Annotated in this window: 103 protein-coding genes and 1 pseudogene (1 of these 104 cut by a window edge); 15 read left to right on the forward strand and 89 right to left on the reverse strand. The window is 43.7% G+C overall.

All coding sequences use genetic code 11. The features are described from left to right. From V1L65_RS12710 to V1L65_RS12740, 7 genes are all read right to left on the reverse strand, one after another. Positions 1-412, reverse strand: partial view of a sensor histidine kinase gene (locus V1L65_RS12710; protein WP_331699530.1) — the 5' end (the start) only. 1,376 nt of this gene lie to the left of the window's left edge; only the first 412 of its 1,788 coding nucleotides appear in the window; it begins with the start codon at positions 410-412; the stop codon falls past the left edge of the window. Positions 413-488: 76 nt separating this feature from the next. Beyond that, on the reverse strand, positions 489-1,361 hold the full coding sequence (locus V1L65_RS12715; RefSeq protein ID WP_331699531.1) for an ADP-ribosylglycohydrolase family protein: 873 nt from the start codon (positions 1,359-1,361) through the stop codon (positions 489-491). After that, positions 1,358-2,371 (reverse strand): AAA family ATPase, encoded by a 1,014-nt coding sequence (locus tag V1L65_RS12720; protein ID WP_331699532.1) that lies wholly within the window; start codon positions 2,369-2,371, stop codon positions 1,358-1,360. The genes V1L65_RS12715 and V1L65_RS12720 overlap by 4 nt, the downstream gene beginning before the upstream one ends. 11 nt (positions 2,372-2,382) lie before the next feature. Next, positions 2,383-3,054 carry a nicotinamide riboside transporter PnuC gene (gene pnuC, locus V1L65_RS12725; protein WP_331699533.1) on the reverse strand — a complete coding sequence of 224 codons (672 nt, stop codon included), beginning with the start codon at positions 3,052-3,054 and terminating at the stop codon, positions 2,383-2,385. Positions 3,055-3,126: 72 nt separating this feature from the next. Then, the gene (locus tag V1L65_RS12730) at positions 3,127-3,912 is read right to left on the reverse strand and encodes an NUDIX domain-containing protein (RefSeq protein ID WP_331699630.1); all 786 of its coding nucleotides are present in this window, start codon (positions 3,910-3,912) and stop codon (positions 3,127-3,129) included. Positions 3,913-4,083: 171 nt separating this feature from the next. Continuing rightward, on the reverse strand, positions 4,084-5,166 hold the full coding sequence (locus tag V1L65_RS12735; protein WP_331699534.1) for a lactonase family protein: 1,083 nt from the start codon (positions 5,164-5,166) through the stop codon (positions 4,084-4,086). 51 nt (positions 5,167-5,217) lie between these two features. Next, a complete protein-coding gene (locus tag V1L65_RS12740; RefSeq protein ID WP_331699535.1) occupies positions 5,218-5,862 on the reverse strand; it encodes a DsbA family oxidoreductase in 645 nt (214 codons plus the stop codon). A gap of 128 nt (positions 5,863-5,990) precedes the next feature. Between V1L65_RS12740 and xerS the strand changes: the two genes are divergently transcribed. Further along, a complete protein-coding gene (xerS, locus tag V1L65_RS12745) occupies positions 5,991-7,073 on the forward strand; it encodes a tyrosine recombinase XerS (RefSeq protein WP_331699536.1) in 1,083 nt (360 codons plus the stop codon). Positions 7,074-7,078: 5 nt separating this feature from the next. Here xerS and V1L65_RS12750 read toward each other — a convergent pair whose 3' ends face one another. Next, positions 7,079-7,612, reverse strand: a complete 534-nt coding sequence (locus V1L65_RS12750; protein ID WP_331699537.1) for an ADP-heptose synthase — start codon at positions 7,610-7,612, stop codon at positions 7,079-7,081. Positions 7,613-7,744: 132 nt separating this feature from the next. On the opposite strand from V1L65_RS12750, the gene V1L65_RS12755 reads away from it, so the two are divergent. Continuing rightward, positions 7,745-8,722 (forward strand): YpdA family putative bacillithiol disulfide reductase, encoded by a 978-nt coding sequence (locus V1L65_RS12755; protein ID WP_331699538.1) that lies wholly within the window; start codon positions 7,745-7,747, stop codon positions 8,720-8,722. 128 nt (positions 8,723-8,850) lie between these two features. On the opposite strand, the gene V1L65_RS12760 is transcribed toward V1L65_RS12755, so the two are convergent. The 8 genes from V1L65_RS12760 to V1L65_RS12795 form a co-directional block, all read right to left on the reverse strand. After that, positions 8,851-10,197: a DUF4129 domain-containing protein gene (locus tag V1L65_RS12760; protein ID WP_331699539.1), complete on the reverse strand. Its 1,347-nt coding sequence runs from the start codon at positions 10,195-10,197 to the stop codon at positions 8,851-8,853. Further along, entirely contained in the window at positions 10,194-11,279 is a 1,086-nt protein-coding gene (locus V1L65_RS12765; RefSeq protein WP_331699540.1) for a DUF58 domain-containing protein, read from the reverse strand. Before V1L65_RS12765 ends, V1L65_RS12760 begins: the two co-directional genes overlap by 4 nt. A gap of 13 nt (positions 11,280-11,292) precedes the next feature. Beyond that, a complete protein-coding gene (locus V1L65_RS12770) occupies positions 11,293-12,252 on the reverse strand; it encodes an AAA family ATPase (protein ID WP_331699631.1) in 960 nt (319 codons plus the stop codon). A 23-nt stretch (positions 12,253-12,275) separates the two neighbouring features. Beyond that, positions 12,276-13,193: a polysaccharide deacetylase family protein gene (locus tag V1L65_RS12775; protein WP_331699541.1), complete on the reverse strand. Its 918-nt coding sequence runs from the start codon at positions 13,191-13,193 to the stop codon at positions 12,276-12,278. 46 nt (positions 13,194-13,239) lie between these two features. Then, a complete protein-coding gene (locus V1L65_RS12780) occupies positions 13,240-14,250 on the reverse strand; it encodes a phosphotransferase (RefSeq protein ID WP_331699542.1) in 1,011 nt (336 codons plus the stop codon). A 157-nt stretch (positions 14,251-14,407) separates the two neighbouring features. Next, positions 14,408-14,686 carry a hypothetical protein gene (locus V1L65_RS12785; protein WP_331699543.1) on the reverse strand — a complete coding sequence of 93 codons (279 nt, stop codon included), beginning with the start codon at positions 14,684-14,686 and terminating at the stop codon, positions 14,408-14,410. 71 nt (positions 14,687-14,757) lie between these two features. Further along, a complete protein-coding gene (locus tag V1L65_RS12790; RefSeq protein ID WP_331699544.1) occupies positions 14,758-15,363 on the reverse strand; it encodes a DUF3298 and DUF4163 domain-containing protein in 606 nt (201 codons plus the stop codon). A gap of 90 nt (positions 15,364-15,453) precedes the next feature. After that, positions 15,454-16,182, reverse strand: a complete 729-nt coding sequence (locus V1L65_RS12795; protein WP_331699545.1) for a phosphonate ABC transporter ATP-binding protein — start codon at positions 16,180-16,182, stop codon at positions 15,454-15,456. A 166-nt stretch (positions 16,183-16,348) separates the two neighbouring features. Here V1L65_RS12795 and V1L65_RS12800 point away from each other — a divergent pair, with 166 nt between their 5' ends. Both V1L65_RS12800 and V1L65_RS12805 read left to right on the forward strand, forming a co-directional pair. After that, a complete protein-coding gene (locus V1L65_RS12800; protein WP_331699546.1) occupies positions 16,349-16,573 on the forward strand; it encodes a hypothetical protein in 225 nt (74 codons plus the stop codon). 142 nt (positions 16,574-16,715) lie between these two features. Next, on the forward strand, positions 16,716-17,450 hold the full coding sequence (locus V1L65_RS12805; RefSeq protein WP_331699547.1) for an HAD family hydrolase: 735 nt from the start codon (positions 16,716-16,718) through the stop codon (positions 17,448-17,450). A 7-nt stretch (positions 17,451-17,457) separates the two neighbouring features. Here V1L65_RS12805 and V1L65_RS12810 read toward each other — a convergent pair whose 3' ends face one another. The 28 genes and pseudogenes from V1L65_RS12810 to pdhA all read right to left on the reverse strand — a co-directional run bounded on the left by V1L65_RS12810 (position 17,458) and on the right by pdhA (position 45,024). After that, entirely contained in the window at positions 17,458-19,719 is a 2,262-nt protein-coding gene (locus V1L65_RS12810; RefSeq protein ID WP_331699548.1) for a type IA DNA topoisomerase, read from the reverse strand. 51 nt (positions 19,720-19,770) lie between these two features. Further along, positions 19,771-20,811: a hypothetical protein gene (locus tag V1L65_RS12815; RefSeq protein WP_331699549.1), complete on the reverse strand. Its 1,041-nt coding sequence runs from the start codon at positions 20,809-20,811 to the stop codon at positions 19,771-19,773. A 48-nt stretch (positions 20,812-20,859) separates the two neighbouring features. Then, positions 20,860-21,183 (reverse strand): hypothetical protein, encoded by a 324-nt coding sequence (locus V1L65_RS12820; protein WP_331699550.1) that lies wholly within the window; start codon positions 21,181-21,183, stop codon positions 20,860-20,862. A gap of 85 nt (positions 21,184-21,268) precedes the next feature. After that, positions 21,269-21,757 (reverse strand): dihydrofolate reductase, encoded by a 489-nt coding sequence (locus tag V1L65_RS12825; RefSeq protein ID WP_331699551.1) that lies wholly within the window; start codon positions 21,755-21,757, stop codon positions 21,269-21,271. A 76-nt stretch (positions 21,758-21,833) separates the two neighbouring features. Then, positions 21,834-22,814, reverse strand: coding sequence for a thymidylate synthase (locus tag V1L65_RS12830; protein WP_442955692.1), 981 nt, complete (start codon positions 22,812-22,814; stop codon positions 21,834-21,836). A gap of 95 nt (positions 22,815-22,909) precedes the next feature. Then, complete coding sequence (locus V1L65_RS12835; protein WP_331699552.1) at positions 22,910-23,632, reverse strand: sulfite exporter TauE/SafE family protein; 723 nt, start codon at positions 23,630-23,632, stop codon at positions 22,910-22,912. A gap of 1,488 nt (positions 23,633-25,120) precedes the next feature. After that, a complete protein-coding gene (locus V1L65_RS12840; RefSeq protein WP_331699553.1) occupies positions 25,121-25,291 on the reverse strand; it encodes a hypothetical protein in 171 nt (56 codons plus the stop codon). A gap of 275 nt (positions 25,292-25,566) precedes the next feature. Continuing rightward, a complete protein-coding gene (locus tag V1L65_RS12845; protein ID WP_331699554.1) occupies positions 25,567-25,779 on the reverse strand; it encodes a transcriptional repressor in 213 nt (70 codons plus the stop codon). Between the two features lie 117 nt (positions 25,780-25,896). Beyond that, positions 25,897-27,612 (reverse strand): ABC transporter ATP-binding protein, encoded by a 1,716-nt coding sequence (locus V1L65_RS12850; protein ID WP_331699555.1) that lies wholly within the window; start codon positions 27,610-27,612, stop codon positions 25,897-25,899. 119 nt (positions 27,613-27,731) lie between these two features. Beyond that, the gene (locus V1L65_RS12855) at positions 27,732-28,229 is read right to left on the reverse strand and encodes a GNAT family N-acetyltransferase (RefSeq protein WP_331699556.1); all 498 of its coding nucleotides are present in this window, start codon (positions 28,227-28,229) and stop codon (positions 27,732-27,734) included. 46 nt (positions 28,230-28,275) lie between these two features. Beyond that, entirely contained in the window at positions 28,276-28,977 is a 702-nt protein-coding gene (locus V1L65_RS12860; RefSeq protein ID WP_331699557.1) for a GH25 family lysozyme, read from the reverse strand. 196 nt (positions 28,978-29,173) lie between these two features. Further along, positions 29,174-29,683, reverse strand: a complete 510-nt coding sequence (locus tag V1L65_RS12865) for a GNAT family N-acetyltransferase (RefSeq protein WP_331699558.1) — start codon at positions 29,681-29,683, stop codon at positions 29,174-29,176. 27 nt (positions 29,684-29,710) lie between these two features. After that, positions 29,711-29,857: a hypothetical protein gene (locus V1L65_RS12870; protein WP_331699559.1), complete on the reverse strand. Its 147-nt coding sequence runs from the start codon at positions 29,855-29,857 to the stop codon at positions 29,711-29,713. Positions 29,858-29,905: 48 nt separating this feature from the next. Continuing rightward, positions 29,906-30,445: a hypothetical protein gene (locus V1L65_RS12875; RefSeq protein ID WP_331699560.1), complete on the reverse strand. Its 540-nt coding sequence runs from the start codon at positions 30,443-30,445 to the stop codon at positions 29,906-29,908. Positions 30,446-30,815: 370 nt separating this feature from the next. After that, positions 30,816-30,926: pseudogene (locus V1L65_RS28735) on the reverse strand (thioredoxin reductase); the annotation flags it as partial. Positions 30,927-31,014: 88 nt separating this feature from the next. Further along, complete coding sequence (locus V1L65_RS12880) at positions 31,015-31,503, reverse strand: GNAT family N-acetyltransferase (RefSeq protein WP_331699561.1); 489 nt, start codon at positions 31,501-31,503, stop codon at positions 31,015-31,017. A gap of 604 nt (positions 31,504-32,107) precedes the next feature. Continuing rightward, positions 32,108-32,452 (reverse strand): hypothetical protein, encoded by a 345-nt coding sequence (locus V1L65_RS12885; RefSeq protein WP_331699562.1) that lies wholly within the window; start codon positions 32,450-32,452, stop codon positions 32,108-32,110. Between the two features lie 233 nt (positions 32,453-32,685). Then, positions 32,686-33,108 carry a macro domain-containing protein gene (locus tag V1L65_RS12890; protein WP_331699563.1) on the reverse strand — a complete coding sequence of 141 codons (423 nt, stop codon included), beginning with the start codon at positions 33,106-33,108 and terminating at the stop codon, positions 32,686-32,688. 85 nt (positions 33,109-33,193) lie between these two features. Then, a complete protein-coding gene (locus tag V1L65_RS12895; RefSeq protein WP_331699565.1) occupies positions 33,194-33,625 on the reverse strand; it encodes a VOC family protein in 432 nt (143 codons plus the stop codon). 28 nt (positions 33,626-33,653) lie between these two features. Continuing rightward, positions 33,654-34,316, reverse strand: coding sequence for a hypothetical protein (locus tag V1L65_RS12900; protein WP_331699567.1), 663 nt, complete (start codon positions 34,314-34,316; stop codon positions 33,654-33,656). Between the two features lie 154 nt (positions 34,317-34,470). Beyond that, positions 34,471-35,403: an aldolase gene (locus tag V1L65_RS12905; RefSeq protein ID WP_331699568.1), complete on the reverse strand. Its 933-nt coding sequence runs from the start codon at positions 35,401-35,403 to the stop codon at positions 34,471-34,473. A 116-nt stretch (positions 35,404-35,519) separates the two neighbouring features. After that, positions 35,520-35,675 carry a paeninodin family lasso peptide gene (locus V1L65_RS12910; protein WP_442955693.1) on the reverse strand — a complete coding sequence of 52 codons (156 nt, stop codon included), beginning with the start codon at positions 35,673-35,675 and terminating at the stop codon, positions 35,520-35,522. A 31-nt stretch (positions 35,676-35,706) separates the two neighbouring features. Then, complete coding sequence (locus V1L65_RS12915; RefSeq protein WP_331699569.1) at positions 35,707-37,647, reverse strand: asparagine synthase-related protein; 1,941 nt, start codon at positions 37,645-37,647, stop codon at positions 35,707-35,709. A 223-nt stretch (positions 37,648-37,870) separates the two neighbouring features. Then, positions 37,871-39,832: a heavy metal translocating P-type ATPase gene (locus V1L65_RS12920; protein WP_331699570.1), complete on the reverse strand. Its 1,962-nt coding sequence runs from the start codon at positions 39,830-39,832 to the stop codon at positions 37,871-37,873. 358 nt (positions 39,833-40,190) lie between these two features. Continuing rightward, positions 40,191-41,606, reverse strand: coding sequence for a dihydrolipoyl dehydrogenase (lpdA, locus tag V1L65_RS12925; RefSeq protein ID WP_331699571.1), 1,416 nt, complete (start codon positions 41,604-41,606; stop codon positions 40,191-40,193). 3 nt (positions 41,607-41,609) lie between these two features. After that, on the reverse strand, positions 41,610-42,914 hold the full coding sequence (locus V1L65_RS12930; RefSeq protein WP_331699572.1) for a dihydrolipoamide acetyltransferase family protein: 1,305 nt from the start codon (positions 42,912-42,914) through the stop codon (positions 41,610-41,612). 45 nt (positions 42,915-42,959) lie between these two features. Then, positions 42,960-43,937, reverse strand: a complete 978-nt coding sequence (locus V1L65_RS12935; protein WP_331699573.1) for an alpha-ketoacid dehydrogenase subunit beta — start codon at positions 43,935-43,937, stop codon at positions 42,960-42,962. 19 nt (positions 43,938-43,956) lie between these two features. Continuing rightward, positions 43,957-45,024, reverse strand: coding sequence for a pyruvate dehydrogenase (acetyl-transferring) E1 component subunit alpha (gene pdhA / locus V1L65_RS12940; RefSeq protein ID WP_331699574.1), 1,068 nt, complete (start codon positions 45,022-45,024; stop codon positions 43,957-43,959). A gap of 678 nt (positions 45,025-45,702) precedes the next feature. Between pdhA and V1L65_RS12945 the strand changes: the two genes are divergently transcribed. After that, entirely contained in the window at positions 45,703-46,440 is a 738-nt protein-coding gene (locus V1L65_RS12945) for an alpha/beta hydrolase (protein WP_331699575.1), read from the forward strand. A gap of 97 nt (positions 46,441-46,537) precedes the next feature. On the opposite strand, the gene V1L65_RS12950 is transcribed toward V1L65_RS12945, so the two are convergent. Continuing rightward, complete coding sequence (locus tag V1L65_RS12950) at positions 46,538-47,059, reverse strand: low molecular weight protein-tyrosine-phosphatase (RefSeq protein ID WP_331699576.1); 522 nt, start codon at positions 47,057-47,059, stop codon at positions 46,538-46,540. Between the two features lie 226 nt (positions 47,060-47,285). Here V1L65_RS12950 and V1L65_RS12955 point away from each other — a divergent pair, with 226 nt between their 5' ends. Then, a complete protein-coding gene (locus V1L65_RS12955) occupies positions 47,286-47,927 on the forward strand; it encodes a thiamine diphosphokinase (RefSeq protein WP_331699577.1) in 642 nt (213 codons plus the stop codon). Between the two features lie 233 nt (positions 47,928-48,160). On the opposite strand, the gene V1L65_RS12960 is transcribed toward V1L65_RS12955, so the two are convergent. The 7 genes from V1L65_RS12960 to V1L65_RS12990 all read right to left on the reverse strand — a co-directional run bounded on the left by V1L65_RS12960 (position 48,161) and on the right by V1L65_RS12990 (position 57,541). After that, the gene (locus V1L65_RS12960) at positions 48,161-49,318 is read right to left on the reverse strand and encodes a Gfo/Idh/MocA family protein (protein WP_331699578.1); all 1,158 of its coding nucleotides are present in this window, start codon (positions 49,316-49,318) and stop codon (positions 48,161-48,163) included. A 34-nt stretch (positions 49,319-49,352) separates the two neighbouring features. Beyond that, positions 49,353-50,414, reverse strand: a complete 1,062-nt coding sequence (locus tag V1L65_RS12965) for an NAD(P)-dependent alcohol dehydrogenase (protein WP_331699579.1) — start codon at positions 50,412-50,414, stop codon at positions 49,353-49,355. 22 nt (positions 50,415-50,436) lie between these two features. Then, positions 50,437-52,056, reverse strand: a complete 1,620-nt coding sequence (locus tag V1L65_RS12970; RefSeq protein ID WP_331699580.1) for a response regulator transcription factor — start codon at positions 52,054-52,056, stop codon at positions 50,437-50,439. A gap of 40 nt (positions 52,057-52,096) precedes the next feature. Further along, the gene (locus V1L65_RS12975) at positions 52,097-53,830 is read right to left on the reverse strand and encodes a sensor histidine kinase (protein ID WP_442955694.1); all 1,734 of its coding nucleotides are present in this window, start codon (positions 53,828-53,830) and stop codon (positions 52,097-52,099) included. Between the two features lie 121 nt (positions 53,831-53,951). Beyond that, the gene (locus tag V1L65_RS12980) at positions 53,952-54,794 is read right to left on the reverse strand and encodes a carbohydrate ABC transporter permease (protein WP_331699582.1); all 843 of its coding nucleotides are present in this window, start codon (positions 54,792-54,794) and stop codon (positions 53,952-53,954) included. Next, positions 54,791-55,753 (reverse strand): carbohydrate ABC transporter permease, encoded by a 963-nt coding sequence (locus V1L65_RS12985; RefSeq protein ID WP_331699583.1) that lies wholly within the window; start codon positions 55,751-55,753, stop codon positions 54,791-54,793. Before V1L65_RS12985 ends, V1L65_RS12980 begins: the two co-directional genes overlap by 4 nt. 474 nt (positions 55,754-56,227) lie before the next feature. Beyond that, a complete protein-coding gene (locus V1L65_RS12990; protein WP_331699584.1) occupies positions 56,228-57,541 on the reverse strand; it encodes an ABC transporter substrate-binding protein in 1,314 nt (437 codons plus the stop codon). A 435-nt stretch (positions 57,542-57,976) separates the two neighbouring features. Here V1L65_RS12990 and V1L65_RS12995 point away from each other — a divergent pair, with 435 nt between their 5' ends. Beyond that, positions 57,977-59,020 carry a lytic polysaccharide monooxygenase gene (locus tag V1L65_RS12995; RefSeq protein ID WP_331699585.1) on the forward strand — a complete coding sequence of 348 codons (1,044 nt, stop codon included), beginning with the start codon at positions 57,977-57,979 and terminating at the stop codon, positions 59,018-59,020. A 177-nt stretch (positions 59,021-59,197) separates the two neighbouring features. After that, on the forward strand, positions 59,198-60,226 hold the full coding sequence (locus V1L65_RS13000) for a DUF2332 domain-containing protein (RefSeq protein WP_331699586.1): 1,029 nt from the start codon (positions 59,198-59,200) through the stop codon (positions 60,224-60,226). Between the two features lie 755 nt (positions 60,227-60,981). Here V1L65_RS13000 and V1L65_RS13005 read toward each other — a convergent pair. The 13 genes from V1L65_RS13005 to V1L65_RS13065 all read right to left on the reverse strand — a co-directional run bounded on the left by V1L65_RS13005 (position 60,982) and on the right by V1L65_RS13065 (position 75,671). After that, positions 60,982-61,653, reverse strand: a complete 672-nt coding sequence (locus tag V1L65_RS13005) for a GNAT family N-acetyltransferase (RefSeq protein WP_331699634.1) — start codon at positions 61,651-61,653, stop codon at positions 60,982-60,984. A gap of 17 nt (positions 61,654-61,670) precedes the next feature. After that, complete coding sequence (locus V1L65_RS13010; protein WP_442955696.1) at positions 61,671-62,282, reverse strand: GNAT family N-acetyltransferase; 612 nt, start codon at positions 62,280-62,282, stop codon at positions 61,671-61,673. 76 nt (positions 62,283-62,358) lie between these two features. Beyond that, positions 62,359-63,219 carry a carbon-nitrogen hydrolase family protein gene (locus V1L65_RS13015; RefSeq protein WP_331699588.1) on the reverse strand — a complete coding sequence of 287 codons (861 nt, stop codon included), beginning with the start codon at positions 63,217-63,219 and terminating at the stop codon, positions 62,359-62,361. Between the two features lie 19 nt (positions 63,220-63,238). Further along, positions 63,239-64,594, reverse strand: coding sequence for a sensor histidine kinase (locus tag V1L65_RS13020; RefSeq protein WP_331699589.1), 1,356 nt, complete (start codon positions 64,592-64,594; stop codon positions 63,239-63,241). Continuing rightward, positions 64,591-65,289, reverse strand: a complete 699-nt coding sequence (locus V1L65_RS13025) for a response regulator transcription factor (RefSeq protein ID WP_331699590.1) — start codon at positions 65,287-65,289, stop codon at positions 64,591-64,593. Before V1L65_RS13025 ends, V1L65_RS13020 begins: the two co-directional genes overlap by 4 nt. Positions 65,290-65,432: 143 nt before the next feature. Continuing rightward, positions 65,433-66,983, reverse strand: a complete 1,551-nt coding sequence (locus V1L65_RS13030) for an ABC-F family ATP-binding cassette domain-containing protein (protein WP_331699591.1) — start codon at positions 66,981-66,983, stop codon at positions 65,433-65,435. Positions 66,984-67,055: 72 nt separating this feature from the next. After that, the gene (locus V1L65_RS13035; protein WP_331699592.1) at positions 67,056-68,651 is read right to left on the reverse strand and encodes a serine/threonine protein kinase; all 1,596 of its coding nucleotides are present in this window, start codon (positions 68,649-68,651) and stop codon (positions 67,056-67,058) included. 213 nt (positions 68,652-68,864) lie between these two features. Continuing rightward, the gene (locus tag V1L65_RS13040) at positions 68,865-69,884 is read right to left on the reverse strand and encodes an SAM-dependent methyltransferase (RefSeq protein ID WP_331699593.1); all 1,020 of its coding nucleotides are present in this window, start codon (positions 69,882-69,884) and stop codon (positions 68,865-68,867) included. 32 nt (positions 69,885-69,916) lie between these two features. Beyond that, positions 69,917-70,258 (reverse strand): cyclic-phosphate processing receiver domain-containing protein, encoded by a 342-nt coding sequence (locus V1L65_RS13045; RefSeq protein ID WP_331699594.1) that lies wholly within the window; start codon positions 70,256-70,258, stop codon positions 69,917-69,919. A 47-nt stretch (positions 70,259-70,305) separates the two neighbouring features. Further along, positions 70,306-71,121 carry an Fpg/Nei family DNA glycosylase gene (locus V1L65_RS13050; RefSeq protein ID WP_331699595.1) on the reverse strand — a complete coding sequence of 272 codons (816 nt, stop codon included), beginning with the start codon at positions 71,119-71,121 and terminating at the stop codon, positions 70,306-70,308. A 27-nt stretch (positions 71,122-71,148) separates the two neighbouring features. Further along, complete coding sequence (locus tag V1L65_RS13055; RefSeq protein WP_331699635.1) at positions 71,149-71,955, reverse strand: TIGR01457 family HAD-type hydrolase; 807 nt, start codon at positions 71,953-71,955, stop codon at positions 71,149-71,151. Positions 71,956-72,075: 120 nt separating this feature from the next. Then, positions 72,076-73,389: a ribonuclease H-like domain-containing protein gene (locus tag V1L65_RS13060; protein WP_331699596.1), complete on the reverse strand. Its 1,314-nt coding sequence runs from the start codon at positions 73,387-73,389 to the stop codon at positions 72,076-72,078. Then, positions 73,386-75,671: a DEAD/DEAH box helicase gene (locus tag V1L65_RS13065; protein WP_331699598.1), complete on the reverse strand. Its 2,286-nt coding sequence runs from the start codon at positions 75,669-75,671 to the stop codon at positions 73,386-73,388. The genes V1L65_RS13060 and V1L65_RS13065 overlap by 4 nt, the downstream gene beginning before the upstream one ends. A 210-nt stretch (positions 75,672-75,881) precedes the next feature. Here V1L65_RS13065 and V1L65_RS13070 point away from each other — a divergent pair, with 210 nt between their 5' ends. Beyond that, a complete protein-coding gene (locus V1L65_RS13070) occupies positions 75,882-76,427 on the forward strand; it encodes a 1,2-dihydroxy-3-keto-5-methylthiopentene dioxygenase (RefSeq protein ID WP_331699599.1) in 546 nt (181 codons plus the stop codon). 102 nt (positions 76,428-76,529) lie between these two features. Here V1L65_RS13070 and V1L65_RS13075 read toward each other — a convergent pair whose 3' ends face one another. From V1L65_RS13075 to yneA, 5 genes are all read right to left on the reverse strand, one after another. Then, on the reverse strand, positions 76,530-77,318 hold the full coding sequence (locus tag V1L65_RS13075) for an HAD family hydrolase (protein ID WP_331699600.1): 789 nt from the start codon (positions 77,316-77,318) through the stop codon (positions 76,530-76,532). A gap of 89 nt (positions 77,319-77,407) precedes the next feature. After that, complete coding sequence (locus V1L65_RS13080) at positions 77,408-77,926, reverse strand: hypothetical protein (RefSeq protein WP_331699601.1); 519 nt, start codon at positions 77,924-77,926, stop codon at positions 77,408-77,410. A 54-nt stretch (positions 77,927-77,980) separates the two neighbouring features. Next, positions 77,981-78,967, reverse strand: coding sequence for an aldo/keto reductase (locus V1L65_RS13085; RefSeq protein WP_331699603.1), 987 nt, complete (start codon positions 78,965-78,967; stop codon positions 77,981-77,983). 43 nt (positions 78,968-79,010) lie between these two features. Beyond that, positions 79,011-79,217, reverse strand: a complete 207-nt coding sequence (locus V1L65_RS13090; protein WP_442955695.1) for a DUF896 domain-containing protein — start codon at positions 79,215-79,217, stop codon at positions 79,011-79,013. Positions 79,218-79,427: 210 nt separating this feature from the next. Then, complete coding sequence (yneA, locus tag V1L65_RS13095) at positions 79,428-79,793, reverse strand: cell division suppressor protein YneA (RefSeq protein ID WP_331699604.1); 366 nt, start codon at positions 79,791-79,793, stop codon at positions 79,428-79,430. A gap of 171 nt (positions 79,794-79,964) precedes the next feature. Between yneA and lexA the strand changes: the two genes are divergently transcribed. Continuing rightward, positions 79,965-80,585, forward strand: coding sequence for a transcriptional repressor LexA (gene lexA, locus V1L65_RS13100; protein ID WP_331699605.1), 621 nt, complete (start codon positions 79,965-79,967; stop codon positions 80,583-80,585). A gap of 78 nt (positions 80,586-80,663) precedes the next feature. Further along, the gene (locus V1L65_RS13105) at positions 80,664-80,774 is read left to right on the forward strand and encodes a YjcZ family sporulation protein (RefSeq protein ID WP_331699606.1); all 111 of its coding nucleotides are present in this window, start codon (positions 80,664-80,666) and stop codon (positions 80,772-80,774) included. Positions 80,775-82,366: 1,592 nt separating this feature from the next. Here the strand turns inward: V1L65_RS13105 and glnA are convergent. From glnA to V1L65_RS13195, 18 genes are all read right to left on the reverse strand, one after another. Then, positions 82,367-83,692 (reverse strand): type I glutamate--ammonia ligase, encoded by a 1,326-nt coding sequence (gene glnA / locus V1L65_RS13110; protein ID WP_331699637.1) that lies wholly within the window; start codon positions 83,690-83,692, stop codon positions 82,367-82,369. 134 nt (positions 83,693-83,826) lie between these two features. After that, positions 83,827-84,225, reverse strand: a complete 399-nt coding sequence (locus tag V1L65_RS13115; RefSeq protein WP_331699607.1) for a MerR family transcriptional regulator — start codon at positions 84,223-84,225, stop codon at positions 83,827-83,829. A 73-nt stretch (positions 84,226-84,298) separates the two neighbouring features. Further along, positions 84,299-85,534 carry a methionine gamma-lyase family protein gene (locus V1L65_RS13120; protein WP_331699638.1) on the reverse strand — a complete coding sequence of 412 codons (1,236 nt, stop codon included), beginning with the start codon at positions 85,532-85,534 and terminating at the stop codon, positions 84,299-84,301. A 132-nt stretch (positions 85,535-85,666) separates the two neighbouring features. After that, entirely contained in the window at positions 85,667-86,641 is a 975-nt protein-coding gene (locus tag V1L65_RS13125; RefSeq protein ID WP_331699608.1) for an AAA family ATPase, read from the reverse strand. 87 nt (positions 86,642-86,728) lie between these two features. After that, a complete protein-coding gene (locus V1L65_RS13130) occupies positions 86,729-87,583 on the reverse strand; it encodes a YdcF family protein (RefSeq protein WP_331699609.1) in 855 nt (284 codons plus the stop codon). Between the two features lie 19 nt (positions 87,584-87,602). Beyond that, on the reverse strand, positions 87,603-88,136 hold the full coding sequence (locus V1L65_RS13135; RefSeq protein ID WP_331699610.1) for a DUF402 domain-containing protein: 534 nt from the start codon (positions 88,134-88,136) through the stop codon (positions 87,603-87,605). A gap of 178 nt (positions 88,137-88,314) precedes the next feature. Further along, on the reverse strand, positions 88,315-90,753 hold the full coding sequence (locus tag V1L65_RS13140) for a PBP1A family penicillin-binding protein (RefSeq protein ID WP_331699611.1): 2,439 nt from the start codon (positions 90,751-90,753) through the stop codon (positions 88,315-88,317). A 246-nt stretch (positions 90,754-90,999) separates the two neighbouring features. Then, entirely contained in the window at positions 91,000-91,245 is a 246-nt protein-coding gene (hfq, locus tag V1L65_RS13145) for an RNA chaperone Hfq (RefSeq protein WP_331699612.1), read from the reverse strand. 29 nt (positions 91,246-91,274) lie between these two features. Beyond that, positions 91,275-92,273, reverse strand: a complete 999-nt coding sequence (gene miaA / locus V1L65_RS13150; protein WP_331699639.1) for a tRNA (adenosine(37)-N6)-dimethylallyltransferase MiaA — start codon at positions 92,271-92,273, stop codon at positions 91,275-91,277. Beyond that, positions 92,263-93,042, reverse strand: coding sequence for a class I SAM-dependent methyltransferase (locus tag V1L65_RS13155; RefSeq protein WP_331699613.1), 780 nt, complete (start codon positions 93,040-93,042; stop codon positions 92,263-92,265). The genes miaA and V1L65_RS13155 overlap by 11 nt, the downstream gene beginning before the upstream one ends. Beyond that, a complete protein-coding gene (gene mutL / locus V1L65_RS13160; protein ID WP_331699614.1) occupies positions 93,039-95,015 on the reverse strand; it encodes a DNA mismatch repair endonuclease MutL in 1,977 nt (658 codons plus the stop codon). Before mutL ends, V1L65_RS13155 begins: the two co-directional genes overlap by 4 nt. 42 nt (positions 95,016-95,057) lie before the next feature. Next, positions 95,058-97,727: a DNA mismatch repair protein MutS gene (mutS, locus tag V1L65_RS13165; RefSeq protein WP_331699615.1), complete on the reverse strand. Its 2,670-nt coding sequence runs from the start codon at positions 97,725-97,727 to the stop codon at positions 95,058-95,060. Between the two features lie 125 nt (positions 97,728-97,852). Further along, positions 97,853-99,238 (reverse strand): putative amidoligase domain-containing protein, encoded by a 1,386-nt coding sequence (locus tag V1L65_RS13170; protein WP_331699616.1) that lies wholly within the window; start codon positions 99,236-99,238, stop codon positions 97,853-97,855. A gap of 194 nt (positions 99,239-99,432) precedes the next feature. After that, positions 99,433-99,996, reverse strand: coding sequence for an outer spore coat protein CotE (locus V1L65_RS13175; protein WP_331699617.1), 564 nt, complete (start codon positions 99,994-99,996; stop codon positions 99,433-99,435). 317 nt (positions 99,997-100,313) lie between these two features. Beyond that, a complete protein-coding gene (locus V1L65_RS13180; RefSeq protein ID WP_331699618.1) occupies positions 100,314-101,129 on the reverse strand; it encodes an ABC transporter permease in 816 nt (271 codons plus the stop codon). Between the two features lie 2 nt (positions 101,130-101,131). Next, entirely contained in the window at positions 101,132-101,920 is a 789-nt protein-coding gene (locus V1L65_RS13185) for an ABC transporter ATP-binding protein (protein ID WP_331699619.1), read from the reverse strand. 36 nt (positions 101,921-101,956) lie between these two features. After that, positions 101,957-102,955, reverse strand: coding sequence for an ABC transporter substrate-binding protein (locus V1L65_RS13190; RefSeq protein ID WP_331699620.1), 999 nt, complete (start codon positions 102,953-102,955; stop codon positions 101,957-101,959). Between the two features lie 139 nt (positions 102,956-103,094). Next, on the reverse strand, positions 103,095-104,609 hold the full coding sequence (locus V1L65_RS13195; protein ID WP_331699621.1) for a carboxypeptidase M32: 1,515 nt from the start codon (positions 104,607-104,609) through the stop codon (positions 103,095-103,097). 119 nt (positions 104,610-104,728) lie between these two features. On the opposite strand from V1L65_RS13195, the gene V1L65_RS13200 reads away from it, so the two are divergent. Further along, on the forward strand, positions 104,729-105,064 hold the full coding sequence (locus V1L65_RS13200) for an iron-sulfur cluster biosynthesis family protein (protein ID WP_331699622.1): 336 nt from the start codon (positions 104,729-104,731) through the stop codon (positions 105,062-105,064). Here V1L65_RS13200 and V1L65_RS13205 read toward each other — a convergent pair. Next, entirely contained in the window at positions 105,061-105,579 is a 519-nt protein-coding gene (locus tag V1L65_RS13205) for a DUF309 domain-containing protein (RefSeq protein ID WP_331699623.1), read from the reverse strand. The two genes, V1L65_RS13200 and V1L65_RS13205, sit on opposite strands and share 4 nt — an antisense overlap. Positions 105,580-105,729: 150 nt before the next feature. On the opposite strand from V1L65_RS13205, the gene V1L65_RS13210 reads away from it, so the two are divergent. The 3 genes from V1L65_RS13210 to V1L65_RS13220 all read left to right on the forward strand — a co-directional run bounded on the left by V1L65_RS13210 (position 105,730) and on the right by V1L65_RS13220 (position 108,547). Further along, positions 105,730-106,164: a hypothetical protein gene (locus V1L65_RS13210; RefSeq protein WP_331699624.1), complete on the forward strand. Its 435-nt coding sequence runs from the start codon at positions 105,730-105,732 to the stop codon at positions 106,162-106,164. A 2-nt stretch (positions 106,165-106,166) separates the two neighbouring features. Continuing rightward, a complete protein-coding gene (locus V1L65_RS13215; protein ID WP_331699625.1) occupies positions 106,167-106,454 on the forward strand; it encodes a YxcD family protein in 288 nt (95 codons plus the stop codon). Positions 106,455-106,630: 176 nt separating this feature from the next. Continuing rightward, a complete protein-coding gene (locus V1L65_RS13220; protein WP_331699626.1) occupies positions 106,631-108,547 on the forward strand; it encodes a glycosyl hydrolase family 18 protein in 1,917 nt (638 codons plus the stop codon). Positions 108,548-108,549: the final 2 nt, after the last annotated feature.

A 108,549-nucleotide genomic window follows, 5' to 3' on the forward strand; every position in this document is an offset into this window, starting at 1 on the left:
CAGGAATCGTAACTCTAGTATTGTAATTATGTCTAATACTGAATTGCTTATTCGTAAGTGCGCTTTTATAGGATACTGAACCTATTTCACTGTAATTTCCATAAATCTGTTCCAAGCGCTGGGCAATATATACACTTTCCGCAGGCGTCTGCGGCTCGGAAGATGAAAGCAGACGCACAAGCGCCGGGTCACTAAAATAAGACAGGCCTAGGAGTGATAATTCATGAAAATAAGCATGCAGCGTTGACATGGTAATGGACATGGAATTTTGGTTCAGCTCGACAAGCTGCGATTTAATCGCTTTTCCCGTAATTTGATAAGACAAATAGTTTGAAATGATAAAAGGGATAGTCGTCGCTATAATCAAGCTGATTATAATTTTTGAGATGATGCTGCCCTTAATAAATTTCATCAATATTCCCGCCTTATCCCTCACATTAATTGTTCATTGTAGCATAAGCCTAAGCAGCCTTACAAATGTTTGAAGCTTACTTTCGCAGTGTCATTATTCGATCACATACTTGTTCCAGCCTGTCCGCAATTAATATTTTGCTGGAATATGACTCTGGAATATCCTCATAACCATAATGTACGCCTGCAACTCCTCCCGCTATAGCAGCAATTGTATCAGAGTCTCCGCCTGCATTAGCCGCCTTTTGGACGACTTCTGAAAAAGAATGCGAAGTTAATAAAATGTGAATGACCCATTTGAAGGTGTGCTCTACAAACCCGTCTGGCTCACAATCTAGTTCCTCATCAAGCATAAGACTGTATTTTGTGTGCTTGATTTCCTGCTGTACCGCTTTATGTATATTAACCCCTTCGTTTATAATTCGATACACGATGCGGCAGTATATTTCACATGCTTCATTGCATCGATCATCGTAATGAGTCATTTTCGATTGCAAGCGAGCAATTCTTGTTACATCCTCCAGTTTGGTATAGCATAAGGCAGCAGGAAGACAGCGCATTAATGAGCCGTTTCCTGCACTTTGCCCTAGAGTCGTATGGGCCTCAATAGCTGAATCGAACCAATTTCCGTTATACTGGCGCAAGGCAAACCGAATAATATTGCCAATATCTTTTGGATTACTGTAATACCATTCTAAAAATCTTTTACCAATTGCAGTTAAAGGCTCTGACGGGTTTTCCAGTATTCCCTCTGCCACACATAAGGTCATCATCGTATCATCCGTCACCTCGCCAGGCTCCAAATGCCATACCCCGCCGCCGATCATATCAGTCAAATATCCGTATTGGTCAGCGATTTCCCGCCGAGTCATAAACTCAGTCGTTCCACCTAGCGCATCACCGACAGCAACACCATATAGCCCGCCTTTAATTCGGTTATATATATTCATAGCCATTCCTCCAGACTTCTGTATTTCTTGAATTTACGAAGGATCTCGTTTACTCTGCCCGCACGCTCCTCCAAGTTTCCCGACAAATAGAAATAAGGGATCTTCCGGCATTTCAAGTCAGCTATAATCTGTTTTTGAAAAATTTGTCTTTCTACAGCGCCGGAACGGTCCCAAGTATCCTCGTAAGGAATATCATCACCGCAAACAAATACGAGATCGTAGCGTTTTGACGCGTCGTCAGCTAATTGAGATAGACGGGGCAGCGCTTCGCCATGATAGGATTTCGAAAACATATAGGTTGTAATAGCATTCGTATCTACGAATAAATAATGATTCGCTTTGTGCAGCAGTCCTTCTTCCCGCGCCAAATGAATCTCGGCAAGCTCAACGAGCTGAGCCTGCGATAATCTGCGCTCCACATGATGCTGCTCCCAGTATTCCCTGCCATACTCAGGCATCCACACGGTTTGATGCAAATCAGCCATATGCGCTGCCAGTGTTGTTTTTCCTGTCGACGGCGCTCCGAGAAATACTATATTTGCCGCCAAATCACGATAGACGACGGGATGCAAAAACGTTCTGCTCTGATAAGGAGCCTTACGCACCTTAGTGCCAGATACAGGGAACTGCACTCTGTCTGGATCAACAAGCCGATTCACCGCACCAAGCGCCTCGCTCATATGCTCCCCGTAAAATTCACTGCAATAAAAATGTGTAATCAGACAGCCATTCAGTATACGAAGCACATATTGCTCCTGCATGCTTTTAATCTCAGGCGTATCGCCAACCTCGCTTGGGCCATCCCATGCTTCTATGACTCGTACAGCAGGGTACAGCTTGCGAATCCAGCTCGCACGAACCGGCAGCGGAATATCTGTCGTTTCGGGACAATCATATATAATTACAATAACTTCATCCATTTCTGCCATTGCTGTTTCAATAACATGCTGATGACCGCGATGTAAAGGCGCGTACTTCCCCAGCGTAAGACCTATTTTGCGACTGTTCATATTTTCATCCCCTATTTAATAGAGTAATCAGCTTTAGCCGAAGCCAAATCAGCCATCTCTCGTGCAGACCACTGCTTTCTCCAAGAATACAATCCCATTGCTGCTATGGCTAAAAAGATGACGTAAAGAAAAGCGACCGCATAAAGCCCTTTATACGCATACATGCCAATGGACAGCACATCGACCAATAGCCAGCAATACCAATTCTCCAGTACTTTGTTGGACAGCAAATATTGCGCTATTAAACTAAGCGTTGCAATAAAAGCATCGACATAAGGAATTGAAGCATCTGTATAATGATCAAGCCAGTAGCCCCATCCGGCCGAGACTCCGACCAGGCTTATTAGCAATATGACAGCCATTGCCAGCTGTATTCTTCTAGTCGGCCTCACCTTATCACTACCGCGTTTTGTCAGCCAAATAATCCAGCCGTAAATACTTAATATGAAAAAGAATACTTGAAGCGTCATATCCGCATACAGTTTAACTTCCCAAAACATATAAAAGAAGCAGGCAACATTAACAAGTCCGATCGGCCAAGCCCATATATGCTCGCGAGCTGTCAGCCAAACGCTGAGCAATCCCGTAAGTGTAGCCACAATTTCTAATGCTGTAGATGATGTTGCATAAGCGACCCCCAGCATCATAACGACCAAAACCAGCATCATTCCTGTTTTATTCATCTCAAGCCACTCCCTATCCTTCTTTTCTTCAATAATGTCGAAATGACAATATCAAAACTTGTAAAAAAGTGCCTAGCTGTATATTGACAGCTGAGGCACATAGTCCGTAAAACGGTACAGCTGTGCAGCACGCTGTGAGTAGCGATTCGACATGAGCGGTTCACCCCCGCGGCCGCGCGCTTCCTCGATAATTCCTTTACGACTTTGAGTAGAAGTAATTTTTCGGATAAAGTTTTTTTCCTCAAACTCAGGTACAACCGTTTGAATAACCTGATATAGCTCTCCGATCGTAAACCGCTCTGGAAGAAACTCCCTTGCAATTGTTGTAGTGAGCATTTTATGCTGAATTTGCTGCAGCGCATCAACTAAAATGCTGCGATGGTCAAAGGCAAGATTCATGGCAAGCGCCTCGTTAATCGGAAACAGTCTGACATCCATAGCATCATCATCAGCCCGCCGGGCAGCCAAGTACTGTTCATGCACTAATGCAAAAAAAGCATGCGATATAATCCAGCCTCGCGGATCGCGTCCTGGAGTGCTATAAGCGTTAAAATATTCAATATGAACATCCTTCACACCTGTCTCTTCCTCCAGTTCGCGCTTAGCGCTGTCGAGCAAGGACTCTGTATCTTTGGAAAATCCTCCTGGCAGCGCCCAGCTGCCGGCAAACGGCCAGCCCTTCCTCTGAATAAGCAGCACTTCAAGACGGCGGTCAGGCAATGATTTTTTTCGAGTCCCTTTTGGGGTGGAGGTAATGGTGAAAATAACAACATCTGCTGGCGCTCCATCGGGCGTTCTATAGTTGCCGGGTGAATAATTGATTTCTTCATCGGCTGGTTTGTTCTTGTTCAAATCAATACTGCCGCCTTTCTATTTGATATTGTCATTATGACATATTTAAATCATATGTCAAGCAGCAAATTTAATAAATGTCTTAATTTAGGCTGATGTCTGTACTTTTTACACAAAAAATCCCGAAAAGCCTATTCATGCCTTTCGGGAATAAAATTGTTTAACAGGTAGAAATTTCTAATCCAAGTATACTGGAATTACACATACCGGCTTGGAAACTTCAAGCTGTTCGCCTGTATATTGCAGTGTCCCGTCCTCGTTGATGGAGAACATAACGATATTGTTTGTATCACGATTAGCTACTAATGCAAATTTGCCGTCTGGCGTCAAAGCAAAATGACGCGGATGACCGCCCTCGACCGATACGAATTGTTTGCTGGTCAATTTGCCGGAAGCAGCATCGACAGCATACACAGCAATGCTGTCATGACCGCGGTTAGAGCCATATAAGTATGCACCGTCAGCAGAAATTGTAATCTCTGCGCAGCCATTCTCGCCTTTAAAGCCTTCAGGCAGCGTACTGACTGTTTCCTCTATCGCAAGCAAGCCTGCATGCTTGTCATAGCGTAATACCGTAATAGTAGAATCGAGCTCATTAATAACGTAAGCAAAGCTTTCATTCGGGTGGAATACAAGATGACGCGGACCTGCTCCGCCATGCAGCTGGGTAACCTGGTGAGGTTCAAGCTTATGCTTCTGCTTGTCCACCTTATAAGTAATAATTTGATCCAGTCCTAAATCCTGAACGAACAAATAGCTGCCATCTGCACTATAGAAGCTGGAATGCGGATGCGGCTTGTCCTGGCGTTCTGGGTCTTTACCCTTCCCGGCATGCTGCTGGACGTCAAGCAGCTCGCCTATTGAGCCATCTGCTGAAAGTTCAAGCGTGCCTACCATCCCCCCATGGTAGCTGGTGACCGTTATTCTTGTACTTAACTCGTCTCGCTGAATATGGCACGTAGTTGAGTTTACTGTTTTTTTGCGATTTATTACCGTCAGCTTGCCTGTGGCTGGATCGATTGAAAATGAAGAAGCTTCTCCTGCTTTGCTCCCATTAGCATCTGCCATTTCTCCAATACTGTACGCTCTATGCTTAGCCATATCCACATTTAGAAATGTTGGATTGCGATATCCGTCCAAGCTTTGAATAATATGAAGCTTGCCTGTGGCTGGGTCAAATTCGCTTACATATATGCCAGGTCCGTCCGTTTCTGCGTAAGAACCAATATATACAAGCAAGCGCTGATTAGATGTTGTCACGAATAGCTCCCCCTTGTATCCATTCTATAAAGAGTGTCGACTGTTGTTGCATTAGTTTGCTTGAGACTCTTGCCACACTTTATTTAAAGTATCTAAAAATACTTCAGTCGGCTGTGCGCCAGATACAGCGTATTTGCGGTTAAAAACAAAGAATGGCACGCCTCTGATGCCAAGCTGGCTGCCCTCCTGCTCCCGAGCCTGTACACGATCCGCATACTGATGGCCTTCCAGTACGGCAAGCGCTTCAGTTCTGGACAAGCCTGCACGCTCCGCTATATCAGCGAGAACGTCATAGCTTGCAAGGTCAGCATTATGAGTGAAATAAGCGTTCAGCAGCATTTCTCCTACTTCTACACCTTTGCCCCTTTCTTCGGCAAACTGAGCTAATCTGTGAGCATCAAAAGTGTTAATGACAAGCATGTTGTCAAAATTGAACTCCAATCCGACTGCAGCTGCCTGCTGCTTAATGCCAGTGCTCATCTCACGAGCTTTTTCAACCGTCATACCGTATTTTTCCGCCAGCATCGAATGCGTGCTCTGCTTCAAGCTGGAATCTGCCTGGGGATCCAGTTCAAAGCTGCGGAGCTCCAGCTCCACCTCAGCCCTGTGCTCAAACTTCTCTAGTGCCGCATCTAATCTTTTCTTGCCGATATAGCAAAACGGACAAACATAGTCCGACCAGATTTCTATTTTCATTTACTGACACCTCCCTTATGTATCCATCCTTTATTATTATAGCATGAAATCAGTTGACAATCTTCTTCCCTGCCTTGATCTGCTAAGCACCTTATTCTACAATATAGATGTGTAAAGGAGGGATTGCGGTGAATATTCTTAAACAAAAATCACGCGAAGAGCTGGATGCGCGCTTGCCTTCTATGCCTTGGTATATTGAACAATTTATTAATTACAAGCTGCCAGATTTGTCTCCAGCCTCGTTAGTTGAATATATGAGAGATTATGAAGCTTTCCTGAATTGGCTAATGGCAGAAGGGCTAAGCGAGGCTGCGTCTATTAAAGAAGTTACCTTGCTGGAGCTGGAGCGACTGCGTATGGAAAGTATAGATTCTTTTCGCATGTTTCTTTCTACGTACAAGGAGGAACGCAATAATCGCACAACGATTTCACGAAAGCTTTCATCACTTCGGTCGTTATTTCACTATTTGAGCCAGATTGCGGAGGATGAGCAGTTCTACCCCTTGCTGAAAAGAAACGTCATGGCCAAGGTTTCCATTAAACGGACTCATAAGCCAAAAGACACGGCAGCCCGGCTTGAAGGGAAACTGCTGCAGGAAGAAGAAATCTCACAATTTTTAACTTATATTAGGCATGATTATGGGCAGGAAATAGTGAAGAACAAGCAGGCTACATACTCCTATGAACTTAATAAAGTAAGAGACACCTGTATTATCAGCTTTATTTTGCATTCAGGCTTGCGTGTTTCCGAGCTTGTCAATTTGAATTTGGATGATATTGATGTAAAGAAAAAGCTATGCTATGTATTCCGTAAAGGTAAAAATGACGATACTTTCAAAACGCCCGTATACTTCCGGCAAGATGCAATCGTGGATCTTAATCAGTATTTAGCGCTTCGTGAAACACGCTACAAAGCGCCACGCAAAGAAAAAGCACTGTTCCTTGCAATTGCTAACGGCAATAAGGAAGGCTCACGCATGACAAAAAGAGCTATTCAAGCGATGGTACTCAAGTACGCTAAACGCTTTGGCAAGCCCTTCTTGTCCGTTCATAAGCTTCGTCACTCATTTGCTACCGATTATTATTTACAAAACGATATTTATAAAACACAGGAGCAGCTTGGTCACGCCTCTCCCGAAACGACACAAATTTATGCGCATCTGACCGATAAAACAATGGCTGAAGCTATTGATCGCCGTTTGGAGCAATAAAAAATTTATGGCTTGTATAGCTTCTCGATATCGGCTGCCGACAAGCCTTCTTCAATCGCAAATTCAAAATCATCAATATCATAGAGCTGAATAGGAACCTCAGCTTCAATCAGCTTTTCCTGCAATTCATATTGATCAGTTAACAATGGCATTTGCTTGCGCATGCATACCAGCACAAGCTCTGTTTCAATCGGATCTAACAAATCTCCGTAGTGCGCATTGTCTACGGCATTAATGATTGTAAACTGAACATTTTCGTTCAATAGCAATGGGGCGCTTTCACGCCAAGGGGCTTGCAAAGCCCGGTCAATTTTTTTACGATTAAGAGGCTCTTCAAAAAATTGAATAAGGGTTTGAATGTGTGATTTCACCAATTGATCATCGTCGGGGTCGACCATAACAGGTTCGTCCCCTTCCCGTATTTCATATAATTCGCTAATCGTAGAATACGGAACAATGTAATGAATCGGTTTTGCAGGGACGAGCAAATGACCATAGGTAGCAGCTAGTATCGCTTCCATAACAAACTGTTGAACCATCTCTCTCCCTCCTTATTATCATAATATGTTCAAGCTTAATTATACCTTATCCAATTACTAGATCAACAGAGGCGTACGTACGGATCCTTTACTCAAAATGACGAAAATTCGCCTTTATTTTAGGAGGAAAAAATGTCTATCGAACATACTATTATAATCGGAGCTGGACCTTGTGGTCTTGCTGCAGCCATCGAGCTGGGCAAAAGCGGGATTAAGCCGCTTATTATTGAAAAGCGCAACATAGTTCATTCCATTTCGCAATATCCAACCTATATGCATTTTTTCAGCTCGCCTGAGATGCTGGAAATTGGCGATATTCCATTTACGACAGCTAATGATAAGCCATCCCGTCTGGAGGCGCTGAATTATTACCGTACAGCAGCACAGCGGCATGAAGTGCGGGTTCACCCTTTTCAAACCATTACGAGCATAGCTCATGAGGATGGCATTTTCTATCTTACTGGCGAGGACCGTTTCGGCAAGCCATTAAGCTATTCCAGTCATCATGTCATTATTGCCACTGGCTACTTCGATAATCCGAACATGCTGGGCATACCTGGCGAGGACAAAGACAAGGTGACTCACTTTTTCCGGGAATCGCATCCTTATGTGGGCATGGAGGTAGCGATAATTGGAGGCAGCAACTCCGCCATAGACGCTGCATTGGAGCTTGAGCGGGTTGGCGCCAAAGTAACGGTTATTTACCGGGGCTCGGATTATTCCAAGAGCATTAAGCCCTGGGTAAAGCCGACCTTTGAAAGCAAGGTGGCCAAAGGAACGATACGCATGCTGTTTGAATCTAGGGTAATCGCAATTGAGGACGATTGTGTGAGCATTGAAACCACTGGCAGCATGAAAACGATTGCTAACGATTTCGTGCTTGTACTGACCGGCTTCCACCCAGACCGCAGCTTTCTGCAGCAAGCAGGCGTAACGATTGAGCCTGAAGGCTATCCGACCTTTAATGAGGAGACGATGGAAACGAATATTCCCGGCATTTATTTGGCGGGTGTCGTCGCCTCTCGTCATGAAGCTAATGAAATCTTTATTGAGTCGGGTAGATTTCACGGCCGAAAAATTGCGGCACATATGAAAACTAACGAAAATTAACTTGAATTAATTTACTTGCCAAAAGGCATCCTTCAATCATTTGCTGAGGATGCCTTTTCGTATTATATGAAGATTACAATCCGGATGCAGGATTTTCAGGCTGTTGTAACAATGAAGCGGCTGCCTGGTTATTTCCGATCTAAATCTCCAAGTATTTTTTTCTTAAGCTGCTCCGTTTCCTCATAGCTTGGTACATGATCGCCATATCGCACAGCATCATAAACATCTATAAAGCGGCTCGCTTGCAGCTTGGCCTGTTCTTTTTCATATTGCCTTTGCAGATCGGCGCCTGTCTCCTGAGCCGTCCGTTCGCTTTTCGCACGATAGCGGTATACTCTAGCCAGCTCACCAAGCCATCGGGCATACAAAAGCCTTATTTTCTCTCTATTATCAGTAGTACGGCTCCATTTTGTTTCAAAGCTTTTTCTGCCTTTTGCATGACCGCCCCGGTGAGAACGCCGTTTCCTGCGTTTTTTAATTATTGACGTTAATTGTTCTTCTTCATCAACATAGTAGCCATACTGGCCTTCCATTGGGCCGCTTCGCTTCATAAATTTCAGCCATAAGCGATAAGCCAGCTTCAGCAATTTCTTTGACACCGCATATAAAAGCAGCAGTAATGCTGCAGCAACAGCTGCAATGACAATAATTTTTATTATTTGCTCCAGAATGAGCATCCATTTGGCAGGCTCTGAAGGTTCGACCTCAGGGAATTGCGATGGCGCCGTCGGCTCAGGCTGCTGTTCCACAACAGGCTCTTTGGGCTCTCTGGAGAGCCAGCTTAAAATCCAAGCCATTACCTTTTTAAATCCAGCCATTACAGCATCTTTATAAAATAATAGGAATGACGCTGCCAGCAAAATGCATGTAATTAATGACATTAACATTCTATTGTGCTTGGCAGCTGCAATTGCAGCTGGCGATTGGCCCACATCAACCGTTTCATTTTTTATAAATCGCCCGTTAAATATGTAAAATGACATTATTAATACAACAGCGCCGCATACAAATAGCTGTGTCTCTACCTCAATCAGCCGGACAAGCAGCCATACTTTCAATGGCTGAGCTGCCACATAGGTCACAATTCCAGCGATCATGTACCTGCTGTCAAACGAATCCTTCCATCCTTTGCGCGTAAGCACAATCCCTTTCCAGCATAACAAGGCACTAAGAAGCACTAACGCTGCGAGCATCTCCTGCCGTATGCCAGGCATAAAGATGAGTGAAAACAGGAAGCAATAAATATACCCTATTGCGCATGATGCCAACAGCTCCATAATGAATCTGCTGCTTTTCCATTTTCCCTTCAATGCCGCTCCGCTCCAATAAACAAGAGGAAGCATAATAAGCCATAAAGCAATGGAAGCATGAGGCAGCAAGTAAATAGCTGCTGTCAAAAAAACCGGAAGATAAAAAAGAAGCTCTGCCGCTCCTTTGGCAAGTATGACGCCGTTTGTTTTCAGCCAATTCTTCATTCGCTTTTATCCTCCGCTAGCTCCCAAACTGTAACGGAATTACCGTTCGAGCGAATTCGTGCTGCCTGCTCCTCTAGCTCATCATTCCAGAAGGTCGATATGATAAGCACATCTCGCCCTTCATACCCGTCTTCTGCAGCAGCTTGCAATAAGTAGGAAAACGGCTCCGTTTTCTCCAAGCTTAATCTAGCCATCGCTTCAAAAATAAACAATAAGTGCTCATAACCTGATCCAGGTTCAATTTTTGTAGAAGAATATTGATTATTAAGCTGCATATTGGAGCTGAAGCCAGCTTCCATTCCTTGTTCAATTGATGCTGCGGCAGCGCCTGCCGCCCACGAAATGCCCTGCTCAATCAAATCTACATTATTGACTGAGCGCCACATGCCTTCCTCATCATCAATATTCAAATAAATCATCAACTGCCGATTCGCTGTGTAATCATGTTTATGTACTTGCAGCTGACCGGTTCTCGCAGTTGCCTTCCAATTAATAGAGCGAAGTGTATCGCCCGCTTCGTATTTCCGCACTCCCGCTGTCAGAAATGGGTCATGGATAATCCACCGCTTAACAACATGCTCCCCCTGCAAGCTATGAAAAGGAAGCTGATCGAGCGCCACCTCTGCCGGCTTAGGATACACAAGCAATTCTCCCGTCAAGGGAATTTGCTTATGCCGAATATGAACACCCAGCAAATCGCCGCTGGTCATCGTGACCGTCTGCAGCCTGTAAACGCCTCTTCGTGCGGCTACAAGGCAGTGCCTTCTTGTAATTTGAACGTAGGGCTTCAGCGAAAATAAACTTTTATGGTTTTGATACACTTGACCTTTACTGACAGAAAAATTGTCCAGCTTGCCGAAATGCAAATGCGTGGAGAGCTGCGACTCCACTCTAAGCCATGGTACGGGGAACCATTTGCGATTGGCAATTCGCTCAACCAGCTCTACTTGATCACCCGCATAGCAAGCTGCAACCTTAAAGTTGCGGTCATATTGAATATCCTTTAACGCTAATCGATAAAACACTAGGCCTTGTAAATAAAACAATGCGACGGCCAACAAAATAAATCCAACTAGTAGCATGGCATACTCCCGGCTATGTTATCGTAGCTTCTGCTTCCGTAGGGACAGGAATTTGATTCAATATATCATCCAATATTTTATGCGCATCCGCTTGCATTCTTTGCATTCCTCTTAGCGCTAAACGATGGCTCAGAACAGGCTTTGCCAGCGCTTTCACATCATCGGGAGTTGCAAAGTGGCGCCCCCTCAGTATAGCTCGTACCTGCACTGCGCGCAGCAGCGCTTGCGAGCCGCGGGGACTAACGCCAGTCGCAACCTCCTCCCGTTGTCTCGTCGCTTCAATAATACTGACGATATAACGCAGCAGCTCTTCTGATACCTGAACCTGCGGATAAGCTTTCTGTGCAGCGATAATCAGTTCTCTATCCGCAACTGCCTGCAGCGTTTCCAACGGCTGCTTGCTCATAAAGCGCTTTAACAGCTCCACGCTCTCGTCAGAGGTCGGATAGCCCATTTTTATTTTAAAAAGAAAACGGTCAAGCTGGGCCTCCGGCAATGCAAACGTCCCCTGATGCTCGATAGGATTTTGCGTAGCAATAACCATAAAAGGCTGCTCCAGCTGCTTCGTTTCGCCATCGATGCTGATCTGTCTTTCTTCCATGCATTCAAGCAGGCTGGATTGCGTACGCGGCGTTGCGCGATTTATTTCATCTGCCAGCAGCAGATTCGTAAACAGCGGCCCCGCGCGAAACTCAAATTCACCAGACTTCTGATTATAATAGTGAATACCGCTCAAATCAGAAGGCAGCAAGTCGGGTGTAAATTGAATGCGTTTAAAATCAAGCTGCAGCGATCGGGCGAGCGACTTGGCCAGCATCGTTTTGCCGGTGCCGGGCACATCCTCCAGAAGAACATGGCCGGAGGTAATGAGCGCAATAATAAGTAATTCTACAACCTCTTCCTTGCCTACAATAACCTGAGCAACATTATGCTTCACCTGCTCCGTCAACTGCTTGATAGAAGTAAAGGGCATATGCTTTTTTATCTCTCCTTTGCTTACTTTTGCTTGCGGCTGCGCTGCAGCTGTTGAAGCTCTCTCCAACGAATCAGCTTGATCCCTTCCTCTTTGATGAAAGAAGTCATCTCTGGATCCAAAAACAATTGATGCTCCATGCCTCGTTTTTCAGGCTGAAAATGAAAGGCTTTCAGCTCGTCCGTCACGTATGACGGGTGGATAATAAGCTCTGATACGCCTGGACGAAGCGAACGCAATAGCTGCTTCATATTGTTTTTCAGGACGTCATACGTTTCTCCTTCTGCCAAATGAAAAGGCAAGCCTACCAGATAGTCTAGAATAACAACGCCAAAGGAATCAGCCAAGGCAGCCAATTGCTTGGCCTGCTCAGCCATCTCAGGCGGAGCGACTTGACCGTCCTCCTGCAGCAGGTAGCGCGGTAAACGGAAAGGCAAGCCATAATCAGCACAAATGCTTAATACAAGCGGCAAGAAATTACGGCCCGTCGTAAGCCCATACAAGCTGCCCATATGATTGTCCGCATGTGTAGGATTCATGCCAAACTTAAGCGCTTTCTCGATTTGACTGATGATTTCAGCTCGTACCTGCGATTCATCCGCCTGCTGCTCGAATGTTTTGCATTCTTTCGGAAAATAACCTTCCTCCGTCACAAGTGAGTGAACAGCTTCTTGCGTAGTAACCGGTCCCCATTTGTACCGATCCCATTCGCTCGTAAACGTTAAATGCACGCCCACATCATACTGCGGGTTTTGCGCACTCCAGCTGGCTCCTTCAGGCGCCCAGCCGCATGGCATCATAATCGTCGCCGAGCTGATTGCTCCTGCAGCGAGCAGATGCTGGACGGATTGATTAACAGAGTGGCATACGCCATAGTCATCCCCATTAATAAGCAGCAATCTATCATTGGCATCATAGCCTAATTGTTGAGCTAAATTCATGTTTATTCTCCTCCATTCCTATACTATAGTTATTGTACTCCTAAATTTAGTTAGTTACGATAAAAATTTCCCGCAGTTCTGCACTGTTATCGATATACTCGATGTGATCAGCTGTCTGATCAATTATTTCACACAGCAGCTCCAACTCGCTTAACCCGCTGCGATATCTGACCACAACATGCAAAAACACATCCAACAGCCGCAGCTTCATCAATAATGGCATACAGTCAAGCTCTTCCTGCGTAAAGCTGACCTCTTGTGTAAAAGCGTTCATCATCAGACTTATTCCTTCATGCATAGAAGAAAGCCGATTAGGCTTATTTAGCAGGTCTGCTGCAATTACAGCAGGCTCCATCGCGCGCAAATCAATTGCAGCAAATTCAAAATCAAGTATGGCGATGATGGCCTCGCCCGAGGCGACCGTATTATTGATTACGATATCACCATGAATCCATTGCTGTGGCAGCTTTTGAAGCTCAGAACTCCATTGCTTAGCTTTGCAGAACTGTTCCATTAAAAATTCGATTTTCTTTCTTCGCAAAGCAAGCTCCGACTCCTCGTTCATCAGCTCTTCGAATAATTCAGCCGTTATAAACTCATAAGAGGCTGGCAGCTTGTAGTAAGGGTCATACACAGGCTGAGCAGTCATTTGTAGCGCTGCCAGCTGCCTGCTTAGTTGACCTGCTGCTTTCCCCAAGCCGGCAATATGAGGCGCATGCTGATTGAGGGGCCTTTCCCCTTCAATAAAATAATACAAGGCAAATAAAGTGCCATCCTCCAGCTTGCAAAAGGTGCCTCCCGTTTTATTGCGTACAGGAATAGGCGTTTGAATTGATGACTTGCTGCTATTCAGCTTCTCCAAAAGCTCATGCTCAACCTGGACGATTGCGCCATTCTTATGATTGTTATATATGCGAAGCATAAAACACTCTTGGTCTGCTGCAATTTTTCTAGTTGTATTGTTCATTCCGCTTTCCATGGGCAGAACGCTCCAAGGCTCGGAAATAGAATAATGAGCTAAATAAGTATTAAGCTCGCTCCTGTTTATTTCGCTCATTCAAAAGCTCCCCCTCTTCTTTTTTATTATAATCCCCAGGGGGAGATATTGGCAAAAATTCCGAACAACTGACAATCCTTTCCCGATGCGGGAATGCAAAATGTCGAATCGATCTAATATTTGTTGATTCATGCGCTTCCCTGGGAAATATTCAATTTCATTTCCTCATTTCCCAGACTGCTTGTACGGATTGGATTTTAAATTTATAACGAAGCTCTACAGGGTGTCGATTCATTGTGGATAGGGCAAAAGCAAACGAAAGGGAGGTTACTACGATCAAGTTTGGGATTCCGACCGATGTAGTAGTCCCAATTTTTAGATGAAATAACCCCTGTAAAGGATAAATTTGGCCTACAAAGGCGGACGCTGCTGCTTCTCCATTCCCAATCTTGCTCTTCGTTCCCCTTTCTTTTTGCTTGCCAATCGTTGCCCACAAAGAATCGACACTCTCCTCTAACAAGCCCGTAATAAAAAAGATGCTGCCGCTGCAGCATCTTTTTCTTGACCCTAGTACATAGGCTGTAGCGGACCGTTTTCGTTGACGATCGATTCCAGATCATAGATCGAAATGGGGAAATAAAGCAGCCCATATACATAAGGCGCGATTTCATATTGCTGAAAATAAATGACTAGTGAGCGGTCAGCAATGTAAAAATCCTGATCAGGCCGAATAGACTTGAATGGTTCAAATGTTTCGATTTTGCGAGCTGAAATTTGCGCTTTTATATGTTCGCTTAATACCGCTACATAATTGGAGTTAGGCTTGAACAGATCCTTCAGCTGATACTGTTTTCCCGTAGAGGTCCGAAAAGTATACGATTTTTCAAGCGTCGCTCCATGCGCTCCGCCTGTATATGCGTAATTAATAAGCGAAAGGCTTAAAATATCCTTTTGGTTATTTTTCACTTCATACAAGCCAAGCATTTCAGCACGGGGATCGCTTAGATCGCCTTGAGCATTGACGAGCTGCTGAGCTCCATGTACTAACACTTTATTGATATGTGCATCAGCCTGAGCATTGCTGCCGAGACTGATATGCGGAATATACAGCTCCGCCTTGGGAAATGTCGCCTTGGAGGACTGAACAACTACAGGCGATACAAACGTTGACATAATGAGACACCTGCCTATTTGATATGATGTCTCATTATATGCAGCACCCGCTTTGAATTTTCCCGCTTCCCTTATTTTCCGTCAAATAAGCTAGTCCATTAAGCGCTTCTCACGCTCAGTCAGCCTTCTGCCGCGAACATCCACTACGATTTCACCTTTATTAAGACCGACGATGCGATCTGCAAATCGCTCAGCCCAATCACCCTGATGCATAACTGCTATTACGATAACCTGCTGCTCCTCGCACAGGCTTTTCAGATCCTTAAGCACAGCCTCAGCTGAATGGGGATCAAGGCCGGATACCGGCTCATCAACCGCAATCACTTTTGCCCCGTGCACGAGCGCCCGCGCAATAGCCATTCTTTGCTTCTCGCCACCGCTTAAAGTGCCTGCCTTTTGATGGGCTTTGTCAATTAAGCCGCGCTTCTCGATCATTTCCATCGCGCCCATATAATCATCGTTGCGCATCATGCCTGTCCATCTGCGCCATGCCGGCGTTTGTGTTATCGAGCCAATAATGACGTTTTTCAGGCCTGTTTTATTCGGAAACAAGAACGGTTTTTCTTCCAAATATGCGACCTCGCGCTTTACCTTCATGCGTCCCTTTATGCCGGCTTGAAATACATCCATGCCGTCGAATTGATATTTCCCCTTCGTCCACTTTTCCTGCAGCGCAAGACATTTAAGAAACATGGACTTACCGCTGCCGCTATTGCCTTTGATGGCAATAAAATCGCCAGGGTAGGCTTCAAAATCTATATGGTTCAATACTTTTGGACCGCCTGGTATTCGCTTTGAAAGATTTTGAATTCTTATCATTTTCCGCTCCCTTTCTGCACGTTGCAAAAGATCATTATTACTAGTGTAAGTGATATAAAAAACTCTTTCCACACGAACAAATGTTTGCTATAATAAAAACAAGAACAAACGTTCCATTATACCCATTTATTCACATCACCAATCGTTTAAAGGAGGCTGGATCACCATGATTAACAATTGCGAAAATTTCCGTTTTGTAGAGTCTAGACGTAATGGCAAGGACCTTACTTTCAAGTTTTACGACAATGGGAAGCTTACCATTATTGATAATCTTACCGAGGAGGTGATCTCGCCCAACGACTTGCGCGGCGCCAGCAAGGATTTCTATGTTCGCAAGCGCATTTCCTTTATCAAGAACAAGCTGATCGCTTCACAACTGAAATACGCCTAATCTATTTCATCATACCAGCGCATGACAGCATTTGGCTATCATGCGCTGTTTGTATTTTGTTTAATAGCGGATTGACGACTTGCCCTACTTTCATGTAGATTGAATGTACAGTTGGAACTGTTAGCGAAAGGAGTAATACAAGATGAAGCAACAGCTGTTATTCGATCTAGATGATACACTTATATACTGCAACCGCTATTTCTTTGAAGTTATAGACCAGTTTGCCGATTCATTAAAAACATGGTTCAACGGATATTCAGCTGTCACCGACAGCGCGATCCGCGATAAGCAAATGGAATTTGATTTGGCGCTGATCGACAAAAGCGGGTTTAAAAGCGAGCATTTTCCTCGCTCTTTTCTGAATACGTATCAACACTTTTGCGCCATAACCGGGCGTGATTGCAGCAAACAGGAAGAAAACTTCCTATGGGATATCGGCATCAGCGTTTATCAGCATGATACCGAGCCCTATCCGAATATGGAGCAAACGTTGACTCAGCTTGCGTCAGAGGGCCATGAGCTGCATTTATACACGGGCGGCGAGCCAAAGATTCAACAGCGCAAAATCGATCAGATGGAGCTTGGCCGTTTTTTTGAATCACGCATTTATATACGCCAGCTTAAAAATTATGATGCATTGGAAGGCATTCTCCAGTCTGGCAGTTTCGACCGGACACAAACTTGGATGATCGGCAATTCGATCCGTACCGATGTCGTCCCAGCCCTTACAGCTGGCATTCATGCTATTCATATGCAAGCGCAAGAGGAATGGCACTACAATATTATTCCGATTGATCTCGAGCCGAAGGGCGCATTCTTGCGCTTGCAGCAGCTGCTTGACATCCCGCATGCCATTAAACAATTTGTCAGCCGATAGCTGTGGCTTACTCGACGCCCAGCTCGCCTGTTTCCAAATTTTTCAGGACAATCCGTCCTTGCGTCTCGGTGCCATTGGACAGCTCAAGCTTAAGCTTAGCTGTCTTTCCTTTTTCCGCCAGGGCTCTCACCTGTGCATCGCTTAATACCCGGCCAAAGCTCTCCTTCCAAATGACGAAGCCGCAGCCGCTTTTATAATTGGAGCACCCATAGCCTTTTCTTCCCATAAAGAGCGAGCCGCCGCAGCCTGGCCGTGGACATGCGGCTACAAAGCCCGGCTCCATGGTCGAAGTGGCTTTAGGGGCAGATGCCGCGCCACTTTCCGCTTTCTTGCTTGTTCGTGCTTGGCCGCCGGCTTTACTGCTTCCTTTGGCTGATTTTCGTCCGCGGGAAGCTTGACCCTCTTCTTGCTCAAACAGATGCTTGGCGGCCTGGCGCTGTTCTTTCACTTTGTCCACGATCATTGTGGCAAAACGCTTGACGTTATTCATAAACTGCTCATCCGATGCCGAACCGCGGGCAATTTCATTGAGGCGTCTCTCCCACATCCCAGTCATCTCAGGCGATGTGAGCAATTCAACACCTGCAGCACGAATCAGCTCAATGGTAGTTCTTCCTTTTTTGGTTATGACAATTCGTTTTCCCTGCATTTCTATATAGCCTACATTTTTCAGACGCTCGATCGTAGCAGCCCTGGTCGCTGGCGTTCCAAGCCCGGAATCCTTCATCGCATCGCGAACATCCTCATCCTCGATCTGCTTGCCGGCACTTTCCATAGCCTTAAGCAGTGTACCTTCAGTATAATGCTTGGGCGGCTGTGTATCCTTCTCCTTCACTATCGCCTCGCTGCATTGAACTGAGCCGTCCTTATCGATATGAAAAGGCTCCATAACCTCTTCTTCTGTTTCTTCCTCCTCTTTGCCCTCCTTGCTTTTCTTGCTTGTCCGCTTCGCTCCTTCTTTCGTCTGATCGTTAGCGTAGAGCTCCTTCCAGCCAAGACTAATCCGTTCTTTAATATTCGTTTTAAATAATTCCTGTTCAATATCGGTTATAACCGTATGTAATTTATATTGGGCCGGCGGAAAAAACTGTGATAAAAACCTGCGCACGATCATATCATACAGCTTCTGCTCATCTGGCGATAATCCTTTGGCTGTACGCTTAGTCGGCAGTATCGCATGGTGGTCCTCAACCTTCGCCGGATTGCAAATCGATTTATTGCCTTTATGTACAAAGCTTCGGTCCGCCTTTTCAACCCACTGCTTATACTCTGTATATTGCAATGCAGAAAGCGCCTGATGCATTTCGGGAATATTTTGCTCTGTAACGTAATTAGAATTCGTTCTTGGATAGGAAATAACCTTATGCTTTTCATACAGCGCTTGAGCCGTATCTAACGTTTTCTTGGCGGAAAAGCCTAATTTACCGTTTGCTTCCCGCTGCAACAAGGTCAAATCATACAGCTTATACGGATACTCTTTCGTCTCCTTCATTTCATAGGACGCTATTTTGCCTGCTTTATTCTTCACCTTCGCTGCAATCGCTTCCGCTTTAGACTGCTCCGTTATTCGATCACCCTGCCAAATTCCGCTATAGGCTGTTCCAGTTTGCTGGAATTGCCCCTCCACTTCAAAAAATTTAAGTGAAGAAAAAGCCTCAATTTGAATTTGACGGTCATAAATTAAGGCAAGCACCGGCGTCTGAACACGCCCGACAGACATCAATACATTATGCTTAGTCGTAAATGCGCGCGATCCATTCATCCCTATAAGCCAATCAGCTTCACTGCGAGCTCTTGCCGCCCTTGTAAGATTAGCGTGTACTGATTCATCCTTGAGCTCGTCAAAGCCTTTGCGAATCGTCTCAGGCGTAAGGTCAGAAATCCAAAGCCGCTTAACGGGCTGAACCAGCTTCAAGTGCCGTTGAATAAGCGAAAAGATATATTGCCCCTCTCGCCCGGCGTCACAGCAATTAATAAGCTGATCGCAACGCTTGGCAAGATCAGCGATAACCTTCAACTGGCTAAGCGTATTTTTATGCGGAACGAGCTTGAAGCTGCTTGGGATAATTGGCAAATCATAAATATTCCATTTCTTGTACCGGTTATCATAAGCATCAGGCTCAGCAAGACCGATCAAATGGCCGATTGCCCAAGTAATGATATATTTTTCCCCTTCAAGATGAGTACGATTGTTTTTAGCTTTCGGATCGATAGCTGCAGCAATATTGCGCCCCATATCCGGTTTTTCTGCAATAATTAATGTTTTCATTATCATTAGCTCCTTTGCGTCGAGCTAGGCCAGGAAGCTGAAACTTTCTTATTATTCATTAGTTATAAATTGAATAATTGCTCCATAGATGGACCTTACACCATCTGCCCATTTTTTATCCTCAGCATATTCACGATTAATCCAAGTAAAGGCATCTATATGTTCGGGACGTTCTTTGCTTAGTCGATTAATTATACGCGCCGCAATTTGCGAGGATTCCGTAATATTTGTATTGTAATCCTTCCAGCTGTGAAATACGTTGAACGGGTTGTTTGCGATCTCCACTGCTCTTTTATGCGCTTTGGGCACAAACCCTTGTTCTTGGCCGGTAATTGCAAACAGCAGCGCAGGATGTATGTCAAAATCTTTAGCCGTCTGTAAAATGGCCGAAAAATACGGCTCATCCGCAAGCAGCGAGGATTTATTGACGAGATATTGTTTTAATTTTTCTGTGTTGACTTTTGCGTAGCGAAGCGCGGCAGGCAGCTCATTCAGTGAACTCAGACTGGCTTCTGCTTGTACGTTGGCCTGTAATTCCGCTGCTCGATCCGCGATATGCTCTGCTTCATCACTCGCCTTCGAGCTTATCCAGCCATATATCAGCAATCCGAACACAAGCGATGCGAATAATATACTATAGGTAAAAGCCTGCTTTCTCCGCTGCTGCTTCACATAGGCGACAGCTGAAGGAAGCGGAATGACCTTCCCGCCTGCTTCAGCCGACAGCCTTTTCACGGAACGCTCCTCCGATTGTGATCCTCCTAATTGATCAGACTGCTTCACACGCCAGCTTTGCAGCGCAGCAGCAATGGAAGGCTCATTTTGATCCAGCTGCGAGCACAGCTCATCGATATCGCTGAGCTGAACCAACCGCCGCTCCTCAGCCACGCACTGTCGAAGCAATTGCTGCAGCAGATCCTTCTTCACATTCTCCTCAAAATCGGGCAGCTGCTTGTACAATATTTTTTTAACGGCATCGGCTACAATTTCTGCTCGTTTCTCGCCGGAAACAGCAGCGTATTTTTGCTGCACATATGCTCTTATTCTGCGAATATCATTACTGGATAAAATATATGCGTTCTCGGCTGTCATGAAGCTTCCTCCTTCATGTCCTATTAAACCGATAGTACCATAATTTTCTTACTCAGGGATTGGCAAATTTACAATTTGCTGCTGTAAATGTTCCTGCTCAACAAACTGGCGCAGCTGCTCTTTCTCCGAAAACGTAAATTGATATTCGCAATCACAACCCTCATCCTGCGGAATCATCTGAACGATCGTTCCGTTAGCTGCCAAGCAAATGACCAAAATTGTAAAATCAATCAAATCCTCCGGCAGAGGCGTCTCTTCTGCAAGCTCTGCGCGCAAAGTGATATCGACCCATTGCCAGTCGCGGCGCTCCAAGGCAGGATGAAGCCGCTTGAATTTCAGCTCTGTTATACGATCTGAACCGTATTGAATCATTGTTTAAGCTCCTCCCGGCCACAACGTGAATAGAAGCGCCATGCGGCGCTTCTTTGGAATTTCTTATTCCGCTTCATATAAATGCTTAATTCTTGCGTTTAAAAACCTGTGTAGTAAAATCGAATTTATTTTTTTCATCACTTGCTCTAAAATGACTTTCGGCCAGCTCCCATTCTGCCTCTGGAAGATCAGGAAAAAAAGCGTCGCCTGCCTCTACCGCTGTATGTACTTCCGTTAAAAGAACAGTATCTGCATACGGAAGCAGCTGTTTATAAATCTCAGCTCCGCCCATCACCATCAGATCAGCGGATTGCGCCAGCTCCACCGCTTCCTCCAAGTCGTGTACATATTCATATCCTTCTTTTGCGAAATCCGTTTGCCGTGTCAACACGACATTTCTGCGATTGACCAAAGGCTTTGGCAAAGACTCGCATGTTTTTCTGCCCATTAACACGGTTTTACCCGTTGTCATTTTTGTAAAATAAGCCATTTCGGCAGGCAAACGCCAAGGCAATTTATTTTCAATGCCGATCACACGATTGCGATCCATGGCAGCAATAAGCGTTATAGACATAGTATACATCCTTCCTGCGATCTAAAATCAGCTGCGCCCAGCTTCAAACATGAGAAAAGATAGAGGATTTGGCGCTTTACACCGCAATCGGCGCTTTAATACTTGGATGAGGATTATACCCTTCAATCGTCAAATCTTCCATCTCGATATCAAAAATCGATTGCTTTTCCGGATTGATTTTCAACGTTGGCAAATCACGCAAATCACGAGATAATTGCTCTTTGACTTGATCGATATGATTCAAATAAATATGAGCATCACCGATCGTATGCACAAATTCGCCCACTTCCAAGCCGCATTCATGCGCAATTAAATGTGTCAGCAGCGCATAAGATGGCACATTAAAGTTAATGCCCAAGAAAGAATCACCGCTGCGCTGATATAACTGGCAAGATAACTTGCCGTTTGCTACATAAAATTGAAACAACGCATGGCATGGCGGCAATGCTGCTTTACTTCCCTTTGCGCCGGCATTCACAACATCTTCCGGGTTCCATGCATTTACAATAATGCGGCGTGAGTCAGGATTACGTTTAATTTGATTAATCGCATCCTGCAGCTGATCAATTTCATTTCCTTCGGAATCTGTCCAGTGGCGCCACTGCTTGCCGTAAACATTTCCTAGCTCCCCGTATTTGGCTGCAAACTCATCATCGTTTAAAATCCGATCACAAAAAGCTTTCATTTCTTGTTCAAGCACTTGATTAAAGGCTTCATCCACTAAGCAACGACGTCCAAAATCAGTCATATCAGGACCGTTATACTCTTCAGATTCCACCCATCTTTTAAATGCCCACTCGTCCCAAATGTGATTGTTGTTTTTAAGTAAATAACGAATATTTGTATCACCTTTTATAAACCACAACAACTCACTTGCAATTAGCCGAAATGGCGTACGTTTAGTTGTAAACAACGGGAAACCTTTTGATAAATCAAATCGCATTTGATACCCAAATACACTAATTGTACCCGTACCTGTGCGATCTTCCTTTTTCACACCGTTATCTAAAATGTATTGTAAAAAATCTAAGTATGTTTGCTCCAGCTCATTAGCCAACTTAAATCCACCTCCGTATTACTTCACCTCATATATTATAGCTGAAAAATCATCTGGAGGGTAACCTTGTCTTTATTTATTCATCACGCTTTATTTTATCCCCAGATACTAGTCACCACGAGATATCCTCCAGTCAAAAGAAGAATCACGTAGGTGGTGATCCGGAATACTTGCTGACTGATCCATTTAAACAATAGCTGACCCAACAGAATACCTGCAAAAAGCGATGGCAATGCAATTAGCGACGATGTCCATATCACTTTACTCGTGCCGCTGACAGAAACCATCATGATCAAGCTGACCGAGTATGCAAATAAATAATAGGCCAAAGTCGTGCTTCTTAATACAGTTTTATCAATCCCTGCTCCTGCGAAATACAACAATAAAGGCGGCCCTGGCACACCTATGCTCGTAGTGAGCAGCCCCGATAATCCCCCGGCTATATAGTCTTTTTTACCCGTACGCTGTATAACTAGGTTTAAAATAAGCATGATCGTGACAGCTAGTATAAGTCCGCCTACAATCGCTTTTAATAATTCTACATCCAAATAAAGATAAATAAATATCCCTAAAATCAACCCTAGGCAGCTTCCTTTTATCAATTTTATTAAAAGCGATCGATCTACTTCGTTGGCTATTTTAGCAATCATAAAAACAGAAAGACAAATGGATAGAATAATATTAATCTGAATGGCCGTATGAGCCGGATAGATTAATAGTAAAAAGGGCGTTCCAACTATAGAAAAACCATATCCTGTACTGGTTTGTAGGAGTGAGGCAATAAGCACGATAATTACGAGTATGATTACATCATTCAAAATTTAAAGCACCATCTTTCTGAAACGGGAAACTTAAATGCTAACGGGCGGCATCCTAGTATGACTAGTAAACCAGTCTTTGACAGTAATTTCAATAGCTATATTAATGAAAAATAATGATTAAAACCAGTTATCAATTAAATTCTCTACTGATAAATAAAATAAAATAGTTGAAATATGTGCATAAATGTTACATACAATGTTCCTACAATGAAATTAGTTTTACTTCTCCATCTTCGTGCGCTTTGGCTCATTGCTAGTAACTGTAAAAGATGCATCAGGTAACGTTTATATATGAAATTTCATACACAATACGCTGAAATATCCCAGAAAACACGATTGTATATGAATTATCATACATAACCGGTCGGGGTTACCTTCAAAAGGGCTAATGTATATGAAATTTCATATACATTACGCTGAAATATCCCGAAAAACACGATTGTATATGAATTATCATACATATCCAGTCGGGATCACTCAAAACGGCTCAATGTATGTGAAATTTCATACAGAAACGATCGACGCTTCCTGAAAACTTAAACAAATGAAAGTTAGGCTTGAATATAATTAGTGCATACACAAAGGAGAAAATAGTTAAGTACGTTAAAAAAATCAAGAAAGATTCTGCATAAAAATTCAAACAACCCAGTTAGAAAAGTTATTTACTAAAAATATCTTCCAGAATCAAACTTATTACATGCCTAGGTTCATCTTGAGGATAAAACAATAAAGTAACTATTAGAGTAATAAGTATCCAAATTATAATAAAACGAGTTTGTCTAATTCTAATCATATTAATTAAAAAGCATCCCCCCAGTGAAAGTATCAAGTTAATTATTATGGTTGAAGGAATTGAAATAATTCTCCCTAATCCCGTATGGGGATATAAATGTAATAACAACATCATAAAAGGTATATGTGGAATAAATAATAATAAAAACAACTGAATGTTGTTATTTAACTGTGTAGTTGATTTTATTAGAGCTCACCTCCCAATTTCATTAATTGAAGTTAATTCTTCGCAATTACTTAAATCTAATCATGTAACAAATACTAAACGTTAACTTCTTCCCAGTTATAAATTACATATATTAGCTGACATATGATAATAACTAAATAACTAATATTAATAGAGAAACAAAATTTAAGTCTTTTTGACCTATTCAAATATTCATGATTGTCGATAATATTCAATTTAAATCTAGTCTCATTATTCTTTTGAATTCGTAATAATATACGTAATTCAACTATTCCCATTAGACTCCATATCAAGGTAAATACTAATAATAATGCATTTGCAACAGACAATAGCATGCCTGTACCTACATCTGAAGTTCTTATAAATCTAAAACACATATTAGCTATTAAAGTTATTGCGAATATACATAGCCCTATAAAACTTAATATTGGTGTATTATAGCTTCTAATGTCTTTTCCGCCTTTCAAGGAATTTCAGTAACTAACAATGAACTGTAATCAAAGGAATTATTCGTTTTCGCTTTGCCTCTTGATAAGTTCTTCAATTAATTCTTTATACAGTGCACAAAGTCCTCCTCGGATCGGATTCATATACCCTAATTCAATTTCTATAAAATAAGTTCTATTAATTATTGAAATATCTTTTAAGTCTATATTGATCAAAAAGTCTTTTTTCATAAGATATTGTGTATTGTGTATTCTTTATTCTCTTCATTGTCTAAAAATCCAGTTTCGGAGGTCTCATGAAATTTCTCCTAGCACCAATATATTTATATTCGTAAGTGCCAAACGTGCATATAACTCATCAATTTGATAATGAGTAAATTTCAATTTCACGACAAAAAGACACGTACCCTCTAAGGTAGTGCCTTGTCCCAACAATAAGTCCGATAGGTTAATACGACAGTCATTGCATTTGTGCAGAATACCCGTGGATTTGCGATTTTAATTTCTTATATTTTGCAGATCAAGTAATGGTGCATTTGAATTTGCTCATCACTGAACAGATTGAAAAGTTCAGCTCCGTTCCCAAAGTTAAATTTATTAACGATATCGAACTCAGTCAGCAGGTCTAAGCTGAGGTACAATGTGGCGATTCCCATCTCGGGATAGATGCATCTCACGAGAAAAAATATATCCTCCGAAGATAGTTGGTCTTTCTTCATGCTCCAGCAAAATCCGAATAGTCGCTTTCCTTTGTGCCGTCATCCTATACCCTTTTTTTCAAACATCTCATTCATTTTATCGATTCGCTTCTGAGATCCGGATGATTCCCTTGATCCCTATCTGCCAAATTGCGCCTGATGCAAACGGGAATATACGCCGCCTGCGACTACGAGTTCTTCATGATGTCCCTGTTCAGTAATACCATCTTCGGTGACGACCACAATACGATCCGCATCCTTGATCGTAGCCAGACGATGGGCGATGACTAGTGTTGTCCGCCCCTTCGACAACTCCGCTAACGATTGCTGAATCGCCATCTCTGTCTCCGTATCCAGTGCCGAGGTCGCCTCATCAAGAATGAGTATCGGCGGATTTTTCAAAAACATCCGTGCAATCGCCAGACGCTGCTTCTGTCCGCCTGACAGTTTTACACCTCGTTCTCCAATAACCGTTTCTAGCCCTAGCTCCTGCGTACGGACAAAGGATTCGAGATGCGCCCGACGCACCGCTTCCCACACCTCCTCTTCACTCGCTTCAAGCTTGCCATACAAAATGTTTTCGCGAATTGTCCCCGCAAACAAAAATACATCCTGTTGCACAATACCGATCTGTTTACGCAGTGAGCTCTGCGTCACCTTTCGGATATCTACTCCATCGATGCGGATGGCTCCGCTCTCTACTTCGTAGAAACGCGGCAGCAAGCTGCATAACGTTGTCTTGCCTGCTCCAGACGGGCCAACAAAGGCAACAGTCTCTCCTTTGCGAATTGTGAGATCCACCTGATGCAAAACTTGCCGTTCACCTTCATAACCGAATGATATACGGTCGAAAACAATATCTCTTTGGATTGCATCGAGTTCTGTTGCATCTGGATCATCCGCCACATCCGGCTCCGTATCCATCAGTTCTACATAACGCTTAAAGCCAGCGAAGCCCTGTGGATAGCTTTCGACAATCGCATTGATCTTCTCAATCGGACGAAAGAACACATTCGTTAGCAACAAAAAGCCGACAAAATCACCGTAGCTCAGCTGGTTTTGAATGACAAACCACGTCCCGCATACCATTACAAACAACGTCACAAATCGCATCATCATATAGCTGATAGCACCGTTTTTCGCAATCAGCTTGTACGATAACAGCTTCGTTTGACGAAAGCGGTTATTGTTGACGGCAAACTGCGCTTCTTCATGCGCTTCATTAGAGAACGCTTTAACTACACGAATACCGCCCACATTATCTTCAATCCGAGCATTGAAATCACCGATGTCGCGATACAGCTGATGAATAGCTTTCGTCATTTTTCCATTGAAATAAACCACGACCCAAATGATCGCGGGTACTACAATAAAGGTTAGCACGGCTAACTTCCAATTGATTAGCAGCATCAGTATAAAGGAACCTAGCAGCGTCATCACAGCGATGAATAAATCCTCCGGTCCGTGATGCGCCATCTCGCCAATCATATTCATATCATTGGTCAGTCGGCCAATCAGATGCCCAGTCTTCGTATTATCAAAAAAACGAAATGACAGCTTTTGGATATGGGCAAACAGCTTGCGACGCATATCCGTTTCAATATTAATACCGAGCATATGTCCCCAGTAATTGACGATATACATAAGACCTGTATTCAAAAAATAAAGAGCAATCAGTCCCACAGAAGCCCAAACAATTAAATCCCACTTGCTCCCCGGCAGCAAATCATCAATGAATACTTTCACCGCCATCGGGAACGCCAGCTCCAGCAGCCCGGCGAGTATGGCACATCCAAAATCAAGCATAAACAACCCTTTATAGGGTTGATAATAACTGAAAAACCTACGAATCATCTTGTCCTCCTGCAACGAATGTTTTGCACATCATTTTGATCATTAAGAGTTTATATAATGAAAATGATTATCATTACTATTACTTTAACATATAATGACATATTCTCATATAGCTCAGTTTAAAAGTTCGAGAATAAATATCCTTGCCCAATCCAGTTTTCAGTTTGAACACCTAGTAACTCAAAATCACCTTTTGTATATTCCTCTATTACCTTTTTCCAAAAATACTTTGAAGGATCATTATTTCCATGTTGAAGCACTTCCCAATTGCCTTTAAATTTGTCGAAAATCTGCCTGGCTGCTTCCTCGCCAATTCCTTTACGACGATATTTACGCATTACAAAAAATTCAGCGATAGATTTAACTGGATCACTTTTTTGCAGGTTGCTATAAGAATTTACTAAAACGAAACCTGCGTAACTGCCGTCGACCACTACGAAAAACGGATGGCGATCAGTGTCTGTCCAGTAATGATCCAAATATTTATATCCATACAAGCCAAACTCGTTTACATCCCGATCATTGAACTCACTAAAATCATATTCGTATAGCTCAATTAAATGGGCTAAAATTGATTTTTGCTTTTCGTCAACTTCGATGACTTCTATTTTCCGCATAATTTAGTTCCTCTCTGCTAGTGAAGTATTAACATACACCTATTAATTATCTGAATTTCTTGTTCAATTCTTCAATATTACCGTTAAAAACATTAATATCAACATACATATTTATACCATCAATTCTTCCTCTATTGTTATATTGCCAAAATATCCATTTACGTTCGCCAAGCGTTGGAAATTTGATAATATCGCGAATCCATATATCAAAGTCTATAAATTCATCTTTAATGTAAGTATTGTATGTACTGTATGTGACATAAAGGATTGGCTTCTTTTCATAATAGTTTTCGAGTAAATGAGCTAAAGTTTGTATCTCATCCCTTACTTTTTTCGGGTCATGCTTGAGGTGAATTTCAATATCAATAACTGGCGGTAGGCTGTCAGTTTCATTTGGAACAATATTAATAAAATTTTCTGCTTGTTTTTCAGCAGAACTTCTCATTGAAAAAAAATGATATGCCCCAGTTAATATCCCTTGTTTCTTCGCTTCCTTCCAATTATAATCAAATTTTTTATCAATAAAGTCATTTCCTTCCGTAGCTTTTATAAATACAAATTGATACTCATTTTCCTTTACGACCTCTGACCAGTTAATGTCACCTTGATAATGTGAAACATCAAGTCCTTTAACTTCATATTTCTTTGCAAAAAATGAATTATGCCAAATGATGCCTTTATATTCTAAAAACGCTAATGTAATAATTACTAGAAGTGCTATTACTATTATGTTACGTATTTTTTTCATTCGATCTCCTTCATATTTCGTTTTACTATGATTTCGTAGTATACATCTATTAACCTCCAAGGGGATTTTGATCTCCCCATTGCTCCTTACAAATTGTTTCTGATTATTTCAATTAACTCTTGCTTCTCTTTATCAGGTATCCATTCGCCAAGGAAAAACCCAATAAATACTTATTATATGATTTTTTCGTAAACAGCTACTCCCTTAATTTCTTTGTAAAGTACAACACAATATCATCATCTATAACAACATTATCCCCGTAGTTAATATACCGATGACCATTATGTAATCCCTTTCCATCCGGAATATATCCGCGCCTTACATATATGACTTGAGCTACCCCATAATCTGAAAAAACACCCACACCAATCCCAGCAATTGATGACTTTCGACTTATTACTTCCTCAGCTTTATCCATTAATTGTGAACCGATGCCCAATCCTCGATATTTAATTAAAACGTTAAAATCACTAATTTCTGGTATGTTCTGTTCCCTAAATGAAGGGTAATGAGAGTTCCAGATTACATTTAAATAGCCAACAAATACTCCATTAATTTCGGCTATTATTGTAACTCTCTCCCCGTTTTTCTGTTCATTTATATATCTTTTATATTGAGCAACTGGCTTGTCCCAACCTTGTTCTTTAAATGCATTTGAGATAGTAATTGGATCATTCTCATTTATTTCTCTTAGCAATAAATTCATATTGATCCCACTTTCTTTTAAGGATTTTCATGAAAGATTACTTTCTAACTTATGTTTTTGAATTTCTATATACTCATAAACCGCATCGATTTCTTGCTCATAATTGTAGTTTATTTCAAAAAACTTCTCTCCGGCTTCCAAGCATTCCATTCTAAATTTATTATTTTCCTCCATGTATTCTCTTATTGTGTTTTCCGAATCATTTTCAATACTTCCACATATTTAAACATATTTATTAATAACTTCATTACTCCAGATTTGTACTTCAATATATCTTTCGGGCCCATATGTCCCTTCCTTATTCCACTCTTGTGGTAATCCATATTTCTCTATCAATTTCATTATTTCTTCCTTTGTATATACTTGTTCTCGGTATTCTTTCCCGTCTTGATATCGCATAGTCGGAAAAAGATCCCCATACGTAAAACTTATATTATCTTCTTTAAATTCAGCTAATGATATTTTGACCTCTTTTCCATCTCTATACCACTCTTTAATCCAACCACATTCGCCCAATGTCATATAATGCGGATACATTTTTTTAGGATTCCCACCCTTAGCAATAAACGCCTCTCTCGCTTTATTCTCTAATCCCTTCCTTATTTTTATATAATCCAATGATCGCTTGCTTGCAAAAGTGTCTCCATTGTATCTTATCTTTTGTAAAATCTTTTCTGCTTCATCTATTTCTAAAGCTGATAAGTTCTTAAACGGTCCTTGATTTCTTTCATAATAATGATAAAGGTCAAATTTCATCATCATATCTTCCTTTGGTTTCTTTTTTCGAAGATTTCACCTGAAGTTCTTTGATTCGACTTCTATATTATTGTTAACTCTTTTTCGCTATTCTACCACGTTATACCATTAAGATGAAGAACGATCGTTCGGATTAATATATGTCTTTCTTAGGTTTTTAAATCCCGCAATTTCATGTAACGGTCTTGTATTTATGAACTTGCGTTAGCGGGTCACCTCTTCCATCTGTTTTCACCTTTTGTTCAATATGGAATTAAGACAAAAAGACACGTACCCTTTAAGGTAGTGCCTTGTCCTAACAGTAAGTTCGATAGATCAACACGGCGGTTATTGCACTCGTGTGTATAACCCTTTGCTTTGCGTCCTAATCTTTCGTTTACGCATCTTCCTCCGCCACGCCAAGCACTTTATTCCTTTCCTTGAACTTGGCACTATTAATTGCCGACACTGCATCAGTAAACGCTCCTGCGATCAGTTGAATAAGGGATTAATACATTTCTGAGGGGAACAAATATTAGAGTGTTGTATAATGGGAATACCATCTTGGATATACTCTCAAATTAGCTTCTTTCTATTCAATTCGCTTTGATCATGCAAGTAAATTCTATGTCTGTGCCATTAACTTTGCTTAAGAATTTACCTTTCTGTACAAATCCGTTTTCGACATAAACCTTTATCGCTCTCTGATTAAAACTTGCTACAACCAATCGGAATTTCCTTATATCTAATTGTTGCTTTAAGTAATCAATGCCTTCTTTCACAAATACTCTTCCTAATCCCTTCCCAGTCTTGGATGGTTCAAGTCCTAGACCAATATCCAACATATCTTCCTTTTCGTAGATACCTGCAGCGTATCCGCCTGGAACCCTTGCAGAGTTACCAAAACAGAAGTAGCCAATTAAAATTTCCACATCGTTAAAAGCACAAAAGTAATCGCCGTTCAGCAGTTCATCTATAATTTCTGCATCGGTTTCGAAATCATAAAAATTGTATGGTTCCTGATACTTCCATGTTGATATTATTTCTGCGTGTAATGGAGTCATTGGTTTAAAAGTAAAGATCATAATAATTGTTCCTTTTTTGTTTTTTATGGTTTACTGTTATGATTCCTCTCCCGCAATTTTTGGTTTATATCATCCAAAGATCTTTGCATCTCTTCCATTCTTTTTAGTCCTGAATATTGATTACCAATGAGACCCGCTAATCCAATGATCAAAATTAGAACTATTAAAATACTCATTTATTAAAGTCCCCCACTTTCTTTTAGTTTTACAACGATTTCAATAGATTGAATTTCAGACATCATCGCTCCTCAAAATAATCAATTAGTTTATTAATTCTATTTCTCGTCTCGAAATTGATGGTCATTAAATTTCTTTTTACGTTTTACTAACCAATCTATTACCAATCCTAGTAAGATCCAGAAAGCTAAATGCAGTACATAAATTAACGGTTTAAAAAGCTGTGTCGTATCCGGATTTGTATTAATATCAGTTAGCCAATCAACCAATAACATATTTATCGGGTTGGTAAGAAAAATCAAAATGTTCTTATCATCATTCCCAGACAAATTTAGAAAACAGATCAATAATGAAAATATACAAAACCAGAACGTAAACTTTTTCATTAAAGTAGTCATTTCTGCGTCTCCCCCTGGATTAAAATCATTCAATATAGGTTTCCATAGCATTCTTTTTTAAATTGTTTCTGAAACAATGTTACAAATTCTATTCTCTTATCAAATATTTCCTTAGATAATTCGAAGTTTAATGATTCTTTTGATGCTCTTATGTATTCCAAATTCTCAGTACTATTCCATAAACGTATCGCATCAAATACGTTCTCTTCCTTGTGTGCGCTGTACATAAACTTCAACCATACCTCTAGTGTTCCAAAAGGGTCCAAAATATCTGCATCTTGTATAATTTTTATATGGAAGGGCAAATCTTCACGATTTCTAGAGTTATGAAATTCAATGATTTCTGATATTTCACCAAGCTCTTTTCTGAACATTCTTCATATAATATTGTTTTAATTAATTGAGCTCCGGTCTTATGGTGTGGTTCAATTCCTTTTGTTACATCATGAAATAAAGCCCCCACAAAAATAACATCGTCTTTTGATGCGTCACTAGAACATAATGACTTCCTTAAATTTATCCTCCCATCTGGATAAGTATGTATTAATTCGGCCATTAAAATCGCGGTAACATCTATTCTGCTTTCTTCTTTTATCAAAAATCCAAGCTATAATCTACATACAATAATCTCAATCGGTAATTGTTTAAATTCTTCCTTTAAAATTTCCTTTACCCGACCCCATTGCAGCTTATCCAGGCCGCATCCAATTTCCGGCATAGCAAGTTTACTTATAGATTCACTTATACATATCTCTTTCATTGAGCTTACTGCAGCTGTTAAGGTTTCATATGTTGGTTTATGCCAGTATTTGCTCTTCGTTATCAAATTAATTATTCTATCTACCTTATAGCATTTTCCAACTTCCAGTTCATTTCTTAACGCTTTCTCTTGCAGTGAAGACAGTTTAAACTTCTTTCGAAATAGAACTGCTATTCCCGCTCCCATTTTAGCATCAGCAGAAATACAATGAGCTAAACAATACTCGTCTGGCATAGTAAATAAATCTCTCTTAATTTCTACTAATTCCATTGATTTCACTCCAATTAATTTGTTACTTCTTACTCATTTTGTTTTTGCTTTGACAGGTTATCTTTTATTTACCAGCAATAAAAGACTAGAAGTGAATCATTGCCCCCCGCTCATCAAACACCGCTGTTGGATTCCAAGCTACTTCCCATGCATTGCCTTCAGGGTCTAAAAAGTAAGAGATTCTGCCTCCCCAAGAAGCGTCGCTTGCTTCTCTAATAATTTTCCCGCCTGATGCACGTACTTCCTCAGTAATAAGATCGACTTGATCTGGTTCATCTGTATTAATAGCGAATGTAATTCCTTTAAACCCATCTTCCATCTGAACTTCTTCTAAACCACAATCTTTTAACAGTTCTTCGATTGGAAACAATGATAATAATACACCTGCTGTTTTAAACACACAGTATTGATCTGAGCTTATTTCCGTCTCGCTCCAGCCAAGCTTCTGATAAAATTTTCTTAACTCCGGCAGATTCTTAGCTCCTATAGTGATTAAACTTACTCTATTCGGTACCATTCGTTTACCTCCATTTTTTTATTGACCACTAATAAAATTGCTTCCATTCATCACCTGCTTGCACTTCTACGCCGAACCCTCTTAGCTCACTTATATGAAGATCATAAAGCTCACTTAAACGACCAGTTCCTTCCATATATTTCCCATCAAACTGAGCACGAAATGATACTTTATCATGAGGGGCTATAGAAAATGTCTGCTCTTCAAAGTCAATTGCATTATTCTCAAAAATAGGTTTAACTGCTATTCTCTCTTCTTTTCCATAATTAAAAAATGTAAATTTACAATTAGCGCTTACAGTTCTTTCTTCCCAATTGAAACTGCAGGCGCTATCTTTTTTATTATAATCAATTGAATAAATCCCGGTTGTATTTTTCTTTAACATAAAGGTCATCTTCTCACTGACGATCGGAAAAAGTAAAATAAACGCGATGCAGCTTAAAATTATTCTGCTTAAGATTTTCGGAAATGTTGGACGGTATAATTTAACTGTTCTTGATATGCCAAAGATTAGCAGACTCAAAAATACTAGCAAGGATAGATGAAATCCAGATTGATTATTTTCTGTCCACACCGGTATACCCATGGATTGAAATAATTTATCACCATAAGACTCATTCAAGTGATTGTTGGGCAGCATAAATAAAGATATTAATATGATCAACATATAAACAATGCCTTTTCTTTTCATAAACTCCACTCCTCACGAACTTCATCCCCTTATTATACAACATTTACCACATTTGAATGTTTCTTTTTCAAATTGTATATAAAAAAAGACACCCCCTTTTTCGGTCAGTGTCCAACTATTGGTTACAAAAACTTATACTTTTTTATATTTTAAATTAAGCTTCTTCTTGAATCGCCTCCATAATAAGCCCTTTCAGTGACTTTGTGGTGCAACCTGCTGCCGGTCTGATTATTCGATATACTTTTGTTTTGCCGGCCAAGTCAACAGCAGCAGCGAAATGCCACCGTGTCAGGCCGAAATATGGAATAAGAAAAGAACGATAAGTGTTGTTCATCAGTATTGAAATACTTTCAAGACCGCCATTTGCAGAAATATGAATTGTCTCAGCTTGCTCGTCTTTGACTAGCTCAAATACACCGCCTATTGGCATAGGATCACTACAGAATTGAGCATGAACGGGTACAGCATATTTTTGATCATACAAAATTTGGCTGCATGATGAATCCTTACCCAGTATATCGAAACTTGCTTGCCAAAGTTTCTGCTGCGGATATGCAGGGTATATGAATGGTATGTTCATATAATCCGAGCTGGCAGATAAAGCAACGACATCGTCGCTTAAAAGTGGACACCCATGTTCAAGAAAAGCGGCTGCTGTCGTTGATTTCCCTGCTCCTGAATCACCTACAAATGCATAGGCTTTTCCGTTGATTGCAATTGCGCTTCCATGCAAGGGCAGTGTCCTTCGCTGCATCAAGAGTGCCCCCATACACGTTCCGAGCAAGTAAAGTCGAATAAGCTTCTCGTTCGCTCCAAGATGTGGGCTTATAATAATTTCCCTACCTTCCCGAACACAAAATATCGCTGCGTCTGGAACATAGAGATAAAACTCTCTGTCATTAAACCCATAATGACCTGTTAGATCCCCATGCTGCTTCCAGGCATTTTTCAAATCTCCCTGACGGATCGTCACATCTGCAGTCTTCGGTTGTGCCAATGTGGGGAGAAGCTCTTGAAGCTCAATTTCACTTTGAAGAGTTAGTCCAAAAACGCTGTACATCATATCAACAGACTTGGATATCAACATATGTTTAATCTGCCTCTCCCTCATTCAATATGATAAGCCTAAAATCCGAAAGAAGCCCTTATACTCGGGATAAGTATACGGGCTTTACTTCCAAAAAGCTTTATTTCATATAACAACTAAGATGGATCAAGAAATGCGTCACACTTGATTGAGTTATTATGTCCGTCATTGTTCGCGTCTGGATTGCACCAATTCGGTCCTCCCATTGTCATCTGTACCGATAACTCTTCCAACGCTGGCTGCTGCCACTCTCGCTTCACTTGCTTTGTCATATAGATTCACCTCCTTTCACATAAATCGGTTTTAAGATATTTGCTGTAAAAAGCGATAAGCTATCAAGCTGCGCATCAGTAATCGGGCATTATGATCAAAAGCATATTCCAGCTTCGGCTTCGTCCCTAGCTTTTCAAGTGATTGCTTGATTTGAGGAACATTTAAATAGTACGAAGCATTAGAGTCCTGGCAAAGCTTATGCAATTGATCCCTAAAGTCTCCCCAATCCGGCAGCATCCGATATATCCAATCCGCTCCTTGTACGCCCCTTGCATGAATATTCATTCTCACCATATCGGGCAAGTAACCTTCTGTCGATCTTCGTATAAGGGAGCGATCGATCCCATTTTGAATATATTGCTCGTGTGGTAAAGATAAGCAGAAGCGAATAACTCTTGGATCACTGGTTGGATCACGCTCACTGACTGCATAAGGCAATGATAGCTTCGTCGTTGATGTTCCAATATGGTTGGATGCCGAGAATCGTTGAAATTGATTATTTCTTGCAGTGACCTCATCTGGGACGTAAGCTGTGAGACCGACATAATGAGACTTAAGCTTTTCCATTACCTTTGTTCGAGCGGCAAAGTCGGGATGAATGACCAGCGGGATATCCGTCTTCCTCTTTGCAAGTGCCGATCTTATCAAGTGGGCATACGCTTGCTTGACAATAATCGGGATCACATCAGATTTTCCTGCTCGCATCACCCGTGTATAATGATTCAGCTCTTGAAAAACATTCGCCCAACGAAAAGTACGCAATAGCCTTGCGTAATAATCAATGGGATCGCCCCATGAAATGGTATAGTTGCCTCGGCTCCCATTGAGCATAACGCCTACATCCTGTTCTTGGGACCGCTCCAGCATACCCGTTAGCCAAAATGAGTTTTCGAAAAACTTATAGGGTCCCTCCATCAACTCCAGCATAGTATCCATCTCATTAATCGCATTACGTCCTTCAAAATCTAAGTAGTTTTCTTCAATGTTGCCAATGTGGCGGGCTGCTGCTTGGATGTAGGGAGTTTCATTGGCAATTAATCTTCTCGGTGTCCAATCTTCAAAATTCGCTGCTGGAGTATAGCTAAAGGCATGCAGTACCTTACCTTGCCGAAGAAGCGATTTCGCCGCGAAGCTTGCAACGGCGCCTGAATCCAGCCCTCCGCTTAATCTTACGCCAACTTGGCGATGCGTTCGCAGCTTCGATTGAACGGCTATTTGAAAGACCTCTCTAAAGGCATCCACGTAATCGCCATTCGACCTTAGCTTAAGCTTAGGGGACGTTACTTCCACTTCATCGTATTGCTCGATCGTGACAACGCCCTTAACTACTGTAAAGGAATGAGCGGGAGGCAGCTGCTTAATATCTTCATATACCGTGGAGTGAACATCGACTGTATCAAACATCATAGGAATGGCCAGAAATTCGGCAAACCATGATTCATTAAGCTTTTTGTGTATACCTGGTACTGCAAACAAAGGATTAATGACTGTACAGAAAGAAAAGCTTGTCGATGAATGATGATAATACAATGTTCGCCTGCCTAGCAGGTCACGTGCACCGAAAAGCTGATGACGGCGTTTATCCCAGATCACAAAGGCGTAATCGCCTATCAAATGCAATGGAGCACTTCTCCCCCATTTTATATAGGCAGCGAGAATAAGTTCAGAGTCCGTTATTGTTTTCCTCGCGCTATAATCAATTTCCAGCTGATCGCATAGCTGCTTCCTATTATCAATTATGGCATCAGCAGTAATGAGAAGCTCTCTGTTTGCATCATAACGTGGAAGACCTTCGTTGATGGATTCTGGAGTAACCCATTGTGCATGACAACCCATTGACAGCCAATCACCGCGCCAAATATTCGCTTCGTCTGCCGGATATTTCTGGAGGACTTTCATCATTTGCACGATAGTTTCTCTAGAAGAATATTCATCGTTCAAGTTAAGGATACCAGCAATCGCACTCAACATCTCGCCTCCCTCTATGATGACAGTTTTGTTCTTTAATAAGAACAAATAAATATGATCAGATTGTATCACACCTTTACTCTTTTGTAACTATAATTCCTTTTGTTCTAAAGGCTTTAAATCTTTTTTATAAATATTCAAATTTCGAAAAAGATAATATTATTCTTTTAAAAGAACAAAAAAAGACACTAACCCCCTTTCGGCTAGTGTCCAACTATTGTTATGATCAATGAGAACGCAACAATAAACGCAATCCGTTCAATATAACTAGAATGGTGCTTCCTTCATGCCCAACGACTCCCAGCGGTAATGATATTCCGTTAATAAAATTGGTGCTAATGAGGAAAACAATAACGGTTAAAGCAAACACAATATTTTGCTTAATAATCCTCACCGTTCTTTTACCCAGCGAAATAGATTCTGCTATGCGATCAATACCATCATTCATTAACACAATATCTGCTGTTTCTAAGGCCGCGCCACTACCAGCAGCACCCATCGCGATTCCAACCGTTGCAGTTGCGAGTGCCGGAGCATCATTGACACCGTCTCCCACCATTGCCACTGAACGATAACGCTCTTTCATCTGTTTGATTCTCTGTGCTTTATGCTCTGGAAGCAATCCTGCAAATACATGATCACGTTTAATCCCTAACTCTTCGGCGATCGCATAAGCTGTTTGCGGCTGATCGCCTGTCAGCATAATGACCTCGACCCCAGCTTCATTAAGCATAGCTACAGCTCGCTTCGCTTCATCCCTTACCCTGTCTTGAAGCGCAATAACGCCCGCAACTCCGGCTTCATTATGGAGTACCGTTACTGTTTTTCCTTGTTTCTCTAGCCTTGCAATATCGTCCAACAATTCTGCTGTACAAACGGATTCACTCAGCATTTTTGGCTTGCCAATTTTCCATAGAACCTGATTAAATCGAGCTTGCAGCCCCCAACCGGGTATCGCTTGAAACTCCGACATCTGTTGGATCGCAACTTCAATGTCTTTCTCTTCAGCCTTCGCTATAATTGCTTTCGCTAAAGGATGCTTGGATAAGCACTCCATTGCAGCTGCCATATTTAAAACGTCTCGTACTTCATAGCCGCCATACACCAGAACATCTGTAACGACAGGCTTTCCTGCCGTTAACGTCCCGGTTTTGTCAAAAGCAATACACTTCACACCTGCCAAATGCTCCAAATAAGCAGCACCTTTAAAGAGCACACCTCTTCTTGCTCCTGTAGATATCGCTGACAGCATAGCAGGCATAATAGAAGCAACTAATGCACACGGAGAAGCAACAACCATAAAAACCATCGCTTTATAGAGCGCTGCCTCCCAAGTTAATAGTTGTAGCATCGGTGGAATCAGTATAATTGCCGCTGTTATTAAAATAATGATTTTCGCATAAAGACGTTCAAATTTCTCCATAAAGCTTTGTGATGCTGGCTTTTCATTTTGTGCAGTTTGCACTAGTTTAATTATTTTCGCAAAAAGTGTAGCTTCGCTAGATTTTGTCACTTCAACGAATAGAGCACCTTGCCCATTTAATGTTCCAGCAAACACTTCATCGCCTTGTACTTTATCTACCGGGATAGATTCTCCTGTTATGGAAGATTGATCGACTGCCGATAATCCTTCTACGACTACACCATCTGCTGGAATACGTTCACCAGGCTTCACAACCGTAATATCTCCTATTCGTAGAGCATCGATCGATACAGCTACTTCTTTACCGTGCTTCATAACGATTGCTGTTTCGGGCTTCAACTCAATTAGAGTTGTAATATCTCTGCTGCTGCGGTTCATGGTGTAGGTTTCAAGTGCTCCGCTTAATGAGAAAATAAAAATCAACAGCGCTCCTTCCATCCAATATCCGATACTGGCAGCTCCTATTGCTGCAAAAATCATTAATAAATTTACATCTAGATCCTTCTCTTTCCATAACGTTTGAATGCCTTCAGCAGCTTTGGCATAGCCGCCAACGATAAAAGCTACTGCATACAATATAACTGCTAAGGACGGAGACACAGAACCAATTGCCCAAGCAAGAGCGATAAAAACCCCGCTTACTATAGCAGCGCTAAGTTCCCCATACTTGTTCAACCATTTCTTTAATGTGGTTCTTTTACTTTCATTGCATTTAAACTGAAATTCTCTACGTGCTTTTAGCTCACTTTTGTATAGAGTTGCCATTCGAATCATCTCCTCCAATTGATAATGAATTCCATTATTACGACCCTTAAAACAGCACATGCTGCTCCATAAGCGGAGCAGCATGTAAACATAGCAACCAAGGTTGCTCAATATGAAATTGAAAAGCAGGAATCAATTTATTTATAATTATTATATAATAAAAATGAATATAAATAAAGTGAGTTTTAGCACAGCTTTTTAACTTTCCTAATCTATCTGTTTCACATTTCGTATAAGCCTATATACCCGAATATGACGTCTTTAAACCAAGGCGGTTATATACCGTACTCACAAATGTAAAAATTGTGCATAAAAAAACAGAGCCTGCCTTAGCAGACTCTGTTCAATGAGTTGGATTTTATTTTACAAATGTATGGATCGGATGTCCTAGAGCAACTTCAGCTGCATCAAGAACGATCTCGCCTAGTGTTGGGTGAGCGTGAATTGTAAGAGCCAAATCTTCTAGAGTTGCACCCATTTCGATTGCAAGAGCAAGCTCAGCAATCATGTTGGAAGCTTCTAGACCAACGATTTGTGCGCCTAGTACAAGACCGGAATCAGCATCGGATACAAGCTTCACAAAGCCTTCTGCTGCATTAAGGGAAAGCGCACGGCCGTTAGCTGCAAATGGGAATTTGCCAACTTTAACGTTGTGGCCTTTCTCTTTTGCTTCCTTCTCGCTGTAACCAACGCTTGCGCATTCTGGATCGGAGAAGCAAACTGCTGGTACACATTTATAATCAATTACGCTTGGCAAGCCAGAGATAACCTCTGCTGCTACGCGGCCTTCGTACATTGCTTTGTGAGCAAGAGCTGGGCCAGCAATAATGTCGCCAATAGCGAAAATATGCGGAATATTAGTACGGCATTGCTGGTCAACCTCAACCAAACCGCGATCGGAAAGCTTAAGGTTGATTAGATCAAGTCCAAGCTCGCCATCTGTATTAGGACGACGGCCAACTGTTACTAGCAAGTAGTCAGCTGTTACTTTTTCTTCTTTGTCGCCAACCGTGTAAGTTACAGTAACTTCGCTGTCCGTTTGCTCAGCGCTCTTCGCTTGTGCACCAGTAATAATATCAACATTGGAGCCTTTAAGTTTCTTAGCAACAATCGTTGACATATCTTTGTCAAAGCCAGGAAGGATTGCATCAGAGCCTTCAATTACTGTAATCTTTGTACCAAACTTGGAGTACATTTGACCAAGCTCGATACCGATATATCCGCCGCCGATTACGATCATGCTCTTAGGAATTTCCGGCAAGGAAAGGGCTCCTGTTGAGGAAATGATACGTCCGCCAAACGGGAAAGCTTTCAGCTCGATTGGACGAGAGCCTGTTGCAATAATGCAGTTTTTAAAACGGTAGCGAGGTGCTTCCTGATCATTGAACACACGCGCTTCGTTTTCGTTAATAAACATAACCTCACCGTTAAAGTATTGCACTTTGTTTGCTTTTAGAAGTGCCGCAACTCCGCCAGTCAGTTTTTTAACGATACCATTTTTGAACTCTTGCACTTTGCTGAAATCAACTTTCGCTTCGCCAACCTCAATGCCGAAATCGGAAGCCTTGCTTACAGATTCATATTGATGTGAAGCCGAAATAAGTGCTTTGGAAGGTATGCAGCCAACGTTCAAGCATACGCCGCCAACGTTTTCCTTGTCTACTACAAGTACGTTTTGTCCAAGCTGAGCAGCACGGATTGCTGCTACATAGCCGCCAGGACCTGCACCAATGACTAGAGTGTCAATATCTAGGGAAGCATCTCCAACTACCATTTTTTAAACCTCCATAATGAACAGTTCTGGTTGTGCCAAAAGCTGTTTAATAAAGTTCATAAAGTTTTGTGCTGTTGCGCCATCGATCAAGCGATGGTCAAAGCTTAGGGAAAGTGCCATAACAGGAGCCGCTACAACTTCGCCGTCGCGAATAATCGGCTTCTCTGTAATACGTCCAGTTCCAAGAATCGCAACCTCTGGGAAGTTGATAACTGGTGTAAAGAACATACCGCCAGCTGATCCGATGTTTGAAATTGTAATGGTGCTGCCTTTCAGCTCATGTGCCGCAAGCTTGCCATCACGTCCGCGAACTGCAAGATCACGGATGGAATCAGCAATCATGAAGATGCTCTTGCGATCTGCATCCTCGATAACTGGAACGATAAGTCCGTTATCTGTATCTGTAGCAATACCAACATTGTAATATTTGCGAAGAACGATTTCTTGATTCGCTTCATCAAGCGTAGCGTTCATAATCGGGAATTCGCGGCAAGCTGCCACTAGCGCCTTTGCAATGAACGGCAGATAAGTAAGCTTGGAGCCTTTCTTCTCTGCATATGGCTTATATTTTGCACGAAGCGCAACAAGTTCTGTTACATCTACCTCATCCATAATTGTTACGTGAGGAGCTGTGTATACAGATTTGGACATTGCATTAGCAATAACCTTGCGAATGCCTTTGAATGGTACGCGTTCTTCAGGACGATGAGCTGTACCTGCAGCTACTGGAGCAGCGCCAGCGGCTGGAGCTGCTGTTTGGGCAGCTGCTTCTGCTGGAGCCTCAGTCTGAGCTGCAGCAGGTGCCGCGCCATTGAAGTTATCAACATCATCACGAGTAATACGGCCGTTCTTGCCTGTTCCGGCTACTTGAGTAAGATCAACGCTTTTCTCACGAGCATATTTGCGCACGCTAGGCGTTGCAAGAACCCCAGCGCCTGTAGCTTTTGGCGCTTCGCTAGCAGCTGGAGCGGCTTCGCTAGCAGCTGGAGCTGCCGGAGCCTCACTTGCAGCTGGAGCAGCAGGTGCTTCTTCCGCTGCCGGAGCTTCTGCTTGCTCTGGAATTTCGCCTTCTGCATCAATAATTGCTACAATCTCGCCGATTGTGCACACTTGCCCGTCTTTCACAAGTACTTCCAAAACCGTTCCGTTGACAGGGCAAGGCACTTCCACGATTGCTTTATCATTTTGGACTTCCATAATAATATCATCGTCTGTAACCTTGTCGCCTGGCTTTACATTGACTTTAATAATTTCACCTTCGTGCAAGCCTTCGCCCAGTTCTGGAAAACGATATTCAAACTTTGCCATCGAGGGAACCCTCCTTATTTTCAAAATAAATGCATCGATCTATAATTAAAATTCCATTACTTTCTTAACCGCTGCTTGAATGCGAGCAGATGTCGGCAGCCAAGCATCCTCGATTTGAGCAAATGGATAAACCGTATCTGGACCAGCTACGCGCAGTACCGGCGCTTCAAGGTGAAGAATAGCTTTTTCGTTAATTTGTGCAATAACCTCTGCAGCAACACCTGAAGTTTTTTGAGCCTCTTGTACGACAATAGCACGGTTTGTTTTTTGAATGGAAGCAACAATAGTATCGATATCTAGAGGAACTAGTGAACGAAGATCGATAACCTCTGCCTTCACGCCTGTTTTCTCCAGCTCTTCTGCAGCTTTAACTGCAGTGTGAACCATCATGCCATAAGCAATGATCGTTACATCGCTGCCTTCGCGGACAACATTGGCTTTGCCGATCTCGATCGTGTATTCACCTTCTGGCACATCTGCTTTGAATGCACGGTACAGGTTCAAGTGCTCCATAAAGAATACAGGGTCGTTATCACGAATTGCAGAAATCATTAGACCTTTTGCATCATATGGGTTGGAAGGAATAACAACTTTAATACCAGGCGTTTGAACCGCCAGGCCTTCCAAAGAATCCGTATGAAGCTCAGCGGCTTTTACACCGCCGCCAAATGGCGTTCTAAATACGATAGGCGAGTTGTAGCGTCCGCCGGAACGGTAACGCATACGAGCTGCCTGTACGAACATTTGATCAAGTGCTTCATAAATAAAGCCGACAAATTGAATTTCGGCGATTGGGCGGAAACCTTGTACCCCCATACCGACTGCAAGACCAGCTATTGCAGATTCCGCAAGCGGCGTATCAAATACGCGATCCTCGCCGAACTCTTCTTGCAAACCTTCAGATACGCGGAATACACCGCCAACCTTACCAACGTCCTCGCCGAATAGGAGCACATTGGAATCACGTTTTAACTCGACACGCATTGCATCGCGGATCGCTTCAAGCATATTCATTTGAGCCATGATCGTTTATCCTCCCTTATTATTGAAAATCGGCTTTTTGTTCTTCCAAATATTGTGGAGTAGTTTCGAACATTGTATCGATCAAGCCAGCCACTGTCATTTTTTCAACAGCTTCTGCTTTTTTGATATGCTCGTTTACAGCAGCTTTCGCTTCTTCCTTCACACGAGCTGTGTCTTCCTCGGTCCACAAGCCTTTTTTCTCAAGGAATTTGCCATAACGAGTCAATGGATCTTTAAGCGCCCACTCTGCTTCTTCATCTTTAGTACGATATTTTGTCGTATCGTCAGCCATGGAGTGTGGACGGAAACGGTAAGTCAACATTTCGATCAATGTTGCGCCTTCGCCGTTGCGGCCGCGCTCTGCTGCTTCTTGAACGGCTTTAATAACAGCCAAAACGTCCATTCCATCTACCTGCAAACCTTTAATTCCTGCTGCAACTGCTTTGTGGGCAACGGAAAGTGCTGCTGTCTGCTTTTCGTATGGAGTTGTAATCGCGTAACCGTTGTTTTGTACAACATAAATAGCAGGAAGCTTAAATGCACCCGCAAAGTTAAGACCTTCGTAGAAGTCGCCTTCTGACGAACCGCCGTCGCCTGTGTAAGCAATTGCGACACGTTTTTCATTTTTCTTCTTGAATGCCATCGCTACGCCAGTAGCATGCAAAATTTGCGCGCCAATAATAATTTGCGGCATTAGAACGTGAACATCCTCAGGAATTTGACCTCCATGCTGATGACCACGGGAATATAGGAATGCCTGATATAGTGGCAAGCCATGCCATACCAACTGAGGCATGTCACGGTATCCAGGGCAAATAAAATCGTCCTTATTAAGCGCGTACTCACTGCCGATCATCGAAGCTTCCTGTCCGGAAACAGGAGCATAAAAACCAAGTCTTCCTTGGCGTCCTAGGTTAACAGCACGCTCATCCCATGTACGGGTAAATACCATGCGATACATAATTTCTTTCAACTGTTCATCTGTCAAAGCAGGCATTAGGTCCGGATTGACGACCTCTCCATCGAGAGACAGTACGGACAGCGGCGTAACCGGTTCCGTTTGTACTTCGTATGGCAATTTGCTCATTTTGAACGCTCACCTCAATCGAAATATTTGAAAACCTACTACTTCTGTTATAATATTAATATTAACCTGTTTCATCGAAATGGTCAAAGAAAAAAACGCCAAACCACTGTTTTTTCAATAATTTTCATGAATCTAGGTGCAAGTTGTATATGCTACAGATATTTTTTTGTAGTATAACAGATTAATACAATTAACAATTAAGAGAGAATAACTCTACACTCTACAAGGACTAACTCTTGTTTTACCGTGCGAGCATTAATGTGCCAAAGCTGTAACGAATACTAGGAGACTGTCGATCTGCGCCTGATGGTCAGTCGTTCCGTTAATACTCCCAAAATCGCAGTTTTGAGGAGGCAAAGTGACAGACGTTCCGTTATTGGTCAATAAATCTCAGAAAGTGACCCATTTGGAGCCGTATAGCGGAATGTGTGTCCGCGAAATTAAAAAAATGGCGGTTTTTACACAAATAACGGAACGAGTGACCATGTTCATTCATTTCGGGTAAAATTCGCAAGCAAGATAAGTTAACGTAGTGCATGTTTGAGACTGGTGAAGCGTCCACAATGAAATGACAATCTCGACAGCTTCGTTAGAATAATAAGCCTTACTATTATTTACCCATAACACACCCTTTCCATTCAGCAATTTGAAAGGTATTTCACTAGGAGGTTGACAACTATGTCTGATGATCGTTATTTAAAAAGAACTATTGTTAAGGAAACTGTTGCAAGTCAATTTTTGGAGGAAGAAGAACGTCAGCTTAGAATTTTTCTCCCTCCAGGCTATAATGATCTGCTAAGCTACCCTGTCGTATATTGTCAGGATGGCGAAGATTTCTTCAATTTCGGCCGAATTGCGACAACAGCAACCAAGCTGATTTTGGATGAAGGACTTGAGCCCTTTATAATAGTAGGTGTTGAAGTAAACAAAAAGGTCAGAACCTCTGAATACTCGGCAGACGGTGCCAGACATGCTGATTATGTAAAATTTTTCGGCGAAGAGCTGGTGCCTTTTGTTGAAGAAAATTATGCAGCCCGCCGTGCCCCAGAGCATCGGCTGCTTGCTGGCGATTCACTTGGCGGAACAGTATCCCTGCATATTGCGTTAACCTATCCTGAGCTGTTCACCCGCATTATCTCTTTATCCGGCGCTTTTTATACTAGCTCTCAGGAAGTTCTGTCACGTTGCGGCGATTTAAGCTGGCTAAGTATGTACATGATCGTCGGCCTGCAAGAAGATGCATATGAAACAGACACAGGCATTTATAATTTTGTCGACCTTAATCGAACCATGAGACAATTGCTCGAAGAAAGGTCTGCTCATCTCTATTATGAAGAAAAAGATGGCAAGCATCAATGGGGCTTTTGGCAGAAAGAATTGCCGCAAGCGCTTAGTTATTTCATAGAAGTTGAATAACCTAAGGGCAGACAACAGTGCGGCCCTTTGGTCAGGCACATTTACCGTTTATACAAATTTAACTGCTATTTACAAAAAAGGCTGATAGGAAGCGAGCTTAAGCTTGCTCCATATCAGCCTTAACTTTATTAAGCAGCGCCTGGCAGCCAGCTTCGACCAGCTCATAGACATAATCAAAGTTGCCTGTGTAATAAGGATCAGGCACATCTTGTATCCCTTGTTTTGGCAGTAACTCCATAAATGTGAACAGTTGCTCCTTTGAGCCAGCGTATGGATGGAACCGGTCGGTCTCCCGCTCTTTTGCTTCCTTCAACAGCGCTCTAACGTTACTAATATTGCTGCTGTCCATGCACACAATATAAGTGAACTGCTCAAAATCGCCTGGAACAACTTGCCTAGCAGCCATTCCTTCGTAAGAAATATTACGATCGCTTAGAATACGGCGTGTCCCTTCATGAGGCGGCTTCCCAAGATGCCAGTCACCAGTTCCGGCAGAATCAACTTCAACCTGCGCTGACAAGCCATTATCCTGCACTAGCTTGCGCATAACCGCTTCCGCCATTGGCGATCTGCAAATATTACCAAGACAAACAAACAAAATACGAATATGCATTATCATCCCTACTCCCTTGCTCTTTTGCATGCTGAAATGACAGCCGGCTCTCCCATTCTATCGTTCACTGCACTATTTGGCAATCCATCCAACGTTCGCCGCACTATTCGTCAATCCAAAAGATCGCCTCTTTATTGTAGTAGTATCCAATTAGCTTTATACTTATTTAACGTACAACATTCCTAAAACAAGCTTCATTTAAATAGATGCATGCAACGAAAGGATAAGTTAAATGTCTAATACTGTTATTATCGTTCTAGGCGGTCAACTTGGTGATTGGGTTCTGAGATACATATCTGAAAAGCATACGTTAATTGGTGCCGATTCGGGGGCTGCCTTTTTAGTACAACACGGCTTTAATCCAGATGTTGCAATCGGAGATTTTGACTCAGTGAGTTTAGAGCAAATCGAACATATTTCAAAGCAGTCTCGTCAGATGATCAGCTGTGACCCGATTGACAAGGATTATACGGATTCCGAAATGGCTTTCCGGCTTGCACTCGATATGAAGCCTGCTGAAATAATAATGCTTGGCGCTACTGGCACAAGGCTCGATCACTCGCTTGCTAATATTGAGCTGCTCGTTCTCGCTCATCAAGCCGGTGTGCACGCAAGCATCATCGATGCTAACAATCGCATTTCACTTGCCAGCGGCAGCACAATACTAAAAAGAAGCAGCTATAAACACGTATCACTGCTTCCTCTATCCAGCAAGGTTACCGGCGTCACACTGACCGGCTTCAAATACCCGCTTACTAAAGCAACGTTAACAATGGGACAATCCATTGGTGTAAGCAATATTTTGCTTGCTGAAGAAGGAAAAGTTGAGCATAGCAGCGGCAAGCTGCTCATTATTGAAAGCAAAGATGAATAAACGGCTTGCTGAGCGACGCGTCTGTACATTCGGATCATATGGACGTACTATGGACATATGGACATTATGATTAGTATGAAATTTTGCTGATTTATATAAGAAAAGGGGGAGTCCCAGGTCATTTTTGACTGCTTGGGCATCCCTTGTCATGGCTAAAAGTTCCTTCTTCACTCATTAACAGGTATCAAGTATAACTGGAAGCTTATCGGGATACCTTCCTAAACTATGCTACCCTACTCATTCCAACATTGGCGCTCAGCTTTCACAACATCACCGGTTTGCAAAGCCTGTTCGATCAGCATACCAATATAATGGTCCTGCGATGCTTCAGCCAAGCTGTAAAACTCTGGCCCTCCTTTTACATAGCTCCCCATTCTATGCAAACACTCTGCAATCGCGATTTCATCATCATACAGTCTTGCAGGCGCATATGGATTCGTATAAAGCCACTTTTCTCCGAAAAGAACTCCTTGTAAAAAATAGCCTTCCTGGTTTTCCAGCTCGCCTTTATTGACCCGTTTTAAATCAAGCTGCAGCGGCACACAGTCAGGCTGTTGCATAATGACTCTGTTGTCAAAAATCTCACCCCGCTCGCCGCGTATATTCATATAGTTCGACCGAATCCACGACCTGTGCTGATCCTTAGTAAAATCATAAATGCCCAGCTTATCACCAAAATCAAGCCATGCCAAATCACGCTGCACAGCAATCAGCTTATCCTCAGTCGGAGGACCGTTCCTGGTCGGACCTTGAAGCATTCTCGTTTCAAAACGATGGGCCTTTATTACTGGCAATTCATAACCTAATCCAAGCATTCTGCGTATTAAGCTGACCCCATGATAAAGATGCGAAATAGAAACCGCAGCTTCTGTAACCATCCCCAGCTTGCCAGATTGAATAAAAGCAAGCCTTGCCTGATTATGGGGATGAAGATGATACTGCTCAGCTACTTGCACACGCGCTCCCTGTAAAGTCAATTTTTCGTGCATCCGTTCCATATCTGCAATCGATGCCGCTGGGGGAGTTTCCAGCAGCACAGGAATTCCCAGCTCAGCAAGCTCAAAGCAATAGCTCATCCCCGCAGTTCCGCTAACCGAGATGACGACGAAGTCAGGTTTTTCATGCGACAGCATTTGCTCCAGCGCGGCAAACGCCGGAAGGCCCCACTTCTCAATCATCGCTGCACGTTTTGCATGATCCCGAACGACTAATCCGCTCACTCTAAACTTATGTGGAAGCGCCTGAGCAATTCGCAAAAAATATTGTGCACGAAAACCTGCACCGCCAACAATGCCAAATGTTATGGGCCCTGTTACAAGCTCTGTTGATGGCTCTGTTACAGTATCTTTTATAGGTATTTTTACGGGCTCTTTTGCTGGTTTCATCTGCATCTGCACCTGCTCCTCTCTTCACTGCTTGCTAAGTCTACGCATTTGGATAAACGATCACCTTTAAGCTGCCCTGCTTATTATGAATAGCTCTTTCAAGCGCATCTTGCGTTTGTTCAAGTGAATAGCGGTCGGTTACTAATGCCAGTGAGTCAATACTGCCCGAAGACAAAAACTTGACGCCATCCGGATAAGTGTTTGCATACCGGAACACGCCGTACACATCTATTTCATTGTCCGCCATAAATGGGACATTAAGCGCAATCTCATCCTGTGCCGGAAGACCGACAATGACAAGCTTGCCGCCGCGGCGAAGACTATGCAGAGCGGTTTGCAGCGCTCTTGGGTTTCCGGCAGTCTCCCATGCCGCATCCACGCCAATGCCGCCAGTCAGTTCCGCAATTTTTTGCAGCGCATCTTCATGACGGACATTTATTGTATGGGTTGCCCCAATTCGTATCGCCGCCTCAAGCCTGTTATCCTCCAAATCTGTCACAATAATCTGACTGGCTCCGAAGCATTTGGCTGCAGCAACGGCCATTAATCCTACCGGACCCATCCCCATAATCGCCACGACGGAGCCAGGCTGCAGCTGGCAGCGCTTCGCTGCATGGATGCCTACAGAGAACGGCTCAATTAGCGCCGCTTCCTCAAAACTGAGCTCATCCGGTATGGGAAACACCATATCCTGACGCATCGCCATATACTGAACAAATGCGCCGTCTACAGGCGGAGTAGCTAGAAATTGCACATCCGGGCAAAGATTATATCTTCCTTGCTTGCAATAAAAGCATTGACCGCAAGTAATACCAGGCTCCACTGCAACGCGATCGCCTACAGCAACTGATGTTACCTGTTCTCCAACTGCTGCAATTACTCCCGAGCATTCATGCCCTAAAATAATGGGCTTTTCCACCACAAAACGTCCAATCCTGCCATGCTCATAATAATGCAGATCTGAGCCGCATACTCCGACAGCCATTACTTTAATCAATACCTCATCTGCCTTAATTTGCGGCAGCTCCCGCTCCTCGAGTACAATTTGACCGGGCTTAGTCATAACCGCTGCCTTCATTGCAGCTGGCAATTGAATTGTCATGCTTGCTTCTCCTCTTTTCCTATTATTTAATCAGCTCGGTAGGATTTAATCCTGTATATTTTTTAAATATCGTGCTGAAATAAGGAACATTTTTATAACCGACTCGTTCCGCCACCTCATAAACAAGCATATTGCGGTCAAGCAGCAGTTCCCTCGCCTTTTCCATTCTTACTTTCGTTAAATAATTATTAAAGGTTTCCCCTGTAATATTTTTGAAAATGATAGATAAGTGGTTTCTTGATATAAATACTTTATCCGCCAAATCGCCCAGCGTCAGTTCTTCCCCATAGTGCTGATCCATATAATCGGTCATAAAATTAACAATTTGCTTATGCTTGCTGTTCCCCTTCCACGCCCGGCTGCCGCAAATATAAGCGATTTTATCAGAAAGCCATTGACCTAGCTCTTGCGGGGATTTCAATTGATCGATTTCTTCAAATATTTGCTCAGCTGAAAACAGCTCATCCAAAGTTATTCCAATTTCATATAGACAGTAAGCAAATATCCCCCACAGCTCCCCGGCAATCATTTGAACGATTTCGTCAGATATGCCAGGCTGCTCTTCCAGCTGCTTCACATACTGCGCAACAAGCTGTTCTGCTTTTGTCTGCTGGGTAGCTTTCATTGCGGATGCGAGCTCGTAGTAAAATTTGACTGGACGTATTTCAAAGCGTTTGCTTTCGCCTGCGACAGGATTGAATTGGAACAGATCCATCGCGGGCTCAACCCGCTTCTCTCTATGTTCAATAGCTCTAAAGGCTTCCTCGGTAGAATCAGCTATTTCAGTCCATGATTCCTTTAACCCGCCGATTCCAACATGAATGGTCAGCTTCAAATATTGCTTGACGCACAAAATCAATTCCTTGCCCAGCATGTACAGTTTAGAAGCCAGCTGTTCTGGCTCAAAGCTTTTTTCCAGGTGAAGCAGCAAAACTGCCCTTGCGCCGTGTAATTCCGTATACTCATGCAGCGAAAAAGATTGTACAGCAAGCTCGCATGCAATATTCCCAATTGCATAACGAAGCAAATTCCAATCAGCCGGTGTATATTGCCCTGCTCGAATATCCTTAACGACATGAATACCGATAACAATATGCTTTGTATTATGCCAGTAGGCATAGGCATCAGGCATATGCCTGTTATTTTCCTCCAGCCTGTAATCAAGCGTCCCGGCAGCAACAGACTTCACCCATTCTCGTTCAATAAAAGGCTCATAAATCGACCATCTGTGCTCCAGCTCATATTGCCGGATCCTTTTTTCTTCCTCATCCGCGAGCTCTGCAATCATTTTCCCCAGCAGCTCCTTCAAGGTCGGCACACTAATCGGTTTAGATACATAATCACTAATGCCATGACGCAAAGCTTGCCTTGCATGCTCAAAGTCAGAGTAGCCGCTCAAAATAATTATTTTTCCGCCATAACCTTCCTCACGCAGCTGTTGAATCATTTCGATGCCGTTCATAACAGGCATATAAATATCAGTAATGACGATATCTGGCTGCTCTGCACGAATCAATGCAAGACCGTCCGCGCCATTAAGCGCTTCGCCTGCCCATTCCGCATTCAGCTCCTCCCATGGGATAACCCGTTTCATCCCTTGAAGCACTTGCCTTTCATCATCGATAATCGCGATTTTCCACATTTTAATTCCTCCCATAAGCTTCAACTGCTTAGTGCGTTTCTTACTCCTTTGGGGGTTTTATTAACATAGGCAAAGTGATCGTTACGATTGTGCCGCCTTCTTTGCGCTCGCTCAAACTAACATTATATTCGGTGCCAAAATAACCTGCGATTCTTTCCTTTACGTTGCGAATACCATATCCGCCTGTTCGACGATTCGGTTTATACTGAGGCATTGCATTCAAGCCGTGGCCATCATCTTCTATAAGCATAACAAGTCGTTCGCCTTCCGCCTGCATGCGGATTGATATATGGCCTGTGCTTTTAGCGTTAAAACCATGAACAATACTGTTTTCTACAAAAGGCTGCAAGGTTAGCTTGGGGATAAAGAGCTTGCGAATGGACGCGGGTACACTAATCTCGTATTCAAGCCCTTCACCCCAGCGAAGCTGCTGTATTTCGAGATACGCCTCTATATGCTTAAGCTCATCCTCTATCGGTATAAATGCCGCGCCATTCGACAGTCCAATTCTGAACATACGGCCCATCAACTCTAATATTCGGCTAATTTCATCCTGTCCAGCTTCTATGGCCATCCAATTCAACTGATCAAGCGTGTTGTATAAAAAATGGGGATTAATATTAGCTTGAAGCGCTTCAATTTCCGCTTTTCGCTGCTGCTCGTATCGCTGCTGTAAAGATTCATACAACGCTTCGATCCTTTCATTTTGCCTGCGATATCCTGCAAATAAATAGCCAAACTCGTTGCGATAATCCATGGGCAAAGCAACATTGTTACCGCCGACGGAATACACTTCCATCGCATGCTTGAGCTGCTTGATCGGCTTTGTAAACTGCCTGCTAATATAATGAGTCATCAGTAAAGTCACAAGTAAAGCGCCTGCGCCAACGAGCGCTATAACTTGTAGCATTTTATTCATGCTGCTGGCGGTAATGTTTTTGACGGGAGTAATTTCTACAAATGTCCATCTAGAATCTGCTTGCTTTGAATAAACGAGCAAGGCATCGCCAAGTGCCGAGCTGCTTGCGGTTCTGACATAGCTGGACTGCCCAAGCTCTTCATTAAACCAGGTGCTCAGCTCAATATGCTCAGGAGCCTGTCCGATTTTCAAAAAAGTTGTGCCTTGCTTGTCGATCATAGCCCGATTCGTATCCGGAGAATTGCCGGATAGAAGTGTTCTTATATGCTCAGCCTTCACATGCAAGACCAGCATGCCTAAGTAATTATCGTTGTATACGATTTTTCGAGCAAAGCTTAGAACAGGCACCTCTCCTTGGAAACTGACAATGCTGTGCTCCCCGATCCATGAAAAATCATTATTAACTAGCAGCTGCATCCATTCTTCCTGTTCCAGCTCATCGCGATCCTTGAATTGAATATAACTTTTGGCATCCCCCTTTAGCGGATCATCCATATAAAGATCAATGCCTTGAATCAGCGGGATAGAATACGTTAAATTCGCTAGTGCTCGTTCTACATTCAGCTTGCTTACATAATGATCAAATTGATCACGCTTTTGGCTAAGAAAAGAGACAAGCTCCTGATCTCTGGATGTCGATAATGAAATTTGCTCAATCGTCGTCAGTCTGGTCGTTATTTCATTATTAAGAACATCTAACAATCTTTGCTGGTATTGGAACGTAGTTTTCAGCAATTCCTTAGACGAGCTATTATAGCTGGCCCATGCGCAAACGATAATAACAATGGAAATAATAATGGCAAAGCTGCGAAAAAATAAATGCTCGATACGAAACTTTTTAAATGGATTAGTCAAGCTGAGCATGCTCCTTCTCTATAAAAATAAAGATGCAAGAAACGGTAAAGCGCTAACCTGAGGTTAATACTTTACCGTTTTTTCTGCTTTCAAGCATGTATACTTGCAATCGCTTATTATATTAGCCCTTTATGCCAGTTGTTGCAATTCCTTCGACAAAATACTTTTGCAGGAACATGAATACGATCGTGGCAGGCATAATAGATACTAACGACATAGCCAATAACTGCCCCCATTGCTGGCCGGATTGCGAATCATTAATCATGCGCAGCGCCAGTCCTACCGTATATTTGTCAACTGAATTGATGTACAGCAAATGACCAAGGAAATCATCCCAATTCCATAGGAAGCAAAAGATCATAACCGTAACTATAGCCGGCTTAGTCAGTGGCATAACAACTCTCCAGTAGATGCCGAACCAGGAGCATCCATCTATTTTCGCCGACTCATCAAGCTCTCTAGGTATCCCTTTAATAAATTGAATGAGTAAAAAGACGAAAAACGTGCCACCGGCTCCCGTTGCCAGCAAATGCGGAACAATAAAAGGCAAATACGTATTAACCCAGCCAAGCTGATGGAACATCGCGTACTGCGGTATAATCAACACTTGGCCTGGAAGCATTAACGTAACCATTAGCAAGGAAAACCACATTTTTTTAAGCGGAAAATCCAGTCTAGCAAAACCGAATGCAACCAAGCTACAGGAAAGCAGCGTTACGACCAAAACCGCAAATTCCAGCCAAAGCGTATTGGCATAAAACGTAGTAAAGGTTTGTCCAGGAACAGATTTCCAGCCTTCAACAAAATTGCTCCACTGCGGCACTTTAGGAAATAGATTGGGCGAGCTTAGCTCTTCATTGGATTTTAGAGAAGCTCCTACCCACCAGATAACCGGATATACCATAATCAAACTAAATACCGTCATGAATAGGTGGCGCAAAATATGGTTAGATTTTAGTTTCATTTTCGCTTCTTGCCTCCTGACTCACTTTCGTAAAATACCCAATATTTCGATGTTCCTGCAATAATTGCTGCAAACACGACAATCATCAATAGCATAATCCAGGCTAATGCAGAGGAATAACCAAGCTGATAACGGCTAAATGCACGCTCGTACAAGTAAAGCGCATAAACATATGTTGAATTCATCGGTCCGCCCTGAGTAATAACAAATGCAGCCGTAAACATTTGAAACGCATTAATAATACCCATAATTAAATTAAAATAAAGCGAAGGCGAAAGCATAGGCAGTGTAATATTGAAAAATTGGCGCATTTTGCCCGCTCCATCTACATCGGAAGCTTCATACAGATCTTTCGGAATTTGCTTCAGACCTGCGAGAAAAATAACCATCGAGGAGCCAAACTGCCAAGTTGTAAGCAATATGAGCATCCAAATTGCTGTATCCGGGCTCGTAATCCAGCCCATCCCTTTAATTCCAAACATGGCCAGAATTTTATTAAAAAGCCCGTCGACTCCAAAAATATTGCTCCAAAGCAAGGAAACCGCAATGCTGCCTCCGATAAGCGACGGAAAGTAAATAGCCGTACGATAGGCTGAAATACCGCGAATCGCTTTGTTCAAAGCAAGTGCTACCAGTAAAGCTGCTATCAGCTTAAGCGGCACAGAGGCTATAACATATAGAAATGTTACTTTTACTGAAGTTACAAACTTACTGTCGGCAGTGAAAATGTGTTTGTAATTCTCAAAGCCTACCCAGCTGATCGGCTCCATTAACGTATAATCCGTAAAAGAATAGTAAAGAGATAGGAGCATCGGGTACGCGGTCAATCCTATAAATCCGATTAGCCATGGCGCAATAAACAAATATCCCGCTATGGGCGCATCCCACCTGCTTAGAAACGAACGTCGTTTCTTTTTGCCTAGAATAGCATCGCTATCGGCAACAGTAATTCGATCCATGTAGGTCACCTCTGTCATGTTCTTGTTCTATACTTAATTATAAAGAGTTTGGGCCAAGCGCTACATAAGAGTAATAATCGAATTCCTTTAAAAAATAATGATTTACTATCTGTCTCTAAACTCTCCCTATCAGCTAAATACATTTCGTGTATCTAATTTTCCGGTTTAAACCAGTTTTCTTATAGTTAAATACATTTCCTGCATCTAGTTCTTGCAAAAATTGCTCGATTCCAATAAATAAGCGATTCTAAGTGCATGCTTTCCCTTTAGATTGGGTATTTGGCAAAAAAGCAGCAAACTAACAACAGGAAATGCATTTAGCAAATAGTGGCCTTCATCATCTCGATAAATTGAATAAACAGCAGTCGGAAAATCTTTCGGCAGCTCAGCAAGCACATTATATATTCATCTAAGCCAACGCAAAAAAGCCACCCACTGTCATTCATGACTTTGGGCGGCTTTGCTGCGTTGTTTTTATTTCTCGTATGCTTCTGCTGCAGCTTTTAGCTCATCGAATGCTTTTTCTGGTGTAATTTTATTAAAGCTCAGCATATCGCGAACTAACGGCCAATCTTTATCGATAAAGTTTGTCCATCCTTTAGTGCCTGGCTTCCAAGTTTGACCATCAACCTCAGTAGCATGAAGAAGCTCAAGACCTACTTTATCCACATCGCTCATCGATGCTTCCAATGCGGAAGCAATTTCTTTATTTACAGGAAGACCGCGAGCTGTTTTAAGCAATTGACCCGCTTCAGGATCATTCACGAACCAGTTAACGAATTTTTTCGCTTCTTCTGCCTTTTTGGAGTTGGAAGATACGGCAAAGTACATGGAAGGCTTCAACCAGCCGCCAGCTTCAACCTCGCGAGGCATAGTTACAAGTGCGTATGCATCATTTTTCAAGCTGTTCCAAGCGCCGAAATTGTTAGAAAAGCTAAGTCTGAAAATGACTTTTCCGTTTACCATCAAGTCCATGTTCGGATCAAATTCTTTATCGGATGTATTGACATCAGCCGGCGGTACGATTCCCGCTTTGCGCAATTGTTCAAATTTAGTCGTCCATTCAATAAAGCTGTCTTTGTCTACATTGAATTTTCCGTCTTCGCTAACAACCATGCCTTTACCGCGTGCATATTGGAATGCGCTGTATGCGAAGTAATCGCCTGCATAGTCTTTTGTGAAGTATTGGCCTTCCGGCAGCTTAGCGCCGGCTTCCTCTGCAAGAGCAAAGAAATCATCCCACGTCCAGCCATTTTGCGGACTGGCTACGCCTAGCTTCTCAAGGGCAGCTTTGTCGTAAATCATGCCATAAGCAACAGAACCTAGCGGTACAGCATATTGCTTGCCTTCAAGCTGTCCGCCGCTTAAAACCTTTTCATCGATTTTAGACAAATCCACTTCCGGCGAAAGCTCGGTCAGCTGATTACGGCCAATCCAATCTGATACCCAGCCCGGATCGAGCTGAACGACATCCGGCGCATTTTTAGCAGCAGCTTGTGTGGAAAGCTTGTCCAAATAACCATCCATGCCAGAAAATTCAGGTTCAAATGTTACATGAGGATTTTTTTGCGTGTATAGATCAAGTGCAGCAAGCGTTGCTTCATGCCGCTCTTGCGATCCCCACCACATTATTCTTAGCTTTACCTGCTCATTGCCCGCAGCAGGCGCGGATGCACTTGGCTCCGTATTACTGTTTTTATTGCCTCCACCGCCGCCCGAACATGCAACAAGAGAGCCAACCAGAGCCGTTGCAAGTACGATGCCTAGAGAACGCTTCCATCTTCTCATCAATGTCTACCCCCATCAAGTATTATGATTTGCTTTACAACTTTATATTAGCAAGCTCATTTCGTTCTTTATATAAGAGAGATGTACGAAATCTTTTAAATTAATCTGATTTAATTAGTATATTAAATATTTGCTAACTTTCAAATTAAACTTGTCATTAATAAAATATTTCATTGCCAATAGGGATAATTTTCTATTTTCGAAGATTTTATCCCTGACAATCATTTCCTTATTATCCTATACTATACTCAATGAGCACGCTTACAACATAAAACTATAAATAAAATCCCAATTTCTACATTATAACTGTATATAAGCTTACTAAGTTTATATAAATATTTGAGAAAGGAGACTATTGAATAGACACAACCTAATCACTTTCATCTTTAATTCACCAAGATGAACTTACTAAAATTTAGTAGGAGGATGTAATTAATGACCTTGATTCAATTTTCACGTCAATTTATGCTTCGTACTTTGCTGACCATCGGACTGCTTTTATTGTTATTTCTTGCGCTTTCTGCCTTCTCACAAAAAGCTTCTGCACACGGTTATGTGGACTCTCCAGCAAGCCGGGCGATACAATGCAAATCAGGCGTTAACAAAGACTGCGGACAAATCGTATATGAGCCGCAAAGCCTGGAAGCGCCGAAAGGCTTCCCCGCTGCCGGCCCTGCAGACGGAAAAATTGCAAGTGCTGCTGGTGCATTTCCGAAGCTCGATGAACAATCCAGCACACGCTGGAGCAAAGTCTCGATTACCCCAGGCACAAAAACCATAACTTGGAAATTTACTGCAAACCACGCTACCAGCAAGTTTCACTACTATATAACGAAGCCTGATTGGGATCCAAACAAACCCCTTACGCGCGATCAACTGGATCTGACTCCTTTCTGTACGCTTGAATACGAGGGCAATAAGCCTCCCGCTGCATTATCCCATGATTGTGAAGTTCCTGTTAGAACAGGCTATCATATTATTTTAGCAGTTTGGGATGTAGCAGATACTGCGAATGCTTTTTATAACGTAATCGATGTTGATTTTGGCAATGGTGAGGCAGATAACGAAGCTCCTTCAGCTCCAGATGGTTTAACCGTTTCTAATATTAGTTCAACAACCGCCGCACTTGCATGGAATGCTTCATCAGACAATGTAGGTGTAGCCGGATATTATGTCTATTCAGGCAATTCACGAATTGCAACAGTTACGGATACGGATTATACGGTAAACGGATTAACCGCTGAAACAAGCTACGCCTTCTCTGTAAGAGCGTTCGACGCGGCAGGCAACGTATCTGCTCCAAGCAACGTAATTACCGTTACGACTGCAGCTGCTCCAGCAGCATATCCGGAATGGAGCTCATCAACCGTGTATGTTGGCGGAAATATCATAACGTACAATGGCTTAAACTATGAAGCAAAATGGTGGACATTGGGCGAAATTCCTGGTAAAGCTGATGTTTGGAAGCTAATTCCTTAAACAAAATTTCTACTCAATTAATTGGTTCTCCCTGCGCTATCTCGTAGCAGCTTTGGTTGCTACGAGATAGCTTTTTTTAGCGATAAATTACTTCTATCTATTCGAAAACTTATTCAAATTAAAGATATCAATAAATAGTGATATACTTCCATTAATCGGAATTAAGGAGGGATTGCTTTGGAAGCAGCAGCAATATCCAATCGTTTTATAACTTTCGCCGAAAGAGAATGCAAGGGATCAAGCAGCTTGTATGAACATCTTTCCAGAAAAATTGCCAACGACGATGAATTGCTTCAATTAGCCTCCAATTTTAGAGACGGGCAGCCCGTACCGAATCTTTTCTTCGGAGCAGTTCATTATTTATTATTAAAAGAAAATAAGCATGAGCTAAAAGAGTATTATCGCAGCATTGTAAATAAACCGAAGGCTGCTGGAACAGCGTTCCCATACTTCAAAGATTTCTGCCAAACAAATAAACATGAGATCATCCAGCTATTAAAAAATAAACTTGTGCAAACAAACGAAGTTAGACGCTGCTCTTATCTATATCCGGCATTTTGTTATATTTACGAGAAAACAAACATGCCTTTAGCATTAATTGAAATTGGCACTAGTGCGGGATTACAGCTCCTTTGGGACAAATGCGGTTACTTTTACAATTCCGGTAATGAAATTTACGGAAATAATCTCGCTCAACTGATAATCGAATCAAAATTTGATGAAACCGGACTCCCGTTTCTTCTAAAAGAAAGTCCGCCAGTCAATACGAGGATCGGATTAGATCTGCACGTTAATGATCTCAACAACGCTGATGACTACCTTTGGTTGAAATCGTTAATCTGGCCAGAGCATACTGAGCGCTTTGCTACTTTTGAAAAAGCTTGCCATCGTTTAAAACAACAATCTTTAAAGTTAATTGAAGGCAATGGCGTGAAGCTGCTCACTGAAATGGCTTCAACTATCCCCCGCGACTCTGTGCTTTGTGTGTTTCACACACATGTAGCTAATCAAATGCCAGAAGATGATAAATACGAGTTAATAGAACATATTAAAAAACTTGGTGATGAAAGAGCTATTTTCCATCTATACAATAATATGTGGGATTCAGGGCAGCTCCATCTTGATTACTATTTGAATGGCAAGGAATATAAGGAAACGCTCGCCGAAACAGATGGGCATGGCGGATGGTTTAAGTGGATACTTTAAAATTATGGAAAAAAAGGTTATTTTCTAAAAATTACACTGGACAAATCTTGGTATACACTTTGCAACGATGACAAACCACTTTGATTTGTGGAAGTACCGACCCATTCTGTATGAATTTTCATATACAATTGTGTTTTTCGGGGCGTTTCAGCGTATTGTATATGAAATTTCATATACATTGAGACGTTTGGAGGGGACGCCGAACCATTCTGTATGAATTTTCATATACAATTGTGTTTTTTCGGGCATTTCAGCGTATTGTATATGAAATTTCATATACATTGAGACGTTTCGAGGGGACGCCGAACCATTCTGTATGAATTTTCATATACAATTGTGTTTTTCAGGGCGTTTCAGCGTATTGTATATGAAATTTCATATACAATGAGACGTTTGGAGGTGCTGCCGAACCATTCTGTATGAATTTTCATATACAATTGTGTTTTTTCGGGCATTTCAGCGTATTGTATATGAAATTTCATATACATTGAGACGTTTCGAGGTGCACGGACACGCATAGGGTTGTAGAGTTTCGTTATAAGAGAAAATTGGCTATTTTCGTTGAAATAACGCTTTCGGTTTCGTCAGAAAAGTACTTTTTCAACAGTCTGACAAAATACAGTTAGTTTCCTCGAGCACTTGTCCATTCTCATTTCAACAGCCTGAAACTTAAACATAGTTCTAAGTCAGTAAAAAAATGCTTACAAACGCTGCTTCCAGCGTTCATAAGCATCTAAGCTAATTTTATTTAACTATTACAAAGGAGCAAGCTTTACTGTTTCCTTCGTTTTCAACTGTTCTATCATTGCATGCCATGCTTCTGGCTTGTTCGGCAGGGCTTCATAATAACCGGTCAAAAAGGAAACGATCAATAGCGCCGGTAATTCCGACAGCTCTTCATTTTGTGGCAGAAAGCATAAATCCAGCTCAGAAACAGCAGCGCCCTCATGATCCCATGACGGATGCACGTAAGTCAGCTCAAGCCGTTTGTAGCCCATATGAGACAGCACTTCGCGGCGTACAATCGGATTCATCGGAGAAACGCCGCCAAATGAATGAATGCCTGCGCGATACGGGTCATAAATTTCAGCAAACATTCCTAAAGAAACGGTTCCGGAGTCTTTCATAATTTGCTCCAGATGCTGCTCACGATTGCGCATCAAGAAACGTCCAATGCCCATTGAAGCTTTGCCAATGATCGTAAAATCTGTCATGGCTACGCGCAGCTCTTTGTAGTATCTATATTCTGTAGCGCCAACGACTTCCTCACCGTCCAGGGCAGCATACACATAAATGGCCGGATCTTGGATCGGCTCTCTCCAAAGCTCATATTCCAGCACTTCCTCCGGCGGAAATATAGTTTGAAGCAGCTGATGGAAAGGCTTAAAGTAACGGTCGTCGATCGATGTAATACGATGATAAGTCAGCATGGACAGTTCCTCCTTCAAATAAATGGGTTGCGCCATTCCATTATAACGGCATGATTGTGGGATTCTTCATCCTCCAAGTATTGCTCAGCTATTGCAACAGGCATCCTCCCGCAGCGCAGCAGAAAAGTAATCACCGGATCCTTCCACTGCCCTTCCAGTACTTTCTCTATGTATTGCTCAGGAGTTGCATGTGCGGATTTGATCGCGTAGCCTGGCATACGCCCGCCGCCCATCAGTCTTTTCAACCCTAAATGGACTACAGTTTCATACATTGACTGCATAAGCCATTTGCCAATCCCTGACTTTCTAAAAGCGGGAGCAACGCAAATATCTACTACATAAAGGGTATCGCCGTTCGGATTATGGTTTTTAATATAACCATTATCTGTTATGTCTCTCCAGCTATGGGCATGGCCGTAATCGTCCAGCGAAACGATCAGTCCCGTCATTGAGCCGATAATGATGCCATCGACCTCCGCGCACAAAGCACCCTCAGGAAATCTAGTTACATGCTCAAGCAACTGCTCTTTACTCCACCAAAGCTCTTCCGGAAAAGGCGGAGGAAAGCTAAGCCGCTGAACATCAATTAACTGATCAAAATCGGCCGGCGTATAATTGCGAATCATCGCTTTTTGCGGCTTTTCATTTACGATCAAATAAATTTCCTTCTTCACTGCTCTCCCCCTCCCTCAGATGGATAGTTTACTTCCAATCACCGTACAAATCTATACGTCTATCGCGCCAGGTCATAACTGATCCATCTTTGCGCACTTGTTCCAAAAGCTCTAAATCCAAATCACCGACAACTAGCATGTCGTGATTCATTAAACCCTCGTTAATAATACCCGCTGGCGGGAAGGGAATATCATTCGGCGCAAGAATAGCAGCTTGCCCTACGTTAGCACGCATAAAATCAACCTGTCTAAGCGCTCCAACTGTTCCGGTTGTCACTATATAAATTTGGTTTTCGATCGTTCTGGCATGGCAGCAATAACGTACCCGATAAAAGCCCTGACGGTCATCAGTGCAAGATGGACAGAAGATAACGTCAGCCCCTTTTGCGCGGGCAATTCGTACAATCTCAGGAAATTCAATGTCATAGCAAGTCAGCATTGCAATCGTGCCAAATGGTGTTTCAATCACTTCAACACCTTCTCCGGCAGACATATTCCATTCAACCACTTCAGTTGGCGTTAAATGAATTTTGTGCTGGACATGCACCGTCCCGTCCGGCTGGAATAGATGCGCGCCATTGCGCAGCTTTCCGCCTTCCACCTCAACGACATGAGTGCCGCCGATAATGTACATATTATGTTCTTTAGCAAGCCTTTGAAAAAGCTCGATATATTGAGAAGTAAACGATGGCAGCTGGTCGATCTTTAGCGCATTGCCCTTTCCATCTCCTATAGACAGCAGCTGTGTCGTAAGAAATTCTGGAAACAGCAAAAACTGAACACCATACTCCGTAGCATTGCGTACATAATGTGTAACTTGAGCTTCAAACTGTGCAAAGGAGCTAATATCCTCCAAATGATACTGCACAGCCGCTGTACGGAATTTCATATCCTAAAGCCCCTTCCCATTAATTTTTTTGCTTGAATTGCAAAGTAATTGTTGTTCCGACGCTAGGCAGGCTGAAAACGTCAATTTTCCCCTCATGCAAATCTACAATGCGTTTGGCAATAGATAACCCTAAGCCCACACCGCCTGTCGCTCTGCTGCGGGCGCCATCCACACGATAAAAGCGCTCGAATAAATGCGGAATCTCCGACTCCGGAATGCCAACCCCTCTATCCTTCACTTCTATTTTGACAATACCGCGTGAAACAGCCATGGAGACGCTAATCGGCTCTTTGGAGTATTTAATCGCATTATCCAGCAAAATAACGAGCAGCTGGCGGATTTTATCCTTGTCCCCCTGCATGCGAACGGATTTGGATAGAGCTTTGACTCTTATTTGTCTTTGGAACGTCGTCTGCATCATCGTGGCTAGCTCATCTACCATCGTTACGACATCAAAGTTATCAATATTGAGCCAATCCTCCTGCTCTGCCTCGGCGAGCATCAGCATCGATTTAATAAGATTTTGCAATCTGACCGATTCATTGCTGATTGCTTCAATTGCCTCATTACGGAGATTTTCATCATCCTTCCCCCACCGTTTAAGCATGCCGGCATAGCTGCTTATTACCGTAAGCGGAGTTTTAAGCTCATGAGAGGCATCAGCCACAAATTGCTTTTGTCTCGCAAAGGTCCGGTCAAGCCGCTCAATCATTTGATTGAACGCTCTTACCAAATGCAGCAGCTCAGCGGATTCTTCCTTTGAATTAATGGTGATTTGCCGCAGCTTTCCGCTTCGGTCTATTTCGCGTATCGTGTTAACCATCTGCTGTATAGGCGAAGTCAATCTCGATGTGAACCAGTATGTACCAAAAATGGCAAATAAAATGGCTCCGCCGCTCGTTACGCTCAGTGCGGCTACAAGCACCTGCAAGTAATCATCCAGCTCATCCAAAATACGATTAACTTCTAACATGGCGGTTACTTTGCCATCCTCATGAATCGGCACGCGCATGTACAAAATGCGTTCGCCGCTTTTCATGACCATGCCGGTTGACATGCGCTCTTCAAACACAGCAGGCAATTCCAGCAAAATAGGATCAGAGCCGCTAATATTGACTACACGATTGTTAGGCAATATGATTCTGATCATTTCATTAATGTTATAGTATTCATTAAGCAGATCCGCGGAATTCAATCCGCGGCCGCTTTGAATACGAGGGTTTTCGAGCATGAGGTTCACTTTCGTTGAAATAACCTCCTGCTCGGTTTCAGTCGTAATTTTGATAACATAAAAGTAGACAAAAATATTAAAAAAAATGAGAATCAATATGAGCCAAAAAATCGTAAAAAGCGTAAACCGTTTACGAATCGTCATGCATCCGGCTCCTTAATCATATATCCTACACCGCGTACAGTGTGAATGAGCTTATGGCGATATCCCTTGTCCAGCTTTTGGCGCAAATATCGAATATATACATCAACCAAATTCGTTTCGCCGATAAAGTCATAGCCCCAAACCTCAGATAATATATCCTCTCTGGATTTCTCTTCATTCTTGTTTTCAACCAAATAAACAAGCAATTCAAATTCCCGAGGAGTCAGCTCGATCAGAATATCCTTGCGGAATACTTTTCTTGAACGCAGCTCAATTGTTAGATCTCCTAGCTTGATCGTATCCGAGCCTTCAGATTCACGGGGATGCTGCTGAAAAATACGCAAAATATTGCGGACCCTTGCAAGCAGCTCCTCCATAGCAAATGGTTTTGTTATATAATCATTAGCGCCATGCTCAAAGCCGCTTACCTTGTCCGGCACCGTATCTCTTGCAGTCAGCAATATAATAGGAACAGTGTTGCCGGCTTGTCTGACCAATCGCAGCACCTCTATCCCGCTCATCTCTGGAAGCATCACGTCGAGCAGCATTAGATGCCATTCTTCGTTGGTGGCCATTTCATAGCCTGTGCGTCCATCGGCAGCAACACCGACAATATAGCCTTCATGCTCCAATTCGAGCTGTAGTACTCGAGCAATTCCTGTTTCATCCTCTACGACTAATACACGTTCGTTCATGGGAAAGCTCACCTTCTTTTTATACAGATTGTTCATCTAGCCATTATGCTAGTTAATTTCATCATAATGAAGCTAAATTCTAATTGCAAGCGCCCCACGATTTGCAAATATTTCCCTGTAGCTTTAAATATTGATTCAGCTTATTACTTATTCATGGACCATTGCTCTACATCCCATGTTTTTGTAACCCAATCCTCGTAGAAGTCAGGTTCATGAGAGACGAGCACGACAGTTCCTTTATATTCCATTAATGCCCGCTTCAGCTCTGCCTTCGCAACGACATCCAAGTGGTTCGTAGGCTCATCGAATAAAATCCAGTTGCTCTCGCGCATCATTAGCTTGCACAGTCTGACCTTTGCCTGCTCGCCGCCGCTAAGCATATTAAGCGAACGTGTAATATGCTCATTTTTCAAACCACAGCGCGCAAGTGCAGCGCGAACCTCATGCTGATTCAAAAAGGAGAATTCGTTCCAAACATCGTCAAGCGGCGTTAAGGATGGCGCTTTTGCTTCCTGCTCAAAATAGGCTGGATTTAAAAAATCCCCTTGATAAGTTTCGCCTTCAATCGGCCGAATCACGCCAAGTATCGTTTTCAGCAGCGTCGATTTCCCTACACCGTTGCAGCCGACTATTGCAATTTTATCGCCTCGTTCAATCAGCATATTCATACTTGGAAGCAATGGACGGTCATAGCCGATGACCATATTTTTCGCTTCAAAAACTGTCTTTCCGCTAGTGCGTGACTCTTTGAACGAGAACGTAGGCTTAGCAGCCTCCTCCGGCCGATCAATCCGTTCAAGGCGATCCAGCTGCTTCTCGCGGCTCTTCGCTCTGCCGGAAGTCGAATATCTGGCTTTATTGCGTTGTATGAAATCCTCCTGCTTTTTAATAAATTCCTGCTGCTTCTCATACGCGTCAATATGTTGGTTTTTATTAATATCCGCCATTTCCAAAAACTTATCATAATTGGCAGAATAGCGTGTCAGTTTGGCAAATTCAAGATGGTAAATAACATTTACAACCTCGTTCATAAAGCCCGTTTCATGAGAAATGAGTATAAAGGCGTACGGATATGATTTCAAATAGTTCGTCAGCCATGATATATGCTCTTCATCCAAGTAGTTGGTCGGCTCATCCAGCAGCAGCACGGTCGGCTTTTCAAGCAGCAGCTTTGCCAGCAATACTTTGGTGCGCTGACCGCCGCTTAACGCAGCAACATCACGATCCAGCCCGATGGCATTAAGGCCAAGGCCATTGGCCATTTCCTCAACCTTCACATCAAGCATATAGAAATCGCCTATTTCAAGCTCCTCCTGGATCTCTCCCATTCGTATGAGCAATTGATCCAACGTGTCTGCATCCGCTTCAGCCATTTGCCCCGCTATATCGTTAAGTTCAGCTTCAAGCTGCAGCATGGGAAGAAATGCATCCTTAAGCACATCTCTAATCGTCTTGCCCGCTTCCAACTTCGTATGCTGGTCCAAATAGCCATAGCGAATGCGAGGCGTCCACTCTACCTTGCCGTCGTCCTTCAGCAGACTGCCAGTCAGAATACTCATTAATGTCGATTTGCCTGTACCATTAGCACCGACCAGACCTACATGCTCTCCGGCAAGCAGACGGAAGGATACGTTTTTGAATAAAACCCGATCGCCAAATGTATGTGATAAATTTTCAACCGTTAATAAACTCATCTAAATTAGCTCCATTCCAGCAAAAATTAAAGCTCACCTGTCATAGACGGACAGGATGCCCGTACTATTGTATCATATCCTTATATTCTTTGTATCCATTTCCTTTAGCAGCTTAGACAAAATTGGCCTAAAAGACACATGCAGCATTTTCCGGAGAATACCATTATCGGTAAGCATAGAAAATGACCACATCGTCTGCAACAGCTCACGCGCTGGCAGCAAAGGCACAGCTGCAGCGGGCTTGATTGGAAAGTATGACAGCCATTCCTCCTCATGCCTGAACCGTTCCATCTTATTAGCTATCCAAAAGAATGAATCCTTCCCTCTTTTTTCACTTGCTTTGTCAAATGCTTCAACTTTGCTCTGCGACCATTTTGCCATAAACGGATCGGCTACGACTATAATGTAGTTCGCATGATCTACCCAGTATTGCCATACCTCATCCATTTGCCGGGCAGAAAAGTCCATTATCATCATGTGATTATGCTTCTGCGCATTAAGCCGTACATGAAGCTGCTCATGCAGCTCCTCGCTCATTTGCTGCAAACTTTGATCGTACACATCCATCCTCTCAGCTTTAACATAATAATCAATAGACAGGGCTGTGCTGCGCATATGATAAAATCTCGAATGTTTGTCTTTTTGTGATAATAGCTTCACTGCTGGCAACAGCTTTTCCCACTCAGGGCTGCCGTCATGGAATTCAGCAGCAGCTACGGAAGCCCCGCTTCTTCCAAGCAATTCAGCAAGCGCTAGTGTAAGTAGCGTAGAGCCTGCTCCGTTGTATAAGGAAAATACGCCTATTGTAAGCCCATGACTCGAAAATGCCGGCCATATAGGCGCTTGCTCATGCAGATGGCTCAATTGGCTGAGCTGCAGCAGTTTTGCCTCGACTTCCCGCATTGAGAAGTAGCGATTCGCTGGATTATGCTCCAGCATCATACTAAGCATCTCGACAAAACCGCGAGGTGCGCCCTTTCTTCGAAGCAAGAACTTATTACGCTGTAAGCCATTTTGCTGCTGGTTGTAAGCTGTGCCTTCCCACAGGCAATATAACAATGCACCAAGCCCATAAATATCTGTTTTTACATCCGATTGTAAATCTCCGCCAAATTGCTCCGGAGCTGCAAAGCCATAAGTGCCCAGTTTTACAGTATCTTCGTGCAAGCCGAATTTAAAATAACGGGATATCCCAAAATCGATGAGCGTCACTTTTCCCTGATGATTAAGCAGCACATTGGATGGCTTTAAGTCGCGATGTATAATCGGGATTGGCTGCTCATGCAAATAAATGAGTGCGGATACGAGCTGCATACTTATATGAAGCAGCTGATCAAGCGGAAAGATATGATTTTCTCGAAGCATCTGTGCGAGCGATTTACCCTCAACAAAGCTCATTACCATCATTTCAGGATTTGCTCCAGTTGAAGCATAGTAATCATATATTGTTGGAAGTGATGGATGTTCCAATTGCAGCAGCAGCTTTACTTCTATGGTTAGATTCAGTGTGTCGCTCGGCTTGCTATGAAAAATTTTAATCGCCCTGGCGCTGCCATGCAATCTTAAATCTGATGCTTCATACACGCTGCCCATTCCTCCTGAGCCTATTTTTCTGCGAATCTTATAGCGCTTCTCAATCACTGTTCCTTGTTCCAAATACAATTCCACTTTAGCTTCCTCCTTTATTAAGCATTCATAGCTTTGCAAAAACTATTAAACAAGGATAAACAGCTCTACCGTCCTTTGGACAGTGGCGTTTAACGATGAAATATAAAAACAGATATAAGGCTACAAGAACTTACTCTTTCTTATATTGAAAAAAGCACCCTAAGCTTACTGCTAGCATGCAGTATGCTTAGGGTGCTTCCCTAATGATGTTCATTATTTTTTATGCTTTAAACAAAGTGTAATTTCCTCACGATTATGGAAAAGCTGCTTAGCTTTTATAAGCTCGAACTTTTGCTGAAGCCGTTCGATCACTTCTCTAATCGTTTGCAAAGGCTTTTTATGCATTAGCTTAATCGTAATAACAGCAATAGCATCATCGGCCAGCGCATATTCTAAATCAAGCACTAGCTTGCTCATAAGCATCGGGCTCCAGCTCATATCGCATACAAGCAGGTCGTAATGATTTTTTTGCAGCTTTACATCAGATGCATTCTGCTTGTAGTGAATGAGCCCAGGATGATTTGATAGCGATTCATGCATATTGGCAGGATCAATAGCGGTAACCGACAATCCTCTTTCCAGCAGCAGCGACGTCCAGCCGCCTGGCGCAGCACCTACATCTAACGCATTGCGATATTGCTCATAATGAAGCCCAAACGTTCTTTCCGCCTCAAGCAGCTTGAATTTGGCGCGAGAAACTTGATTTTCTTCGCGCTGAAAACGAACTGCTCCGCCAGGCCAATCCGACAGCATTTGTTCAGGTGTTGCGAACCCTGCGTATAGCTGGGTCGCTCCAGCATAAATGGCGATAATAATTTCTGGCTGTTGAACTACCGGCTGGGAATCAATATCTTCTAGAACAGCATCGATAACAGCTTTTGTATCTGCGGTGGAGTATGTATACGGGCTGCCAGACGCTTTTCGCACATGAACAGCTGTATCTTTGTTTTCAAACGATAGTCTTGCATTGCGGACCATTTCGGCCAACGCTTCAAGGTCGTCTGTACTTCCCGTTATTGCAATTGTACGATCTACCGGCTGAATATGTCTTAAAAAAATCGGTTCATGCTCCAAAACAAGCTCAAGCAGCGCCTCTCTTTCAAGAGGGCTGTTCATCATAAACACTTCACTAGCCGCTAGCTGCGTGAAGCTTGCGCCAGGTATGAGCCGGCGCAGCTCTTCCATCGCATAATTTGCATAGTGCTGATTAGCAGTTCCTATCCATTGATTCACAGTCCGAGCCTCTTTCATTCATAAAATAAAGATTAGTTCTGATGCAGCATAGCTATTTTGGACAATAAAGAATGCGGTATAGCGCTGCCAAACAAGCTAGTCGATGCAGGAATATTTTTGCTCAGCAGCTCATGCATCTGCAGCCGTCCAGCTATGCTGGAAGTATGCAAAAATATTTGCTGAGGATATTTGCCTGTATGAACAAGATGGCGAACCACCTCTATACCAGAAGGCTCTCCCCAGCCAAGATCATAGTCCAAGGATAAAATATCAATTGCATATTCATCAATCAACAGCTTGCATTCTTCTGCATTTTTGGCTAGCACAAAGCCTTTGGGGCACACTCTGAAATCATCCAAATAGACATGTATCAACCTTGCTCCTCCATCCCGGAAGAATGATGAAGCAAATGCTCATCATCCTACTCTTTTTGACATTTGCTGCATAAGAAGCTTTTTTTTCTGCCTATAAGCTTTTTAATAATAGGCGATCCGCAGCGAGAGCAGCTCTCGCCATCCTTGCCGTAAACCTGCAGGCGAGCATAATAGCCTCCTGTGGCCTCATCTTCCTCATGCAGCGGATTTTGCTCAATACCGCCTAATTGGATCGCTTCCTTGAGTACGGCCCTTATTTCTGCAAACAGCTTTTCCCAGTCAGACTCGGTAAGCTCGGAGAGCTTAATAGCAGGCGATAATTCGCTGCGAAAAGCTATCTCGTCCGCATAAACATTGCCGATTCCAGCAAGCAATGCTTCATCGGTAAGCGCTGTTTTCAAGGAGCTGCGCTTACGGGCAAACCGTTCTTTAAACTGCCGAACAGTCAAATGGCGGTCTAACGGATCGCCGCCCAAAGGAGCATATTTTTTCTCAGCTTCTCGAACGGTTAACAGTTCGATGTCACTCGCTTCAAGACCATAAAACGCCAGTTTGTTATCGCCAAAATAAATCGATAGCGCTGCCTTATCCTTTTCTTTGGCGTCAGCGCCTTTGCTCACGTACATTCGAGCGTCGTCCGTCCAAGAAAAGCATAGGCGCTTGCCATTATCCAAATGGAATAAAAAATTGCTTCCGCGTCTCTCTACAAACCACAACGATGCGGAAACTACTTCCTTTGCAAAGGATTCTGCATGAGCGCTTTTCATTTTTTTATCTTTGCATTCGATATGTGTAATTCTGCTTCCGGCAAATTGCTCGGCCAAAAATGCGCGTTGTATTTCTAATTCAGGTAATTCATGCATATTGCTGAAATTCCCTCCTGTTTTCTTTTAAACCTTGTTAAGCAGCTGATGCGATTTGGCAATCATTATTTGCAATTCAAATAAATCCTTGCAAATATATTGAGGCTCACAGCCTGCAAGCTTGGCATAATGGTTATAATTTTCCTTTGTTGTAAGTCCTGTAAAAACCAATATAGTTCCACAGCCTGCTGATTGTCCAGCCGCGATATCTGTTGCTATATTATCTCCAATTACATAGGTTTGACTACGGTCAACTCCCAGCCGGGCTATCGAATAATCCATAAGAATGGCTGAGGGCTTTCCTATAATGATCGGTTTGATTCCAGACGCAGCCTCCAGCATAGCGCCAATTGATCCTGCTCCAGGAATGAGTCCGCCTTCTGAAGGCAAAAGCAAGTCAGGATTCGTTAAAATATACTGGCTGCCATTATGAATCTGTCTAACCGCTCTTGCTATTTTATCATAGGTTAGCTGACGATCAATGCCCTGTACGACAAAATCTGCATTCAAATCAGTAATTTGCAAGCCCGATTGCTCTATAGCTTCATGCAAACCAGATTCGCCAATCACGAAAACACGTGCATTCGGCTTCAAATTGGCAATATATGCAGCTGCCGCATTAGCAGAGGTGCATACTTGCTCCGCACTTGCCTGAATATCCATATTCCGTAATCGTCTAGCTACCTCTTCAGCTGATACGGAGGAATTATTCGTAACAAATTGATAGGGCAGCCCCTGAGTTTGCAAATACTCAATTAATGCTCCCGCACCTTCAATCGGCTTCAAGCCGTGATAAAGGGTACCATCCAAATCAATTAAAAAACCTTTCATCATATTCAAGCCCTTCAATCCTCTCCTGCTTGTAGCTTTACCATTGTCCGTCAGCTAGCTTAATGCTTCTGGTATAAATACAGTATATGCAATTTACAATTATTGCTGATACAACTGTTTAATTCATACACGCTGAACCTTGCGCTGCAGTCTGGCTACCCGCTGCCGCTGCTTGTCCAGCTCCAGCCTGTACTTGCTGCGGTTCATAGCCGCAAACGAGTCATTAGCAAGCTGATCTAGCGCTTGAGTTGCCAGATCAAGCGCGACAAAATAGTCCTTCTTTTTATGCTCAAAATACTTAGCCAGCTCGATGCAAGCGTCCATTCTTGAGCTCCCCTTGTTCTGCTGCTGCAAAGCGACTTTCTGCCACAATACCACAGCTCTGTCCCAATTTCCAGCCTTCTTGTCTCGGGCAGCCAGCATATTTAAAGCCGAGGGATTATTTCCATTATGTTGATATGCTAATTCATAATATTGTTCTGCTAATAATGACGCATTCATTTTTTCAAGCCAAAGCCCCGTACGCACAAGCTCCTCCAGATCTAATGTTGGAGCTAAAGTTTTAATGAGCCTGCCGCCAAGCAGCTCGCCAAATCTAATAGTTAACGCTGTTAAAGAAAGAATGTCCAGCTCATTATGCTGAAATACCCCTTGAACAATTAGCGGGTTGTCTTCAGCCAAATACTGAAAGTACAACTGTGGTGCCAGCGAGCCCGGAACATCGTCTATTCTATCAATGCCCAGCCTTTCCTCCTCGACATGACTAAGCTTGCAGGACGCAAGTGTATTGCGCCAAACGGATCGTGAAGGATGAAGCAAATCAATATGAAGCGGCTTCCAGCTATGCTTCTTGCCTAATCCATTCATAATTATTCTGTTTTCGATGAGCGGCCAATCAAAGGTTTTTCCATTGTACGTTACCAATACTTTAAAGCTGCTTACTTTTTCCAATAAATACGCCAGCATTGCGTATTCCTCGGCAGGATGCCGTATAAATGCCTGCTCCAATACATAACCGTCCCGTTCCATATATCCGATTGCAGTTATGAACGGTATATTTCCTGCTCCGCTTCCGAGGCCTGTCGTCTCCAAATCCAAAAATAACAGCTCCGTGCTGCTGAACTGCTGTGCTGGATGGAAGGCCGTTAAATGACTGACTGCTGCCTGTAATTGTTCAAGCGCATAATAGCCATGCCGCTTGCTTAGCGGATACCGGATTCGGCGCAATAAAAAGCTGCCCTGCTCGTGCTGATACAGCTTTACGTCCAAGCTTTGCCATCTAGGGTCCAATGTCTCAATTAAATCGTTAGTATTACTCGTCTCTGCTTCAAGTTCACTATCTCCTAGCTCCTCGCGCTTTGCAGCTTCAGACAATAACTCATCGTTCACTGGTGTCGTGCCTGTCAGCCGATTCATTCTTGATCGCAAGCTGCTCATAAGCTTTTCCTCGCTTCTGACAGCAGCTGTTTAGCAAGCTGCTTGCCGAGCAGTCCAACCTCTTCAATTGGACCCACGCAGGCAGGACAACCGCTTTGGCAGCCGCAGCTTTCAATTAGCGTCTCAGCTTGTGCCAATAATTGCGTATGAACCTCATACAATCTTTCACTTAATCCGATGCCACCAGGATATCGGTCATAGAAATACACGGTCGGCTTCTCAGTATGAATAGCTTTAACCTGCGGTACAACGCGAATATCAAAGGGATCGCACATCAAATAAAGCGGTGCGATATGAACAAGCACATTGGCAACACCAAGCAGGGCTGACTGCATATCGTTTTTACTTAATTGCTGTGCCAGCTCATCTTGAAACGAAAACCAATAGCCGCAAGTATGCAGCTCCTCTTCCGGTAAATGAATCGGCCCCGAACCTATATTTTCATGCGTTCTCAGCTTAATCTTTTTGAATATCGTCGGTTTTGCCTGCAGCGTCACCTCGCCATACTGAATATGCAGACTGCCTTGCATGCTTTCCTTGTCCACATGCAGCACCTTTAAATCTACTGCCAGGTTGGCATCTGTATAGTAATCTACATCAACAAGGCGAACATAAGCTTTTTTCTCTTCATAATCGAGCTTTTCCACCTGGTACTGCACGCCCTCATGAATGTAGATAGCTTCCTCGTGGATAAGCGTTGGAGCACTGAACCGATCGACTTCACCGATAACTTTATTCTGGTTGGAAATATCTATAATAATAAAATTTTCGCCTGCAGCTGTCCGCAGCGAAATATGATTGGCAGGAAACGACTGATCCATCCAATACCAGCGGTTGCCGGCTTCATGCAGCACTTTTTCCTCTACGAGAAATTCCATCATATCCTCAAGCCGTTCTGCTCCAAAGCTCTCACCCGCTTGGAAAGGCAGCTCGTAGGCTGCGCATTTGACATGATCAATTAAAATAAGTAAATTATCAGGCTCAATCAGTGCTCTTTCAGGCGGTTTGTTAAAGAAAAAATCAGGGTTTTGTATCATATATTGATCAAGCGGATTGCTGCTTGCTACAAGAAAAGTGACGGAGCTCTCTGCTCGTCTTCCCGCGCGGCCTGATTGCTGCCAGGTGCTGGCGACCGTTCCCGGATAGCCATTGAGCACACATGCTTGCAGTTGGCCGATATCGATGCCCAGCTCCAGCGCATTCGTGCTCACTACTCCTCTAATTTCGCCAGAGCGCAGTCCGTGCTCAATTTCTCTGCGTAATTTGGGCAAATAACCGCCCCGATATCCTCTTATTGTATCGCGCTTTAATTGATGGCGAACCAAATCCTGCAAATAGGTAAGCAGCAGCTCTACACGTACCCGGCTTCTTGCAAATACAATTGTTTGTACGCCTTGCGTTAATAAATATCCGGCCAGCTTTCTCGTCTCAAGCACGCTGCTGCGGCGTATGCCCAGCTGTTTATTGACGACAGGAGGATTGTAGAACACAAAATGCTTCTCTCCCATCGGAGCGCCGTTGTTGTCGATTAGAGCAGCCTCTTCTCCAATAAGCCGTTCTGCATGCTCCTTAGGATTATCAATCGTTGCAGAAGCACAAATAAATTGCGGTGAGGATCCATAAAACTTGCAGATACGCTTCAATCTGCGAATCACATTGGCAACATGGCTGCCGAAAACGCCCCGATAAGCGTGTACTTCATCTATTACAATAAATTTCAAGTTTTCAAATAGCTTTACCCATTTCGTATGATGCGGCAATATAGCAGAATGCAGCATATCCGGATTTGTAACTACAATATGTCCGGCGCTGCGAATGACAGACCTGACATTTGGCGGCGTATCCCCATCATAGGTATGTGTTTTTAAGCCTGCTTCCATAGCGTCTGCCAGCACTTGCAGCTCGGCAACCTGATCTTGCGCCAACGCTTTAGTAGGAAATATGTACAATGCTCTTGCTTCGTCATTTTCCAGAATGGCTTGAATAACTGGCAAATTGTAGCAGAGCGTTTTCCCGGAAGCTGTAGGTGTCACTGCAACGACATGCTCGCCTCTTCTTGCTGCAGCATAAGCTGAGCCTTGGTGTACATAAAGCTGTTCAATTCCTTTATTCGAAAGCGCCTTTCTCCACGACGGGTGCAAATCCTGCGGCAACGGGCAAGTAACGGAGGCGCGCGGCGGAATCGTTCGCCAATGGGTCACATTCGCCATAATTTCCTCCATCCCCTTCAATTCCTCCAGCCATTCCTCCAAGCTATCGCTTCTGCCTGTCCAACGGTTCATTGCTATCACTCCTATACTTCAATAACCCCAGCTCCGCAGCTGAATTCAACAACTATACTGTCTTCTTATTGTACAGAATGCATGTTCGCACTGCAATGAGTAATATGCCTTTCATGCGTGATTGGCTGTGAGTATTTTGTTCGACAATATGATCTTTTTCATTTATACTATTTATATCATTTAATTTCTATGGGAAAAGAGGGGATGGAAGTGGCTGAGGTTAAAATCCGCAACACTGGCGAACGCATTCAAGGAGAGGAAAACGTTCGTGCATTTTTAGAAAGCCAAGAGGTACTGTATGAGCATTGGAATCCATCCAAGCTGCCAGCTGAGCTGCAAAATAAATTTGTTCTTTCTGATGAAGAAAAACAACAAATTCTTGCCACTTTTGATGATGAAATACGCGATCTTGCTGCACGCCGCGGATATTTGACATGGGATATTATCGCTTTGTCAGATGCTACGCCTAATTTGGACGAATTGCTGAAAAAATTCGAGAACGTTCATACTCATACCGAGGATGAAGTTCGCGCTATTACGGCTGGTAAAGGTATTTTCATTATTAAAGGTACAGATGATGTGGGCTACTTCGATGTTGAGCTTGAAGCAGGCGATGTTATTTCTGTGCCTGAGCATAAGCCTCATTTTTTCACTTTGATGGAAAACAGACAAATCGTTGCCGTTCGTCTCTTTATTGAGACTGAAGGCTGGATTGCCCATCCATTTGCTGATCCGCAATTCCAATCAAAAAACTAGTGGACAGCGTATCTTTTTACTATACGCCCTTACGCTGAAAAGTACAAACCTCCAGCACCTATCAATAGGCTGACTGGAGGTTTTTTGCTGCTAGTAAGATCTTTATTTTTTTACAATATCAAATAATTGCTCAAGATTAGTTATTTCGTAAACCGGTACAATTTCATCAGAGCGAACGATGCCATGACGGTTAATCCATACAGAATCCATTCCGACTGTATTGGCGCCAAGAATATCGGTAGTGAGCTTATCTCCTACCATAACGCCTTCTTCTGCAGCAATGCCAAGCTTATTCATCGCATATTCGAAAATAGCGGCTCTTGGCTTGCCTTGACCGAATTGGCCGGAAATAACAATATGGTCAAAGTAAGGCGCCAGCTGCGGTACGCCTGCCAGCTTCTCCATTTGCAGGTCAGGAGACCCATTGGTTAGCAGCAGCAGCTTGTAGTCTTTCTTCAACTGCTCCAGCACACGATAAGTTTCCTCGTATACAATTGGACGGGAACGACGCTCTGCCGGGAACTGCTCTGCAAGCTCAGCGCCTAGTGCAGCATTGTCAATTCCTAATGCTTTTAGTCCGTTTGTCCAAGCGTCTTTCCGATATTGTGGCACAATAGCTTCCATCTTGCGGAATTCAGGCTGATCGCCTGCCGTGAAATTGCCCCATAGCCCTTCAAATGGATTAATCCCGATCATTGTTGTAAAAGAGTATGTTTCATATGATTCATATAGCGCTCTAGCTTCTTTTTTCACAGCCTGCTCAAGCTCTTCAGCATCTACTCCTGTCGCAGCCGCAGCCGTCTCGCAGGTAGCTTGAAAGGCTTCCTTAATGCTTCTGTCATCCCATAGCAAAGTATCATCCAAATCAAATAAAACAGCTTGCTTAGCCATCGTGCACATTCTCTCCTATTTCTATAATTCGACTACGAATCAAATAATTAATAATTACTAATTACTAATTACTAATTACTAATTACTAATTATTGATTAACCAAATTAATATTGTTTTTTTGTGCAAAGGTAGTTAGCTCCATTGACATCTGTTCCGTTGGAAAACGATTCAATACTCTTGAAAATGTCCATGCGCTGCCCTTCTGCGGCAATACAACGACATAATCCTTATGCACTCTTATTTCTTTAATATCAGCTGCCGGCATACGCTTGTCCCCTGTAAAGCGGCGAGATTGAACAAAATCTTTACCTACCTTCAAATAAGGCTTGCGGAAGAAAAACAACATTGCCAATAATACATAACAGCCTATCGTAACCCAAAACATCGTATCCGGCACGTAATTAGGGGCTGTCAGCATTAAAAAGCAATAGCCTACAATGAAAATAATTAGCAAGGATGGCACAATAAAATTCCGTCCTGCAAAACGCAAGCCATCATTAACCGAGCTTCCGCCGCTCGTATTAATTAAGGTTGAACCTTGCTTTTTTCTTGCTTTATTGGCTTGTTCCATATTTTTGCGCACTTTGCGCTCCCAAGATCGTGACAAATCATATTCCTCCTACTATTAAAACTGTCAGAATAATTCCAAAAATTGCTTTCCTTAAATATTGCGCTTGAATTTATCAATAAAGCGATTCGGGTAATCCGCCTCTAGTGCACTAACCTCATTTAATTGGTTCCACACCTCTTGCGGCATTTCCCAGCCAATTGCGCCCATATTATCGTTAAATTGCTCTAAAGTGCGAGCTCCAAAAATTGGTGACGTCATGCCTTCCAGCTGATTCAACCAACGCAAAGCCACCTGTGCCGGTGTTTTCCCCAGCTGCTCTGCGACTGACTGTACGGCGTCTAAAACTTGGAAGTTGCGCTCATTCGCGCGAAGCCCCCAGGAGCTTTCTCCTGCCTTGGCAGTCAACCGGCCTTCGGTAGGCTCGCTGCGGTTGTAGCGTCCTGTAAGAAATCCGCCGCCGAGGGGAGCCCACGGGATAAAGCCAATATTTTCTTCCTTGCATAAGGATAGCATTTCACGGTCCATTTGTCTGCTTACCAGGCTGTACTGGGGCTGAATTGAAATGAACTTTACATAACGGTTCATTTCGCTGCATGCCAATGACTTCATCAGCTGCCAGGAATAAAAATTAGAGCAGCCAATATATCTTACCTTGCCAGATGAAACTAAGTCATCTAACGCGCGCAGTGTCTCTTCTATTGGCGTGGCAGCGTCCCAAGTATGAACTTGGTATAGGTCAATATAATCAGTTTGCAGGCGCTTTAAGCTTGCCTCAACACTGTCCATAATATGTTTACGCGAAAGTCCAGAGCCATTGATATCATCTGAAGTACTCATCCGCACCTTAGTTGCCAACACAATATCCGAACGTTTGTTCTTCATGGCTTTTCCTACAATTTCTTCAGACTTGCCTCCAACATATACATTAGCTGTATCTAGAAAATTACCGCCCTGTTCAACAAACCGCTCAATCATTTCAATCGATTCGCTCTCTGAAGTTGTATTGCCAAAAGTCATCGTGCCGAGGCAAAGCTCCGAAACAGCAAGCCCGCTTCTGCCCAATAATTTATACTTCATCCAGTTCCAGCTCCTTATATATGTTATATATTGCCGTACAGAATCAGTGTTTTAAATCCTCTTCATCCTCAACATACTTGATACTGTCAAGCTGCTGCTTGAAGTTTCTTTTGAAATTATTCAAATATCGCTTTCTTAACTCGTCTCTCTCTGCAATCTCCTCATTCGTTAAACCTGATGTTTTGCTTTTGCGAGATAACTCATTAATTCTAGCTATTAATTGATCAATATCCATTACTGCTTGCCCCATCCTCTCAAACAATTAATTATCACTTCTTACTTTGCACTTGTAGAGATGTGTTGTCAAGTTCTTCACTAAAAGTGAGTGCTGATTAGTTCTGAATGAGAAACATTAAAAATAAAAAAACTGCTCAAATCAAAAATTTGAGCAGTCCATGCTAATGTAAATATTTAAAAGGAAACTAATTAGTAAGCCGAAGCCAACACTCCTTCTTCTCAACTATGATTTTAATTTTGGAATAATGAGCTTCTGTCCCGGAACAATATGCGATGATTGTAAAACGTTACGGCTTTGAATTTTAAAAATCATATATCGAACATCGTCAGATTCATCTATATATTGCTTAGCAATGCTCCATAGCGTATCTCCGGACTGAACGACTATAACCTGTTCACCGGCTTGCGGCTCTGCAGAAGAATTGGTCGTAGCATTAGTCCCGATCAGCTTAAAGCATGTAAATAAAATCATTAAAATCACTGTACTCATAACAACTTTCTTGTAAAAACCTTTCCCGGAAAGCACTTTCTTCTGCTTAACTGGCTCAATCTTAACTGTATCATTATAAATAGATTTGTATGTACTCAAATTTGTCATCATCATTATCAGCACCCCAAACATTTGTTCTGTTATCAGAATAACACGAACAGACGTTTGGGTCAATACAAAATAAGAATATTTGTTCGGAGAACCTATGTTTGTGCGAACGGCGGTTCTATGTTATAATTTTACACAATATTAGGATTGGAGTTGATCGTCGTGTCCAAGATTTCCAAACGACAATATGCAATACTTGAATTTATAAAGCAAGAAGTACGAGATAAAGGTTATCCGCCTTCGGTTCGCGAAATCGCCGAGGCAGTAGGTTTGTTGTCAAGCTCGACCGTTCACGGACACTTGGACCGGCTTGAGAAGAAGGGTTTTATACGCCGTGACCCGACCAAGCCCCGCGCTATTGAAATATTGAATCAGGACACCGAGAGCAACGTCATCCCGCTTCCTGTAGCGAACGTGCCTATTGTAGGCCGAGTAACGGCAGGGATCCCGATTACAGCTACAGAGAACATTGAGGAATACTTCCCTCTGCCATCACATTTTGTAGGCGATAACAATGTTTTTATCCTTAATGTAATCGGTGACAGTATGATTGAAGCAGGTATACATAATGGCGATTTCGTAATAGTCCGCCAGCAGCAAACTGCTAATAACGGAGAGATTGTCGTTGCAATGACCGAAGACGACGAAGCTACCGTGAAAACCTTCTATAAAGAAAAGGATCATATTCGCCTCCAGCCGGAGAATGAGACGATGGATCCTATCAGGCTCCAGCACGTAACTATTTTAGGCAAAGTCATAGGACTATTTAGAGATTTGCATTAATCCACTAACACCCAGTCAACTCCTCCCCATAGTGCATAACCTATAACATATTCACAAGTTGGGGAGGTGAAGAACATTATGTCAGCAGTAGGTGGAGCTTTTTCAAACGCAGGTGCGATCCTTGTACTTTTCATCCTCTTGGTGATTATCACATGCAGTTTTGGATGGGGCAACAAAGGATGTTGCTAATTACTGATCTGAATTAGCAATGTCCTAATCATAGGCCATCAGTGATATTGCAGCTGCAAATGCGTCGCATTTGCAGCTGCCTTTCTTTTGCGCCCAATCCATTGCAGGCTATCATGCACCAGATCGCAGCAACCACTATGTTCACAACTCAAATATACATATCTGATACTCCGATACTTCCACAAAATGTACATGATGCATCGATAAATATTATTCTCACCAAGCAAAAAGAACGCCTATCAGCGTTCTCAGCGTGTTGCAAAAGCTTCACAGCAGCTTAATAGCCCGGATAACAGACCTAAAGCAATAAGCGGGAAGCCGTCGATTCGTTGTAGTAGTTAAATAACCGAGCAAAAGTCGTAATGCCATCTGTTTAGAATTATAACGGAACTGAGAGGCTCTATTTAGCAAAAAAAGGGGTTTTAAAACTGTAACGGAACTGTGGAGCGCTATAGGTGATCTTTTCCCCGATTAGGTAGTGATTTTGAGTAAATAAGGTTTCTCAGTTCCGTTAGCTTTTAGAATAAACTGATTTCCGTACAATAGCGTGTCTCAGTTCCGTTAGCGTTTTTCAACGGCCTGATTTCCTGTACTCAGTTTTAAAAATTTTGGTTTTTTGGGGATTCTAAGTGGAAAACACTGCCCTTAGGGCAACGCCTATCAGCGTTCTTTTTGTTAAATTGATCTTCTAATTGATCTTTTCTTCTGTTACCCACTTATCGCCAGCCTCAATTGACCGATGAAATTAGCTACTAAGCATTGAGTAACGAATGTATATGAAATTTCATACAGAATCAGCAGAAACGACCTAATTTTCGCGAATGTATATGAATTTTCATACAGAATTAGCGGGAATGACCCAACATTCGCAATTGTATATGAAATTTCATACAGAATCAGCAGGAACGGCCTAATTTTCACAATTGTATATGAATTTTCATACAGAATTAGCGGGAATGACCCAACATTCGCAAATGTATATGAAATTTCATACAGAATTAGCAGGAACGGCCTAATTTTCGCAATTGTATATGAATTTTCATACAGAATTAGCAGGAACGGCCTAATTTTCGCAATTGTATATGAATTTTCATACAGAATTAGCAGGAACGGCCTAATTTTCGCAATTGTATATGAGTTTTCATACAGAATTAGCAGGAACGGCCTAATTTTCGCAATTGTATATGAAATTTCATACAGAATAGTCAGGCGCTACCCGAAAACGTCCAAATGTATTTGAAATTTCGTATACAGTCAGACACTAGTAATTGGTTTTTTCTATTTTTATGCCTACTCTTGTGCTTCATCCACACTGTATCGCCAGCCCCCAGACATCGTTAAGAGGTAAATAACGATTTCCCCCAGTCACATATGCCGCAGGCCCGCAAAACTCAATAAGGTTACTACTGCTTGCTATGACGCTTTAAATTTAAGTTTCATGCAATCCTAGCCTATTAAAGCGTTCATTCATCCTCGCCTTTAAAGCTCCATATTCTGCTTACATACAAACCTAGCCTCTAAAGCGCCAAATTCTAGCTACATACAAACCTAGCCCCTAAGCGCCAAATTCTAACTTCATGCAAACCTCACCTTTATAGCGTCAAATACTGATCTCTCTCCCACTGATGCACCTGCGTACGATAAATATCCCATTCGATTGCTTTAAGCTCATAAAAATGGGTTAACGCATGCTCGCCCAGCGCATCTGCAATCACTTCATTGTTGATCATTTCGTCGAGCGCTTCCTTCAAATCTGCCGGCAAGCTTTCAATGCCAGCCTCAAACCGTTCTTCTTCCGACATAATATAAATATTGCAATCAGTTGAAGCTTTAAGCGCCAGCTTGTTTTCAATCCCATCGAGACCGGCTTTTAGCATGACAGCGAGCGCCAAATACGGATTCGCAGCAGGATCAGGATTACGCAGCTCAATACGCGTAGATAAACCGCGCGATGCAGGAATACGAATCATTGGCGAACGATTGCTGGCGGACCACGCTACATAGCAAGGCGCCTCATAACCAGGAACAAGCCTTTTATAGGAATTGACAGTCGGATTCGTAATAGCCGCCATTGATCTGGCATGCTTCATAATCCCGGCCATGCAATGTCTTGCAGTTTCGCTCAGCCCAAGCTTATCCTTCTCATCGTAAAAAGCATTAACTTGGTCCTTGAACAAAGAAATATGGCAGTGCATGCCAGAGCCATTGACGCCGAATAGCGGCTTCGGCATAAAGGAAGCATGCAGGCCGTGCAGCCTTGCAACCGTTTTGACGACAAGCTTAAAGGTCTGGATTTGGTCAGCGGCTCGAATCGCATCCGCATATTTGAAGTCGATTTCGTGCTGGCCAGGAGCAACCTCATGATGGGAAGCTTCAATTTCAAAACCCATTTCCTCCAGCGTTAAAACGATATCCCGACGGCAATTTTCACCCATATCCATAGGAGCCAGATCAAAATAGCCGCCATTGTCATTCAGCTCCGTTGTAGGCTCGCCTCGCTCATCCGTTTTGAACAGGAAGAATTCAGGCTCAGGGCCGACATTCATTGCTGAATATCCAAGCCTTTCCGCATCCTTCAGCACTCGCTTTAATATGCCGCGCGGATCGCCGGCAAACGGCTTGCCATCAGGCATATATACATCGCAAATTAATCTGGCGACGCGATCCTGCGCAACCCAAGGAAATACTACCCATGTATCAAGATCGGGATACAAGTACATATCCGACTCTTCAATCCGAACATAGCCTTCGATAGAAGAACCGTCAAACATCATTTTATTATCCAGCGCTTTATCTAGCTGGCTGACTGGAATTTCAACATTTTTGATCATGCCGAGCAAATCTGTAAATTGCAGCCGAATAAAACGAACATCCTGCTCTTGGGCAATGCGCTTAATATCTTCCTTTGTGTACCCCATCATTACATCTCCTTCACGGTCAGAGCCAAGACTGCCTTACTATTTGCATCTGCTTTAAATGAAACCATAGGTTATCCGACTGCTATGACCACATGATTTCTTCAACAAGCAAACAGCTGTTATTCGTAACCCTTTTATAATTTAAAAAAGCGCGACAATTGACCTTGAATCATCGAGGCCTTGCCAGGCCGCTGCTGCATAAGCTCCTGCTTCAGCAAACGGTGTATTTGCTTGCGTGACAGCTTCTCCGGAGTTCTCTCCTCTATCGGCGTCTCGCTGGTATCCGCCTCCGCAGCTGGCAGCATAACCTGCTTTATGCCCGCAATATTAATGCCTTTTTCAATCATTGTTTTAATTTCAAGCAAACGCTCTACATCGTTAAAAGAAAACATCCGTTGGTTTCCAGACGTTCTTGCAGGGAGAATTAAACCCTGCTGCTCATAATATCGAATTTGCCTGGCCGTTAAGTCTGTAAGCTTCATTACTATGCCAATTGGAAATAACGCCATACTTCTGCGATTTTCATCAGCCATTTCGCACCAGCCTTCCGTCAAGCTTAATAAAATTAGTGTATCTATCGTACAGAAACGTGTCAACAATATCAAATTAAATAATAATCAGCCCTCGTTCTACCATACGCCGAAGCGCTGTCAGTATGCCATACTTGGCATGAGCATACGTTAATCCCCCTTGCAAATAAGCAATATACGGCTCCCTTATCGGCGCATCCGCAGAAAGCTCCAGACTCCCGCCTTGAATAAATGTTCCAGCAGCCATAATTACTTCATTCTCATAGCCCGGCATTGCAGAAGGTACTGGTGTAACATAGGCATCAACAGCGGCCGCTTGCTGAATACCCTGTACAAATGCGATTAAATGGTCCGCGTTGCCAAATTGTATCGCTTGAATTAAATCTGTCCGCGGATCGTTCCAGCGGGGCTTCGTCACAAAACCCATCGTTTCCAGCATGGCTGAAGCGAGCACGCTGCCTTTTACCGCTTGGGAAACTAAGTGCGGCGCCAAAAATAAGCCTTGGAACATAGCACGCAGCGTTCCGAGCATCGCGCCCACCTCTCCTCCGATGCCTGGAGCCGTCAATCGATACGCTGCTGCATCTACCGCAAATTGCTTTCCAGCAATATATCCGCCGGTTTCGGCTATTCCGCCACCCGGATTTTTTATCAGCGAGCCGGCCATAATATCTACGCCAACAGCTGTTGGCTCGAGCAGCTCAGTAAATTCGCCATAGCAGTTATCTACAAATACGATTAGATCGGATCGGATGCTTTTAATTTTAGCTGTCATTTCTCCAATTTTCTCTACTGTAAACGAAGAGCGCCAATCATAGCCTCTCGAGCGCTGTATGCCAATAACCTTCGTGCGTTCATTTATGGACCGCTCGATTGTTTCCCAATCCAGCTCATCGTTAGCAAGGAGCGGCACATCACGGTATCCTACTCCCCAATCCTGTAATGAGCCCAGCCCATCCTCGGGAGCGCCAATAACTTTATGAAGCGTATCGTAAGGCCTTCCTGTTATATATAACAGTTCATCGCCTGGACGCAGCAGCCCAAACAGCGCACAGCTGATCGTATGAGTTCCCGATACAAAATGAGGCCTTACAAGAGCTGCTTCAGCTCCCATAACATCCGCATATACCAAATCCAGTATTTCCCGCCCGCGATCATTATACCCATAGCCCGTTGATCCTGCAAAATGGTAATCACTCACCTGATGGCGTTGAAATGCTTCAATAACCTTCCACTGGTTGCGTTCTGCAATTTTGTCTATTCGTGCGAAGGCAGGCGCAGCAAGCTGTTCCGCTTCCTCTGCCAGCAGCATTAGCTTTTCCGAAATCTGTTCCTTGTTCATGTAAATTCGAAGTCTCCTCGTCGATCATTAAAATATCCCATTCTATTGTACCTATTTTGCAAAAAAATAGCGACAAGCCATTATTGGCCGTCGCTATCGTATTCAAGATTTTAAATCTTCCGGCCTGATCGTCATCAGCTCCTGCTTGCTAGGGGCTGAATTGGCATACATATGCAGCAGTCTTACAGCTTGGTGACGTATTGCTTTCTCTAAAATATTTCGTACAAATCTGGCATTGCTAAACGAAAAAAGCTCATTCATCTTCGCTTGCAGCAAGCACTCTCTTAATTTAAAAACAGTAGCAGGCAGCAGTACATACTCTCTGTCCTTCATCATCAATTCTCCGATTTGCAGCAGCTGGTCAATAGAGTAATCAGGAAATTGAATTTGAATTGGAAATCGGGAAGGAAGCCCTGGATTTGTCATTAGAAAATCTTCTATCTCCGCCGGGTATCCCGCCAATATTAAAATAAATTGATTGCGGTGGTCCTCCATCGCTTTTACCAGCGTGTCAATAGCTTCCTTTCCGAAATCTTTCTCACCACCACGCGCCAAGCTGTAGGCTTCATCAACGAACAAAACCCCACCCATTGCTTTGCGGACCAAATCTCGCGTTTTTTGTGCGGTGTGGCCGATATATTCCCCTACAAGATCTGCGCGTTCCACCTCTATTAGATGGCCTTTGGACAATACACCCATCTTTTGAAACAGCTTTGCAATAATACGAGCGATGGTCGTTTTGCCTGTTCCCGGATTTCCTTTGAAAATCATATGATAGACCTGCGAACCGCTAGTCAAGCCCGCCTCGGATCGCATGCGTCCAATGTAAAGCAGCGCATAAATTTCATAAACCAATGATTTCACATTATCCATGCCAATCATCGCATCGAGTTCTTTTTCGATTTCTGAATAATGATCAGCATCCGGGAGCGGCTTTATCGGCAGCTTGATATCTTCCTCCAGCACTCTGGCGGAAGCACCGCTTTGATAGGTGGGCTGGCTGTTCAAAACAACATTAATTTGTCGAGACGGCCGGTCTCTACCGCCTTCGGATCCCTTCGATTCAAATTTGTTCATCTGTCCGATCACCATTCCTTTACACAAGAAGGCTAGTCACACGCACACTACAAGTTTATTCTAGCTTGCAGCCGCTTATTAACAGATTCACTTGATCGATTCGGGAGACAAAATTCCGATATTCAATAGAAGCCATTCCAGCTTCCATTTGGTCAAAGCTAAGATTTCTCTTGCTTGATTGTACACAGGATTTAGCACCTTGGAATGAACAGAAGCCCCTTGGACTGATTCAAGCTTCAAATAGCTAGCTATCTCCATCGCCCTAGGTAAATGATAATCATGAGTTATAATAATCGAGCTTTTAATGCCATGCTCTTGCATAACCGTTTGACTGAAACGAACATTTTGAAACGTGTTGACCGATTTGCTCTCTAGCAAAAGCTTGTCCTCTGGTATACCTTTGTCTATTAAAAAGTTTCGCATCCCCTCTGCCTCGCTAATCGTGGACAGCAAGCCCCCTGTTCCGCCAGACAGCACTAAATAATTCACTTTTCCCGCTTCATAGAGCTCAACCGCCTTAACGAGACGCTCTCTCAAAGCAGGACTGGGCTGATCGCGCCAAAGCGCTGCGCCAAGTATAATGCCTGCATCAGCATGCTCCATTTGCGGAGAAGAAGAATTGTTCATTAGCCAAACTAAATATCCGCACCATATTAGAAATAGACAACATAAAATAATGATAGTATTGAAAATCTTTTTAAGCACCGATGGCTTTTTTTTCTTGGCTTTTCTTTTTCTGGTCGTTTTCCGCGCTGCAGCAGGAGGGGCACTGACAGATTTGTTAATCGGTTTGCTGCTCGCAGTCTTCGCTTCTGCGGAGCCGCCGCCAGCACTGGCCTTCGTTTTCGCTTTTTGCGGCAGTTCTCTCGTTCCTCTCGTGGCAGCAGCAGTAGATCGGCTCGTTTTTTTCCCCTTGCCGGCTTGCTCCTTTTTTAAAGACAATTTTAAAAACTCCCTTGTATTATGTATACTTTTGTTTGTAATGATCCATTGACAATTCAAAATATGGAAATTGACCAGCGTGAATAGCTTGAAGCAGCTTATCCGCAGTTTGTTTGGCGTTTTCCGCCTCTTTTACAGTTACATCACCCTGTACAAGCGCATCCTGTAACTCGTCCTCATCCATCAGCATAATTTCTCCGCTCGGCAGTACGACAATATCCAAATACATATCATCGAACCAAGGCACCTGCTGATCCGTAAAGCCTTGTGCTTTGCAAATATCAATATACCACTGTACGACTTTTCCTTCGTTATTAAACATTGTCGTTACTACATAATCTTCACCCTGCGGAAAATGCTGGGTCCATACATAGTCCCGATCAGCTAGACAAACCTTCCGGTTATTATATGTTTTCCATAATGGATTGCGCAGCTCATGAATGTGATAGAACGTAACAAGGCCTTGAAAATGCTCGTCATTGCAAAAATGGCTGCTATAGGTTTTGCTAATAATTCTACGCCAATTAGCTCGATCAGAAAATTTTCTCTTCATAGTGAAAGTACCTTTCCGTTCAAGGATAATAAGAAGAATACTAATACTTTCTTATATGTTTAAAAATAATACCATAATTTACCGACGTTCACCAGTTACGAGCCTCAGCGGCGCTTAGTAACAAGGTATGAAAGAAAAAAGACTGACGCCAGTGATCAGTCTTTTTTCAATAATAATTTTAGTTCCCTTCAACCGGCAATTCCTCAAATACCTCACCTTCGTCGATAGGCGGCGGCTCCGTATTGGTCGGGGTTTCAGTTGGTACCTCTGTTTCAACTGGAGGCTCAGTTGAACCCTCTCCATCATCAACACCAGGATCCGTTTCTATCGGATCAGTAGGCGGCAATGTTGGAAATTCTTCCATTGGAATATCAGGATTTTCCCACTGATCATCAGTCACAGCTATGAAAAGCTTCTCAGACTGCGCGCTTTCCAAATTGTTCTCGGCATCGTAGGCTACTACATAGTACGTATATTTTTTGCCCCCGAACACGCTTGTATCCCAAATTGTATTCGATGTCGAATCACCGAAGTGACTGAAATTTTGTTCCCCTTCTTCCTTGCGATAAACCTTGAACGTAATATTCTCGCCTGGGTGCGGGTCCCAACTTAATACAACCTTCAGTTCAACAGGGTCAAATTCCAGTTGGAAGTTTTTAACTGCACTAGGAGCGCTAACTTCCACTTCCTTAACTACTTGCGGCTTTTTGAAGCTGGACTTTTTCACATTTTTAATGGCAGGTTCCATGATTTTGGAAAATAGCGAAGCTGCCTGCGAGCTGTTGTTTTTCAGCAAATGATCCTTATCGGAATCATCATAGCCCATCCAAACGGCTGCCGACCATTCTGCCGTATAGCCGACAAACCATGCATCCCTAATGCCGTTGCCTGTATAGTTTGGAATACCATGCTGCGTTGTACCTGTTTTACCTGCAACCGGCCTGTCAATCGCTGCTCTTACCCCAGTGCCGCCCTTTTCAACGACGGCCAGCATCATTTCGGTCAAGTACCAGGCTGTTTCCTTAGATATAATTTGCTTAACTTCCGGCGCTTTATACTCATATTTGTAGTTATTGCGCCCTTTAATCGTTCGAATCGTATGCGGATCGACGGTTTGACCGCCATTGGCAATAATACTGTAGGCTGTCGCCATTTGGAGCGGAGTAACCCCAGTTGTTAATCCCCCAAGCGCAAGCGACAAGTTATAATCCTCTTGCGGCAGCTCCATGCCTAGCTTTTTAGAAAATTCGGCGCCTCGCTTCACGCCAATTTGGTTCAACAGCCAGACTGCTGTAAGGTTGCGTGAATCTTTTACTGCTTGAGTCATAGATACCGGCACTGCTCCCCAGCGGTCGCGAGGGCAATAGTTGCCAAAGCATTTTTGATCATTTTTCAAATTAGACCAAGGGAAGTAATTCCCTGTTTCCAGAGCTGGACCATAAACACTGATCGGTTTAAAAGCTGAGCCGGGCTGGCGTTTTGAATTAATTCGATTCAAGCCCTTTTTCACATAATCTCTGCCTCCGGACAAAGCTTGGATTTCGCCAGTCCGGTGATCAATAATTACCATGGCTGCCTGCGACTTTTGCTCGTCAACGCTCTCATCGAAATTATTGTCATTGTTAAACTGCTCTTCCATTACTTTTTGCGCTTGCGGATTAAGCGTCGTGTAAATATGGTAACCGCCAACGCGCAGCTCTTCCTCGGACTTATTAGTGACTTCAATTGCTTCGTCAATTATCGTATCGATAAATGCAGGATACTTCTCAACCCGTTTTTGAGCCTGATTGGCAGGCGCTTTGTACTCAACCTCTTTGGCCTTCTCCATCTCCGCTTCAGTAATATAGCCTTGATCATACATCAGCTTAAGCACAACGGCTCTTCTAGCCTTGGAGTCCTTAGGATGGTTAACAGGATTGTAACGGTTTGGAGCTTTCGGCATAGCTGCCAGCGTTGCCATCTCCCACAGCTCCAGCTGATCCAAGTCCTTATCAAAATAATAATCTGCAGCTGCCTTTATGCCATGCACCCGGCTGCCAAAAAAGATTCTATTCAAATACATCGTTAAAATTTCTGGTTTTGTTAGTTTCTGCTCCAGCGCTACCGCGATCGAAGCTTCTGTCGCCTTACGGAACAACGTTTTATCTGCTGATAAAAATACGTTTTTGGCAAGCTGCTGTGTAATCGTACTTGCGCCTTCCACCGCCTTGCGCGCAATGACGTCCTTTACGAGCGCTCTGCCGATCGCCCAGAAATCCAAGCCGGAATGCTCATAGAACCGCTGATCTTCAGTTGCTACAAATGCATCCAATAGAAGCTTTGGAATTTCATCTGCTTCTGCAATCTCTCTATTCTCATTAATATCATATAGTCTTGCTATTTCATTGTCATTCATGTCATAAATAATCGACGCTTCCCCAAATTCAAGCTTATTGCCATGCTCAGCAAGCAAACGCTCGCCATTCATAATGATAAACACATAGCCTATAATCGCGCATACGATAGCGATTACTATCGAGAAAAAGGCGACATAAAACCACGTCATGCCGGACATTCGTCGTTTTTTCTTTGCCTTGCTCGTGCGCTTCTTTGGTGCCTGTCCTGTTTGTTCAGCCATAGATGTCTCCCCTCCAATTGCTTGTGCTCGACTCCTCTGTCTTTAATTATTAGAGTCTTTAGTTCTCTCCTTATTATGCACTTTAATAAAAACATACGGCAACCTGCTAGCTGGCTATTGGCGGCGTTCCTGCATGCTGCAAAAACAAAAAGCAACCCAGTACGAGCGGGCTGCTCCTGCTTACCGCTATCTAATTAAACGAATCTTTCAGATAGAAAGTTTCAATTTACTGCATTTTAGTTCCGATTATACTTCTGATTGAGCTGAATCCTGCTGCATTAATGATACGTTGCGCTGCGGTACAAAGGTAGAAATCGCATGCTTATAAACCATTTGCTGACGGCCCTCGCTGTCAATAATTATTGTAAAATTGTCAAACGCTTTAATAACGCCTCGTATTTGGAAGCCGTTCATTAAAAAAACGGTAACCGGAATGCTGTCCTTGCGCAATTGATTCAGGAATGTATCTTGAATATTGATCGATTTGTTCATTGAACGTTACCCCCGTCTAATAGTTTGATTTATGATTTATATTCACGATAAGGTTTAAACTTTCCTGCTATTATACCATGAATTAACTGCAAATTGTTGCTAAACTTTTGGTCCATATCGATCCAGTGAATGTCGCGCATATGTCTAAACCAAGACAACTGGCGCTTGGCAAACCGCCTCGTATCTCTTTTAAGCAGCTCAACTGCAGCTTCGTAAGAGCATTCGCCGCGCAAATACATCGCTATTTCTTTATAGCCCAGCGCTTGCATAGGTACAGCTGAGGGCGGCAAATGTCTCTCCAGTATATTTTGCACCTCTTCAACAAGCCCTTCTTCCAGCATTTGATCGATGCGAAGCTCGATTCTGCGGTACAGCTCAGCGCGATCCATCGTAAGCCCAATGAGGCACAGCTCATACGGGGATTGTTTTATTTGTCCTTTTTGCTGCTCAGTAAAGGTTTGCCCTGTCAGATGGTAAACTTCCAGCGCTCTTATGACTCTTCTTACATCATTAGGATGAAGCCGCTGTGCTGCTTCGGGATCAATCTTTGCCAGCCTGAGATGAAGAGCTTCATTGCCTTCGCTTAGCGCATACTTCTCCTGCTCCTGCCGAAAGCATTCATCCGAGCCAAGTGGTGCAAATTGATAACGATAGCATAGCGATTCTACATACAGCCCTGTCCCGCCCACGATGAAGGGCAGCTTGCCTTTGGCAGCGATTTGCTGAATAGCCGTTTCTGCGTTCTCTTGAAACTCCGCTGCGGAGTAAGCCTGCTCCGGCTCGCAAATATCGATCAAATGATGGGGAATGCCTTGACGTTCGGAAACAGGTATCTTTGCTGTTCCAATATCCATACCACGATATACCTGCATTGAATCGCCTGAAATGATTTCGGCTTGCCATGCTTTAGCAAGCTCAATGCTTAACTTGGTTTTGCCAACTGCGGTTGGCCCAACCAAGACAAGCAATGGCTGCTTGGCACTGCCATTTGCTACAGCTGAATAATTCCAGCTGTTGTTATGCTCCATCAATATGTATCACTCCATAGCCGATTTTTGCATGGCTAATTTTTTTAAACCCAAGCTGTTCAAACTGGTCACTGAAGTTATTTTCCTTCATGATAACCGTTTTGCGCGCAACCCTGGTTGCTTCTCGAATCACTTCAATCGTCAAAGGGCTGGCATTGGCTATTGTTCTAAGCGGCTTCATCGAGCTGGATTCATGCACCGGTTGCCGAAACATGGGATCAAAATAGATGATATCCGTGCTTTTATCCGGCAGCTTCTTCAAAAACTGCAAATGTTCTGTACATTGCAGCTCGATGCGCCGCATCGCCTCATCAATGTCAGCTTCGCCGGAACGATAGGAGGCAAGCCCGTCCCGAACAAGCGCACAAAGCACCGGCTCGCTCTCCAGCGCTGTTACCTTTCCTTCCCGGCCGGCGCCAAACGAAAAAACGAGAGAATCGCCGCATAAGCCAGCCGTGCAATCTATAATGTGATCACCCTGCTCGCATTTGGAAAGAACGAGCAATGGATCCTGCTCGCCCTTTAAAAGACGCTTCACCCGCACTAACGCCATGCTTGGATGAAAGAAGAAGGGCTGGGCACGATGAGCATCAAAAAGCCTAACCTCTTTTTCCGTTACGACAATAACAGCTCCCTCAGCACTTTGCTCCTTAAGCTTTTGTATGGAATGCTTCTCGCGCGGCACAAATTGTCCGCCCACCTCTCGTGCTAGCTGCTGTGCTTTGGCGATATGCGCCTCAGTAGGCTTTACCGCAGTAGTTACAATCACGACATCACCCGTTTAAACATTTTTTGCAGCTGATAGATGCTGAAATGAACAATTATTGGCCGGCCATGCGGGCAGGTGTATGGCTGCGAGCAGGTTGATAGCCTTTGCAGCAAAGTTTCTCCTTCTTCCCGCGAAATTCTGTCATTTGCCTTTATGGAAGCTTTGCAAGCACACATAATTGCCGCTTTTTCCCGCAGCTTTCCAATAGGCACAGCCTTGCGCTCTGCCAGCAGCCAGTTGGTCATCTCCTCGAGCAGCTCATGCTCCTGCCCTTTAGGCATCCATTCCGGCAAAGATCGGACTAAAAACGTCTGCGGGCCAAACGGCTCCAGTTCAACGCCGGCTTGAAGCAGCAAATCAAGCTGGGACTTCAGTTGAGCTGCTTCAGCTGCTGTGAATTCCAGCGTTAGCGGAACAAGCAGATTTTGGCTTGCAATTTCAGCATTGGCGAATTTTTGTAAAAAATATTCATAATGAATTCTTTCATGTGCAGCATGCTGATCGACCAAATATAAACCGTCCTCTGCCTGGGCTACAATATAAGTACCATGATGCTGACCAATCCAGTGAAGCTCGGGAAATGCACCAGCCCCTTCAGGGGGAGCCTGCTGCCCAGCACGCAATGGCGGCTCCTCCAGCGCAGCTGCGGACTCCTGCGAAGCAAAATCCGCTTGCTTGGAACTTGCAGGTGCGTACAATCTTTCTGTTGCATCCCTAGGTATAGCACCATAAGAAGCGCTTTGCTCTCGATAGGCTTCTCCTGGACTGCGATTGCCGCTGCCCGTCTGACTGTTTGCAGAAGGCCTGCGAACCGCATCTTGCTTCGAGGAAACGGACTGGGAAACTCCAGCTTCTGACTGCTCCGGCTTATTCATGCTCTCCCGGTTGAAATCATTCATATGAAACGAGATCGAATCCTGTACATAAGCAGGCTTGGAGCGCGGCGGCGTCAAGCTGTCCGCTCCTTTCGGGATATAGCGCTCGCTTTCAAGGACGGCTTTAACTGCCTGTTCAATAAGCTGGCGCAGCTCCTGCTCCTTGCTGAATCTCACTTCCATTTTGGAAGGATGCACATTCACATCAAGCAGGCTGGGATGCATCTCAATCTCAATGACTGCGAGCGGATAGCGGTGAATAGGCAAATAAGTATGATAGGCATTCGCCAGTGCTTGGTTAATCATAAAGCTGCGAATATATCTTCCATTAACGATGGCAGTTATGCCGTTGCGGTTGCTGCGGCTCAGCTCTGGCTTGGATACATAACCATTAACGGTATAGTCTGCATCCGAAGCTGCGAGCTGATACATCGCTTTAGCCGTATTGCTTCCATACACTGCAGCAATAACCTGCAAGCGATCGCCCGTGCCTAATGTGCGCAGCAATGAATTGCCATTATGCTGAAGCGTAAACGCAATTCCAGGGTGGGCAAGCGCAATTCTGTTTATATAATCCGATATATGCCCGAGCTCAGTCTGAATACTTTTCATATATTTCAGCCTTGCAGGCGTATTGTAAAAAATATCGCGTACAGTAATCACCGTACCCTGCGGAGCGTTGCAGGGCTCATCCGCCGTCACTGCTCCGCCCTCCAGGACAAGCCGGCGCGCCAATCCAGTATCGCTTTCTGCCGAAATCATTTCCAGCCGTGAAACTGCCGCTATACTTGGTAACGCCTCCCCTCGAAAGCCTAAGCTGGCTATGCGGAATAGATCACTATTCGTCGCTATTTTGCTCGTTGCATGACGCTGAAAAGCCTGCGGCATGTCGTCAGAAGGAATACCGTCGCCATTATCCGCAACACGGATTAAAGTCAGACCGCCTTCTTCTATCGTAATATCGACCGTGGTGCTTCCTGCATCGATTGCATTTTCAACCAGCTCTTTTACGATTGAAGCTGGCCGTTCTACGACTTCCCCGGCTGCTATTTGATTGGCGAGCTGCTCGTCCAGCACATTGATTTTTTTGCCAGCCACTTCTCTCACCTCCGTGTTCATGATTAGCAGTAGCTATACTGTCTATTCATGCAGCATTTTAGCTTTCATATCATTCAGCCATTGCATGGCCTGCATTGGCGTTATATTCAACAAATCAAGCTTGCGCAGCTCTTTTGCAAGCATTTCTTCCTTTACTTGGCCCTTGCGCTTCGGCGCAGCTGACTCCTGCACGTGATCAGGATCATCAAAGATTGACAGCTGTACGATGGAAGAAGCTGGCTGGCGCGATTGCTGATCAACCGGATTATTGCCAGCCACCGGCATAGCAGACGCTGCGCTCGCTTCGTTTATTGCGGCGCTATGATGCAACTGGACGGCTTCCGATTGCTCCAGCAGCTCGTAGGCTCGTCCTATAATAGCATTAGGCAAGCCGGCCAGCTGAGCGCAATAAATCCCATAGCTTGTATCAGCCGCACCCGCAATGAGCTTGCGCAAAAAGGTTACGTGATCACCGCTTTCTTCGACAGCCATTCTTGCATTAGCCAGCGAAGGAAGAGTATTTTCCAAATAAGCCAGCTCATGAAAGTGAGTAGAGACTAGTGCTTTGCAGCCGATATGGTGATGAACATACTCTATGACGGCCTGCGCGATAGCCATTCCTTCCGCAGTTGAGGTTCCCCTGCCCAGCTCATCTATAATAACTAGCGAGTTGACTGTTGCTTTCTCCGTCATAAGCTGTATATCTTTCATTTCGACCATAAACGTGCTCTGGCCGCCTATTAAATCATCCGCAGCGCCGATTCTCGTAAATATTCGGTCGATAAGTGGAATTTCAGCGCGTTTGGCCGGTACAAAGCAGCCGATTTGCGCCATAATGCAAATAAGCGCCGCCTGCCGCATATATGTACTTTTTCCAGCCATATTGGGGCCGGTAATGAGCAAAATCCACTGCTTCTGCTGCTCAAGCACGGTATCGTTCGCTATAAAAGGCGAATCCTCCAGCATCGCCTCTACGACAGGATGACGGCCAGCTTCAATATGCAAATTATATGCAGCATTTACAGCCGGACGCACGAATCGGCGCTCTGCGCTCACCGTTGCAAGCGATTGATACACATCGAGCTCCGCTATCATCGCAGCTGCCTTCTGAAGCCTTGGCAAATGGCCCGCTATAAATCCTCTTAATTGCAAGAATCGTTCATATTCCAGATCGACCATTTTATCCTCGGCCTCCAGAATAAGCCGTTCCTTTTCCTTCAGTTCCGGCGTTACAAAGCGCTCAGCATTCGCTAAAGTCTGTTTGCGTTCATATCTTCCCTCCGGAAGCATCGAAAGATTTGCTTTGGAAACCTCCAAATAATAGCCGAATATTTTATTGAAGCCAATTTTCAACGATTTGATTCCTGTCGCCTCACGCTCTTGCTTCTCAAGCTCAGCCAGCCATTTCTTGCCGTTGACGCTGGCCTCGCGCAGCGAATCCAAATATTCATCGCAGCCAGCTTTAATTAAGCCCCCTTCTCGAATCGAGACTGGAGCATCCTCTATAAGCACCTCTTCGATTTGATCGGCCAAGTCGGCACATTCATCCGCTTGATCAACAAGCGCCTGCAGCGATGCTATTCCTGAAGCACGGCATAAGGCAGTTAAAGCGGGAATGCGGCGCAGTGAAATACGAAGCGCATTTAGATCGCGTCCGTTTGCATTTCCGTAAGCTACTCTGCCTACTAATCTTTCAAGATCATAGATTGGCTGCAGCTCAGTCCGGACATCCTCACGCAAAATCAAATTCAAGTACAGTCCTTCGACTGCGTTCAAACGCTCCTCTATCGCATCCTTGCTGACGAGCGGCTTATCAATCCATCTTCTTAGCATTCTTGCGCCCATCGATGTTTGCGTCCGATCCAGCAGCCACAGCAGCGACCCTTTCTTGCTGCGGTCGCGCACCGTCTCTGTCAGCTCCAAATTCCGTCTTGTATATTGATCAAGAACCATGAATTGATTCGTTTCATATGACCTAATATGACGCACATGCGCTAGCGACCGTTTTTGTGTCTCATCCAAGTATGCTGTCATCAAGCTGATTACCTTCATGCGCTCGGCAGCCAAGCCTTCAAGCTGCTCCTCCTCAAATTGCCCCTTCAGCAAATGATCCGCAAGCTGCTCGCGAGGTGTAAGGGGGATTGGATAGCTTAGCCTGGTCTTAAGCTCCTCCAAAATATGATGCTCTCCGATTATTTCTGCTGGCGAATACAAATTCACTTCATCAAGCAGTGAGTCCCAATGCTCCGGCAGTGAAGTCACGTACAGCTCGCCTGTCGACAAATCGCATGCAGCAAGAGCAAGATTCGTATGTACGCTCGTAACAGCTACGATGAAGTTGTTCTGATTGCTCGCCAGCGCCTTCGTCTCCATTACGGTTCCCGGCGTAACAATTCGGACAATTTCTCTTCGCACGATCCCTTTTACACTGGCCGGATCTTCTACCTGCTCGCAAATTGCAACTTTATATCCTTTTTCAACCAATCGGTTTATATAATTTTCTGCTGAATGGTACGGCACGCCGCACATAGGAATTTTTTCTTGCGAGCCGCCGTCACGGCCTGTCAACGTAATTTCAAGCTCTCTGGACGCAGCAATGGCATCCTCAAAAAACATCTCATAAAAATCACCTAATCTAAAAAACAAAAAAGCATCCTTCGCTTCTTCTTTTACAGCCAAATATTGCTGAATCATGGGAGTATAACCAGCCATCAAAGTTCCTCCTGCTATTGCCATTAATATTATTCCGAAAACGAACACAGTCAGCTTCCATTATACCAAGCGGAACAGACGTGCGCCATCAAACTATTGAATTATATTGTGTCTTCATTAAATGTTCACTTCCTGGCGCTTATGCGCCATTTCTCGCGAAAATCGCTTTGCTCGTTCCAAACGCGCCCTTTTTTTGCTGCTTCAAAAAGGGGGTCAATCCACTTCGCATAAGCTGCATATTGGCCAGCGCTTGTTACGACTTTTATAATGTCATCCAATCCGGCTTGCAGCTCTGTTCGATCGCCGTTATAATAAGCGGCCTCATATTTTTCCTCTGCAGCAGGCACGTAAGCAAGAGTCAGCGCTTCCTTGGCGCATAATGCCGCCAGCGCGACAGCCGCCTTTGCTGCTAGCGGGGAAACAAGCCAGCTCGGCAAAGTGCGGTATTCAAAGCCGCCATGCGCTTGCAGGCGGTAATCGCCCAGCATGCCGTAGCGCGGTCTTCGCTTGCGCCCCGCTTCATCCTCCACCAGCGCCAGCGGGTAGGCGATGCAGCTGTCAAATAAGCGCAGCAGGCGTGTAGTGAGCGGTACGCCGCTAATATGAATATGGCCGCCCAACGCAAGCCCGGGCACGGGCATGGCGCCTGCTACCCAGCGAAGCTGCGAATTCGTAATGCGCCGTTGCGAATATTGAAGCAGCCTTCTGACATTGACGATCAGTGCTTCCGGATCGCTTGCAGGTTCTGGACGCAGCTCCGCAATCGGATAGAGCAGCTTTCCTGCGATCCTCATCGTGTCTGCTCCGGCGGCGCCTCCCTTGCCGCTTCCAAAATAACGCGATGCCATTGCAATCTTGCCTCCAGCAGTCAGCAGAGCAAATTCTGGATCTGCCCCCAGAAGCAGCTTTTGAGAAAGTGCCGGATAGCTTTTTGCCGTTTGCCGATACCAGCGTATAAATTCATCTGCGGCTGCACGCTTCAGCTCAGCATTCGCAATGTCCGGCATAGCTCGCACCGGCTCGCTTCTGCCATCTCCTCCAAGCGCTATAATTATTTCGCCTATATCAATTTCTAGCGCATACAAGGCAAAAACAGCATGCTTTGCAACTAGCTGAAGCAGCCGGTCCGAGCTCCAGCTTGCCCCAGACTCTTGATCCCTTCCGCTGCTGACGACGCCGTAATCACTGTTCAGGCGCTTCAGCGTCTCCTGCTCCTTGCCGGGCGCTATTCTTGCTAAATGAACAATTTGCAAATGGCATACCACGACACGATACAATCGCACACTAGTCAGCTGCTTTCGCTGCATCAGGCCCGCCCTTCTCCACCTGGCTTCTTGCCAGGACTTAGTCAGCAACTCCTTATGCTTTGCTGCTCCGGCATTAAGCAGCCACACACCAGGGGCTTTAAAGCTTTCGTTGTATTGCTCGTTCTGCTTCAGCACAACCGCATCGCCAGCGCTCCAGCTTTTATCAGGAGCGGAATGCTCCTGCTCCCCCCATATTACTCTCACAGCGTCACCTCCTATCTATCCAACAGATTGGCAATAACGAAAACTCCCGCTATCACAGTGGCAGCAGGGAGCATTTATAGGCATTCGTTTAATTATTCATGTATAACATAAATAAGAAAGAAAAGAGGGCTTTCGCCCTCAAACTCGCCGTATGTTCGGCATAGAATACATTATCCGTGTCGCAAACGGATAAATTACAAATCGTCATCCAGCAGGTCAGAATCCAAATCCTCAAAGTCATTGTCGCTGTCGATAAATGATAAGCCCTTATCATCCAAATCCGACATTCCATGCGGCCATACCGCTACACAAACCTTTGTTTCAGCGATAAGCTCTACCGAAAATTCTCGTTCCACACGGACATTAACACTATTGCCGTTCGAAGAAATATTCGCCTCGATGCAGTTTGGCTCCTGCAGCACATCAGCATATACTTCTTCAGACGATGGCCTGTGCTTGCCATCCAAATACGACAGCGGAACTACTTCAACATATTGTACGGATTCTTTAGCTACATCAGTTTGTGAATTGTTGCTGTAAGAATACCAAATGTTGATGTCATAAGTACCAACAACCTCTATACCTTCGCTGCACCTTACCGCTTCATACTGGTGATTAATAATCCACGCACCTAGTATACTTGTAGGTTTATGTGGCGGTGTAACAGTATGAGTTACTGTTGAAAACTTACGACCTTTACCGCAGACAGCCTTCGTAATAATTTCTCTTCCGTGAAGCTGTTTATCTGCAATCGTCATTGATTTAACCTCCTCCATACAATCATTCATTTAAAGTGTATGCAGGTCTTGGGCTTTTGTTGATTAATGTATTCTAAACTAACAAAAATATTTTACAAGTCTTCTTAAAAATATGGCTGGCTTGCAGTGCGAGGGGGTATTTCCCCTCGCATTTTCTATTGCTGAGCAGTGATTTTCGTCAGCACTGCCAAGGAAATTGTATGTCCTCAGCAGTGGATAATAGGAATGTTCTGAAATAGAAGAGTCTATAAGTCATTCAAATATTGCTGCTCTTAATTTTTCGAACATCCCTACATCCAGCTGCGCATTTTGCTATGCTATCGTTCGCGCCAGCCAGATGTTACTTTGCGTTCAAGCAAAGCTACCAGCTGATACATAATAGCAGCTACTACAGCAATAACAACGAGAGTTGACAGAACCAGCGTGAAATTGAAAACTTGGAAGCCATATATTATCAAGTAGCCAAGACCTGACTTTGCAACTAAAAACTCGCCGACAATAACACCTATCCAGGCAAGACCTACATTCACCTTTAAGGTTGCTATAATAACGGGAAAGGAACCTGGCAGTATAACCTTTTTGAACAGCTGCCAGCGTGAAGCTCCAAACAATCGCACAACCTTTATAAATCCGCTGTCTACTTCTCTAAACTGGTTATATATACTTAATGTCGTAATGATGACAGTGACAGATAGTGTTATAGCAACAATGGACATGAAGCCAGGCCCCAAGCCCACTATAAATATGGGTCCAAGCGCTACCTTCGGCATGCTGTTGAGCACGACGAGATACGGATCGAACACGCGAGATAAAAATGGAAACCACCATAACAGTGCTGCGATAGCCGTCCCCAATATTGTGCCAAGCGCAAAGCCTGCTATCGTTTCCGTTACTGTCACGCCAATATGCGGCCAAATTGTTCCGTCTGCCATGGATGCCGACAAATGGTTCAGCAATTTCGACGGATAGCTGAACAACAAAGGGTCAATCCATTTTTTGCGGCCGGCAGCCTCCCAAAGGCCTATAAAAATGGCGAGAATCGCAATTTGCACCATCCAAACAGCTGCGGTTCGCCGGCGCGCGCTGCGTTTGTAAGCTTGATGCAGCTCCGTTTTCATATGCTGTCTATCCATAGCTAATCCTCTCCTTCCGTGTCAATCACATCAAGCTCAGAGGTGAGCTTTTCGAACACGGATTGAAACTCGGGAAGCGTCCGCGCTATTTGCGGACTGGCAAGCCGCAGTGAATCAGGAATGACAACCTCGCAATGAATATGGCCGGGATTGCGCCCCAGCACAATTACACGGTCACACATGGCAGCTGCCTCAGACAAATCATGTGTAACCAGCACAGCCGTTTTTCCCAATCGGCGCAGGGTGCTTTGCACCAGTTCCTCGAGCTGCAGCTTAATATGAAAATCCAGAGCAGAAAACGGCTCATCTAACAGCAGAACGGAAGGATTCGTAACGAGCATTCTGGCAAGTGCCACACGTTGGCGCATGCCGCCCGAAAGCTCATGCGGATACCGCTTTCCAGCACCGGGCAAACCAAGCTCCGTTAACAGACGCTCTGCCTCCGCTTTGGATTCCTTCCTCATTCGATGCTGTATTTCAAGACCGATTAGCGTATTCTGCTCGATAGAGCGCCACGGGAACAGGTAATCCTGCTGCAGCATATAACCGACCTTGCTGGAAGGACCATCCACCTTTAACCCGCCAAACAGCACATTGCCATAAGTAGGCTGGAACAGCCCTGCAAGCAGGTTTAAAACCGTCGTCTTGCCGCATCCGCTCGGTCCAACCAATGCTAAAAACTCGCCTTCGGCAATGGATAAACTAAAATTTTCAATGGCAACAAAGGTACCTTTCTCATTTACATAAACATGCGTAACCTGTTGAAGCTCCAAAACAGTTTCTTGCTTCATCTGCTTGCCCCCTACTGCCTGCAAACGACTATTGCATTATTCGAGCGCCTTTCTTGCATAAGTCAGGTTTACAATTTTATTGTGCTCCACTCTTGTTTTCAATTCTCCTGCAGACTCCATGACATCCAGCAAGTTATTCCATTCCTGCTCATCAATAATTGGGTCTAGCGAATACGAGCCCTGCTGCTTATAGCGGTCAATCGACGATATCATAATATCCTCATCCACGCCGTCAAAATAAGGCGCAACAACTTTCGCTATAGCCGCCGCGTCATTTTGCTCCACCCATTGCTGAGCTTTGTATACTGCATTTGTAAAGGACTGTACAACGGCATTGTTTTTCTTCAAATAGCTTTCCTTTGCCATAAACACGGTGTAAGGCAAATTGCCGCTCTCCGTACCAAACGATGCGATTACATAGCCTGTTCCTTCACGTTCGAATATTGAAGCCGTCGGTTCAAACAGCTGCACATAATCTCCTGTGCCTGACGCGAAGGCTGCTGGTATATTTCCAAAATCAACGTTTTGAATGAGCTCCAGATCATCATGCGGCTGAATATTGTTTTTCTTCAGCGCAAACTCACCAACCATCTGCGGCATACCGCCCACCCTTTGACCTAAAAACACTGATCCTTTCAGCTTCGACCAGTCAAAGCTATCGTCCTTCTGCCTTGCAACCAGAAATGTGCCGTCAGTTTGCGTAAGCTGCGCAAAATTAATAACTTCATCGTCCGCGCCCTGCTGATGCACATAAATGGATGTTTCCGAGCCTACCAAAGCAACATCAACAACACCTGACAGCAGTGCTGTCATCGTCTTATCGCCGCCGGGCGTAGTTGTAAGCTCGACTTCAATCCCTTCATCTTTAAAGAAGCCCTTCTCGATCGCCACATATTGCGGTGCATAAAATAATGATCGCGTCACCTCTCCTATCCGCACCTTTGTTGTTTCAGACCCTTGCTTAGAGCAGCCGCTTATTACTAAAGAAGCTGTTAAAGCTGCTGCCAACAAAACCATAACGATTTTTCGCCTCATCTGACTATGCCTCCAAACTATACACATCGATTGATGTAATAGCCTATGCACCTCTCGGTTATACGGTGCTAGCTGTGTAAATAAAAAAGGCAGCTCGCAACTAGCCTTGCGGCTATGCGAGCTGCCTTGATTATTCCTTTTACAGCTTATAAATATCTTTATACTTATTCGTCAAATAAGTAACCAAATATTGTGGCTCAAGCACTTGGCCCGTAATCGATTGAACAAGCTCAGATGGGGTGCGCATTTTACCATACTGATAAATTTTATCTGCCAGCCATTCCTTGATCGGCAGCAAATTACCTGCTTCAACAAGCTGCCAGAAATCTTGGATTTGCTGCTCCATCGTATTGGCAAATTGAGCGGCATACATATTGCCAAGCGAATAGGACGGGAAATAACCAAACGCACCGCCCGACCAATGAACATCCTGAAGCACGCCGTCGCTGTCGGTTGCTGGCGCAATGCCTAAATATTGCTTATACTTCTCATTCCAAACTTCCGGCAGCTCCGCTGCTGTAAGCCCTTCGTTAAAAATCATTTTCTCCAGCTCATACCTGATAATAATATGAAGGTTATAGGTTAGCTCATCTGCTTCAATTCGAATTAGCGAAGGCTGGACAACATTATTGCCTCTGTAGAACTGATCGCAGGATACATGGCTCAAATTTGGGAAACGGGCTTGCAGCTCCTTATAATACCGGTTCCAGAACGGCCGGCTGCGACCGATTACATTTTCCCAAAAACGAGACTGTGATTCGTGTATTCCCATAGACGTTCCCGTACAAAGCGTCGTTCCAATCAACTGGTCCATAATATTTTGCTCATATAAGGCATGGCCGCATTCATGTATCGTGCCAAATAATGCGCTCGTCACATCATCCTTCAAGTAGCGTGTCGTAATTCGCACATCGCCTGGATTAAGTCCCGTTGCAAATGGATGCATGCTTTCATCCAGTCTGCCTGCTTCAAAGTTAAAGCCGAGCTGCTGCAATATATATAAACTAAAATCTTTTTGCGCAGCTACATCGAATTGCTGGCGTAAAAAGCTCGTGTCCGGCTGATTAGGCGAAGAGGCAATGGCAGCAGAAAGCGGCACAAGCTGCTCGCGCAGTCCGCCGAAAATCCGGTCTAGCTCAGCGACCGTCATACCTGGCTCATAAGGCTCCAGCAAAGTGTCATAACGTGTTTGCCCTGCGCCCCACAAATCGATAAATTGATTCGTATAACGAATAACCTTATCCAGGTAGGGCTTAAAACCGGCGTAATCATTCGCTTCCTTCGCTTCCTCCCACTTCGACTCAGATTGTGATGTAATAACTACATATTCCTGATAAAGCTTAGGCGGGATTAAAACACTGCGGTTATAATCCTTCCTTGTCTCTGTTACAAGTCTTTGATCGATTTCGGATAAAGATGCAAATACTTCCTTGCGCTCAAGCTCAGACAGCCATTCACCGAGCTCTGGCGAAGTAGAGAGCTTGAACATATCCGCAGAAAGCTCGCCTATAACCTCCGAACGGACGTCCATTCCTTTACGGGGAGCCCCAGTTCTTAAATCCCAATAGAGCACGCCTAGCGCCTCTTCAAAGCTTTTAATTTTACGATTGGCAGTCTTAAAGCTGTCCAACACTTTTTTCGTTTGTTCCGACATTTGAAACCCGCCCTTCAGATTAGGTATGTACTGGCAGCCAGCTTGATGTTACATTCTCAACTGCCTATAATAATAGGTATTAAGACTTCTTCTAATTCTTGTTTAAAGGAGTGACCCATTTGAACGTTCAATTTTCCAGCAGCGCTTTGGAGAAACTGCTCCCTTACGTTGCGGACGGAACAAAGCAGCTCAAGCTGCTGCATGATACGGAAGGCTGCGGCTGTGTGCTTAGCGGAGTGCCGGCGATGCAGCTGATTGAGTCGCCTTCTGTAGATGACGCATTGCTGCAGGAAACCCCGCTGCGCTTATGGCACGAGCCGCGTCATGCCGTTTTTTTTGAGCCAAGCCTAAGAATCGATTACAACACTTCAACTGACAGCTTTAGTTTGAAGAGCGATAATCAAATCTATACGCTTGATCTCAAGCTGTACACGTCTGCAGAAATAACGGACTAGCTGTTTTCTCTTGATCTGCGCAATTCCTGCGCTGCAGCTCGGGCAGCGATAACTTCCGATCTGTCACGCAGCTTATGGCGATGAATGAGCGCATCATCCCATTTGGGACTAGGGGCGCCCCATTCCAAACTTAATGAGTCGGTTCGTCTCATGCATTCCTGCAGCAAGGACTCATCCGTAATCCACATGTCGATATCTTCAAATTCAAGTCCTAATGAAGCAGCCTGCACACGTTCATCCAGCTGCTCCAGCAAATCCTCGGAGCTTATGCCGAGAGGAGTCAATGAAGACAGCTTAAGCTTGCTTGTCGCTGACTGGTACATCTTTACAGCGCCTGAACGATTGCCGCGCCTTTCATGGTATTGCCCGACAGCTACCTGTATTAAAGCAACATACAGATGGGCATAGCGATCCTCCGGATGCTGTTTCCAGTATTCTTCCAGAAGCTCGTGACATTCAAAATAATCACGCACCGCATGGAATTGGATTAAATAGGAAATTAAATGCTCATTCATTTTGTATTTAAACTCCTCCAGTTCCCCTAAAACTATGTCTTCAAAAAAAATTTATTATTTTTATAAAAAATTGAAACCTACTTCTATCTTAGACGTACTTGTCTATGATAGCAATCTTTCAAACAGACCATTCAGGAGGAGAAAGACCAGATGAAAAAAGGACTACTAGTAATGATGGCGTTGACATTGATGTTCGCCCTTAGCTTCAGCTTCAGCGACTCAGCAGATGCCCGTCGCGGCGGCGGCATCAAATCTCCAAAACAAAGCTTCACCCAGACGCCTAAGAAAACAGATAATGTTCAGCAATCCAACACAGGCACAAAATCTACGACTGGCACAAGCTCGACAGGAGCTGCTAAATCAGGCGGATTGTTTGGCGGCAGCGGCTTTATGAAAGGACTTATGCTTGGCGGTCTTGCCGGCATGCTGTTTGGCGGACTTTTCGGAAGCATGGGCGCTTTTGGCGAAATTCTTGGTCTAATGGTTAATCTGCTTGTTATTGTTGCGATCTTTATGGTCATTCGCGCGGCGTTTGTTTATATACGCAACAAGAAGCCTAATCCGGATCAGCGGAGACCTTACTAATTATGCGCATTTATACAGACGAGATCATTAACGCAGTCTGTCTGCATATTGCTGATCGTCGCGGTGTTCGCCCCGAGGATGTTGAGGTTCAGCTATCCTGGGAGGAGCAATATGGTTTTACTGCAGAAATTTGGGTTAATGGACGCAGCCAATACTTGATTGAATCCAACTTGCTTGAAGCGATCGAGCAATATATGTTTACTCAATATGATCGACGGGTATTCCGTTCCGATATTACGCTTGATGCGGATGAGGAAGAAGGAGAATTTTGGGCTAATATTGCTAATTAATGTTCAAAAATATATGATAAAATGCCTTGTTTGCTCTTTAGAGCTAGCAGGGCATTTTTTTTTGCGCCTGCCAGTTACCACTATTAACCATAGCAAACTACTATTTTTTATAGCAACTTCCCCCTCCTATACGCGTCTAACCAATAGACTACTATAAGGAGTGTGAACATTCGCCTATGAAAAAAAGATGGTCGCTGTTGCTGGCTTTGACTATCATCATTCAGTCATTTGCTGCAATGTATGCGCCACAAGCATCAGCAGCAAGCAAGATGACGCAGTATCGAGTCTATCAAAACGACAAAGCCTTGAAAGAATTTTCGACCGAAGCAGAAGCTGTAAGATACGCCAAGCAATTTAACTATTCACATGTAGAAAAAATTGCCAGCCGCAGCTGGGTATGGGATAATTTCCCCCGCTACAAGGTGTATCAAAACGGCAAGTCCAGCTCAAAGTGGGATTTTCAAACCTACAATGACGCATTAGCCTTTGCCAAAACATTATCCAATGTACATATTCGCGATCTCAACAGTATCGGCTGGGTTTACTCCTCTTATCCGCAATACCAGCTGTATCAAGGTGATAAATCTTTAGCTGGCTGGTCATTCATTACACTGGATGCAGCCAAAAAAGAAGCGAAAAAGTGGGCTAATGCTCATATTATTGATCTGAACACGAATAGCTGGATATGGGACAACTTAACTGATGCCCAGCGCAAAGCCCAAAAGGAAGCAGCAGCGGTCTACGAAATAATCGTTAATGGCGTAAAAGCCCCGGATACAAAAGCCTACTCCTTTCTGAAGGATGCGATTGACGCATCCTTGAAAATTGCCAACAGCGAAGTGCGCAATGCTAAATCTAAAGCAATTATCCATTCCAATAAAGCAAGCTACAAAGTTTTGCAAAACGGCAAGCAAATATTTGAATTTGCAACCTTGCAGCAAGCCGTAAAGGATGCCAAAAGGTGGGCTAATTCAGAAGTCGTATTTGAAGGCAATGTATTGTGGTCAGGATATCCCTATTACACGGTGTATCAAGGAGAGAAGAAGCTTAAGCATTTCACGACAAGACAAGCTGCTGTCGATTATGCAAAGGGCTATTCCAACAGCACTGCACGCACCTTGGATGAACGAATCATTTGGAGCAATATTAAATCGCTGATTTATTTAGGGTGGAACGGCAGCAGCGCTGCAGCTACTATCCATAATCATGTAGCCAATACACAAGGTCTTAATATTGATTCTCCTACCTGGTTTGAGCTTACGAAGGCAGACGGCACACTTAAGGATTCTTCCGATCCGGCAGTTGTGAAAGCGTTGCATGACAAGGGCGTTCTCGTTATGCCGCTCATTCATAATCAATTCGATCGCACGATGACATCAGAATTTCTTGCGAATAGCGAGGCACAGAAAAAGTTTATTACAGCGCTCGTTAATCGCCTCGCAGCACTTGGCGTATACGGCGTCAACATTGACTTTGAAGAAGTGTCTGGAAAAGACCGCAAAGCATACACTGCTTTTGTAACCAAGCTTGCTGAAGCTGCCCATGCCAAAAAGCTGAAGGTATCTATCGATTTGCCGCGCGGCAGTGTCAGCTGGAACCATCTGACTGCGTATGATCATGCAGCGCTGGCTCCCGTTGTTGATATGATTATGATAATGGCCTACGACGAGCATTGGAGCGGCAGCGACAAAGCAGGATCAGTAGCGAGTCTGCCATGGGTGGAAGAAGGCATAAAGCAATTTCTTGATTATGGCATCCCTCGCGACAAGCTTATGCTGGGCATTCCATTCTATGTCAGAGAATGGCGCTTGGACAGCACAGGCAAGCTTGTCGACAATCGTGCGATAATTATGAAAGAGCTGCCTAAGCTGATTGCTGAAACAGGCGCCAGCAAAATCTACGATGCTGCGGCTGGCCAATATAAATACAGCTATGTCAAAAATGGCCATACTCATCTGTTCTGGGCAGAAACCGAGGACACTGTGCTCGCCCGCATTAACCTGGCTAAAAAGTATGATCTGGCTGGTGTAGCTGCATGGCGACTAGGCTACGAAAGCAATGAGCTTTGGACAAAAATGCTTCGTGCCAAATAGTA

This window comes from Paenibacillus sp. IITD108, from assembly GCF_036541265.1.
Lineage (GTDB): Bacteria > Bacillota > Bacilli > Paenibacillales > Paenibacillaceae > Pristimantibacillus.

Coding starts and splice junctions, on each gene's coding strand:
- V1L65_RS12915 (WP_331699569.1), bottom strand. CDS start 37,647: ATGTTGAGTGCGATTGCTGGTATCCTTAACTTGAACGATGAATATTCT.
- V1L65_RS13180 (WP_331699618.1), bottom strand. CDS start 101,129: ATGGATAGACAGCATATGAAAACGGAGCTGCATCAAGCTTACAAACGC.
- V1L65_RS12970 (WP_331699580.1), bottom strand. CDS start 52,056: ATGTGGAAAATCGCGATTATCGATGATGAAAGGCAAGTGCTTCAAGGG.
- V1L65_RS13190 (WP_331699620.1), bottom strand. CDS start 102,955: ATGAGGCGAAAAATCGTTATGGTTTTGTTGGCAGCAGCTTTAACAGCT.
- V1L65_RS12855 (WP_331699556.1), bottom strand. CDS start 28,229: ATGCGGAAAATAGAAGTCATCGAAGTTGACGAAAAGCAAAAATCAATT.
- V1L65_RS13120 (WP_331699638.1), bottom strand. CDS start 85,534: ATGCTGCTGGCAGAGGAAGCGGAACAGCTTGCTGCGCCTGCCTTCGCA.
- V1L65_RS12995 (WP_331699585.1), top strand. CDS start 57,977: ATGACCTTGATTCAATTTTCACGTCAATTTATGCTTCGTACTTTGCTG.
- V1L65_RS13125 (WP_331699608.1), bottom strand. CDS start 86,641: ATGAACAAATTTGAATCGAAGGGATCCGAAGGCGGTAGAGACCGGCCG.
- V1L65_RS12945 (WP_331699575.1), top strand. CDS start 45,703: ATGTCTGATGATCGTTATTTAAAAAGAACTATTGTTAAGGAAACTGTT.
- V1L65_RS13205 (WP_331699623.1), bottom strand. CDS start 105,579: ATGAATGAGCATTTAATTTCCTATTTAATCCAATTCCATGCGGTGCGT.
- V1L65_RS12950 (WP_331699576.1), bottom strand. CDS start 47,059: ATGATAATGCATATTCGTATTTTGTTTGTTTGTCTTGGTAATATTTGC.
- V1L65_RS12985 (WP_331699583.1), bottom strand. CDS start 55,753: ATGGATCGAATTACTGTTGCCGATAGCGATGCTATTCTAGGCAAAAAG.
- V1L65_RS12900 (WP_331699567.1), bottom strand. CDS start 34,316: ATGAAAAGAAAAGGCATTGTTTATATGTTGATCATATTAATATCTTTA.
- V1L65_RS12760 (WP_331699539.1), bottom strand. CDS start 10,197: ATGAAGAATTGGCTGAAAACAAACGGCGTCATACTTGCCAAAGGAGCG.
- V1L65_RS13115 (WP_331699607.1), bottom strand. CDS start 84,225: ATGGCTGATGAAAATCGCAGAAGTATGGCGTTATTTCCAATTGGCATA.
- V1L65_RS12815 (WP_331699549.1), bottom strand. CDS start 20,811: ATGACAGCCGAGAACGCATATATTTTATCCAGTAATGATATTCGCAGA.
- V1L65_RS12755 (WP_331699538.1), top strand. CDS start 7,745: ATGTCTATCGAACATACTATTATAATCGGAGCTGGACCTTGTGGTCTT.
- V1L65_RS12715 (WP_331699531.1), bottom strand. CDS start 1,361: ATGAATATATATAACCGAATTAAAGGCGGGCTATATGGTGTTGCTGTC.
- V1L65_RS12930 (WP_331699572.1), bottom strand. CDS start 42,914: ATGGCAAAGTTTGAATATCGTTTTCCAGAACTGGGCGAAGGCTTGCAC.
- V1L65_RS12820 (WP_331699550.1), bottom strand. CDS start 21,183: ATGATTCAATACGGTTCAGATCGTATAACAGAGCTGAAATTCAAGCGG.
- V1L65_RS12740 (WP_331699535.1), bottom strand. CDS start 5,862: ATGAAAATAGAAATCTGGTCGGACTATGTTTGTCCGTTTTGCTATATC.
- V1L65_RS13055 (WP_331699635.1), bottom strand. CDS start 71,955: ATGATGAAAGGTTTTTTAATTGATTTGGATGGTACCCTTTATCACGGC.
- V1L65_RS13215 (WP_331699625.1), top strand. CDS start 106,167: ATGCGCATTTATACAGACGAGATCATTAACGCAGTCTGTCTGCATATT.
- V1L65_RS12920 (WP_331699570.1), bottom strand. CDS start 39,832: ATGGCAACTCTATACAAAAGTGAGCTAAAAGCACGTAGAGAATTTCAG.
- V1L65_RS13065 (WP_331699598.1), bottom strand. CDS start 75,671: ATGAACCGTTGGACAGGCAGAAGCGATAGCTTGGAGGAATGGCTGGAG.
- V1L65_RS12880 (WP_331699561.1), bottom strand. CDS start 31,503: ATGATCTTTACTTTTAAACCAATGACTCCATTACACGCAGAAATAATA.
- V1L65_RS13075 (WP_331699600.1), bottom strand. CDS start 77,318: ATGGCTAAGCAAGCTGTTTTATTTGATTTGGATGATACTTTGCTATGG.
- V1L65_RS13185 (WP_331699619.1), bottom strand. CDS start 101,920: ATGAAGCAAGAAACTGTTTTGGAGCTTCAACAGGTTACGCATGTTTAT.
- V1L65_RS12770 (WP_331699631.1), bottom strand. CDS start 12,252: ATGCCCTTTACTTCTATCAAGCAGTTGACGGAGCAGGTGAAGCATAAT.
- V1L65_RS13025 (WP_331699590.1), bottom strand. CDS start 65,289: ATGAACGAACGTGTATTAGTCGTAGAGGATGAAACAGGAATTGCTCGA.
- V1L65_RS12905 (WP_331699568.1), bottom strand. CDS start 35,403: ATGTTGATATCCAAGTCTGTTGATATGATGTACAGCGTTTTTGGACTA.
- pnuC (WP_331699533.1), bottom strand. CDS start 3,054: ATGAATAAAACAGGAATGATGCTGGTTTTGGTCGTTATGATGCTGGGG.
- V1L65_RS12935 (WP_331699573.1), bottom strand. CDS start 43,937: ATGGCTCAAATGAATATGCTTGAAGCGATCCGCGATGCAATGCGTGTC.
- V1L65_RS12955 (WP_331699577.1), top strand. CDS start 47,286: ATGTCTAATACTGTTATTATCGTTCTAGGCGGTCAACTTGGTGATTGG.
- V1L65_RS12720 (WP_331699532.1), bottom strand. CDS start 2,371: ATGAACAGTCGCAAAATAGGTCTTACGCTGGGGAAGTACGCGCCTTTA.
- V1L65_RS13140 (WP_331699611.1), bottom strand. CDS start 90,753: ATGGCTGAACAAACAGGACAGGCACCAAAGAAGCGCACGAGCAAGGCA.
- V1L65_RS13105 (WP_331699606.1), top strand. CDS start 80,664: ATGTCAGCAGTAGGTGGAGCTTTTTCAAACGCAGGTGCGATCCTTGTA.
- V1L65_RS12885 (WP_331699562.1), bottom strand. CDS start 32,452: ATGTTCAGAAAAGAGCTTGGTGAAATATCAGAAATCATTGAATTTCAT.
- V1L65_RS12840 (WP_331699553.1), bottom strand. CDS start 25,291: ATGAAAAAAGACTTTTTGATCAATATAGACTTAAAAGATATTTCAATA.
- V1L65_RS13135 (WP_331699610.1), bottom strand. CDS start 88,136: ATGAAGAGAAAATTTTCTGATCGAGCTAATTGGCGTAGAATTATTAGC.
- V1L65_RS12890 (WP_331699563.1), bottom strand. CDS start 33,108: ATGGAATTAGTAGAAATTAAGAGAGATTTATTTACTATGCCAGACGAG.
- V1L65_RS13085 (WP_331699603.1), bottom strand. CDS start 78,967: ATGAAGTATAAATTATTGGGCAGAAGCGGGCTTGCTGTTTCGGAGCTT.
- V1L65_RS13020 (WP_331699589.1), bottom strand. CDS start 64,594: ATGACGATTCGTAAACGGTTTACGCTTTTTACGATTTTTTGGCTCATA.
- V1L65_RS12980 (WP_331699582.1), bottom strand. CDS start 54,794: ATGAAACTAAAATCTAACCATATTTTGCGCCACCTATTCATGACGGTA.
- V1L65_RS12790 (WP_331699544.1), bottom strand. CDS start 15,363: ATGTCAACGTTTGTATCGCCTGTAGTTGTTCAGTCCTCCAAGGCGACA.
- V1L65_RS12795 (WP_331699545.1), bottom strand. CDS start 16,182: ATGATAAGAATTCAAAATCTTTCAAAGCGAATACCAGGCGGTCCAAAA.
- V1L65_RS13220 (WP_331699626.1), top strand. CDS start 106,631: ATGAAAAAAAGATGGTCGCTGTTGCTGGCTTTGACTATCATCATTCAG.
- V1L65_RS12775 (WP_331699541.1), bottom strand. CDS start 13,193: ATGAATTTAGCTCAACAATTAGGCTATGATGCCAATGATAGATTGCTG.
- V1L65_RS12850 (WP_331699555.1), bottom strand. CDS start 27,612: ATGATTCGTAGGTTTTTCAGTTATTATCAACCCTATAAAGGGTTGTTT.
- V1L65_RS12960 (WP_331699578.1), bottom strand. CDS start 49,318: ATGCAGATGAAACCAGCAAAAGAGCCCGTAAAAATACCTATAAAAGAT.
- V1L65_RS13030 (WP_331699591.1), bottom strand. CDS start 66,983: ATGAGTTTATTAACGGTTGAAAATTTATCACATACATTTGGCGATCGG.
- V1L65_RS13015 (WP_331699588.1), bottom strand. CDS start 63,219: ATGAAATTCCGTACAGCGGCTGTGCAGTATCATTTGGAGGATATTAGC.
- V1L65_RS13195 (WP_331699621.1), bottom strand. CDS start 104,609: ATGTCGGAACAAACGAAAAAAGTGTTGGACAGCTTTAAGACTGCCAAT.
- V1L65_RS12825 (WP_331699551.1), bottom strand. CDS start 21,757: ATGTCTATAACGCTTATTGCTGCCATGGATCGCAATCGTGTGATCGGC.
- V1L65_RS13010 (WP_442955696.1), bottom strand. CDS start 62,282: ATGATTCGCAATTATACGCCGGCCGATTTTGATCAGTTAATTGATGTT.
- miaA (WP_331699639.1), bottom strand. CDS start 92,273: ATGGAGCATAACAACAGCTGGAATTATTCAGCTGTAGCAAATGGCAGT.
- V1L65_RS12805 (WP_331699547.1), top strand. CDS start 16,716: ATGAAGCAACAGCTGTTATTCGATCTAGATGATACACTTATATACTGC.
- lpdA (WP_331699571.1), bottom strand. CDS start 41,606: ATGGTAGTTGGAGATGCTTCCCTAGATATTGACACTCTAGTCATTGGT.
- V1L65_RS12910 (WP_442955693.1), bottom strand. CDS start 35,675: ATGACAAAGCAAGTGAAGCGAGAGTGGCAGCAGCCAGCGTTGGAAGAG.
- V1L65_RS12810 (WP_331699548.1), bottom strand. CDS start 19,719: ATGAAAACATTAATTATTGCAGAAAAACCGGATATGGGGCGCAATATT.
- V1L65_RS12895 (WP_331699565.1), bottom strand. CDS start 33,625: ATGGTACCGAATAGAGTAAGTTTAATCACTATAGGAGCTAAGAATCTG.
- V1L65_RS12870 (WP_331699559.1), bottom strand. CDS start 29,857: ATGGAGGAAAATAATAAATTTAGAATGGAATGCTTGGAAGCCGGAGAG.
- V1L65_RS12750 (WP_331699537.1), bottom strand. CDS start 7,612: ATGGTTCAACAGTTTGTTATGGAAGCGATACTAGCTGCTACCTATGGT.
- V1L65_RS12990 (WP_331699584.1), bottom strand. CDS start 57,541: ATGAGAAGATGGAAGCGTTCTCTAGGCATCGTACTTGCAACGGCTCTG.
- V1L65_RS12800 (WP_331699546.1), top strand. CDS start 16,349: ATGATTAACAATTGCGAAAATTTCCGTTTTGTAGAGTCTAGACGTAAT.
- V1L65_RS13210 (WP_331699624.1), top strand. CDS start 105,730: ATGAAAAAAGGACTACTAGTAATGATGGCGTTGACATTGATGTTCGCC.
- V1L65_RS12965 (WP_331699579.1), bottom strand. CDS start 50,414: ATGACAATTCAATTGCCAGCTGCAATGAAGGCAGCGGTTATGACTAAG.
- hfq (WP_331699612.1), bottom strand. CDS start 91,245: ATGAACAAATCGATCAATATTCAAGATACATTCCTGAATCAATTGCGC.
- mutS (WP_331699615.1), bottom strand. CDS start 97,727: ATGGCTGGTTATACTCCCATGATTCAGCAATATTTGGCTGTAAAAGAA.
- V1L65_RS13175 (WP_331699617.1), bottom strand. CDS start 99,996: ATGACGATTGCAGATAAACAGCTTCACGGAAGAGAAATTATTACGAAG.
- V1L65_RS12865 (WP_331699558.1), bottom strand. CDS start 29,683: ATGAATTTATTGCTAAGAGAAATAAATGAGAATGATCCAATTACTATC.
- V1L65_RS12845 (WP_331699554.1), bottom strand. CDS start 25,779: ATGAAGAAAGACCAACTATCTTCGGAGGATATATTTTTTCTCGTGAGA.
- V1L65_RS12765 (WP_331699540.1), bottom strand. CDS start 11,279: ATGCTACTAGTTGGATTTATTTTGTTGGCCGTCGCATTGTTTTATTTA.
- V1L65_RS13090 (WP_442955695.1), bottom strand. CDS start 79,217: ATGGGGCAAGCAGTAATGGATATTGATCAATTAATAGCTAGAATTAAT.
- V1L65_RS12780 (WP_331699542.1), bottom strand. CDS start 14,250: ATGAGCGAAATAAACAGGAGCGAGCTTAATACTTATTTAGCTCATTAT.
- V1L65_RS13050 (WP_331699595.1), bottom strand. CDS start 71,121: ATGCATGAATTACCTGAATTAGAAATACAACGCGCATTTTTGGCCGAG.
- V1L65_RS12860 (WP_331699557.1), bottom strand. CDS start 28,977: ATGAAAAAAATACGTAACATAATAGTAATAGCACTTCTAGTAATTATT.
- V1L65_RS12875 (WP_331699560.1), bottom strand. CDS start 30,445: ATGATGATGAAATTTGACCTTTATCATTATTATGAAAGAAATCAAGGA.
- V1L65_RS13060 (WP_331699596.1), bottom strand. CDS start 73,389: ATGAGCAGCTTGCGATCAAGAATGAATCGGCTGACAGGCACGACACCA.
- glnA (WP_331699637.1), bottom strand. CDS start 83,692: ATGGGGTACACAAAGGAAGATATTAAGCGCATTGCCCAAGAGCAGGAT.
- pdhA (WP_331699574.1), bottom strand. CDS start 45,024: ATGAGCAAATTGCCATACGAAGTACAAACGGAACCGGTTACGCCGCTG.